Consider the following 113,252-nt stretch of genomic DNA (forward strand, 5'->3'; position numbering starts at 1 on the left):
ACGCGGCCGATCAGTTCGGAAGGGAACAGCGAGAAGCTGACGCTGCGGCCACCACCGATGATGTTATCGGCAAACCAGTCGCCGCTGCTGACCGAGTGGCCATTGAAGGTGGTCAGGGTCAGGCCGAACGGCGTGCCGCGCAGGGCCACGCGGTCGTTTTCGCCAAAGCTGCCTTCGTTGCCGCCGGCAGCGGCGACGCTGACGCCTGGCACGCGTTGCAGGGAGTCGGCGATGTTTTTGTCGGGCATCTTGCCCACGTCTTCAGCCGTGATCACTTCGACCAGGCTGTCGGAATTGCGTTTTTGGTTCAAGGATTGTTGCAGCGATGCACGGATACCCGTCACGACGACGGTCTGGCCTTCATCGACTTCCGCCGTTGCTGCCGGCTTGGCCTCTTTGGTCACGGCTTCCTGAGCATGCGCCGAGAAACTCGCGCCTGCCATCAACATAGCCACAGCAGCGGCGATAGGCGTCAAATTGCGTGCTGCAGAGCTAGCTGTCAAATTGCGTTTCATGTACTCCCCCTTGATTTAGGCTCCAGGATTGGAACCTTTTCATTTTTAACGTAGGTCTTCTTTCCAGCCCGCCCACTCTCGCCGGCATGCTGCAGACCCTTCGGTACAACCACTTACAAAACCAATTCAACGCCAATATACTACTAACCAATACCAGAACACTACCAGTTGCAACTTTTTTTTTATAACGTTGTTTGAATCACACAGACCACTTCTCCATAATCATTCCGTAGCCCGTATGGCGAGCTTAAATACCAGCGGCGAGCCATTCGAAATTGCTGGCTTGATAATTCAAATTGGTTTTACAACGGTCTTTTTTGGTATTATCCAGCGACACAAAACAGATACAGAGCGCGTCTGCAACGCGCCGTAACGGAGACCCTCAGCGAATGACAACCCTGGCTCACATCATGCAAGGCCTGGGGCAGACGAGTAGCCTGCCCCTGTACCAGCAATTGCAGCGCGCGCTGCGCGAAGCGATCGACAAGCGCATACTCGGCCCCGATGAAGCGCTGCCGGCCGAACGCCAGCTGGCCAGCGACCTGGCCGTGTCGCGCATCACCGTGCGCAAGGCCATCGATGGCCTCGTGAATGAGGGATTGCTGGTACGCCGCCCCGGCTCGGGCAATTTCATCAATACGCGCATCGAGAAGAACTTCGCCAAGCTGACCTCGTTTTCCGAGGACATGCGCGCCCGCGGGCGCACGCCGCGCAGCGTCTGGCTCAAGCGCTCGGAAGGGACGGTGACGCCGGAAGAAGCCTTGCGCCTGCGGCTGTCGCCGGGCGCGCCCGTCTACCGCTTCCACCGCATCCGCTATGCGGACGAGGTGCCGATGTGCCTCGAGTACGCCACCATCGTGGCCAGTTGCCTGCCGGGACTCGACGCCGTCGACATCTCCATGTATGACGCGCTGGAACATGCGGGCAACCGGCCCGTGCGCGCGTTGCAGCGCCTGAGCGCGCTGTTGCTGACGGGCGAGCAGGCCAGCCTGCTGCAGGCGGAGGAAGGCGATGCGGGCCTGTCGGTGGAAAGGCTGGGCTTTTTGCGCGATGGCCGCGCCGTGGAATTTTGCCGCTCCTACTTCCGCGGCGATATGTATGACTTCGTGGCCGAATTAAGTACCAATTAATACCGGATGCACGATTTTGGCAATACCAGCTGAAACCACTTATTGCAGTGCAATATATAATCGCGCAACGCGGCTATATATGCACCATGCTGGTGAAATAATATGCGCTGATTATCTGGCGCAATAGAAGATAATATGAAACGGGCAGGCTTTACCTGCCCTGGCGCCGGCCATTCAACGGGACACGGGCGCCGCCGGCCCACCGGCGCTGTGCGGTGCAGCATCGCGGCCCGCGCGCCACCGCCCCATGAACAGCAGGGGCAGGCCCAGCGCCACGCAGAGCCAGCCGAAAAGCGGCCCCAGCCAGCCGGCCCAGGGCGCGACCGGCACGCTTGCCGGCAACGGCGCCAGCAAGGTCGTGCCCGGCATGGCGCTGCTGGCCCGTTCCGCCAGCACGCGGCCATGCGCATCGCTGACCGTCAGCAAGCCCTCGCGCGCCGCGCGCAGCACGGCATAGCCATTCTCCACGCCACGCACCACGGTCATGCGCGCGCCCATCCAGGCGTCGCGCTGGAAATCCCAGGCCGGCACCAGCATCACGCCGGCCCCGGCCGCGCCGTAAGCCTGGCCCAGAGCAGCAAAATGCATGTCCTTGCAGATGGCCAGGCCCATGGCCCGCCCCGCCACCGGCAGCACGGCATAAGCATTGCCAGCCAGGAAGTCGCGCTCGGGCGGCGCCAGATGATGTTTCTGGTAACTGACGGGGGCGGTGCCATCGGGCGCGAACAGCCAGGCCAGGTTGCGCCGGCCGGCAGCGTCTTGCACGCCGACACCCAGGGTTAGCCACACGCCCGTGCTGCGCGCCAGCGCCTGGAAGCGCTGCTGCACCGCAGCGGCCTGCGCCGGCGCCAGTACGGCTATCTTTTCCGGCAACAACACCAGCCGGGCGCCCTGCCCGGCCAGCTGCGCCACGTGGCGCGCATACTGGTCCCATACGGCTTGCGCCTGCGCCGGCGGCGTTGCCGGGCCAATAAAATCATCGATGGCGACCAGCCCCGCCAGCGGCCCGTCCGGCGCCCGCGCATCCTGCACGCGCCACGCGCCCGCAGCCGATGCCGTCACCGCCAGCAGCAGGCTGGCCGCCGCCGCCGGCGCATACGCGCGGCCGCCGGCCAGCAGCAGTGCCAGCGCGGAGGGCAGCAGGCACAGCAAGAACAACAGGCCCGGCACGCCCGCCAGCGCGGCCACCTGCAGCACGGGCACATAATCGGCCTGCGAGTACGCGAGGCTGCCCCAGTTGCCATCCTGCAGGAAGGCCGCCATCAGGGTATCGATGGCCACCCACAGCAGCGGGTAAGCCAGCACCGTCCAGCCCGCCCGGTAGCGCAGCACGAGACGCCGCGTGGCCGGCACCACCAGCAGCCACAGCAATGCCTTGGCGGCGATCACGGCCAGCACGGCCGGCAGGGGCATGAGCAGGCGGAAATAGGCGACGTTGGATGACAGGCCCACCACGGCGGCAAGCAAGGTCATCCAGGCGGCATCGCGGCGCGCCGAGCGCAGGGCCAGCAGCAGCACGGGCAGCGGCGCCAGCCAGGCCAGCCAGCCCGCCGGCTGCGGCCCCAGCACCCAGTACAGGGGCAGGCCGGCGCCCAGGGCGGCAGCCAGTTGCAGCAGGCGCCGGTGCAACGGGGGACTGCCGGCGAACAGGGCCGGCTCAGACAAACCAGGTAACATGATCATTCCTTCAAGGGAAGCCAGATTTCCACGCCGCCAACGCCGCTGGCGGGATCGAACTGCGGGCCGTAGCGTTCGAAATCGGGCGCGTCGGCCGCTTCCAGGCCCGACTGCGGCAGCCACGCGTTCCACAGCGTATGCCAGGTGGCGCGTATCGTGGAAATATGGCCGCGGTGGCGAAAGACGGCGTAGCGCCGGGGCGCGATGCGCAGCCGCGTCCAGCCGTCGGGCACGCTGGAAAAGTCGGCCACCTCGCTGGCACACAGATAATCGAAATTACCCGCATCGTCATTGTTGCAGCACACGCCATACACCACCGATGCCGGCGCCACATGGGGCAGGAAGCGCTGCCACAAGGCGGGGATGCCGGCACTGGTTTCCGCCCGATAGCGTTCGACCAGGCCCGCCAGCAGCAGGGCCGGGGCATGTTCGAAACGGGGCGCTTCCAGCGCCACGCTCAGCGTTTTATCCATCCTGATGGCCGCCACCAGCGCCAGGTTGTCGACATGGCGCTGCGCCCGCACCATTTCTGGCGTGACATCGAATTGCTCGCGAAAGGCGCGGGTAAAGGCTTCGTGGGAACCGTAGCCGGCTTCGAGCGCGACGGCGAGGATATCCTGCGCGCCCTGCGCCAGCGCGCGCGCCGCCTCGCTGAGACGGCGCGCGCGCACATAGCGCATCACCGAGTGGCCCGTGGCCAGGCCGAACGCGCGCGTCAGGTGGCAGCGCGAGGCGCCGCCCACCTGCGCGATGTCATCGAGCGAGATGTTGTCCGCATAATGCGATTCGATATACCAGAGGGCCTTGGCCAGATAGCTCATGAACGCTTCCCGTTGAACGAGCAGCGACTGTAGCATTTTCAGGCGAGGGGGATTTGATCGGCATTGCGCAATATCCGCCTGCCGCCGCGGCTATTTGCGCGCCAGCTTTTCGTGCGCCAGCTGGCCGCTGCTGACGCGCGCCAGCTCCGCCATCTCCTGGGCCAGGAAGGCCAGCAAGTCGTCGATACTGACGATGCCGCAGAGGCCACCCAGGCTGTTGACCACGGGCAGGCGGCGGATGCCGTTGGCGCGCATGCGCTCGATGATGTCATAGGCGTCTTCGTCTTCGCTGGCCGTGAGCAGCTGTGCGCTCATGATGTCGCCCACCAGCAGGCTGGCAGGGTCGAGGCCCAGGGCGATGACGGAAATGACGATGTCGCGGTCGGTGAGGATGCCGACGGGGACGCGCTCGCCGTTGGGCTGCTCGGCCACCACCAGGTCGCCCACGTGATGCTGGCGCATCATCAGCGCCGCTTGCTGCACGCTCGTGTCACGCTGGCAATAGATGGCGTGCAGGGTGCAGATTTCGCCGATACGCATGTCGCCGCTCCCTTGTTTTCAGAGCGTCAACGTTACGCCAGCCCGTCGTGGCGGGCTTGAGGCAGATCAATGGAACAGGGATTACTTCTCTTCAGGCGGAGGCAGGAAACACGCCTCGACGATCTGCAGGTCGTTATCCTTGGCAAACTCGCGCACGAAGTGAAACGCCATCGGTTCGATTTCGCGCAGCTTGGTATTGACGACGACGGACTTGACGCCGTTGACCACGGTCGGGCGCACGTAGGGCGAATACTGGAGGTGCGCGTTGCGCCCGCCGCCTTCGGGATTGAAACAGGACATCACTCCGCAAAGGCGCTCGGCCCAATCGCTGGGTCGGAATTGCTTGCCATTGCTGGTGAGACCAAGGATGAAGAACTCGTCGGAGAGTTCGTTTTGAGATAACTCGGCCATGTGGCTTGTCGGGACTGGATTGCGTGAATGGCCCCGGCGGGTAAGCCGGGCTGGTAGTTCAGTTGTATCACTGCACTGCGTTTGCTGCGGTAAGCCAGTATTATATCTTATAGAAGACTTGGGTTCTACCTCGATCTGCCGTGCCGATGCAAACAGGGGCCGCCGCGGATACCGCGCCAGCCCCCTATTTTACCCGTGTTCCGCGCGCAAGGCGCATGGACAGGCGCTGTGCGCCTGAGCAGCTGCCGGCATCAGCCGAGCCAGACAGCTCCCGACAGCAGCAGCAACAGCAGCATCCACAGCAGCAAGGCGCGCCAGACCAGGCCCACCGTGCTCTGCAACGCGCGCGCGCCAGGCTCTTCGCCGGGCAGGATATCGCTTTCGCTGTCGCTGTCATCGACGGCCATGTCCGGCGTGACGACCACGCGGGCCGCCGTTTCCGCCGGCGTGCCCAGGCGCACGCCCATGGCGCCGCCGCCGGCCGTCAGGATGATGCCGATCGCCTCGTCCTGCCAGCGCTGGGCGAAATTGCGCCAGGCATAGATGGCGTCTTCAAAGTTGCCGACCACGGCAAAGGCCACGGCCGTCAGGCGCACGGGTATCCAGTCGATCCAGTAGAAGGCGCGGGCGGCGAACTGGCCGAATGCCTCATTGCGCATATGCTCGGGCTCGTTCCAGGCGCGCGCCAGGTATTCGGCCACGCGGTACATCACGGCGCAGGCAGGTCCCAGCGGCATGAGGAACCAGAAGAAGACGCCAAATACATTGCGATGCGTGGTGATCAGGGCTTTTTCCACGGCGATGCGGGCGATCTCGCTCGCCTCCATGCCCACCGTGTCGAGCTTGGTCCACTCGGCCAGCAAGGTGCGCGCGGATGCTTCGTCGCCGGCGCTCAGGGCCAGCTGGATCGAGGTGAAGTAATGGCTGTAGTGGCGGAAGCCCAGGGTCAGGTAGACGATGAGGATATTCCAGGCGAAGGCCACCAGGGTCAGCTTGTAATACAGCAAGATCCAGTAGATGCCTGCCGTCGGCACCATCAGCGCGCCGATCATGAGGAACCAGCCCATGCGGCCATGGCTGGCGTGGCCGGCATTGAACCAGGTCTCCATGCGCATCGCCAGGCTCTTGATCTCGGCGTAGATCGGATTGTCCGCGCGCAAAGGTTTGAGCTGCTCGATCAGTAATGCGCAAAGTATGGAGAGAAATGTCATCAAACGTCCTTTTTGTCTTTTTCAGCAATACCGCAATGCCCGCTACGATAGCGCAGTGCAGTGCTGGAATCAAACTTATTACGTGCGGGGCGCCATTTTACGCGCGCAAGAGGTGAAACAGGTTGCGCAGCATGCCGGCCGTGGCGCCCCAAATGTAAAAGCGCTCATACGGCATGGCATAAAACGAACGGCGTCCGCCCGGCAGTTCCACCGACAGGCGCTGGTGATTCACGCCATCCATGAGGAAGGCCAGCGGTACTTCGAAGATTTCCGCCACTTCCGACGGGTCGGCCTGCAAGGTAAATGGCGGCGTGACGAGGCCCACCACGGGCGTGACCCGGTAACCGGTGCCCGTGAGGTAGTCGGGCAGGCGGCCCAGCACTTCGATATGCTGGCGCGACAGGCCCACCTCTTCCTCCGTTTCGCGCAGGGCCGTGGCGATGGGCGTAGCGTCGAACGGTTCGCTGCGCCCGCCAGGGAAGCTGACCTGCCCCGCATGGCTGCTCAGGTGGTCGGTGCGCATGGTCAGGAGGATGGTCAGGCCCTGCGGGCGTTGCACGAGGGGGATCAGCACGGCGGCCGGCACCGGTTCGGCGCGGGCGGACAGGAAATCCTGGGTGATCTCGGGCTGCCAGTCAGGCTGTTCGCGCAGGCGCAGGCGCAGCCAGTCCGGCGTCAGGCGCGCGGCGTCCAGCGCCGCCTCGCCCGCGATCGAATCGATGGCAAGTTGCTTGGGATCAAATGCGATAGTGGCCATTGCCCCTCCCTCATGATTAAAATCACCTGGCAAAAAACGTCGCGAGCGGAAGGACGAGGTGGCCGTGACGCGCAACCGTACTCTGGTACGGTGAGCATGCAGGCTACCTATGCCGACGCGCAGCAGCTTAGGCCAGGTATCGCCATAAAAAAAGGGGCACCGTGAGGCACCCCTTTTCCCAACGCAGACGCTGATATTACGCGCTTGCTTTCGCCACAACGCGGCGATTTGGCAATTTTTCTTTGATACGCGCCGATTTACCCGAACGCTCACGCAGATAGTACAGCTTGGCGCGGCGAACATCACCACGGCGTTTCACTTCGATCGAAGCGATCAGCGGCGAGTACAGTTGGAACGTACGCTCAACGCCTTCGCCGGACGAGATCTTACGAACGATGAAGTTCGAGTTCAGGCCACGGTTACGACGCGAGATAACGACGCCTTCGTAAGCCTGGGCGCGCTTGCGCGTACCTTCGACTACGTTGACGCTGACGATAACGGTATCGCCTGGTGCGAATTCAGGAATGGTTTTACCCAGACGAGCAATTTCTTCCTGCTCTAATTGTTGAATCAAGTCCATTTTTATAACTCCGAAAACCATCATGCCGGCGCACTGTGGATAGCAAGTATCCGCCCGGTAGAGGATGGGTATTACATATGGGCAACATGCCCGGCACTACAACCACCCTGCAAGCCTTCCAGGGAAAGCTTACAGGCTGGCCAAGAATTTTTCATCGGCCTTGCTGAGCAAGCCGGCGGCGCGCGCACTGATCAACAGATCAGGACGCTTTTTCGCGGTCGCTTCCAGCATGCGCTGGCGGCGCCACTTGCCTATTTCGGCATGATTGCCACCCATCAGGACGGGCGGCACGGCCATGCCTTCATATGTTTCCGGCCGCGTGTAGTGCGGCGAATCGAGCAAGCCATTGACGAAGCTGTCCTCGATGGCCGATGCCTCGGTGTTCAAGACACCCGGCAACAGGCGGATCACCGCATCCATCAGCGCCATGGCAGGCAATTCACCGCCCGACAGGACGAAGTCGCCAACGCTGATTTCCTCGTCGACGCAACGGTCCAGCAAACGCTGGTCCACGGCTTCATAGCGGCCACACAGGATCACGAGACCAGGCTCGGCTTTCAGCTGCGTGACGCGCTCGTGCGTCAGCGGACGGCCTTGCGGCGACATGAACACCACGCGCGGCGCGGCCAGACCGAGGTCAAGCTGGCGCTGCTTCGCGGCCGTAATTGTCGCTTCGAGCGGACGGGCCATCATCACCATGCCGGGGCCGCCGCCATAGGGGCGGTCATCCACGGTACGGTGATTGTCGCTCGTGAAATCACGGGGATTCCACAAGGACAAGCCACATTTATTCTGTTCGAAGGCACGCCGGGTCACACCCGACTGCGTCAGCGCGGCAAACATTTCCGGGAACAGGGTCACGACATCAAATTGCATCGCTCGCCATCCCGCAAATATTGCCCAGCGCAAAGTTAAGCGCAGGCGGTTTAATAATCGAGGCCCCAGTCGACCGTGATCTTCTTGGCGGCCTTGTCAACGTTAATGACAAACTGGCCAACAAACGGGATCAGGCGCTCAGGCGCCTTTTCAACGGTCTCATCGGCAGTGGCGACCGGCGTGACGCGCAAGATCGATTGCGGACCATTGCTCATCATGTCGTGCACTGTGCCGAGGCACTCGCCTTGCAAATTCTCAACTGTCAATCCGATCAGATCGGACCAATAAAATTCATCGGCCGACAGCGTCGGGAAATGGCTACGCGGAATTTGCACAGAGACGCCCTTCAGCGCTTCTGCGGCATCCCGCCCGACCACACCCACCAGCTGGGCCACGACGTCGCCGCCGTGTAACTTCGCTTGCCTGACTTGAACATCATGCAAGGTCGGTTTATCAAACCACCAGGTTTTGACGCTTAATAATGCATCCGCGTCGTCGGAGAAAGGAGTGATCCTGACCCCGCCAGCAATGCCATAGGCACCGGAGACATAGCCTACCTGTACCAGGTCATCGGGGACTTTCACCCCGGATGCAGTCTTGACCGTCAAACCAGTGATCTAATTAAGCTGCTGCTTTGTTGTTGCTAGCTACCAGGCGAGCAACGGTTGGCGACAATTGTGCGCCAACGCCTTGCCAGTAGGCCAGACGGTCTGCGGTGATACGCAGTGGAACTTCGCCACCTTGCGCCATCGGGTTGTAAAAACCGATACGCTCAATGAAGCGACCATCGCGGCGATTGCGCGAATCAGTAGCGACGATGTTGAAGAACGGGCGCTTCTTGGCGCCTCCACGAGCTAAACGAATAACGACCATAATATTTCCAAAAAGTGTGCTGAGGCGGAAAAAGCCGCAAATTATAGCGCGCTTTACCGCCAGGCAGCAAGCGTTATGATGACGGGCGTGTAATTTGGGCTAATCAAACATTATGACCAGTCAGCGCCGAAGACGCAATAGGCGCGTGCACCTATCGTGCCGGCAATGCCACGGCCAAGCCTGAAAATCAGGCGCTATCGTCGCGCACGGTCAGACGAAAGTGCTACCGCTGCGCCCGACAATGCGCAATACTGAACATCTTTATCGATGAGCAACTCTGGAGCCCCATGACCACCACGACCATTTTGCAACATTCGCACAAGAACAAGGCGTTCACCTCGCTGCTGGCCTTCCTGCTGGGCAGCCTCGGCGCACACCGCTTCTACCTGCACGGCACCAGGGATGCCTGGGGCTGGCTGCACCTGGCCGCCCTGCCCGCCACCTTGCTGCTGCGCCAGCTCTTTCCCGACGCGGACTGGTTTTACCAGATATTGCCCCTGACCCTGTCCGCGCTGGCCGGCTTCCTGGAAGCGCTGGTGCTGGGCTTGATGCCGGACGACAAGTGGGACGCGCGCTACAACGCCGCTTCCGGACGCCAGTCGGACACGGGCTGGCCGCTGGCCGTCGTGCTGGTCGCTACCTTGATGCTAGGCGCGGGCGTGCTGATCGCCACCATGGCGCGCCTGTTCGACTTGCTGTACACAGGCGGCGCCTACGGTTAATTTCCATATGGAAATTGCATCAAATCGCTGGCGCCACACGCACATGTAAGTGTTGGTAAGCAATCATGATTTTCCTCTATACTGCATTCACAATGCCGGCATTACTGGCACATTCAACACCCAACTGGAGAAGATCATGATTCGTCGCCCTTTCATCCTCGCAGTGGCCATCACGGCCCTGTTCAGCACTTCCGCCTTCGCACAGAACCTGTCGCCCAAGGCGCAATACGCCTACGACACGAAGCAAGCCAACACGCGCTATGCGGACGACAAGAAATTGTGCGCAGAAGAAACCAATTCGAAAGCCCGCATGCAATGCCTGCGCGACGCCAAGAGCGAATACGACCAGGCCATCATCAACGCCAAGGCGGCGCAAAAGGCCGGCAATTCGTATGCGGGCCAGAACAGCAAGCCAGCCCAGCAGCAAATCTGCGCCGATTGCGGCAAGGTGCTGGCGGTCAACGTCAGTGAAAAAGCCGGCGAAGGCGGCGCCCTGGGCATGATCGGCGGCGGCGTGGCCGGGGCCCTGCTGGGTCGCCAGGTCGGCGGCGGACGCGGCAAGGACCTCGCTACCCTGGCCGGCGCCGCCGGCGGCGCTTTCGCGGGCAAGCAAGTCGAAGGCCACATGAAAAACAGCAAGGTGTGGACCGTCACCGTGCAATACGAAACGGGCGCCAAGGCCGACTTCGCGTTCGACCAGGACCCTGGCCTGGCGGCCGGCGACCTGGTACGCAATTCCGGCAACGGCATCGCCCGCCGCTAAGAACGCAGGCACAGCGTCCATGGCGGCGTTGCATTGCCTTGTAGCACTAGCGTGCTGCCGGCGACAAGGCGCCTTGCCCTGAACGCTATCCCAGGCATTCTTGATAGAAATAAAAAAAGCGCTGGAGATCACTCTCCAGCGCTTTTTAACATGCAGCCAGCTTGCGCCGGCCTTGTCTCAACTTAAAACTGCTCTTCCGACAACGCCATCACGCCGGCGCTGCCGTCGATGATGGTGGCGCGCAAGCCTGGCGCTTGCGACAGGATGTGGTCGGCGAAGAAGCGCGCCGTGGCGATTTTTGCGTTGTAGAACGAGGCATCACCGCTGCCCTCACCCAGCTTTTGCTGCGCCGCCACGGCCGCGCGCGCCATTTGCCAGCCGCCCAGCACGATGCCGGCCAGCTTCAGGTAGGGCACGCTGCCAGCAAACACGGCCTTGATGTCCGCCTTCATGTTCGCCACCACATACTCGACCACGGCTTCCAGCGCGGCACTGCCTTCGGCCAGGTGGCGCTGCATGGCCTGGAAGTCGGCGCCGGAGAGTTCGCCCAGCTGGGCTTCCGTGGCGCGCACCTGGGCGATGATGGCTTTCGCCACAGCGCCGCCGTCGCGCACCGTCTTGCGGCCCACGAGGTCGTTGGCCTGGATGGCCGTCGTGCCTTCGTAGATGGTCAAAATCTTGGCGTCGCGGTAATGCTGGGCGGCGCCTGTTTCCTCAATGAAACCCATGCCGCCATGCACCTGCACGCCGTCGCGCGTGACATCCTGCGACATTTCCGTCGACCAGCCCTTGATCACGGGCACCAGGTACTCATACGTGGCCAGGCTTTCCGCGCGCACTTCCGCGTCCGGATGGTGGTGCGCCACGTCGCTGATGGCCGCGCCCACGTAGGCCAGCGCGCGCGCCGCCTCCGTCTGCGAACGCATCGACATCAGCATGCGGCGCACGTCCGGGTGGTGGATGATGGACACGGGACCGGGCGAACCTGCCAGGTCGCGCGACTGCACGCGGTCCTTGGCGAACGCCACCGCCTGCTGGTAGGCGCGCTCGGCCAGGCCGATGCCCTGCAGGCCGACGCCGAAGCGGGCCGCGTTCATCATGATGAACATGTATTCGAGACCGCGGTTTTCCTCGCCCACCAGGGTGCCGATGGCGCCGCCATGGTCGCCGAACTGCAATACCGCCGTCGGGCTGGCCTTGATGCCCAGCTTGTGTTCGATGGAGACGCAGTGGGCGTCGTTGCGCGCGCCCAGGCTGCCGTCCGCGTTGACGAGGAATTTCGGCACGATGAACAGGGAAATGCCTTTCACGCCCGGCGGCGCGTCCGGCGTGCGGGCCAGCACCAGGTGGACGATGTTTTCCGCCATGTCGTGCTCGCCATAGGTGATGAAAATCTTCGTGCCGAAGACTTTATACGTGCCGTCGCCCTGCGGCACGGCGCGCGTGCGCACGGCGGCCAGGTCGGACCCCGCTTGCGGCTCCGTCAGGTTCATGGTGCCCGTCCACTTGCCCGACACCAGGTTTTCCAGGTACGTGGCCTTCTGTTCATCGCTGCCGGCCGTCAACAGCGCTTCGATGGCGCCATCCGACAGCAGGGCCACCAGGGCAAACGATATGCTGGCCGAGTTGAGCATTTCGATGCAGGGCGTCGCCAGCAGCTTGGGCAAGCCCTGGCCCCCGAACTCGGTCGGATGCTGCACGCCCTGCCAGCCCGCTTCGCCATACGCCTTGAACGCTTCCTTGAAGCCTTTCGACGTCGTCACCTGGCCATCGTGCCAGAAGCTCGGCTCCTTGTCGCTGGGGCCGTTCAAGGGGGCCACCACGCCGCCGCAGAACTTGGCGTTCTCTTCCAGCACGGCTTCGGCCGTGTCGGGCGTGGCGTCCTCGCAGCCCGGTAAAGTGTGGATTTCGGCCAGGCCGGCCAGTTCGTTCATGACGAACAACATGTCTTTCAGCGGGGCTTGATAGCTCATCTTCTTCTCTCCAAGAAAAAAGCCACGCGCGGCTCGCCGTGTGGGGCGGGCCGGCGTGGCTTCGTAATATACAAAACCGGATCGGGTTTAAATTAACCCAGTTCTTTCACCAGTTGCGGCACGATCTCGAACAGATCGCCGACGATGCCGTAGTCGGCCACGGCAAAGATCGGCGCTTCCGGATCCTTGTTGATGGCAACGATGGTCTTCGAATCCTTCATGCCGGCCAGATGCTGGATCGCGCCCGAGATACCGACGGCGATGTACAGCGATGGCGCGACGATCTTGCCCGTCTGGCCCACTTGCCAGTCGTTCGGCACGAAGCCGGCGTCGACGGCGGCGCGCGAGGCGCCCATGGCGGCGCCCAGCTTGTCGGCCAGCGGTTCCAGGATGTGGAAGTTTTCCGCCGAACCCATGCCACGGCCACCGGACACGATGATTTTCGCGGCGGTCAGCTCAGGACGGTCGGACTTGGCCAGTTCGCGGCCCACGAAGGCCGACTTGCCGTTGTCGGCGACGGCGGCGATGGTTTCGGTGGCAGCCGAACCGCCGGTGGCGGCAGCCGCATCGAAACCGGTGGTGCGCACGGTGATGACCTTGACCTTGTCGCCAGATTGCACGGTGGCAATGGCGTTACCGGCGTAGATCGGGCGCTCGAAGGTGTCGGGCGAGTCGACCTTGGTGATTTCCGAGATTTGCGCCACGTCCAGCTTGGCGGCAACGCGCGGCAGGATGTTCTTGCCGTAGGCGGTGGCCGGGGCCAGGATGTGGCTGTAGTTGCCGGCGATGGCCAGCACTTGCTCGGCCACGTTTTCGGCCAGGCCGTCGGCGAAGTATGGCGCGTCGGCCACGATGACTTTCGTCACGCCGGCGATTTGCGCGGCGGCAGCGGCGGCGGCAGCCGCGTTCGAGCCTGCGACCAGCACGTGCACGTCGCCGCCGCACTGGGCAGCCGCGGTCACGGTGTGGTGGGTGCTACCCTTTAAGGTAGCGTTGTCGTGTTCAGCAATAACTAATGCGACCATGATGTGTCCTGTAATTGTTCTGGATAAACGGCGGGGCCGCGCTTAGATGACTTTGGCTTCGGTACGCAGCTTGGCGACCAGGGTGGCCACGTCCGGTACCTTGATGCCGGCCGAGCGCTTGGCTGGCTCGACGACTTTCAAGGTTTTCAGGCGTGGCGCGACATCGACGCCCAGGTCTTCCGGCTTGACGGTCTCGAGCGGCTTTTTCTTCGCCTTCATGATGTTCGGCAAGGTCACATAGCGTGGCTCGTTCAAACGCAAATCGGTGGTGATGATCGCTGGCAAGGTCAATGCCAGGGTTTCCAGGCCGCCGTCGACTTCGCGCGTGACGGTGACCTTGCCGTCTTCCAGCACGACTTTCGAGGCGAACGTGGCTTGCGGCCAACCCAGCAGGGCTGCCAGCATCTGGCCGGTCTGGTTGCTGTCGTCATCGATCGCTTGCTTGCCCAGGATGATCAGTTGCGGCTGCTCTTTCTCGGCCAGGGATTTCACCAGCTTGGCCACGGCCAGCGGTTCCAGTTCGGTCGTCGTTTCCACCAGGATGCCGCGGTCGGCGCCGATGGCCATGGCCGTGCGCAGGGTTTCCTGGCACTGCGTCACGCCGCAGGAGATGGCGACCACTTCAGTGACCTTGCCGGCTTCTTTCAGGCGCATCGCTTCTTCCAGTGCGATCTCATCGAAAGGGTTCATCGACATTTTGACGTTGGCGGTATCGACGCCAGTGCCGTCACTCTTGACGCGGACTTTGACGTTGTAGTCGACCACGCGTTTGACGGGTACCAAGACTTTCATAGCTATGCCTTTGGGAAATTATAAAAATGACGGATCAAGTGCTGATTGTGCGTTCGATTATAAGAGAAATTTGAATCTTGAACCGAATTTAAGCACGATCGTGCGATTTTTTGTTAGAGCAATCCATCTAAACTGTCCAGCTTTGATGATTTCAGGGGGCTCGGCCGCTACGCTGCAGGGCAGCAAAAGGGCCAGAAAGTGACGCAAAAACGGCACGGCAAGGAGAAAGCCAGGCCGCGCCACGGCGGCCCCGGCTGGCAGAATTATTTGCGTTGCATCAGGAAGACGAACTCGGTGCCCGTCTGCACATGCGACAGCAGGGCATTGCCCGTTTGCTTGGCAAAGGCCTGGAAGTCGCGCACGGAACCGGGATCGGTTGCCATGATGCGCAGCACTTCGCCACTTTGCAGCTCTGACAAAGCCTTCTTCGCCTTCAGAATCGGCAAGGGGCAGTTCAAGCCCCGCGCATCGAGTTCTTTGTGAAATTCCATAATCTCGGTATCAAGTAGTGTGTCGCTCATCATCAATATCCCACCATTTTTGTTGTACTGATTTTCGACATACTACTCTAAATCAGGGGCATTGACGCGCTGCACCAAAATAGTTCATCGGCTGTTGTGGGGTCACAACGGGATTCAAAAATAAATAACGGCCCGCACACACCGTCTGCGGGCCGTTTTCAAGAGGCTGTGGGGCGAAAACCCCGCATGCCTGCTAGCTTACGCTTTATTTTGCGCGTTCGCCGACCCAGGCCGGCACGCCGGCCAGGGCGTTCGTCAGGCCGCTCGGATCCGTGCCGCCGGCCTGCGCCATATCGGGGCGTCCGCCGCCTTTTCCGCCCACTTGCTGTGCAACAAAGTTCACCAGCTCGCCCGCCTTGACCCTGGAAGTCGCGTCCGCCGTCACGCCGGCGATCAGGCTGACCTTGCCGTCCGCGACGCTGGCCAGCACGATGGCGGCCGTCTTCAGCTTGTCCTTCAGCTTGTCCATGGTCTCGCGCAAACGGGCCACGTCGGCGCCGTCCAGCACGGCCGCGAGCACCTTGATGCCGTTGACGTCGACGGCTTGCGTGACCAGCTCATCGCCCTGGCCCGACGCCAGCTTCGATTTCAGCGCGGCCAGTTCCTTCTCCAGCGCCTTCACGTGGTCCTGCACCTGGACGATGCGGGCCGTCAGCTCTTCCGGCTGCGCCTTCAGCGCATTGGCCGCTTCGGCCAGGCGGCGGTTGATGGTTTGCACCAGCGCCAGCGCGCCCTCGCCCGTCACCGCTTCGACGCGGCGGATGCCGGCGGCCACGCCGCTTTCGCCGATGATCTTGAACAGGCCGATGTCGCCCGTGCGCTGCACGTGGACGCCGCCGCACAGCTCTTTCGAGCTGCCGATGTCGAGCACGCGCACTTCGTCGCCGTATTTCTCGCCGAACAGGGCCATCGCGCCATGCTTGACAGCATCGTCAAACGACATCAAGTGCGCCTGCGTGGCGCGGTTTTCCAGGATCTCCTTGTTGACGATGGTTTCCACGGCGGCGATCTGTTCCGCCGTCATCGGCGCATTGTGGCTGAAGTCGAAACGGGTCTTGTCCGGATCGACGAGCGAACCCTTTTGCGCCACGTGGCTGCCCAGCACTTCGCGCAAGGCCTTGTGCATCAAGTGCGTGGCCGAGTGGTTGCGGATGGTGCGCGCGCGCTTGGCCGTGTCGACTTCGGCCGAGACGGCGTCGCCCACCTTCAGCACGCCCGACTCGAGCACGCCGTGATGGCCAAACACGTCGGCCTGGATTTTCAAGGTATCGCTGACGGCAAAGCGGCCGGCGCCCGAGGCGATCACGCCCTGGTCGCCCACCTGGCCGCCCGATTCCGCGTAGAACGGCGTGGTGTCGAGCACGACGATGCCCGCTTCACCGGCCTTCAGTTCAGCTACCTGCGTGCCGGCCGCGTACAGCGCCACGACCTTGCTGCTGAACGTCAATTGATCGTAGCCGACGAAGGTATTTTTCTCGCCCGTGTACTCAACCTTGCTGTCCTTGTGCGTCTTGCCGCCCTTGCGCGACAGCTCCTGGCTTTCCTTCAGGGCCGCGTCGTAGCCGGCCTGGTCGAACGTGATGCCGCGTTCGCGGCAGATGTCGGCCGTCAAGTCTGGCGGGAAGCCGTAGGTTTCGTACAGCGTGAAGGCGGTGGCGCCGTCGATGCCCGTGGCATCCTTGGCCAGCTGCGCTTCCAGCACTTTCATGCCCGTTTCCAGGGTTTCGCCGAAACGCTCTTCCTCGGCCTTCAGCATGTTGGCGACGTTGTCCTTCGCTTCTTCCAGCTCGGGATAGGCGCCGCCCATCTCGATGGCCAGGTCGGCCACCAGCTTGTAGAAGAACGGTTTCGTCTGGCCCAGCTTGTGGCCATGGCGCAAGGCGCGACGGATGATGCGGCGCAGGACATAGGCGCGGCCTTCGCTGCCCGGAATGATGCCGTCGACGATCATGAAGGCGGCGGCGCGGATGTGGTCGGCGATCACGCGCAGCGACTTGTTTTCCAGGTCGGTGGCGCCCGTTTCGCGCGCGGCAGCCTTGATCAGGTGCTGGAACAGATCGATCTCGTAGTTCGAATGCACGTGCTGCAGCACGGCGGCCAGGCGCTCCATGCCCATGCCCGTGTCGACGCACGGCTTTGGCAGCTTGTGCATGACGCCCGCTTCGTCGCGGTTGAACTGCATGAACACCAGGTTCCAGATTTCAATGAAACGGTCGCCGTCTTCGTCAGGCGAGCCCGGCGGGCCGCCAGGAATGTCGGCGCCGTGGTCGTAAAAGATTTCCGTGCACGGACCGCACGGCCCCGTGTCCGCCATCTGCCAGAAATTGTCCGACGCGTAGCGCGAACCCTTGTTGTCGCCGATGCGGATGATGCGCTCGGTGGGCACGCCGATTTCTTTCGCCCAGATGTCGTACGCTTCGTCATCTTCGATGTACACGGTGACCGTCAGCTTTTCAGCCGGCAAGCCATACACCTTGGTCAGCAGTTCCCACGCGTACTGAATCGCGTCGCGCTTGAAATAGTCGCCGAAGCTGAAGTTGCCCAGCATTTCAAAGAAAGTGTGATGGCGCGCCGTGTAGCCGACGTTTTCCAGGTCGTTGTGCTTGCCGCCGGCGCGCACGCAGCGCTGCACGGACGTGGCGCGCGTGTACGGGCGGCTGTCCGTGCCCGTAAACACATCCTTGAATTGCACCATGCCGCTGTTCGTCAACAGCAAGGTCGGATCGTTGCCTGGCACCAGGGAGCTGGAACGGACGATGGAATGGCCCTTGGACTCGAAAAATTTGAGGAACTTGTCGCGGATTTCAGATGATTTCATGTTTTTTTGGCAAAGAGTGGCGGCAGCTTTAAAGGGGAGATTATACGTGATATGGGGTGCGGCAATGACGGCTGGCAAGGGCATTGTTGCGCCCGTGCCAACATCGACAGCCTGCCCGCTCAGGCCGGGTCGTGCTGGCTGGCGCAGGCGTGCGCGGTGCCGGCAGCCGCGGCCCCCGCCGCGGCGGAGCCCGCGACGCTGGCGGCCGCATTGCAGTCGGCGCAGCGGCCGTACAGGGTCAGTTCGTGGCGCTCGACGACAAAGCCTTGCGGCGCCATGCGCTTCAAGTCGCCCGGGCAATCATGCACGTCGAACACGCGCTGGCATGTGGTGCACTGGAAATGGTGGTGATGGTGATTGGCGGCCGTGTTCGATTCGTAGCGCGGGTTTTCGCCCGGCAAGGTCACCACATGCACTTTTTCTTCCAGCACCAGCGATTTCAAATTACGGTAAACGGTGGCGATGCCCAGCTGCGTCACCTGCAGGCTGGCCTGTTCGAGGATTTCCTGCGCCGACAGCGGGCGCTGGGCCGACTCGATGGCGGCTTGAATGGCGGTTTTTTGGCGTGTTGTGCGTTCCATAGCCGACAGAATACACCATCCGCCTTTTTCCACCGCCCGGAAAAACTGTCACACAATAATGATAATGGGTTATCATTATCATCTTCAGGCAGTCACCCCATCCGGCAATGACCTGCCCAAACCCTGCCAACACCGATAGCCGATAAAGGAATTCTCGCCCATGTCCGCACCACTGCACGCTTCCCACGCCCGACCGACCCCGCTCGCCATCGCCCTCATGCTGGCCTTTGCCGCGCCCGCCAGCGCATGGGCGCAGCAGGCAGCCACCTTGCCCGCCGTCACCGTCTCGGCCAGCGCCCTGGCGCTGGGCAGCGACGACATGAGCACGCCCGTCACCGTGCTCGAAGGCGAGGAACTGGTGCGCGCCCGCGAAGCGACCCTGGGCGAAACCCTGGCCGGCCAGCCCGGCATCACGTCCAGCCATTTCGGTGCCGGCGCCAGCCGCCCCATCATCCGCGGCATGGATGGCCCGCGCGTCAAGGTGCTGTCCGACGGCGCCGAAGTGCAGGATGCCTCGACCATCAGTCCCGACCATGCTGTCGCGGCCGAGCCGATGCTGTCGGAACAGATCGAAGTGCTGCGCGGCCCGTCCGCACTCGCGTATGGCGGCGGCGCCGTGGGCGGCGTCGTCAACGTGATCGACAAGAAAATCCCCACGCGCGTGCCGGCCAAGGGTGTCGAAGGCAGCGCGGAAGTGCGCGCCAACTCGGCCGCGCGCGAAAAGGCGGGCGCCTTTGAAGTGACTGGCGGCTCCGGCAACATCGCCTTCCACGCGGAAGGCGTCAAGCGCGACGCCAAGGAATACAAGGTCGGCAGCGGCTGGCAAGGCGGCTCGAAAGTGGCCGGCAGCTACAACGAGACGGACACGGGCAGCGTGGGCGTGTCGTGGGTGGGAGCGCGCGGCTTCCTGGGCCTGGCCTTCACCAGCCAGCACGCGGAATACGGCTTGCCTGGCCACAACCATGAATTCGAGAGCTGCCACCCGCACGGCACGCACCTGCACTGCGGCGGCCATGAAGGCCACGACCACGGCGATGAAGAAGAGCACGACCATGACCACGAACACGGCAGCGTGCCGTACGTGAAGCTGAAGAGCGAGCGCTGGGATGTGCGCGGCGAATTGCGCGACCCCGTGCCCGGCTTCGCCAAGCTGCGCCTGCGCGCCGCGTTCACCGATTACAAGCACGACGAAATCGAAGGCACGGAAATCGCCACCACCTTTAAAAACAAGGGCCACGACGCGCGCCTGGAAATGGAACACCATCCCCTCTTCGGCTGGCGCGGCGTGGTCGGCCTGCAAACGTCGAAGCGCGACTTCTCGGCCCTGGGCGAGGAAGCGTACGTGGCGCCGACGGTGACCAAGAAACACGCGGCCTTCCTGGTCGAGGAATACAAGCTCGACCAATGGCGCTTCGAGGCGGGCCTGCGCCACGAATGGCAAGACATCACGGTCGACAGCCCCACCCTGCAAGACCGCAGCGCCAAGGGCACGTCCGTGTCGCTGGGCGCCGTGTGGAAATTCGCGCCCCAGTATTCGCTCGGTTCGACCATTTCGCGCACGCACCGCCTGCCCAGCGCCGAAGAGCTGTATGCACATGGCGTGCACATGGCCACGGCCACGTATGAGCTGGGCAATGAAAACCTGGGCAAGGAAACGTCGAACAATATCGACTTGACCTTGCGCAAATATGCGGGCGCCACGACGTTCTCGGCCAGCGCCTACCGCAACAAGGTGGACAACTACATCTTCGGCTCCACGCTGGACAGCCACGAAGGCTTCCAGCTGATCCAGTACGCCCAGCGCGACGCCACGTTTACGGGCGTCGAAGGACAGATCCGCCAGCAGCTCAACCCCATGTTCGGCGCCAGCGTGTTCGGCGATTATGTGCGGGCCAAGCTGGCCAACGACGGCGGCAACCTGCCGCGCATCCCGGCCCAGCGTTTTGGCGTGAAATTCGACGCCAGCTGGCAGGCGTGGAGCGGCGTGGCCGAGTTCTACCGCGTGGGCAAGCAGGATAAAGTGGCGGCGTTCGAAACGGAAACACCGGGCTACAACATGCTGAACCTCTCGGCCAACTACGACACGCGCATCGGCACCACGCCGGCCCAGTTCTACATCAAGGCCAACAACCTGACGAACGAACTGGCGTACAGCCACACCTCGTTCATCAAGAACGCAGCGCCTTTGACGGGGCGCAATATCACGGTCGGCATGCGCGTGACGTTCTAAGGACGGCTGTCGGTCGGGTTAGGCTGTAGGTCGGGTTAGCGCAAGGCGCGTAACCGGACATCGCCACCGGCTGTGCCAACGCTGTCGTCGGATTACGCGGGGCCTTGCCCCGCTAATCCGCCCTACTCCATGGATGGAATCAGATCGATCCGGTCCGTGCAAAAACCGTCCACGCCCCAGGCCAGCAATTCGCTGGCCCGTTCGGGCGTGTTGACGGTATAGCAGAACAATCCCAACCCTGCTTCCTTGATTGCCAGCGCCAGCGCATGCGTCAACTGCTGGTGGTCGCAATGGAGCGCCACCACGTCCAGTTCCCTTGCCTGCCGTGCCCAATCGGGCGGTAGCTGTTCGACCAGCCAGCCGCGCGCCAGTTCCGGCGCCGCCTGGCGCGCCGCCTGCAAGGCTGCGGTGCTGAACGACGACAGCAACGGTAATATTTCCCCGGCGGCGATTTCTTGCGCAAAGTAATCGCGCGCGGCACGCGCCACCGCTTCGCCCGTCTGCGCGTCATGGCCGGGCGCCGGCTTGATCTCGATATTCATCCAGATGCGCTGCGCCTTGCAATACGCCACCACGGCCTCAAACGTGGGCACGCCCTCGCCCGCGAATGCGGGGCCGAACCAGGCGCCCGCCTCCATCGCCCCCAGCTGCGCCGCCGTGTAATCGCTGACAGCGCCGCTGCCGGCCACCGTGCGCCCCAGCTCGGGGTCGTGCACGACGACGGGCACGCCGTCGGCTGCCAGCATGACGTCAAATTCCACGGCGCGGTAGCCGTAGGCGAGGCCGCAGCGCAGGGCGGCCAAGGTATTTTCAGGCGCCAGGGTGCCGCCGCCGCGGTGCGCCAGGATGCGTGGATAGGGCCACATGGGATTTCCTTTTTCGCGAAACTGCTGGTTCAAGACTGTCTTGCCGTACTATTGCGCGCAGGGAGCAAAAAGTAAAGCGGGGCCGCTTGGCGCCGCCATGGCGCCTCTGGCGCCGTGCCGGTACCGTTTCGTCGCAGCCCTGTTGCGCCGCCGGCAGCGCTGGCAGACAATGCCCCATCGCTCAACGCTCCTTGCCACCACCAGACACGCGCATGAAATCCGACGCCCGCATTGCTGACGCTCCAGCCGCCTCTAAGGCCCGCTCACCCTATTACCGCATGCTGCCCGATGCGCGCTATGCGCTGGCGCTGAACGCGATCTGCGCACTCGTCATCACCTACATCCTCAATCCCGGCAGCCATCTGGGACAGAACATGGTCGCCTCGATGTGCATCGGCACGATCGCCTTCCTGCTGATCGACGGCATCCGCCTGACCCTGTGGGGCGATGGCCAGCGGCCGACGTTCCTGCCTTTCCTGCTGATCATCGCGTTCTCCGTGCCCGTGGCACAAGTGCTGGGCCTGCTCCTGTTCGGCTGGCTGACGGGCGTGGAGGTGGGCGGCATGGAAAACCTGATTCCCACCAGAATGATGGGCACGCTGGTCTTCACCCTGCTGGTCACGGGCGGCGCCGTGCTGTTTTTCTCCAGCCGCGAAAAGATTGCACGCCTGCAAATGGCGGCAGCCGAGGAAAAGGCCCGCGCCGAATCCGTGGCGCGCCAGGCCATGCAGGCCCAGCTGCAACTGCTGCAGGCGCAGATCGAACCGCACATGCTGTTCAACACCCTGGCCAACCTGCAAGGCTTGATCGGCTTCGACCCCGACCGCGCCCAGTTCCTGCTCGACCAGCTGATCCAGTATCTGCGCGCCACCCTGACTTCCTCGCGCGCCGAATCCACTACGCTGGGCCAGGAATTTACGCTGATGCAAGCCTACCTGGGCCTGATGACCGTCCGCATGGGCGCGCGCCTGCGCTTTACGCTGGACTTGCCGGACGCCTTGCGCGACATCAAGGTGCCGCCCATGCTGCTGCAGCCGCTGGTGGAAAATGCCATCCAGCACGGACTGGAACCGAAGATCGAAGGCGGCCACATCCACGTACAGGCGGCCATGGCCGGCGGCCTGCTGACCCTGACCGTCGCCGACGACGGCCTGGGACTCGATCATCCGGGCCAGACCAAGGGCACGCAGCTGGGCGTATCGAACATCCGCGCACGCCTGCACGTCATGTACGGCACCGCCGCCAGCCTGTCGCTGGACGCCAGCACGCCGACCGGCGTCGTCGCGCGCCTGGCCCTGCCCCTTTCCTCCACCACCACTACCACCACTACGAGCGCCCTTCCATGACTGACCACACGACCGCCGCGCGCGCCCTGATCGCCGAAGATGAACCGATACTCGCCGCCACCCTCGCGCATGCCTTGCAACGGCTATGGCCCGAACTCGACATCGTGGCCACCTGCCCGAATGGCGTCGACGCCGTGCGGCAAGGCCTGGCGCTGCAACCCGACATACTCTTTCTCGACATCAAGATGCCGGGCAAGACAGGCCTGGAAGCGGCCGAGGAGCTGGCCGAGCAATGGCCGGACGGCACGCCGTTCCCGCACATCGTCTTTGTCACCGCCTATGACGAGTACGCGCTGGCCGCCTTCGAGCATGCGGCCGCCGATTACGTGTTAAAGCCCGTCAACGACACGCGCCTGGGCAAGACGGTGGAACGCCTGCAGCAGCGCTGGCAGGACAGCCAGGCCGCGGTAAGGGCAGCAACAGGTTCAACAGATTCAATCGCGCCAGCCTCGTCGGCGCCCACGGTCACCAGCGAGGCCAGTGCCCATGCCAATGCCAACGTCAACAGCGACGCCGCCAGCGACGCCAGGCTGGCCCATCTGTTGGCCCAGCTGCAGGCGATGGTGCCGCCCGCCCCGCGCCTGCAAATGATACGGGCGGCCGTCGGCAACAGCGTGCGCATGATCGCGCTGGCCGATGTCGTGTATTTCGAAGCGCTCGACAAATACATCAATGTCGTGTGCCGCGACAGCGAAGCGCTGATACGCACGAGCCTGAAGGAACTGCTGCCCCAGCTTGATCCACAACAATTCTGGCAAATCCACCGAGGCACCATCGTCAATGCCAGCGCCATCGCCAGCGCCGTGCGCGACGAAGCAGGCAAGCTGTCGCTGACCCTGCGCCAGCACCCGGCGCAACTGCGCGTCAGCCCCTTGTATGCCCATCTGTTCCGCCAGATGTAAAACCGTTACGACGCCTGACAAAACCGTGCTGACAAAACCGTGCCGAGCGGGTGTGAAGCTCGGCGCCCCGTTGGCCAGAGAAACACGGCCGTGCGAATGCACGGGGACGCCGGGCCGGTGAGCATCGCAGGCCGCGCCCCACGACGCACAGCAGGTCTTGACAGGCGTTCAATGCAGCTGGTGCTTCAAGTCCGATAATTCGTTGTGGACCTTCAGCACGGCGCGCTGCATTTCCGGCGTCAGGCCGGCCGCCGTGCCGCACGCCCGCTTGGCGCGGTCGCCCAGCGATTCCATCTGGTCGACGGCCTGGCGGATGCGCGCATCGTCATGCGTCTCGATGGCTTGCCGCACGGCGCTCTTTTGCTGGTCCATCTGATTGAGGCAATCCTTCAAGTCCATCGGCATGCCCTGCTGCTTGCCGCACAGCTGCGCCGCCTCGCCGATCGCTTGCTCGATGGAACCAAAGCGCCGCGCCACTTCCTTTGCCTGCAACATGGTGATCTCCTCTTCGCGTGATGTCTTCCTGATTGGATCATCCGGCTGGCGCAGGGTTCCCTGGCGGCCGCCCTGGCGTTGAAATTGCCAAGAGGAACTTTTTTGTAAGCGCTTGTGACATTTTAGATAATTATCAAATACCTCAGATACATTGGCGTACCTGAACCACCATGTCCTCCATGACCTCGCTGCCATCCCTGCCCCGCCGCGCTCCCGGCCTGCTGCTGATCGTCCTGCTGCACGTGGGCCTGGCCTATATCTTCCTGCAGTCGCGGCCCCGCGTTGCCACTGACGGGGATCTGCCGCGGGGTCCGGCCATCGCCTGGCTGCGCCACACGCCCGCTGCGCACCCGAAGCCGGTACCGTCGCCCAGCGCAAAACCAGTGGCCGCGAGCCTGCCGCGCCGGCCGGTGCCGGCCCCCATCAGCCGCGCCCTGCCCGCCCCAACCGTCGAGCAGGCCCCGCCGCCAGCGCCTGCATCGCCGGAAGCGGTCACGCTCGTCACGCCACCGAGCGCGGCCGATATCCTCGCGCAAGCCAAACGCGACGTGGGCAAGATCGACAGGGAGCTGCGCAAGGAATTCCCGCAGCGGGGCGGGGAGAAATTCGAGGACACGGGCTTCAAGCGCATGCAGCAAGGCTTTGCCGAGGCCTATGCGGCCGTGCCGCCGAAATGGTATGAAGCGTCGAAAATCGAGGAAATCGGCGCCAATGCGGCCAAGGGCAGCCGCACCTACAAGATCACCAGCGCGCTGGGCACCTTGTGCGTGACCACGCGCGCGGGCAAGAATGGGGAAACGATGATCGGCATGTGCCCGAAATAGCCGCCTCAGCCCACCGCTTCGCGCGCGCCCAGCGGCTGCAGGTGGCGCAGGCGCAGGGCGATCAGCACGCCGCCGCCCAGGCAGACACCCAGCATGGCGACCACGCCCGTCCAGCCGTCGAAGCCCCACATCATGCCCGAGGCGGAACCGATCAGGCTCGAGCCCAGGTAATAGAACAGCAGGTAGAAGGCCGAGGCCAGCGCCTGCGGCGCGCGGGCGCGGCGGCTGACCCAGCTGCTGGCGATCGAGTGCGAGGCAAAGAAGCCGAACGTGGCCAGCGCCATGCCGCCGACGATCAGCGGCAGCGAGTCGAACAGGGTCAGCAAAATACCGGAAAGCATCACCGACAGCATGATCCACAGCACGCCCCGGCGCCCCAGGCGGTCCACCAGGCGGCCCGCCCAGACGGAGCTGAAGATGCCGATCAGATACAAGAAGGCCAGCAAGCCGACCGTGCTCTGGCGCAGGCTGAACGGCGCGGCCAGCAGGCGGTAGCCGATGTAGTTGTACAGGCTGACGAAACAGCCCATCAGCACGAAGGCCAGGCAGAACAGCCACGGCAAGCCACGGTCGGAAAAATGCTGCCCGATGGCGTGCGGCAAGGCATTCCAGCCCTTGGTGCTGGGCACGAAGTTTTTCGACGCGGGCAGGCTGCGCCAGAACTCGGCTGCCGCCAGCACGCCGGCCACGCCCAGCACGCCCAGGGCCCAGCGCCACGAGAGGAAATCGCTGAGCATGGATGCCACCAGCCGTCCCGACATGCCGCCAAACGCGCTGCCGGCGATGTACAGGCCCATCGACAGGCCCAGCGACGGCCCCTCGATTTCCTCGCCCAGATAGGCCATGGCCACGGCCGGCATGCCGCCCAGTGCCACGCCCAGCGCGGCGCGGATGGCCAGCAGCTGCGCGTAATCCTGCGCGAACGCGGACAGCACCGTCAGGATGGCGGCAGCAAACATCGACGCCACCATCAGCGGCTTGCGCCCGACCCGGTCCGACACGGCGCTGAGCAGCACCAGCGAAATGGCCAGCAAGCCGCTCGACACGGACAGCGACCAGCTGCTTTGCGCCGGCGTCAGATGAAACTGCTGCGACAGCAGCGGGAACAGGGGCTGGATGCAATACAGCAGGCTGAAGGTCGAAAAGCCGCCGAAGAACAGCGCGCGGTTGCTGCGCTTGAATTCGATGGACCCCTTGGCGATGGCCGTGCGGGGCGCCGGAGCGGGAGCGGAAACCGGGATGGCGGATGGGGCGGCGGGAGCAAAGGCAAGCGATGAATCAGACATGGCCGTGTTTCGGAAGAGGAAGCGAGTCCCCATGTTAGGATTGCCAACTCATATCGTCCAATATATATTTAAGGCCCAACTCATACTTTAAAACGATTACTGGATCGACCTATCCCATGGAATTACGCCACCTGCGTTACTTCGTCGCCGTCGCCGAAGAGCTGCACTTCACGCGCGCGGCCGAGCGCCTGCACATCGGCCAGCCGCCGCTGAGCCAGCAAATCCAGGCGCTGGAAGCGGAACTCGGTGCGCAGTTGTTCGAACGCAACAAACGCTCCGTGCGGCTGACGCAGGCCGGCCGCCTCTTCCTCGACGATGCGCGGCGCATCCTGGCCCTGTCGGAACAGGCGGCCGTCACGGCGCGCCGGGCCCAGCGCGGCGAAGCGGGAGAGCTGCGCATCGGCTTTACCTTTTCCACGCCATTTACGCCGTACTTCGCCACCGTCATCAACCGCTACCGCCAGCAATTCCCGCACGTCACATTGACCTTGCACGAGATGGCGACCCTGCATCAGCTGGTAGCGATCAGTGGCCGTACCATGGACCTGGGCTTCGTGCGCCCGCCGGAAACGGCCTACCCCGACGATATCAAGCTGACGGAACTGCGCCAGGACCCGCTGTTCCTCGTGCTGCCCGTCGCCCACGCGCTGGCGGCCAAGCGCAGCATCGCCATCGCCGACATGGCGGGCGAAGCGTTTGTCATGTATCCCAAGGATGCGGGCACGGGGATTTATCCGCAGATCTTCCGCCTGTGCAAGGCGGCCGGCTTCGTGCCCCACGTGGCGCAGGAAGCGGGCGAAGCGTCGACCATCATCGGCCTGGTGGCGGCCGGCTGCGGCATTTCCGTGCTGCCCGCCTCGTTCGACCGCATCCGCATGGATGGCGTGTGCTACCGCCCCATCGCCGACCCGCAGGCGACCACCAGCCTGTTACTGGCACAACGGGAAGAAGAGACGTCGCCGCTGGTGGCGGCGTTCGTCAAGCTGGCCGAGGAAGCGGCCATGGAAGGACAGCAGTAGGTCGGATTAGCCCGCAGGGCGTAATCCGACAATCGCATGCATCAATGCAACGCCAGCAATGTCGGCTTACGCTGCGGCTGTGCCGCAGCTAAGCCGACCTACAGGACGCGCGTCGGCGTAGGTCGGATTAGCGGTGGCGAAGCTGCCCCGTGATCCGACATCAACGATCACGAATAATCCGCGTCCAGCTCCGAACCCGCATAGTTTTCCAGGTCCTCGAACAGGCTTTTCATGCTGGCCCGCGTGAGGATCTTCTGCACGACGGTGCAGCTGCGGCGGTAGGAAGCGATGCGGTCGAGCAGCACCGGGTGATGCTGGACGGGCACCTTGGCCACCAGGGCGGCCCAGCCTTCCTCGAAGTCGGGCTTGTTCTTGCGCACGGAGCGCACGAAACGCTCGAACTCCTTCTGTCCCGTGCGCGCGATGATGCGCCCGCCGCCCTCGATGGCGAAAATGATGGCCAGGGCAATGACGCCCTCGGCATTCAAGTCGCTGTCGCTGACGGGACCGTTGTCATGGTGGCGGCGCAGCCAGCTGGCCAGGCGCACGACGGCTTGCACTTCCTTGCGCTGTTGCAACTGCAGCGCATACTTTTCATAGCCGGCCCAGTTCTGGTTCGGGTCGGCCTGGCAAATATCGATGAACAGCTCGCGCAGCCGGCGCTGCAGATAGACGGGGTCCTGGTCGTATTCGCCGACGAGGGCGTCTTCGGGCAGCTGCGACAATTCCTTGATCAGGCGAAAGCCCACCTGGAACGCGTGCTCGGCGCCGTGCTCGACGAGGAAGTCGAGCGCGGCCTGGTCGCCTTCATGCGTGACGGCCTGCTCCAGGCCCAGCGACACGCCGCCCACCGTCAGGTACAGCGCCTTCTGGATACCGTCGGCCGTGCGTTCATTGGTGAACTTCTCGGCCACCATGGCCGTGATGCCCGTCAATTCGTCGGCCAGGTTCAGCGCCGCGTCCTCGCGCGGGTCGTTCGGCAGCAGCTTGATGGCGCGCACCAGGCGCGGAAGATTCTCTACAACAATTGCTGGCAGCATCAGTCGTTCCCTGCTTTCATCACGAGAAAATGCCGGTGCCCAGGCTGCGGCGCGTACTGCTGCGCGGCGCGCTGCGCGTGCTCGGCACTTGCTTGCGCAGGCGGTACAGCAATTCCTTGGTACTGCGCTGCAACATGGTCGGTTCTTCGTCCGGGTCGTCCGAATATTCGGCGTCGGCCAGGTCGGCGCTGTGGCGGAAGTCGGGGAACAGCTCGAACAGCGAACGGTCCCAGCCGTCTTCATTCGCCTGCGCCAGTTCGATGGCCAGCGGCACGACATCGTTGTCGGACGAGGTCACGCCCGTCACGTACGGCCCCTTGATGACGATTTCGCCCGCCACTTCGAGGATTTCCTTCGGCGCCATCGAGAACAGGATGGCGAAGGCCGTCGCGCCCCAGTCGGTGGCCGACGCTTCCAGCAGCAGCTCGCGGCGGCGTTCGGCATCGTCGGTGGAAAACACCACGCCGTGGATGTGCGCGAACAGCGCCTCGGCGATGCGTTCCGGATCATCCTCGATCTGGTCGTCGCTCCAGGTGGCGGCGATGAAGGCCAGGCTGTCGGCCCAGGCCTTCGGCGGCACCAGCAAGGTTGCCAGCGACATCTTGCCGCCGTCGAAACCGGCCAGGTGCAGGGCCGTCACCTGCGGCGGGATGGCGTTCAGCACTTCCACCACGGCCAGGTCGCCATACTGGTCGGCCGCGTCGGCAAACGCCTGCTCGGCGTGACCCAGCGAACCGGACAATACCAATTCCGTGACCTGTTTCGTCAGCGCGGGAAGATTGCTCTTTTGATCCGCATTTTGCTTGTCATTATCTGCCATGGTCATCTCCATCCTGGTCAAACATCTGGGCGAAATCGTCGGTCGCTTCGTCTTCGTCGTGCTCGTCGTCGCCGTCGTCATTGGCGGCCAGCTGGTCGAGCGACTGGTCGTCGTCGTCCCACAGGCGCGGATTCTTGTGCAGGAAGGCGGTGATGATGGCCTGGCGCGCCAGGTCCGGGAAGCTCTCTTCGATGGCGGCGTACATCTTCGCCGCCTCGGGCGCGGCGCAGCTCGCCATGGAGAACACGCGGGCCGGGTCGCCGAACTCGTAGTCTTCGCTTTCGGCCAGCAAGCCTTTCGGGTCGCTGAACGTGATGTGGTCGACCAGCGCGAAGGCCAGCATGTTCACGTCTTCGATGCCGCCGCCGCTTGCGTACTCGCCGACCAGCGCGTCGACCATGCTTTTATAGTTCTTGCGGTTCGGCGGGTCGCCGAGGATGCCTTCGATCTGGCCTTCCAGCTCGCGCGACTGGTACGCGAATTCAGGGTGTACTCTTCTCATGCTGTGCTTTCCAATGTAATACGCGGCGCTGTCATAGATAAGCGCCATTGTTATTTTTCAAATTATTCAGGCTGGCCAGGCGGCCGCCAACGCCTTCAATCAGCCGGAAGCGCGGTGCCATGCAGGCGGAACACGCCGCACCACAAGGCGTACGCTTCCGCTTCCGGGTCGATGATGATGCGGTGGTTCACGCTCTGGTCGTATTCGGCCCGCTTGGCCGGGTCGGCCAGGATCTCGTAAGCCTTGGTGACGCTCTTGAAGCGCGCCTCGGCGCCGGGGGCCTGGTTGCGGTCGGGGTGAAAGCGCATGGCCAGCGAGCGGTAAACCTTCTTGATTTCATCGTCGCTGGCATTGGGCGCGACACCGAGGACGTTATATAAATTTTCCATATGAGGCTCCGGGGTCACGTTTTCTTTGCTAATTAAAGGCGAATTATCCTATAGAACGGCGCCGGCGTCGCTTGCATGGCTGAATATGCGGGCAAATACCGGTGAATTGGCAGCGAATTGGTCGTATCCAAGCGCTTGCGGTACGGTAAAATGCTCTTTACTGTCACTCTTCCGCATTGATCAATGAGCAACGATAAACATAGTACCGCTGCCGCCGCTCCGGCGCTGGCGCCCAATTTCTTGCGTAACATCATCGAAGCCGACCTGGCTGCCGGCACCCACGTGCGTCCCGGCCTGCCCCAGGTGATCACGCGTTTCCCGCCGGAGCCGAACGGCTACCTGCACGTGGGCCACGCCAAGTCGATCTGCGTCAACTTCGGCCTGGCGCGCGACTACGCCGGCCAGTGCAACCTGCGCTTCGACGACACCAATCCGGCCAAGGAAGAGCAGGAATACGTCGACACCATCATGGACAGCGTGAAATGGCTGGGCTTTGACTGGGAACCGAAGAATGGCGACGGCCAGAGCCACCTGCACTACGCGAGCGACTATTTCGACCAGCTGTACGCGATGGCCGAATACCTGATCACGGCCGGCTTCGCCTATGTCGACAGCCAGAGCGCCGAAGACATGGCCGCCAACCGCGGCAATTTCGGCCAGGCCGGCAAGAATTCGCCGTTCCGCGACCGTCCGCGCGACGAATCGCTGGCCCTGTTCCGCGCCATGAAGGCGGGCCAGTTCAAGGATGGCGAGCACATCCTGCGCGCGAAGATGAGCGAAGATGCCATGAGTTCGCCGAACATGAACTTGCGCGATCCGGCCATCTACCGCATCCGCCACGCGCACCACCACCGCACGGGCGACGCCTGGTGCATCTATCCGATGTACGACTACACGCACCCGATCTCGGACGCGCTGGAAAACATCACGCATTCGATCTGCACGCTGGAATTCCAGGACCACCGCCCCTTCTACGACTGGCTGCTGGCAACCCTGGCCGCCGGCGGCTTCTTCCAGCAACCGGTGCCGCACCAGTTCGAATTCTCGCGCCTGAACCTGACCTACATCGTCACCAGCAAGCGCAAGCTGCGCCAGCTGGTGGAAGAAAAAATCGTTGACGGCTGGGACGACCCGCGCATGCCGACCCTGGTGGGCATGCGCCGCCGCGGCTACACGCCGGAAGCGATCCAGCTGATGTGCGAACGCACGGGCGTGACGAAATCGGACGGCTGGATCGACTACAGCGTGCTCGAAGGCTGTTTGCGCGAAGACCTGGACCCGAAGGCGCCGCGCACGGTGGCCGTGCTGCGTCCGCTGAAACTGATCATCGACAATTTCCCTGAAAACGAGAGCGTGGAATGCACGGCACCCGTGCACCCGCACTTCCCCGAGCGCGGCCTGCGCACCTTCCCCATCTCGCGCGAGCTGTGGATCGAGGAAGACGATTTCATGGAAGTGCCGAACAAGGGCTATTTCCGCCTGTATCCGCCGATCGACGACAAGCCGGGCAGCAAGGTGCGTTTGCGCTATGGCTATGTGATCGAGTGCACGGGCTTTGACAAGGATGCCGACGGCAAGGTCATCGCCGTGCATTGCACCTACTTCCCGGACAGCAAGTCGGGCACGGAAGGCAGCGCCAACTACAAGGTCAAGGGCAATATGCACTGGGTCAGCGCGCCGACGGCGATTGCCGCCGAAGTGCGCCTGTACGACCGCCTGTTTACCGACCCGCAGCCGGACGCGGGCGGCAAGGACTTCAAGCTGGCCTTGAATCCGCTGGCCAAGGAAGTGGTGCAAGCGTGGCTGGAACCGGGCGCGGAACTGGCCCAGCCGGAACAGCGCTTCCAGTTCGAGCGCCACGGCTACTTCGCGGCCGACCGGATCGACAGCCAGCCGGGCAAGCCCGTCTTCAACCGCATCGTCACCCTGAAGGACAGCTGGCAGCCTGCCAAGTAAAGCGCCAGACGACCCACGAAAAAACCGCTGCGGCGGTTTTTTTTCGTTTCAAGCCGATGCTTTACAAGAGAAACATTGCCAGTTGACTACATTAACAATAGTTTTGTATATTGTGCACCTATTGAGCAATTTACAATTGTGCTTGTGCAAGCCAGCAAGGCCACCGCCCCTCAGGCGGCACCCGATTCCACCTCCTGATGCGGATTGCGATGTCCTCTACTGCCGGCGAGCAACAGTTATCCCCTGAAAAAAAACCGCTGTGGCTGCTCGGTTTCATGCTGTCGCTGATGGTAGGCATGCTGTTCTACATGGCCGCCTCGCTGTCGATCGAGAACGATGCCAGCGAACTGTTCAACAATCTGGCGCGCAACGCTAGGCAAAACATCGAATCGCGCGTCAAATCGTATGCCGACCTGCTGCGCGGCGCGGCCAGCCTGTTCCGCGCCAACGAACATGTGAGCCGCGAGCAATTCCACCGCTACGTGGCGAATATGGACTTGAAGCAAAATTTTCCCGGCGTGATGAATCTCAATTACGCCCAGGAAGTGAGCGCGGCGCAATATCCCGCGTTCGAGGCGGCCATGCGGCGCGATTATCCGGCCGGGCGCGATGGCTACCCCGCCTTCGCCATCCACCCGCCCGGGCCGCGCGAACACTATTCCGTGCTCGTGTACATCGAGCCGATCGCCAGCGCCACGGATAAATATGGCTACGACATCTCTGCGCGCCCCCTGATCGCCGAGGCGCTGGCGCAATCGCGCGACTCCAGTCACATCAGCAATTCCGGCATGCCCGTGCCGATGCAGAGCCGGCCGCAGCTGACGGGCATGGCCATGCGCCTGCCCGTGTACCGCATCGGCATGCCGACCGACACCGTGGAACAGCGGCGCGCGGCCCACCAGGGCTCGGTCGGCATCGGCTACGATCTGGTGACGATGGTGCGCAACACGCTGACCGACATGCCGGTACGCAATGTCCGCCTGACCCTGTTCGATATCGGCCCGCAAGCGCGCACCCCGCTGGACTTGCCGCACGACATGCGCCCCATTTTTGACAGCGCGGCGGGCCTGCACGCGCCCTGGTGGCAGCCTGGCAGCTCGGGCAAGTTTCTGAGCAGCACGATGCTGATCGAGCACAATGGCCGCGTCTGGCAAGCGCTGTTCAGCGTGCGCAAGAACGACTTGTATACACGCTTCGACGCCTTCCTGCCGTGGCTGGCCCTGCTGATCGGCTTTACCAGCGCCATGCTGCTGTACACCTTGTTCCACACGCTGGCCTCGTCGCGCCGGCGCGCCATCCAGATGGCGAACGGCATGACGGAAGAATTGCGGGCCAGCCAGATCCGCTTGCAGCTGTCGCACCAGAAACTGCGCCGCCTGGCGGCCCATGCCGACCAGATCAAGGAAGAGGAGCGCAAGCGCATCGCGCGCGAAATTCACGATGACCTGGGCCAGAACCTGCTGGTGCTGCGCATCGACGCCGACATGCTGGCCTCGCGCACGCAGCGGCGCCACCCGCGCCTGAACGCCCGCGCCCGCTCCACCCTGGATCAGATCGACGTCACCATCAAGAGCGTGCGCCAGATCATCAACGACTTGCGCCCTACCGTACTCGACCTGGGCGTGAATGCGGCCGTCGAATGGCAGGTGGCGCAGTTCCGCCTGCGCACGGGCATCGCCTGCGAAGTAAGCGAGAGCCATGACGACATTTGCTTGAGCGACCAGTGCGCGACGGCACTGTTCCGCATCCTGCAAGAATCGCTGAGCAACATTTCCCAGCACGCCAATGCCAGCCGCGTGCAAGTCAAGCTGGAGAAGTGCCGCGACACGGTATCGATGAGCATCAGCGACAACGGCGTGGGGGCGGCCATCGACGGACGCAACAAGCTGGGCTCGTTTGGCCTGGTCGGCATCGAGGAACGCATCAAGCTGCTGGGCGGCACCTTCTATATCGAGAGCAGTCCCGGCGCCGGCATGAGCGTGCATGTCAGCGTGCCGCTGAGCGCCGATGCCACCCGCTTCCCCTACCAGGAAGAAAGCCGGGCCAACGCCTGAGGGATGCGGCGCACTTCAAGCAAGCTCAGCTTGCATATTTTGTAATTAGATGCAATATTGACGTAGAACAACTCACAGCGCCTGCCCGCCATGGGCCAGGCATTCCTCTGCCACTAGCCAGGAGTTCACACCGCCAGCCTCTCCGTTTCTTCGCCGTACTTTCCCCAACACTGTTTATCAAAGGACATTCATGGATACGAACGACAGTTTCAAGGCAATTGCCGATTTGAATTTGGACGCGATCAAGGTCAAGCTGATGCACCGGGAATCCGGCGAGGGATGGAGCCTAGACAAGGCCAATGCGGTGGAGTTCGAGTATCGCCGCTTCCTCATCCTCATGAAGCAGTTCCCGCAGGAAGAAACGGCGCCGCTGATGGATGTCGACACCTTCTGGCACTATCATATTCTCGACACGCTGAAATATGCGGCCGATTGCCAGCAAGTCTTTGGCTACTTCCTGCACCATTTCCCCTACATCGGCCTGCGCGGCGAAGACGACGAAGCGGCGCACCACCGCGTGGGCGAGCGCATGAAACAGTTGTACGAGCAGACATTCGGCGAAGATTACATCCGTGCAGAGACGGCATATTCGGGACGCGCCGTGCAGGCGGCGTTTTCCAGTGCGGCAGTACAGGCGACGGCATTTTCCAGCGCGGCGGTACAGGCGACCGCATACTCGGGCCGGGCCGTGCAAACGGCATTTTCCAGCGCAGCCGTGCAGGCGACGGCATATTCGGGACGGGCCGTGCAAACGGCGTTTTCCAGTGCAGCGGTGCAAGCGACGGCGTATTCGGGCCGCGCTACCGGTGCCGCGCAAACCGCTTTTTCCAGCGCGCCCGGCAAACTGGCCGCAGCGCTGGTCGAGTCATCCCCGACTGGCCTGGAAACAGGGCGCTTCTATACAGATCGTCCGACTCTGAGCCCGGACACGCAATAGAAAACCGGAAGACAGGTATGGCTGCCGCACGCGGCAAGCTTGACTAACGCAGACGGCACCTCTCAGTTTGCCGTCTGTCAGGCGCTCTTAGGCAGCCATCAACTCGCGCAGCTCACGAATGCTGAAATCGCTGATTTCATGCATGCGGATGAGGATCGTGGCGCCGATCGGCAAGGTGTTGTGACGAATCTTGCTGATAACGGGTGGCGCCACTTCCAGTGCTCGCGACAGGGCGGCATCATTTTTCAGCTGCAGCTTGTCGATGATCGCATCGAGGACGCGATTCGGGTTGTAGGTAGGCAAAGAGGTAATTTGTTTGAGAGACATAATCGAAAATCCGTACTTGTTGTATTAATGCAAAAAGAAACCGAATGTCGCTTTTGCAATAATTCAGGGTAAACACACTAAAAAGCGCCATCACTTATGCGGTTTTTATTCCGCAAACAATATAATACACGCTATTGTTGATTTTTGCGTAACTTAAAGCAAAATTGTGATAATTGAAGAGAATTGACGCACTTGGAATGTGCTAGAGGATAACTCAAAATGGAAAAATTTGCTGCAAGTCATCAATTTTTACGATGAGCAACACCGCTATGCATGAACCAGGCTATGGCCATGAGGGTGCTCAGGCGGGCCATGTCGGCCGATAAATGCCAGCCGCGCGCGGCCACGCCGGCCGGCGTCATGCCCAGGCCGGCGCCCGTCCTGGCATCCACGCGGCACCAGGCCAGTTGCCGGCGGATTTCATCGGGTGGCGGAGGCGGCTGCCGCGCGTGTTCGCGGCGGCGCATGTAGGCACGCACTTGCTCCTTGCTGGGATGACTCATCTGATGCATCAGCTGCTCCCGTCGCGCCGGCGCGTGACCGGCCAGCGCGATGAATTGCGGTAAGAACCATGCCGACACGGCACATGTGACGACATCGCCCACCATATCGCCACGCCGCCCTGACACGTTTGCGCTGCATCAAAGTCCGGGCCCCGGTGTTGCGCCGGGGCGCCGCGGCTTCATGCCAGCGGCGGCCTGAGGAGCGGTCGCCGCTGGCCTGCCGTCATTTCTTTTGCTGGCGTACCCGCTGCTGCTGCTTTTCCTGCGTTTGCTGGCGGTTCTGCTTGCGCTCGAACAGGGTCACCGCATCTTTCTTTGCCTGCTCCACGGTGCGCATTTCCTCATGTGCATCGTGCGGCACGAAAAATTCGGCATCCTGCGCTGCCACGACCAGCTTGATGGCGGCCTCGTCATCGAGGTCATACAGTTCCGTCAGGACGGTGGTGACCTCGTCCAGGTATTCTTCGTAAGTGAGGGTGGTCATGCTGTATTCCTTTAGTAGATGGCGCGCGTCAGGCCCGGCGCGCGGCGCGCCGGCCAGTGCAAAATGCGAAAATAACCGGCCATTTTAACTGATGCCGGCCTTGCCGTCCGACATCGATTGCAAGGCATCGGCCACGCGCGGGTAGCGCAGGCGCACGCCCAGCTCGCGCTTCATGCGGCGATTGTCCATGCGGCGCGACTCGGACATGAACGACAGCAACATCGGCGTGACCGCTTGCTGCAGCGCCGCCCGGGGCAGGCGCGGCGGGCGCGGCAGGCCGAAGGTATCGGCCACGGCATCGAAATATTCCGCCATTTTCAGTTCGCTGTCATCGCTGGCGTGATACATGCGCCCCGGCCTGCCCCGCCACAGGGCCCGCTCGATGATGCGCGCCAGGTCGTCGGCGTGGATATGGTTGGTGTACACGTCATCGGCCTCGGCCAGCGCCGGCGTGCCTTCGCGCAAGCGTTTCAGGGGCAAGCGGTCGTCCGCATAAATGCCGGGCACGCGCAGGATGGCGACGCTGGCGCCGCGGCGCGCGCCCCAGGCCCGCAAGACCTGCTCCGCGTCGACGCGCCGCTTCGCGCGCGCATTGGCCGGCGCCACGGGCCGCGTTTCCGCCACCGTGGCGCCGCCGCAGTCGCCATACACGCCGCTGGTGCTCACATACACCATCCGCGCATGCTCGGGTAAAATGGCGGCCAGATTCCGCGTGCGCCGGTCCAGCAAGCCGGACGACAGGGGCGGCGCCAGGTGCACCACCATGGATGCCAGCCCCGCCAGCCGTTGCAGGCTGGCGCGGTCGTCGAGGTTGGCCACGATGGGCACGGCGCCGGCCGCGCGCAGCTGCGCGCAGCGCCCCGGCTGGCTGGTGACGGCAAAGACGCGAAAGCGCGCGCGCAGCAAGGGCAACAGCCGCATGCCGACGTCGCCACAGCCCAGTATCAGCAGGCGCGGCAGCCCCACCGGCTTGCGCAAAGAATGCATTAACATATTTTTCATCTCAAGGATTGTATGACTTTTCAAGTTACTGTTCAGCCCAGCGGCCACCAATTCAGCTGCGAGGCGGACGAAACCGTGCTGGCGGCAGCGATCCGCGCCGGCGTGGGCTTGCCCTATGGCTGTAAAAACGGCGCCTGCGGCTCCTGCAAGGGCAAGGTTGTCGCCGGCAGCGTACAGCACAAGGCGCACCAGCAGCGCGCCCTGACGCCGGAAGAAGAAGCGGCCGGCTTTTCCCTGTTCTGCTGCGCCACCACGCAAGCCGACCTCGTCATCGAGGCGCGCGAAGTGGCCGGCAGCAGCGACTATCCGATCAAGAAGATGCCGTCGCGCGTGACGACGATCGAGAAAGTGGCGCCCGACGTCGTCGTGCTGACCCTGCAGCTGCCGGCCAGCGAGCGCCTGCAGTACCGCGCCGGACAGTATATCGAATTCATGCTGCGCGACGGCAAGCGCCGCTCGTACAGCATGGCCAGCGCACCGAGCGACGGCGGCCCCGTGACCCTGCACATCCGCCACATCCCGGGCGGCCTGTTCACCGACCAGGTGTTTACCACGCTGAAGGAGCGCGACATCCTGCGCTTCGAAGGGCCGATGGGCACCTTCTTCCTGCGCGACGATTCCGACAAGCCCGTCGTGCTGCTGGCCTCGGGCACGGGCTTCGCCCCGCTGAAAGCCATCGTCGAGCACATGATCCATGCACAGTCGACGCGCCCGATCACCCTGTACTGGGGCGGCCGCCGTCCGCACGACCTGTACATGGATGCGCTGTGCCGCCAGTGGGCCGCCGACTTGCCGCAGTTTACGTATGTACCCGTCGTCTCGGAAGCCTTGCCGGAAGACGCGTGGAGCGGCCGCACGGGCTTCGTGCACCAGGCCGTCATCGCCGACTTGCACGACCTGTCCGGCCACCAGGTATATGCGTGCGGCGCACCGGTGATGGTCGATTCGGCCAAGCGCGATTTCGTGCAGCAATGCGGCCTGCCCGACGACGAGTTCTACGCAGACGCCTTCACCACCGAAGCCGACCTGGCCAAGTAGGCAGCCACCTTCCAGACAGCGGGGCGCTGCTGGTGCGGCGCCCCGCCGCCGCCACGCCGCCCTGCCACCCCGCTGTTCCCTGGAAATATCATGTCTCTCGCCTCCGCCGGCAACGGCTTCAGTATCTTGCGCCACCGCAACTTTGCCTGCTACCTGTCGGCCCGCGTGCTGGGCACGGTGGCCGTGCAGATGCAAAGCGTGGCCATCGGCTGGCAGGTGTATCAGATCACGGGCAGCCTGTTCGACCTGGGCCTGATCGGCCTGGCGCAGTTCGCGCCCTTCCTCGTGCTGATCTTGCCCGCCGGCCACGTCGCCGACCGCTACAACCGCCGCAACATCATCGCCTGGTGCCTGGCGGCGCAGCTGGCGTGCGCGCTGGCCCTGCTGGCGTTCACCGTCAGCGGCCTCGCCATCGTCTGGCCCGTGTTTGCCGTGCTGGTGCTGTTCGGCAGCGCGCGCGCCTTCATGATGCCGGCCACGCAAGCCGTGCTGGTGAACATGGTGCCGACGCAGCACTTCAGCCGCGCCCTGGCACTCAGCTCCTCGAGTTCGCACGTGGCCATCATCCTCGGCCCCACCCTGGGCGGCCTGCTGTACTACTTCGGCCCCAAGGTGGTGTACCTGATCTCGTCCGCGCTGCTGGTCGCGTCCGTCCTGCTGATGCGCGCCACCACGCCGGCGCCGCAACTGGTGAAACGCGAACCCGTCAGCTGGCACACCCTGCTCGAAGGCTTGCGCTTCGTCTGGTCGAAACCGATCGTGCTGGGCGCCATCTCGCTCGACCTGTTCGCCGTGCTGTTCGGCGGCGCCACGGCCCTGCTGCCGGCGCTCGCGCACGACGTGCTGCATATCGGCCCCAGCGGCCTGGGCCTGCTGCGCACGGCGCCCGGCGCTGGCGCGGCCCTGTGCTCGATCGCGCTGGCCTGCTTCCCCATCACGCGCCGGGTCGGCGCCTGGATGTTCGGCGGCGTGGCCGTGTTCGGCCTGGGCACCCTGGTGCTGGGCAGCACCAGCTATTTCCCGCTGGCCCTGGTGGCGCTGTTCCTGATGGGCGCCGGCGACATGGTCAGCGTCTACATCCGTCACCTGCTGGTGCAGTTCGAGACGCCGGACGAGATACGCGGCCGTGTCAGCGCCGTGAATGCCGTCTTCATCGGCGCCTCGAACGAACTGGGCGAGTTCGAATCGGGCCTGACGGCCGGCTGGTTCGGCCTCGTGCGCGCCGTCCTCTTCGGCGGCGCCGCCACCCTGGCCGTGACGGGCGTGTGGGCCGTGCTGTTCCCCGTGCTGTCGCGCATGGACCGCTTCCCCCACCACGAGAAGGAGGCGGCCTCCAGGGCGTCCACCGCGACCACGACTTAAGGGCTAAGATGCGCTATCGCCACTGAGGTCACCGCGCCATGAAAATCACGCTTCCGTTTCACAGCTTCATCCGCAGCCGTCCGCACCTGAGCCTGGCCACCGCCATCGGCGTGGCGGCCGGCCTGCTGCTGCCGGCGTCATGGCAACAGATGACGCGGCTGCTGACGGCCTGGAACGTGGCCGTCTGGTTCTACCTGGCGACCATGGCCTGGATGATGATGCGTGCCAACCATCACAAGGTCAAGGCCATGGCGCAGCGCCAGGATGAACGGGCCGCCACGGTCCTGTCGGCCCTGTCCGTCGCTTCCGTGATGAGCCTGGCAGCCATCATCTCGCAGCTGTCGTCCATGAAGGACATGGCCGCCGATGAGCGGGCCCTACACTACGCGCTCACCATCCTGACCCTGGTCGGCTCGTGGTTCCTCGTCGGCACCCTGTTCTGCTTTCACTATGCGCACCTGTTTTACCAGGCCGACCCCGCACTGCGCCCCCTGAAATTCCCCGACGACGAGCCCGACCCCGATTACTGGGACTTCCTGTATTTCTCGTTCACCATCGCCGTGGCCGTGCAAACGTCGGACGTGTCCGTGCAGACGCGCATGATGCGGCAAATCGTGCTGGGACAATCCGTGCTGAGCTTTTTCTTCAATCTGGTCGTGCTGGGCCTGTCCATCAATATCGCTGCCGGCCTGATTAACGGCTGAAGACGGCGTCAGGGCGGGACTGGCGACGGGCCGCAAAAAATTCCTTGAGGAAACTTGATCTGGCTGTAGGGTTAAGCCCATCTTAATCGTGCAAACCCCTTGAAATTGTAGAAACTGGAGTAAGATAAGTTACATACACGAGGTCATGTGTATGAGGCAAGAACCAGGCGCCGACGCGCCCTGGCAGCGAGCAGCACCGCTGCCGTGCATGGCGCCTGAGATGGGTTTTTTTTGAATTGACAGGAGTAAGCATATGCAAATCAATATTCATACCGACAGCACCATCGCCAACACCGCTGGACTGAACGAACATGTGCAATCCGTACTGGAAGCCGCACTGAACCGCTTCCGCGACAACCTGACCCGCATCGAAGTCCACCTCAGCGATACGAACGGCCCGAAAGGCGGCGCGGACGATATCCGCTGCGTCATGGAAGCACGCGTTGCCGGCTACCAACCAATTGCCGTCACTGAACAAAACGCCACCGTGCACCAAGCCGTTGCCGGCGCCACCGACAAGCTGAAACGCGCCATCGATAGCGCCCTGGGCCGCCTGCAAGACAGCAAGCGCCACGCCACCGGCAAGAATGCCGTGATCGATACGACGGAAGTCGAAGAAGCGGCCGAGTAATTCCCCACCCGCAGTTTTGCCAGAGACCAAGGCAGCCGTTCAAGGCTGCCTTTGCACATCGGGCGCACCGTTTCGCCAGCGGCAACAACGCTATCAAAACCACAAGCATTTCAGCTTATTAACGCGACAATGAAATAATTGTCGTATTTCTCACAGTAAGTGACCTCAAGCAAGCCTTTGCCGTTACGGCCGGGGCAGCTTTACGCTATCATGAAGATACCGGCACGTTGCTCGCGGGCGCCGGCTTTTTGAAAGTATGATTGTGGAACAGATCGGTAACTTTGGCGCTTCAGGCTGCAACATCGGCGATTTACAGCTATTTCGCGATGGGGCGGACAGCCGGACGACCGCCATGCTGGCCCCCTGCCCCGTCATGCGCCTCGAAGCGGGCGAAGCCATTACCGACACGCGCGGCGCCAGCCTGTACATCGTCCTGCGCGGCTCGCTGGCCGTGGCCGCCGACACCCATACGGGCATGGATGACGGCACCGTCAGCAAGGTCTTGCCCGGCGAAAGCGTGGGCGAACAATCGGTGCTCGACGAAGCGAGCAACCTGGCCGCTATTTCCGCACTGGAAGAAACCGACTTGCTGGTGATCGACGCGGCCATCGTCTGGGAATTGATCGAGCAGTCGAACGGCCTGGCGCGCAACCTGCTGCGCCTGCTGTCCTTCCGCATCCGCGCCGCCAACGCCCTGCTGCGCCGCCGGCAGAAACTGGGCGAATTCTACCGCCAGCTATCGATGGTCGACAGCCTGACGGGCCTGTACAACCGCGCCTGGCTGACGGACTTGCTGCCGAATATGATCGTCACGGCCCACGGCAGCGGCGCGCCGCTGTCGCTGATCATGATCGACCTCGACCATTTCAAGCGCTTCAACGACACGCACGGCCACCAGGCGGGCGACCAGGCCCTGCGCATCGCCGCGCAAGTGCTGGGCGCGGCCCTGCGACCGACGGATTTTGCCGTGCGCTACGGCGGCGAGGAATTGATGGTGATCTTGCCCGATACCAATGAAAACGTGGCCCTGCGCGTGGCTCAGCGCCTGTGCGAACGCATGCAGCAAGCCATCATCTTCAACGACATGCGCAGCCCGCTGCCGCACATCACGGGCTCGTTCGGCGTGGCCAGCCTGGCCCGGGAGCAGGACGACCATGGCCTGATCGCGGCGGCCGATGCGGCCCTGTACCGTGCCAAGGCGGCTGGCCGCAATAGAGTAAGCACCTGATGCAGCGTCCATGGCGCCTGCACATGTTCTCGGGCGCCTGACGTCAATCGTCTCAGGCCGCCTTGCTGTCGGCCGGCTTGGCCGGTGCGGCGGCGTCATCCTTCTTGCTGCCGTGCGCGGCGATGAAGTCCGCATAGCCCTTCTGCACCAGCGCATAGGTCTTGTCGATATTGCTGGCGATATCGCCGCCGAGCACCTTCAAGCCCTCGAGGATGTCGCGCGCCTCCTTGAAGCCTTTTTCCATGCCGCCACTGATGGTGTCCATGAACTTGCTCAGGGCGGCATCGTCGTCCAGCTCGGGATTCTGCTTCTTGAATGCGTCAAAAAATCCCGTCGACAGCGATACAATACGGCTCGCCGTCGCTTCGGCGCTATTGTCCTGCGAGACCGCGTTCTGGATCGCGTCGTCGCCGTACTGTCCCTGCAACGCTTCATTGATGCTGGTGATGGCCGATTTGTAGACCAGCGCCAGCGGATCGTTCTGCGCGCCGATCGACACGTTCAGCGATGCCTGCATGATGGATGCGTTCAATTGCAGCTTCGTACGGTCGTTAACGCTCATTTCCGTCTTGCTGGCGTCCTTTTGCTGGACTTTATCGTCCTTGCCGGCAACGCCAGTACTGATGGAACTCACGGAAGCGGCGGAATTGCCGCCTGCGGCGATGGGAATTGACACGATAGGCCTCCTTGAACGGGCAATGTATGACACCATGCGAAAACCGCAACGGTGACTATCCTCTCGTGTAGTATCGGCAGGTTTTCAGAAAACTGTAGCGATGACGCCTTGAGCGGCCCGGACAAAACATTCAGCAACCCATCAGCACACGATAAGCAACGACCATCAATGACTAAGCAGACTTTCCTTTGGCACGACTACGAAACCTTTGGCGTCCAGCCGCGCCGCGACCGCCCGGCCCAGTTCGCCGCTATCCGCACGGATGCCGAACTCAACGAGATCGGCGAACCCATCATGCTGTATTGCCAGCCTGCCAATGATTTCCTGCCCGACCCACAGTCGTGCCTGATCACGGGCATCACGCCGCAGCAATGCCTGCAACTGGGCGTGCCCGAGCACCAGTTCGCCGCCACCATCGAAGCGGCTTTTTCCGAGCCGGGCACCATCGGCGTGGGCTACAACACCATCCGTTTCGACGATGAAGTGACGCGTTTCCTGTTCTGGCGCAACCTGATCGACCCGTATGCGCGCGAATGGAAGAACCATTGCGGCCGCTGGGACATCCTCGACGTCGTGCGCATGACGCACGCGCTGCGTCCGGAAGGCATCGAATGGCCGAAGCGCGACGATGGCCAGACCAGCTTCAAGCTGGAACACCTGAGCAAGGCCAATGGCCTCGTCCACGAAGCGGCGCATGATGCGCTCTCGGACGTGCGCGCCACCATCGCCCTGGCGCGCCTGATCAGGGAAAAACAGCCGAAACTGTTCGAATTCTGCCTGGCCCTGCACAAGAAGGACAAGGTCGCCAGCGAAATGGGCATGCACCTGGCCGCCAGCGAGCGCCAGCCCTTCCTGCACGTGTCGGGCATGTTCCCGGCCGAACGGGGCTGTTTGGGCGTCGTCTGGCCGCTGGCCACGCATCCGAGCAACAAAAATGAAATCCTCGTGTGGGATTGCCAGTACGACCCGCGCGAACTGTTCAGCCTGGATGCGGACACCATCCGCACGCGCCTGTTTACGCGCAAGGACGCCATGCCCGAAGGCATGACGCGCCTGCCCGTGAAAAGCGTACACCTGAACAAGTCGCCCATGCTGGTCGGTAATTTGAAGACCCTGTCGCCTGCCATGGCCGCGCAATGGGGCATCGACGTGGACGCCGCGAAGATCAACGCGCAATTCGCCGCCACGGCGCCGAACATGGACGCCATCTGGGCCGAAGTGTTCCAGCGTCCGGGAGCGAATACCGCGCTGGACGTGGATGAAGATTTGTACAATGGTTTCGTCAGCAACGACGACCGCCGCCTGCTCGAGTCGCTGCGCCGCGAAACGCCGGCCAAGCTGGCCACGGCACGTCCCTCGTTTGCCGACGAGCGCCTGCAGGAACTGCTGTTCCGCTACCGCGCCCGCAATTTCCCGCACACCCTGAGCGAAGCGGAAAGCCTGCGCTGGGAACAGCACCGCGCCGCCCGCCTGTTCGACGGCGACGGCGGCGCCCGCACCATCGAAATGCTGTTTACGGAAATCGACGTACTGTCGGAATCCGTGGATGAGCGGGGGGAGGAAATTCTGGGAGAGTTGTACGACTATGCGGAGATGGTCGCGCCCATGCGCGACTGAAACCCGGGCAGGTCGGATTAGCGAAGCGTAATCCGACAAGTGCCGACGACGACCCATGTCGGCTTACGCCATGCGGCCAAGCCGACCTGCCAATCAAAAATGCCGGGCTAGCCCGGCATTTTTTATGGATGCAACTTAAACCGAACGATGGGCATTGATCGCATCGCGCGTTTCAATCGCCACGCGGCGCGCCGCATCGGCGAAGTCTTCGCCAGCCTGCGGCGTGGCGTAGATGATGGCGCGCGAGGAGCTGATCATCATGCCCATGCCATTGGCCGTCTGGCCCGCGCCGACGGTGGCGGCGATGTCGCCGCCCTGGGCGCCGATGCCGGGCACCAATAAAGGCATGTCGCCGACGATGGCGCGCACCTGTGCCAGTTCCTCCGGGAAGGTGGCGCCGACGACGAGCGCGCACTGGCCGTTCTTGTTCCATTTCTCGGCCACCAGGCGCGCCACGCGCTGGTACAGCGGCACGCCGTCCGTATCGAGGAATTGCAAGTCCGAGCCGCCCGGGTTCGAGGTGCGGCACAGGATGATCACGCCGCGGTCGCTCCACGCCAGGTAGGGGTCGAGCGAATCCTCGCCCATGTAGGGGTTCACGGTGACGGCGTCGGCGCCGTAGCGCTCGAACGCTTCGCGCGCGTATTGCGTGGCTGTGGCGCCGATGTCGCCCCGTTTCGCGTCGAGGATCAGCGGGATGTGCGGGTAATTCTCGCGCACGTAGCGGCAAATGTCTTCCAGCTGTTTTTCCGCGCCCAGCGCGCCGAAATACGCGATCTGCGGCTTGAAGGCGCAGGCCAGGTCGGCCGTGACATCGATGATGCGCGTGCAAAAGGTGGTGATTCCATCGGGCAAGTCGCGCAATTCGGCCGGCAGTTTCGCCAGGTCGGGGTCCAGTCCCACGCACAGCAGGGAATTATTGGCCGTCCACGCGGCGGATAATTTATTGATGAAATTCACGGCACACCTTCTCTATATTCAGTTGCAAACCCCGTATTGTAACGCGGCGCGGGCTTGCCACGGCAGTCCGCGCCCGCGCCGAAGCGGTCTGGAGCGCTTATTAAACCAACATCTTGTGCCGTTTCAGGTATATTTGCCTCACCTCCCCTTTACGCACGGAACCCATCATGCAAATCACCAATCAATTCACCAAATGGCTGCGCCTGGCGCTGAGCGTCACCGTCCTGGCCGGCGTCCTGACGGGCTGCGGCTACAACGACTTCCAGAGCAAGGACGAGGCAACCAAGGCCGCCTGGGGCGAAGTGGTCAACCAGTACCAGCGCCGCGCCGACCTGATCCCCAACCTGGTGAACACCGTCAAGGGCTATGCCACGCACGAACGGGAGACGCTGGAAGCGGTGACCAAGGCGCGCGCCGCCGCCACCAGTTTCCAGATCACGCCGGAAGTACTGAACGATCCGGCCGCGTTTGAAAAGTTCCAGCAAGTGCAGGGGCAACTGTCGTCTGCCCTGTCGCGCCTGATGGTGGTGTCCGAGAAATACCCGGACTTGAAGGCCGACACCAGCTTCCGCGACTTGCAGTCGCAGCTGGAAGGCACGGAAAACCGCATCACCGTGGCGCGCCAGCGTTACATTACCGCCGTGCAAGACTACAACGTGCATGCGCGCAGCTTCCCGAACAACCTGACGGCCATGGTCTTCGGCTACAAGGTCAAACCATCGTTCACGGTGGAAAATGAGAAGGCCATCTCGACCGCGCCAACCGTCGATTTCGGCAAATAAGATGAAAGCCTGGTCTTATCTGGTGGCGCTGGCGACAGCGCTGCTGCTGTGCACCAGCCTGCCCGCCAGCGCGCAGGAGCTCGTGCCCGTGCCGCCGCTGGCGGCGCGCGTGACGGACGACGCCGGCATGCTGGACGCCAAGCAAAACGCGGCGCTGGAAGCCGTGCTGGCCGATTACGAAGCCAAGACGGGCAGCCAGATCGCCGTGCTGCTGGTCAAGAGCACGGCGCCGGAAGCGATCGAGCAATACAGCATCCGCGTGACGGATGCGTGGAAGCTGGGCCGCAAGGGCGTCGACGACGGCGTGCTGCTGATGGTGGCGAAGGACAACCCGTCCGCCCTGCGCCGCCTGCGCATCGAGGCGGGCCGCGGCGTGCAGGGCGTGCTGACGGATGCGCAATCGAAACGCATCCTGCAGGATGTCATCGCGCCGCATTTCAAGCAGGATGACTATTACGGCGGCCTGGTGGCCGGCATCGGCGCGATAGCCACCTTGCTGAACCAGGAGCAATTTCCCGCGCCTGCCCAGCAGCAGGCGCCGCGCACGGTGGAAGCGGGCGGCCTGACCTTCTGGCTGCCGCTGCTGTTCTTCGGCTTCCTCGTCGTGCTGACCCTGTTCCGCTCGCGCGGAGGACCGACGCGGCTGCAGCGCGGCAGCAACTGGTCCAGCGGCGCCACCGGCGTCGTGCTGGGCAGCATCCTCAGCCAGGCGCTGAACAACCGCGGCGGTGGCGGCTTCGGCGGCGGCGGTTTTGGCGGTGGCGGGGGCGGCGGTGGTTTCGGTGGCGGCGGCGGCGGTTTTGACGGCGGCGGCGCCTCGGGAGATTGGTAATGACGAAACAACTGACATTCGGACAGCGCTGCGGGCGCGCCTTGAAGCATTTGCGGGGCACGCCGGCCACGGGACGCCAGGCTTTCCCGGAAAGCACCTTGCAAGCCATCGAGACGGCCATCGCCGACGGTGAACAGATGCACCAGGCGGAAGTGCGGCTGATCGTCGAGGCGGCCCTCACACCGGGCATGGCGTACCAGGGCGTGAGCAACCGCGAACGGGCGCGCGAACTGTTCGCCCAGTATGGCGTATGGGACACGGAAGATAATGTGGGCGTGCTGATCTACATCAACCTGGCCGAACACCAGGTCGATATCGTGGCCGACCGCAACGTGGGCCGCCGCGTCACGCCGGAGCAGTGGCAAGCTGTGTGCCGCACCATGACCAAAGGGTTTAAGGATGGCAACTACCACGACAGCACCCTGGATGCCTTGCAGCAGCTAAACAGCTTGCTGCAAAGCCACTTCCCCGCCAATGGCACGCGCGGCAACCAGTTGCCGAACGAACCCATCCTCCTCTGAATGGCGGGCAGGGATTAGAATCTGCCATTGCCGCGCACAATGGCAGCGCGCCCCACCCGCCGAGGAGAACACATGAAACTGATCAATAAAACCGCCATCGTCACGGGCGCCACGCAAGGCATCGGCCTGGCGTGCGCCAGCCGCCTGCTCGCCGAAGGGGCGCAGGTGATGCTGGTCGACATCAAGGAAGAAGGCGCGCAAGCGGCGGCCGCCCTCGGTCCGCAGGCGCGCTTCTTCTGCGCCGACGTCAGCCAGAAGGCGGACGTGGACGCCATGCTGAAGGAAACCCTGGCCCAGTTCGGCCACATCGATATCCTCGTCAACAATGCGGGCGTGACGCACGCGGCCGATTTCCTCGATGTCTGCGAAGACGATTTCGACAGGGTCATGCGCATCAACCTGAAGTCGATGTTCCTGTGCGGCCAGGCCGTGGCGCGCGAAATGGTCAAGCGCAACAGCGGCTGCATCATCAATATGTCCAGCGTCAATGCGGAGCTGGCGATCCCGAACCAGGTGCCCTACGTTGTGTCGAAGGGCGCCATCAACCAGCTGACCAAGGTCATGGCCTTGAATCTCGCCCCGTACGGCGTGCGCGTGAACGGCATCGGGCCGGGCACCATCCTGACGGAACTGGCCAAGCAGGCTGTGCTGTCCAGTCCGGAGGCGCGCCACACGATCTTGTCGCGCACGCCGCTGGGCCGCTGCGGCGAACCGGAAGAAGTGGCCGGCATCGCCGCCTTCCTGGCCAGCGACGACGCCACCTACATGACGGGCCAGACCATCTATGTGGACGGCGGACGCATGGCGCTCAATTACACGGTAGCCGTGAAGGAATAAGCGCAGCACGCATCAAGTTATATCAAAAATCAATAATAGATATCTGAAAATACCATTAGACACATATAGTGCGACGCAGCATAATGCACCTGTCTCCACTATTCTCCTCCAAGAAAATAGTTTTAAGCCCGCTTTCACCAGCGGGCTTTTTTTTGCTGCCACTCCTGCAACATGGCTATTCTTGCCACCTCCCATCCTCGCCTAAAATAAAATCGCGCCCTCGCAAAAAATGTTGCGGCGTGTCATAGGCCCGTCATTTTCGCCCCCTATACTTGCTTCATCTGCTGTACAGGCAACCGATATGCCTGACTACAGACAGGTGTGCCGCCATGGCACACCACTCCCTTTCATGACCATGGCGCGCACCGGCAAGGCGGGCGACAAGGTTAGTACCGAGCAACTCTCACTCTTGACCCATTTCATTTGGGTTTTTGGCCCGCGCCCCCGCGGGCCTTTTTTTTGCCAGCGATACACATCCTTGCGCAAAAACACGACCGTCCCTCCCGCCCATGATATTGTTCGCTTCCTTATGCTTTCCTTCACGACCATGTTCCCGCCCCTGCTCCAGCTGTGTTTTGCCGACCGATACGAACGCCTGCGCTACCGCACCGCGCTGCTGTTGTACGTACTGGTGATCCTGATCGGCGATATCCCCGGCGTGCGCGCCGACGTCGGCCAATATGCCTCGGGCGGCGTGCTGCATTCCGTCGGCTACGGCGTGCTGGCGCTGATTCTGTTCAGCGGCACGGGCGGCAGCATGGGCCGCCGCGCGCTGCTGTCGATCCTGATGGTAACGGCCATGGGCGCGCTCGACGAGTTCATCCAGAGTTTCCTGCCCTACCGCCGTGGCGCAGTCCAGGATTGGATGGTCGATATCACGGCCGCGGTCGCCGTTACCCTGCCGCTGTGTTTCCTCTGGCCCAAAATGGTCGCCGCCGCGCTGGGCCAGGCAAGGCCGTTGCCAGAAGCTTAGTGCCTGGCGCGCAGCCGGCATCAAGCGCGTTCGTTGTTGTCGCTGCCGAGCAATTCCAGCGGCAGTTGTTCCTGGCTGCGCGCGCTACGCGTGCCCATGCGCCGCATCAGGGCGCGCATCTCGCGCCGGCTGCCGGCGCCCAGGGCGCGCGCCGCGTCGCGCTGCATGTCCAGCAACTGTTCCGAACGCGCCAGCCGCACCAGGCCATGCAAGGCCTGTGCCAACACATGGCGCGCACGGGCATCGCGCGCGGTGCCGATAATGGCCAGCACCAACTCATCAATCAGCTTTACGGTAGGACCTGATGACATTTTTTCTCCTGGTTCAACAGTGAGGAAACGTGCGCACGCACGAAGGGTTTTCGTGAGCATCATTTATACCAAGCACGACAGTCAGCCGCTTGATCTAGCTCAATCGACAATGACAGGCAGCGAACATCTTCCATCCACCGCGCTCTTATATGCAGCTATTGCCGATATCCGCATCGCCGTTGGTGCCGATCCCGAATGTTCGACCATGAGGAGACCAAGATGAGATCACAAACCCCTTTGCTGCTGACTGGCATGCTGTGCGCGCTGCTGGCCGCCTGCCATGCCACGGACGATGCCGGCCTGGCCCGTAGCAACAGCGGCGTAATCTATGCCGCGCCCGCCGCCACGACGCCACAAAGCACGCCAGCCAGCACCGCCACCAGTACCGCCACCGATACCAGCAACATGAGCAACGACACCGCGCCAGCCACCCTGAATATCAGCTCGGCCACCGTGCAATCGATAGAAACCGTGCCGCGCGGCATGGATCAGGGCAGTGGCGACATGCAGGCGGGTACATCGGGCACTGCGGGCACCGGCAGCAGCGCTGGCGCCGCCGGCAACATGCTGTACCGCGTCACCCTGCGCCTGGACGACGGCACGACGCGCACCTTTGTGCAAAACACCCAGCCCGCTTTCCAGATCGGCGAACGGGTCAGCGTGCAACGGGGCGTGATGCAACGCTATTGACCGGGGCGCCGGTGCCATGCATCGGGCCGGCTATCCGCGCCGCTGGCGCCTGGCACGTGAGGCTTGGGGCTTGGGGAAAGTGACAGTCGGACGGGCGACAGTCGCAAGTGACGGCACCCGGTAGCCATCCGGTACTTGCCGGCGCGACAGCGACAGTGCTGCTGCGGCGGCGTGGCAGCGTCGGCTGCAACTGCGGTTGCTGCTACAACTGCGGTTGCGGTTGCGGTTGCGGTTGCGGTTGCGGTTGCGGTTGCGGTTACCTGTTGCTGTTGCGGTTACTACTGTGGTTGTGGTTGTGGTTGTGGTTGTGGTTGTGGTTGCTGCTGTGGTTGCTGCAGCAACTGCTGCAACTGAAATCTTGCACCTGAAGCGACCGCCGGTCATGACAAGGCAAGGCATGGTTCGGTACGCCTGTTGCGGATGGTGCGGATGGACGGGTACCGTATCAGCCTCAAACCCTCAAACCGGCCTCTCAAACAAACGGCCGCACTGATTTAGAGCTTAATTTAAAGCTTAAAGAGCTTAAAGAGCTTAAAGCGAAAGCGCCTGGCCGGATTCAAGCCGAGCCCCGCTCGGCTTGACTAGGCTCGGATTGGCAAGGCTGGACTCGGTTTGGTTTGGTTTGGTTTGGTTTGGTTTGGTTTGGCTCGGTTTGGTTTGACTCGGTTTGACTCGGTCTGGTCTGGTTTGCCTGGCCTGGTAGCGCTAAGCCAATGCCAGTGTCAATGGCCGGCTACGCCCCTGCACGACGGTGGAGGGCCAGGCAGGGTCATGCGTCAGGTTATGCAATTGGTTGGCGTCGAGCAGGAAGGTGTCTTCCACCGTGCTGCCAGGCAGGCTGGGGTGAAACGCCAGCGCCATGCCGCGCTTCAGGATGATTTCCGTATGCGCGCCGGCAGCCACTTCGGGCGCCAGGTAGCCATGAATGCCGCCCTGGCGGCTGGTGCGCACCGTATCGGGCTGGCCTGCATATGCATAGGCGCTGTCGAGCGCGTGATACACCATGCTCAGCGCATGGCCCGCCTCGCACGCGTCCAGGGCCACGGCTTCCAGCGCCAGCATGGCCGCATCGGCGTCGTCCATGCCGCCCGCCGCCCCCGCCGTGCCCGTGCTCATGCCCGTGCTCAATGTGGGGCCGAAGCGCCGTTGACGGCTCAGGCTCGCGCACAGGCCAAAACGCCGCGCGCACAGGGCCAGCACGGCGTGCGAACCGAGAGCGTCATGGGCAGCCGGTGCACGGCGATAACGCTGCTGACGCTCGGCCCCCGAAGCCAGCACGTGCACGGCTTGCAAGCCGCGCAGCCACAGGGCGCGCACGCACGCGGCGGCCAGTTCCCGCTCGCTCCACTCGGGGCGGGCCTGGCGCAGTGCGTCCGCTGCCGCGCTGGCGGCCAGCTGGCCCACTTGCCGGTAGCGCGACTGCTCCGATTCCAGCAGCACCAGCCGCTCTTCGCGCAAGGCCACGGGCAAGCTGCGTTCATGCAGTCCGGGCCGATCAGACAAGATCGGCGCGCCACCGGCTACATGCTGCACGAAATGCTCGCGCAATTCATACAGTTGGGGCTGCATCCATGGCGACACTTGCCACGTCCACGGCCCGCGCACTTCCTCTTCGCGCATGCGCATGGCTTCAGCCTCGTCAGTCAGGATGTAAGCGGCGTCGCGCGTCACCAGCACCTCCGCACAGCCGCACTCGGCTGTCTGGCAATGGCTGTTCGACGCGCCCGCCGTGGCCCAGGCAAACCAGTCCACGCCGCGCAGGCGCACGGCACCGGCACGCTGGTCTTCCAGCCAGCCGCGCATCTGCGCCAGCTTGTGCGCCACTTCCAGTTCCAGCGGCCAGTTCATGATCGCTCTCCATCCGGGGCCAGCCGCAACGCTGTCCCGCCTGCCACGCCTGCCCGGCCCACCGCCAGCCGGACGTCCTGTTTGCTATGCATACCTGCCCCCTTCCCACATGGAAACGTATGACACGCATGCATGCAAAAAGTTCGGCAGCCGGCGTTGTCCCAGGGTTGCAGTCTATGCCGCCAGCCTTTTTTTTCAAGCCTTGGCGCCTATCCCGCCAGATAAATACCTGCACTGCCGACGGCCCGCCGAAGCGGGGAGTCGTCGCGTGGCCTGCCCCGTTTCCTCCTCGCGTCCTGTCCGCATCCAGGCCAAACAGGCCGCAGAAGACGCTGCCTGCCGTGACAGGTTCTTATTGCGCCAGCTCAATGAGCACGGCCGTGTACATCTGCAAGTTCAACAACAACTGCTTTTCCGTGATGAATTCGTGTTCGGAATGCCCCGTGTACACCGTATGCGGCATGGCCGGGCCAAAGCTGACGGCGTTCGGGAACAGCCGCGAATTGGTGCCGCCGCCGATAGCCACCGGTTGCGGATCGGCGATGCCCGTGTAGTGCGAAAAGACGGACAGCAGGGTGGGGATCTGCGGCGCCGCCGTCTGCAACCACGGTTCGCCGATCTGCACCTGCAAGGTGGCCGGCACATGTCGCCGCGCCTTCCAGCCATCGAACGCGGCCGTCACCTGCTGCTGCAGCACGGCCGCCGTCTTGCCTTGCGGACGGCGCAGGTTGATATTCAGTTCCAGTTCGCCGCCATTCTGCTTGAGCACGGTCGGCGCCACCGTCATCGGCCCCATGAAGCCATCGCGGTAGGCGATCTGGCCAAAGCGCTCGCCGTGGATGCCCGTGCCCACCAGTTCATTCAGGAACGACAGCATGTCGGCCGCCTGCGTGCCCTGCCATGGCCGCACGGCCAGCGCGTCGGCCAGCATGCTGATGGCGTTGACGCCATCCTCCGGCTTCGACGAGTGGGCCGACACGCCCAGCGCCGTCACCGTCAGGGTGTCGCCGTCCCGCGCGTAGCTGTAGCGCACGCCCTGTTGCGCCTGCGCCCGCGCGCGGATGGCCGCTTCCAGCGCTGGCGGCGCGTGCGCGATGACGGCGCTCGCATCTTCCGGGATCTGGCTGCCGAAAAAGCCGCCCGTCAAGCGCGTCAGCACGGGGCCGCCGCCCACCGGCAAGGCCGTGCGCGGCGGCAGGGTCAGCTTGATCGAACCGTAGCCCTTCTCGGCCGTCACCACCGGGTATTCCGCGTCGATGGTGATATTCACCTGCGGCGGCGTATGGGTCTTGAGGAACTGTTTCAATGGCTCCCAGTCCGACTCCTCGGCCATGTAGACGTACAGTTCGATGCGCTTGCTCAGCGGGACTTTCTTATCCTGGATGGCCTTCATCGCATACAGGGCCGTGGCGATCGGGCCCTTGTCGTCTTCCGTGCCCCGTCCCAGCAGCTTGCCCGGCTCGCTGGTGCGGTCCAGCTCGAACGGCGAACGGGCCCACTTGGCGGGATTCACCGGTTGCACGTCGCCGTGCGTGATGACGCCCACGCGCTCGCTGCCACTGCCCATGCCGATGATCACCACATGGCCGTGATCGTGAAAATCAAAGCCGAGGCGCTGCGCCTCTTGCGCCAGGTAGCGCTTGAAGCCCGTGTGCTGGGGATTGTCGGCAAACGGCACGGCCGGGTCGGCCACCGTGTTGTAGCTGACCATCTTCGCCAGGCTGGCGATCAGCGGTTCGGGATAGGTGGCCAGCGCATGGCGGGCCGTTTCCTGCGCCTGCGCACTGACGGGCGCGGCGTGGGCGGCAAGCGGGAAGGCGGACTGCAGCAGCAGGGTCAGCAGGGTCAGCAAGACGGGTTTCTTGGTCATGGCGAGGGGTGTAGGGTTGGGAGGCCCACTCTAGCATTGCTGTCATGAATTTCCAATCAAGGCGAGTTTTTTACCGATCAGTACGCAAATTCCCGATTCGCATTATCATGTGCACAGCCTGTCTTCCCCGCCATGCTGTTGTGGCTGACCCTGCTGTCGTCAGGGGATAGACAAATCGTCCATTGTGATTTTCCACCACGTCCCGATATCGCTACCATGATTCCATTTTCCATACTCGACCTGGCCCCCATCGCCGAAGGCAGCGACGCCAGCCAGTCGTTCAAGAACACGCTCGACCTGGCGCAGCACGGCGAACGCTGGGGCTACAACCGCTACTGGCTGGCCGAACACCACGGCATGCCCGGCATCGCCAGCGCCGCCACGGCCGTCGTGATCGCCCATGTGGCGGCCGGCACGAAAACCATCCGCGTGGGCGCGGGCGGCGTCATGCTGCCGAACCATTCGCCGCTGGTCATCGCGGAACAGTTCGGCACCCTGGAAGCGCTGCATCCTGGCCGCATCGACCTGGGCCTGGGCCGCGCCCCCGGTTCCGACCAGACGACGGCGCGCGCCCTGCGCCGCGACCTGCAGTCCGATGCGGAACAGTTCCCGCAGGACGTGCTGGAATTGATCGACTATATGTCCGACGAGCCGCGCCAGCGCGTGCTGGCCGTGCCCGGCAAGGGCGCGAAAGTGCCCGTGTGGATACTCGGCTCGAGCCTGTTCGGCGCCCAGCTGGCGGCCCACCTGGGCTTGCCATATGCGTTTGCCTCGCATTTCGCACCGCAAATGATGCTGCAAGCCGTGGCCTATTACCGCGAACACTTCAAGCCTTCAAAACAGTTGGCGAAACCCTACGTGATGCTGGGTTTCAACGTGTTTGCCGCCGACACGGATGCGGAAGCGCACTTGCGCGCCACGTCGATGCAGCAGGCGTTCGTGAACTTGCGCACGGGGCGCCCGTCGCGCTTGCAACCACCGGTGCCAGGTTACCTGGAGCAGCTGGGCCCGCAGGAACGCGCCATGCTCGATTCCGTCCTGTCATGCACGGCCATCGGCGCGCCAGACACGGTGAAGGCAAAGATGGCCGCCTTCATCGCCGAAACGGGCGCCGACGAGCTGATGATCACCTCGCAGATTTTCGAGCATCAGCACCGGCTGCGCTCGTACGAAATCACGGCGCAAGTGCACGCGGAACTGGCGCGCCAGTCATAACAACGCTGCCCAGTCTGTCGCGGGCGCAAGCGCGTGGCCGACGAGACCCTGCACCATGCTGATGCGTGGAACCGCCGAGGCAGCGGGCAATGCAGGCCGCCGAAGCACGCAATCGGCACGCTCAGCAAGTGTAGCAATTGTTTTCTGTTTTCCTCCCTCGGTATATCCCCTATACCCTTTTCCCGGCCGTCGGCAACGATTGCCGGGATTTTTTTTGCCTGGCGTCCCGCCGCCAGAATCGGCCATGCCCGGCAAGAAATGCGCAGCCCCGCTATCATGCTGATCCAAAAGCGTCATTCCAAGAAAGTCGTATCGCATGAAACCAGCTGTTCCCGCTACCCTCGACGCCAGCACCCTGCTGAGCGCCACCCGCATCCTGCTGTTTGCCCTGTCCGCCGGCGTGCTCGTCGCCAGCCTCTATTATGTGCAGCCGCTCACGTCCATGCTGGCCGCCTCGTTTGGCGTCAGCGTGCCGCAAGCGGGCTACCTGGTCACGGCCACGCAGATCGGCTATGTGCTGGGCATCGTCTTCCTCGTACCGCTCAGCGACGTGCTGGACCGCCGCCAGCTGCTGACGTGGATGTTGATCGCCAAGATAGCCGCCCTGCTGCTGGCGGCCACCAGCCAGAATATTATTGTCTTTGCCATCGCCAGCGTCTTGATGGGGATCACGGCCAGCGCATTGATGGTGGTCACGGCCATGGTGGCCTCGTATGCGCCCGATCACAGCCGGGGCCGCATGGTGGGCACCGTCATGACGGGCCTGTTGCTGGGAATCTTGCTGGCGCGTACAGTGTCCGGCACGGTGGCGCAGATCAGCGGCGGCTGGCGCACCGTCTACGTGCTGGCCGCCATCGTCGTCGCGGCGCTGCTGTTGATGCTGCGCCGCATCCTGCCAAACGAGGCACCACGGGGCAAGCTGCAATACGGCAAGCTGATGGCCTCGCTGGCCGACATCATCCGCCAGGAGCCGCTGCTGCGCCAGCGCGCGCTGTTCTCCGGCCTGGGCCTGGGCACCTTCAGCGTGTTCTGGACGGGCCTGACCTTCTTGCTCAGCGGCGCGCCCTACCACTACTCGGAAATGCAGATCGGCCTGTTCGGCCTGGCGGGCGCCACGGGGGCATTTGCCGCGAACACGGCGGGCCGCATGGCCGACCGCGGCTACGCGCGCCAGGCCACGTGGCTGCTGGCCGTCGCCTCGCTCGCGGGATGGGCCCTGATCGGCTTCGGCGCCCACTCGCTGGTGCTGCTGCTGGTCGGCATCGTCCTGCTGGACATGGGCGTGATGGGGCTGCAAGTGACGCACCAGTCCATCATCTATAAACTGGCGCCGCATGCGCGCGCAAGGGTCACCACCGTCTTCATCGCGGGCGGCTTCATCGGCGCCTCGGCCGGTTCGGCGCTGGCCAGCGCCAGCTTTGCCGCCGGCGGCTGGCCCGCCCTGTGCATGGTCGGCGGCGCCATGCCGCTCCTGCTGCTGCTAGTGTGGAGCAAGTACCGCCACTCGCAGCGCCGGCTGGAACGGGCCGCCCAGGCATCTATCACGTAGGTCGAATTAGCGGCCGCACGCCGCGTAATCCGACACTGCTGCGCCAACCCTGTTGTCGGATTACGCTCTTCGAGCTAATCCGACCTACGATCCTACACGCAGCGCCGCCTGGAGCGGACCAGCTAATCAGGTATCACGTGGGCCGGGTTGGCGCGCCAGCGCGTAATCCGACACCATGGCGCCAACAATATTGTCGGATTACGCGCGGCTTTACCGCACTAATCCGACCTACTCTCCCTTATTTTGCGGCTTGCTCGCGCGCCTTGCCGAACGCGTCGCCCGCCTTCCAGGCCGGCATCTTCGCGCCATTCGCCACGGCCTGGCCCAGGTTCAGGGTGAACTGCGCCTGCTGCGTCATGCCGGACAAATCCCAGCTGGCGTCGTACTCATCGGTGACCTGATGATAGCGGGGGCCATACGCGGCCGCCTTCGCTTTCGACGCTTCCACGTCCTTGATGTACTCGCGTCCGCCATTGATGGAAAACGCGGGCACGCCCGCCTTGGCAAAGCTGAAATGGTCGCTGCGGAAATAGCCGCCGGCCAGGTCAGGGCGCGCTTGCGCGATATGCATGCCCATGGCTTTCGCCACCGTGGCCGCCATGGCGCCCAGTTCCGTGCGCTCGCTGCCCTGTGCACCGATGTCATGCGTGGCGCCGACGAAGTTCAGGCTGTCGAGATTCAGCGCGGCAGCCGTCTTGTCCAGCGGCCACAACGGATCGGCCGCGTAGGCGGCGCTGCCCAATAAGCCCTGTTCTTCGGCCGCCACCCACAGGAAAATCTGCGTGCGCCTGGCCGGCTTTTTCACGGCTTCCTGCGCCATGGCCAGCAAGCCTGCCGTGCCCGAGGCATTGTCGACGGCGCCGTTGTAGATGGTGTCGCCCGTGTCACCCTGCTTGCCCAGGTGATCCCAGTGGCCGCTGTAGATGACGGCTTCATCCTTCAGCTTCGGGTCGGTGCCCGGCACCATGCCGGCGATGTTGAACTGCTCCACCTTGCGCACGGCGGACTTCATTTCGCCCGACAGTTTGGCGTCCAGTGCGACGGCTTTAAAGTCCTTGCTTTCCGCCTTGGCGCGCAAGGCGTCCAGGTCCTGGCCGCCGGCCGCAAACAGGCGGCGCGCCGCGTCTTCCGTGATCCAGCCCTGCAACGGCGTGCCTGCCGTGCGGTCGGCCAGCTGGAAGCGCTCGCTGCCGCTCCAGCTGTTCTGCACCACGCTCCACGCATACGATGCCGATGGCTTCGTGTGGATCAGCAACACGCCGGCGGCGCCCTGGCGCTTGGCTTCCTCGAATTTATACGTCCAGCGGCCGTAATACGTCAGCGCCTTGCCGGCGAAGCGGTTCGGTTCGGCCACGGTCGGCTGCGGGTCGTTGACCATCATGACGACGATCTTGTCCTTGACATCGACACCGTTGAAATCGTTCCAGCCTTCTTCCGGCGCCGTGATGCCATAGCCGACGAACACCAGCGGCGCATCCAACGTGTGGGCGGCAACGGAGTCGCCCGTGGCCCATACCCAGTCCGGGCCGAACGCCAGCGGCACGGCCTTGCCGCCCGCCACGGCCTGCAGGCTGCTCTCGGCCGGCAGCGACTTCACGCCGGCGATCTGCACGCTCTGGCGGTAGCTGTTGCCGCGCACGGGTTTCAGCCCTGCCATCTGCGCCTGGGTTTCCAGGTACGCCACCGTCAGGTCGGCGCCGCGCTGGCCCGTGCCGCGGCCTTCCAGCAAGTCGTTCGACAGGAAGGCCAGGTGGGCGCGCAACGGCGCTTCCTGCACGGTCGGCAAGTCCTTGGCGGCAGGCGCGGCGGCGTGCGCGGAAAACGCCAGCGTCAGGCTGGAAGCGAGCGCCGTGAAGGCCAGGGAGGAAAACAGCTTCTGCATAAGATCCTTTTGATAAGAGGAGTAAGTCAGTCCGGCGGATGGCCGAGCCGGCGATTGTATGCCATGGGGCAAGCACAGCAAAATGCGGACGAAAAAAATCCCCGCGGCAAGGGCGGGGATTCTTCAATGAAAACGTTCGGACCAGCAATTACACCAGCAAGGCGGCCGCCAGCGATTCGATCTCTTCGGCCGATTCCTCGAGTATCGTATGCAGGGTGCTGCCGCCGATGCCGAAGTCGATCTTCGCCGCCGCCTGGCGCCGCGCGGCGCTTTCCGGCGGGTGCAGGGGCGAGCCGACGGGCGCCAGGTCGTTGGCCAGCACCAGGGTCGCGCCCAGGGTGCGCGGCGGAAACGGGCTGCCGCCATGCCACATGCCTTCCACGGCCTGCAGCACGAGGTCCGGCACTTCCAGCTGGCGCAGCACGCCGCGGCCGATCAGTTTTTCGCCGTATTCGATCCAGTCTTCCGTATTATCGTCGAGCAAGCCCGGATATTCCTCGGCGCGCGACAGCAGATAAAAGCCGCCCACTTCATGCACGATGGCGGCAAACATGGCCGTTTCCACGTCCACGTGCGTGACTTTCCTGGCGATGACCTGGCTCAGCGCGGCCACGTGGGCCGTGTGTTCCCACAGCTTGGCGGACTTGGCGCGCAATTGCGGGTCGGTAATCTGGCTGCCCAGCTGGCGTACGATGACGGACGCCACCATCGACTTCAAGGTGGCAAAGCCCAGGCGCGAAACGGCCGCGCGCACATTGGCGATTTCATTGCCGGTACGGTTGTAGGCGGCCGAGTTGGCCAGCGCCACGACCCTGGCCGACAACAGCGGCTCGGCCATGACCATGCGCGCGGCCGCCTCGATGTGGCAATCGGGGTCGTCCAGCGCTTCCTGCAGCTTCAGGGTGGCCTTGACGTTGGCAGGGAAGGTCAGCTCGCCCTTGCTGGCCTGCAACGCGATAATCTTGAATACTTCCAGTCTATCCATGGGTCGTTCTCCGGTACGGGCCTGTTCAGGCTCTGCTATGTGAGCGGGCCGGCGACGCGCAGTGCGTCCCGGCCCCGCTCCCGTTTCCGGCAATATTACAGCAAGTTTATACTCAAACCTATTACTTTCCGGAAACTTTTCCAGCCACGCCTTCGACAAAATAATCCATCTTCGTCAGCGCCGCATCGTCCAGCACGCCTTTGTCCAGGCGCACTTTGCCGTCGTTATCCTTGATCGGTGCGCTGAACGGGTTGAGCTTGCCAGCAACCAACTCTTTCTCTCGCGCCAATACAAACTGTTTGACGTCCGCCGGCACGGCGGCGTTGACGCCTTCCAGCCTGACCATGCCATCCTTGATGCCGCCCCAGGTGCTGCTCGACTTCCATGTGCCGTCCAGCACGGCCTGCGCCTGCTTCGTATAGTAGTCGCCCCAGTGGTGGGTGACGGCGGCCAGCTGCGCCTTCGGTCCGTACTTCTTCATGTCCGAGTGGTAGGCGATCGCATACTTGCCCTTCTCTTCCGCCGCCTGCACCACGGCGGTCGAATCCGTGTGATGGGTGACCACGTCGGCGCCCTGGCCGATCAGGGTGATGGCCGCGTCGCGCTCCTTGCCCGGGTCGAACCAGCTATTCACCCACACCACCTTCACTTCCGCCTTCGGATCGACGCTGCGCATGCCGCGCGTGAAGGCGTTAACGCCTTGCAACACTTCCGGAATGGGAAACGCCGCCACGTAGCCGGCCACATGGGTCTTGCTCATCTTGCCTGCCAGCACGCCGGCCAGGTAGCGGCCCTCATAAAAGCGCGCATTCGTATTGGCCACGTTGGGCGCCGTCTTGTATCCCGTCAAATGAATGAACTTCACATTAGGAAATTGCTTCGCCACTTTCAAGGTGGGATTCATGTAGCCGAACGAGGTCGTGATGACCAGCTTGCTACCCGTTTGTGCCAGGTCGCGGATCACGCGTTCCGCATCGGCGCTTTCCGGCACGTTTTCCACGTACTTGGTGGTGATCTTGCTGCCCAGCGCCTTTTCCATTTCCTTGCGCGCCTGGTCGTGCTGGGTGGTCCAGCCCGCGTCGCCGATGGGGCTGATATACACGAAGCCGACATTCAACGGGGTAGCGGCAGGCGCGGCGGCCAGGGCAGGCATCAGAACGGCACTGCAGACGGCGGCGCACAACAGTTTCTTGGACATGGTTTTCCTTTGATGGCCCCCCATCGGAAATCAAGAAGACAGCGCGCCGCGGGGGAGTGACGGCGTGCCTTCGAGCGGCATGGGCTAAGCGCCCGGATTGAAATTCTTCCCCAGCGAAGCGGGCATGTTGAGCTTGATGTAATTGGCATTGCTGGAAATCAGGACCAGCACGACGATGGCCGCCACGTACGGCAGCATCGACAGCAGCTGCGAAGCGACGGGCACGCCCAGCGCCTGCGCGTGGAAGGTCAATATCGTGATGCCGCCAAACAGATAGGCGCCGCCCACCACGCGCGCCGGGCGCCAGGTGGCAAAGGTGGTCAGCGCCAGCGCGATCCAGCCGCGCCCCGCCACCATGCCCTCGACCCACAGCGGCGTGTAGACGAGCGACAGGAAGGCGCCGGCCAGGCCGCAGCAGGCGCCGCCGAACAGCACGGCCGCCAGGCGGATGCGCCGCACGGGATAGCCGAGCGCATGGGCCGAGGCCGGCGACTCGCCCACGGCGCGCAGTACCAGGCCGGCGCGCGTGCGGTACAAGAACCAGGCGATGGCCAGGCACAGCAGCAGCGACAGATACACCATCGGATGCTGGCGGAACAGGGCCGGCCCCAGCACGGGAATGTCTTCCAGGAAAGGGATGCCGAAGCGGCCGTTCTGCAAGCTGTTGCCCACGTATTTCAGGCCGATGTACGTGGACGCTCCCGCGCCGAACAGCGACAGGGCCAGGCCCGTCGCGTACTGGTTCGTGCCCAGCCACACCGTCAGCCACGCGAAAAAGCCGGACAGGACCATGCTGGCGCCCGCACCGGCCAGGAAGCCCAGCGTGGGGCTGCCCGTGTTGACGGCCACGGCAAAGCCCGTGATGGCCGACACCAGCATCATGCCTTCCGCGCCCAGGTTCACCACGCCCGCCTTTTCATTGACGAGCAGACCGAGCGCGGCCAGCATCAGCGGCGTGCCCGCATTGATGCTGGCGGCGACCAATGGCGCAATCGTCAGGGCCAGGTTATCCATGTTTCCTCCAGCGCAGTTTGTATTGGATCAACACATCGCAAGCGAGCAAGGCGAACAGCAAGATGCCCTGGACCACGCCCGTGATCGCGCTGGGCAAGCCGAGGCGCGATTGCGCCAGCTCGCCGCCGATATAGAACAGGGCCATGACGAAGCTGGAAAAGATCACACCCACCGGATGCAGGCGCCCGACGAAGGCGACGATGATGGCGGCAAAGCCGTAGCCAGGCGAGACGGTAGGCGTCAGCTGCCCCATCGGTCCCAGCACTTCGCACGCGCCCGCCAGGCCCGACAGCGCACCGCAGATCAGCAGGGACGACCACAAGGTCTTGCGCGACGAAAAGCCCGCATAGCGGGCGGCGGCCGGCGCCATGCCGCCCACGCGCAGGCGGAAGCCTGAAATGCTTTTCGACAGGTACAGCCAGCCGCCCAGCGACGCCAGCAGGGCAAAGACGATGCCAAGGTGCAAGCGCGTGTCCGCCACGACCATCGGCAGCAGCAAGCCGTCCGACAGCAGTTTCGACTGGGGAAAATTGAAGCCTTCCGGGTCGCGCAGCACGCCATACACGAGATAGCTGAGCAGCAACTGCGCGATGTAGACCAGCATCAGCGAGACGAGGATTTCGCTGGCGTTGTAGCGGTCGCGCAACCACGCCACCAGTCCCGCCCACGCCATGCCGCCCGCCATGCCGGCCAGCAGGGACACGCCGATGATGGCCGCGCCGCCGACGCCATCGTCGAGGTGCAAGGCGGCCGCGCCGCCGCAGATGGCGCCCAGCGTCAGCTGGCCTTCCGCGCCGATGTTGTAGATGTTGGCGCGAAAGCAGATGGCCAGGCCGACGGCGATCAACAGCAGCGGCGCCACCTTGAGGCCCAGCTCGGACCAGCCGTGCGCATCGCGCAGCGGTTCGACAAAGAAGACGGCCAAGCCGGCCAGCGGATCGTGCCCCAGCGCCATAAACAGCAGCGCGCCGCACAGCACGGTGAGCAGCACGGCCAGCACGGGCGACAGCCACGCCATCAACCTGGATGGGGACGGACGGGCTTCCAGGCGCAAGGCAAACTTAGCCATGGGCAGCCTCCTGCGGCCACAACCCGCTCATCCATTGTCCCACCTGCGCGACGCTGGCCTCGCCCACGGCCACGGAGGGCGACATCGTCCCCTTCGCCATCACCAGCAGGCGGTCGCTGATCTCGAACAATTCATCGAGTTCCTCCGACACGACGAGCACGGCGCAGCCCGCATCGCGCAGCGCCAGCAACTCGGCGCGGATTTGCGCGGCCGCACCCACGTCCACGCCCCAGGTCGGCTGCGCCACCACCAGCACCGTGGGTGCGCGCAGGACTTCGCGCCCGACTATGTATTTCTGCAAGTTGCCGCCCGACAGGCTGCGCGCCAGCGCCTGCGGCCCGCCCGCCTTCACCTGGAAGCGCGCGATGATGGCGGCGGCGCGCTGGGCAATGACCTTGTGGCGCAGGAAGCCGTGGCGGATGGTGGCTGGCGTTTGCAAGCTCAGCAAGACGTTGTCGGCCAGCGACATGTCGGGCACGGCGCCCCTGCCCAGCCGCTCCTCCGGCACGAAACCCAAGCCCAGCGCGCGGCGCCGGCCCGGCGGCAACCGGCCCGCCGGCGTGCCGTTCAGGACGATGGTGTCGGCGCCGGCGCGCCTGTCCTCGCCCGACAGCGCGGCCAGCAATTCCTGCTGGCCATTGCCGGACACGCCGGCGATGCCGACGATCTCGCCTGCGCGCACGTTGAAATGGATATCCCTCAATTGCGTGGCGAATGGATGGCTCTTCGGCAAATGCAAATTCTTGACGCTTAGCATGGCCGCACCGGGCGTGCGCGCCACGCGCGTGATGGCGGGCGGCTCGGCGCCGATCATCATGCGCGACAGGCTGGCCGCCGATTCCAGCGACGGATCGCACACGCCCGCATTCTTGCCGGCACGCACCACCGTGCACGTATGGCACAGGGCACGGATCTCGTCGAGCTTGTGGCTGATGTAGAGGATACTGCACCCCTCGGCAGCCAGCTGGCGCAGGGTGGCAAACAGTTTTTCCACGGCGCCCGGCGTCAGCACGGACGTCGGTTCGTCGAGGATCAGCAGTTGCGGCCTGGCCAGCAAGGCGCGCACGATTTCCACGCGCTGGCATTCGCCGACGGACAAGGTGTGCACATGGCGCTGCGGTTCCAGTTCCAGCCCGTACTGGCGAGCCGTCGCCTCGATGCGCAGCGCCAGCTCCGCCATGTCGGTACCAGCAGGCAAACCGAGGGCGATGTTTTCCGTCACGGTCAAGGTATCGAACAGGGAGAAATGCTGGAACACCATGGCGATGCCGAGCGCGCGCGCGGCCGACGGGCTGGCGATATCGACTTCGCGCCCATTCCACAGGACGCGGCCGCCATCGGGCTGTACGGCGCCGTAGATGATTTTCATCAAGGTCGATTTGCCGGCGCCATTCTCGCCCAGCACGGCGTGGATTTGCCCGGGTGCGACGGTAAGATGGATGCCGTCATTGGCCACCACGGCCGGATAGCGCTTGCTGATACCGATGAGTTCCAGGCGTGCCGTCATTGTTGTTCTCGTGCCTCGCTGCCGTATATCGATGGGAGAGGAAAACCGGGCCGTGCATGTGTCTGACAGGTATCGTATCGGCATCCGCGGCGCTTTGGTGGATGGCGTGACGGCGCCCATTTCCATTTCCGCAAAAAAACAACACCTGTATACAATTTTGAAAAAAATTATCAGCTTTGCAGCACCCGCCTTGCCCCGCAAGGACGAGAAGGTGCGATGATTATATGCAGGAAATGATAGTAAGTATGCACATGATACATATCGTCCGGCGCCGCGCTGCTCGCATCATGGATTGAACGGCACGCCTTTTTTCCGCGTCGCCGCAAGGTGCGGGCACCCCGTCCCGCCATCGCGCAGCACCGTTTTCCCACACCGCCACCAGGAGCCGAAAGTGCCAAAAAACCTACCGTGTCTGTTGCTGTGCCTTGCCACGACCCTCGGCCCAGCGGCCGCCGTCCAGGCCGCCGAATGGAGCGATACCGCCCTCAGCTGGCGCGCCGGCAACGACTACCGCGAACCATTCAATCCCGATGACATCAAGAAAAACATCTTTGCCATCACGCATGCCAGCGGCTACAAATACGGCAGCAACTTCGTCAACCTGGACTTCCTGATTTCCGACAGCAAGGACCCTGGCGCGCTGGGCAAGACCTCGGGCGCGCAAGAGGCCTACCTGGTGTACCGCAACACCATCGACATCGGCAAGGTGCGCGGCAGCGACATCAAGTTCGGCCCCGTGCGCGGCGTCGGCGTCACCCTGGGCTTCGACGTCAACACCAAGAACGACGTCGGCTACAACTCGCGCAAGCGCATGCTGGTGGCGGGCCCGACCCTGATGTGGGACGTGCCCGGTTTCTTCAACACCAGCCTGCTGTTGCTGCGCGAAAGCAATGCCCCCAGCGGCGCCTTCCCGCCCATCTCGCAAGTGACGGGCCGCTACACGTACAAGACGCACGCGATGCTGACGGGCGCCTGGGCCATCCCGCTGTCGCCGCTGTTCTCGTTCGAAGGATTCTTTAACCTCATCGATTCAAAAGGCAAGGACGAGGTCGGTCGCGACACGGCGGTGGAAACGAATATCGACATGCAAGTGATGTACGACGTGGGCGCCGCCCTGGGCAGTGCCAAGAACACCTTCCGCGTGGGCCTCGAGTACCAGTACTGGAAAAACAAGTTCGGCAATTCGCCCGCCACCACGGGCAACACGGGGCAGACGGCGAAGACGCCGATGATACGCGCCGAGTACCATTTCTAGGAATCATAGTCACGCATCGACACCCACGCGCGCGCCTGATGCCAGCATGGCGCTTTCCGGCTGGCGGAGGGCGCGAGCGTGGAACAACTGCCGGCAAGTTCCCTGGATTCTATTTGTCCTTTCATTCGCACAACTTCCGCGAGATGCCATCGCCGACATCGCGCGCATCCGGCAAACCAGCATGGCGTTACCGCTCATGACGGCATGCAGCATTTCGCCCCCGATTTGACACGCCACGTTCGCTCCCCGATACTTGGCTCCAACCATAGCCAACTCCCCAAGCGCAGACTACCGGTGTAGCCGCCTGCGCCTGCACGAATGAACACTTCTTTGCCCACCGCCTCCTACATCGGCCGCTTCGCCCCCTCCCCCTCCGGCCCCCTGCACATGGGTTCGCTTGTTGCCGCCATGGCCAGTTATCTCGATGCCAAGGTGCATCGGGGCACGTGGCTGTTGCGCATCGAGGACCTGGACTATGACCGCAATGTCGAGGGCGCCGATCTCGGCATCCTGGCCAGCCTGCAGCGTTGCGGCATGCAGTGGGATGGCGAGGCGACGTGGCAGAGTAAGCGCTTGCCGCTGTACGAGGCGGCGCTCAAGCAGTTGCAGGATGATGGCCTCGTGTATGCGTGCGGCTGTTCGCGCAAGGAAATCCAGGATTCGGTGCTGCAAGCCGGTGCGCCGAAAAACGGCGCCGCCGTGTATCCGGGCACCTGCCGCCACGGCTTGGCGCCAGGCAAGGTAGCGCGCGCCATGCGCCTGCGCGTGCCAGAGGGGCCGCAAGCCGTGTATGGCTTTGTCGACCGTTGGCATGGTCCGCAGCAACAGGACCTGGCCGGCGAGGTGGGCGACTTCATCGTGCTGCGCGGCGACGGCTACTGGGCTTACCAGCTGGCCGTCGTGGTCGACGATGGCGCGCAAGGCATCACGCAGGTGGTGCGCGGCGCCGACTTGCTCGATTCCACGCCGCGCCAGCTCTACCTGCAGGATGTGCTGGGTCTGCCGCATCCGGGCTTCCTGCACGTGCCCGTCGTCACCAACGACAGCGGCGAAAAACTGTCGAAGCAGACGGGCGCCCTCGCCTTCGATACGGGCACGGGCACTGCCGGGCTGCTGGCGTCGGCGCTGCTGCCGGCCGCCCGCTTCCTCGGCCTCGACGTGCGCGCCGATAACGTGGATGCGTTTTGGCGGCAGGCCATTCCCGCCTGGGCCCAGCGGCTGGCGCAACTTCCCGCGCGCGCATAAAAAAACCCGCCGCGGCGAACCGGGCGGGTAGCAATGCAGGCGCCGGCACATGGCCGGCGCCTGGTATCGGGCAATTAGAAGTTGCCCTTGAATTGCACGCCAAACTGACGCGGCTCATTGATGAAGCCCGTGCGGTTGTTGAAGTCGATGGCGCCCGTGATACGCTGGGTGTCGGTGATGTTGCGGCCAAACGCAGCCACTTCATACTTGCCGGCATCCCAGGTGTAGCCCACGCGCAAGCCGCCTTCGACCATCGGCTTGCCGGTGAACTCGGTTGCCTCATACAGGAAGAAGTTGATCTTGCTGCGGTATGCCCAATCCGTGAAGACGAAGAACTCGCCGTTTTCCATCGGGATCGAATAACGGCCCGTGGCGGTGATCGTCCACTTCGGCGCTTGCGGCAATGGATTGCCGTCGATGATGGCCCGATTGCCCGTGGTGAGCGGATCGGTCACGGTGCAGCGCGTTTGGGCGCAGGTGGCGATCGACAGGCTCGGGTCCTTGATTTCCGTGAAGTTGTAGCTGCCGCCCAGCGACATCTTCAGGCTCGGCGTGACAAAACCTTCCAGTTCCAGTTCCGCGCCACGGCCATTCGTCTTGGCGGCATTGATCAGGCGCGTGATGTTCGACGTGCCGCCCACCACCGTCAGCTGCTGGTTCTTCACCTGGTAGTCGTACACGCTGAACGCGACGCGGGCGCGGCGGTTGAACAGGTCGGCCTTGATGCCGGCTTCAAACGAGGTGATGGTTTCCGCATCGGCCACGGTGACGGGCACGCTGGTGCTGGCCGGAGCGATACTTGGCGCGCGGAAACCGGAAGCGATACGGCCGTAGAAGTTCACGTCCTTGTTGTATTTATAGGTGCCGCTCAAGTCCCAGTTGACCTTGGCTTTGCTGACATCGGCGCTGGTCGGGTTGACTTGCACGATGTTGGTCGCTTCCACCGTGTTGAAATCCTTCTTGTCCTTGGTGTAGCGCAAACCGGCGCGCAGCATGAAGTCATCGTTGACGGCGTAGTTGACGGAACCAAACGTTGCCCAGGCCGAGTTCTTCTGGCGGCTGGCCAGGTGGGTGGTCAGCACATGCGTGTCGGTATTGAAGTTGTCGGTGAAACCATTGGCATCTTCGTTGAAGTAGTACACGCCTGCCTGCCAATTGAGCGGACCGGCATTCTTCGATTCGGCGCGGAATTCTTGCGAGTATTGCTTCACGCTCGTGATGCCGCCAGCCGTTTCAACCTGGAAAGGAATAAAGCCGGGGCCCGTCGGCGTGCCGCCATCGATGTCGCCATGCGACACGTAATTACCGACCTGCTCAAAGCCCGTGATCGAATACAGTTTGATACCATCCAGGTCCCAGCTCAGGCGGGCGCTGGCGCCGTTGGTGCGCAGGCGCTGGAAGTTCGGGGCATTCGTAAACGATTTGTTCGGATCGAAACCGTCGACGATATCGTTCGTGCCCTGCTTGATCATGTTGGCGTAGAAGACGCGCGCGCTGCCCGTGGTGTTGCGCTGGTGCACGTTAAACAGGGCGTTGAACGTCGTGTTCGGTGCATACAGCAGTTGCACGCGCTCGGCGTGTTCGTTGTAGCCGTCCAGCGCGTTTTTCTTGCCCGTAAAGGTGTTGTCGACGTAATCGTCGCGGTGCTGGCGCAGGGTCGAGAAGCGCAGCGCCCATTCCTTGCTCAGCGGCACGTTGACGGCGCCGTCGAAATTGCTCGTGTTATGCGTGGCGGTGGAGACGTTGTAATAGCCTTCGACCTTGTCCAGGTTCGGCTTGACGGATTCGAACTTGACCACGCCGGCAGGGGTATTGCGGCCGAACAGGGTGCCTTGCGGGCCGCGCAGCACTTCCACGCCGGCTACGTCGAAAATCGGATAGCCCTTGAGGATCGGATTTTCCTGCACGACATCGTCGTAAATCAGGGAAACAGGTTGCGATGCAAAGATGTTGAAATCGGTATTGCCGTAGCCGCGGATGTAGAAGCGGGGGAAGGTACGGCCATTCGACGATTCCACGTTCAGGCTCGGCACCTTGCCGGCCAGCACGCGGATATCCTGGCCGCTGGAGACCAGCACGTCGAGCTTCTCGTCGCGCAACAGCGACACGGAGACGGGCACGTCACGGATATTTTCCTTGCGGCGCTGCGCCGTGACCGTCACGGTCTCGAGCTGGCTGGCGGCAGGCGTCGTATCTGCGGCGGCTTCATCCGCGTAAGCCGTGCCGATAGGCAGGGCTGCGGACAGTGCCAGCATGGCGGCGCTTTTGGCGCACAAACGCTTGTGCATCTTGGACATTTTGATCATGTTGTTTCCCAGAAGTTTAAAAAAGAATTGCGAAATCTGTATTTCTTGCAACCTGTCTCCGGAATGTGTACGGCGCTGGACGATCATTTGCACTACCGTGGTGCAACAGCGCGAGCGGATGTCCCCCCGCTCTCGGCGTCACTGGCTCTGCCCTGGCTGTCACGCAAGTTGACAGCGGTCCTGGCCGCATCTCTGGGATGTCTGATGAACACCAACTTTTCAGTAAGGCGCCAATTTAATTCAAGCGCCTTATGCGCCGCAAGAATATTGTTATGTAAAATATTTATTAGTTAACATTAACGACTGCCTAGTGGTTATTCAGCCACACTACGGGCATGCCGGCGCCGTTTTCGCCGTTTGCCGGCGCCGGCGCCGGCATGGGCGCCCAGCGCGCAAAAGGCGGAGCCAGCTGTGTGGAAGACGCGCCCGCAGCGGCATTTGACTGTAATATCGCCGTACCTAGCGATGCCGTTCTGCCACATTCCGGTGCAGCGGCGGCGCGCCGCACCATAGCCGATCACATCCATGCCAGAACCAAGCCAGCACAACCACGCCGATCCATCCTCACTTGCCGCCGCCCAGGCCGCGCATCTGCTGCTGGGCGCGCACTGCGACATCGTCTGGAGCACCAATACCTTTGGCCAGTTCGATGCCGACCAGCCCTCGTGGCGCGCCTTCACGGGCCAGAGCGAAGCCGAACTGATGGGCCGTGGCTGGATCAATGCGCTGCACCCGGACGACCGCAACCTGCCCTACGCCATGCCAACGCAGCTGACCACGGTGTTCGAGACGGAGTACCGCCTGCGCCATGTCAGCGGCGCCTACCGCAATGTGATCGTGCGCATGCTGCCCGTGCGCGCGCCGGACGGCGGCGTCATTGAATGGCTGGGCTCGCATTGCGACGTGACGCAGCAGCGGCAGACGGAGCAGCGCCTGCGCCTGGCCATGCAGGGCGGCCGCATGGGCACGTGGGAGATCGACCTGGGCAGCGGCAGCATGACGTGTTCCGACGCGTTCAGGGCCAATCTCGGCTTGCCGCCGGCCAGCAGCATTGATTACGCGCAATTGACGGGCGCCATGCTCGACGGCGACCTGCAGCACTGGCAGGCGGCCGTGCATGCGGCGATCGCCAGCGCCAGCGACTTCGAAGTGGAAATCCGCGTGCGCTGGCCCGACGGCTCGCTGCACTGGGCCCACATGCGCGGCGCCTGCGCCAGCGACGGCGCCGGCAACGTCATCGCCCTGTCCGGCATTTCGCTCGATTTGACGGCCAGCAAGCAGAACGAGGAAACCTTGCGCCTGACCCTGGCGGCTGGCGAAGTGGCCACCTGGAACTGGGACATCGTTGCCGACCGCGTCACGGCCGACAGCAATATGGCGCGCCTGTTCCCGATCGATGCGGACGCGACGGCAGCGGCGCCGCTGGCGCGCTACCTGGACGTCATCCATCCTGATGACCGTGAGCAAGTCAGCGCGCAGATTGCGCAAGCGCTGCACGCGCACACGCCGTTCGAGGCCAGCTACCGCGTCGGCGCCGGCGACGGCCAGTACCGCTCGGTCATCGCGCGCGGACGCGTGGAATACGCGGCCGATGGCACGCCGTTGCAATTGCCGGGCGTCCTCCTCGACATCACGCGCCAGAAACAGGTGGAAGACGCGCTGCGCAGCAGCGAGGAACGCTACAGCACCTTGATCGAGCTGATGGACCAGGCTTTTTGCGTGATTGAAATGCTGTACGACGAGCAAGGCCGCCCCGTGGATTTCCGCTACCTGGAAGGCAACCCCGCCTTCGTCAAGCAGTCGGGCCTGGACAATGCCATCGGCAAGACCATCCGCAGCTTCGTGCCCGACCACGACCAGCACTGGTTCGACCTGTACGACCAGGTCGTGAAAACAGGCGAGCCTGCTCGCTACGAAAACGAAGCCGTGGCCATGGAGCGCTGGTTCGAAGTGTTTGCCGCGCGCCTGGGCGGACCCGGCAGCCGGCTGCTGACGGTGCTGTTCAGCGACATCAGCGAACGCAAGCGCTCGGAGCAGCAGCTGCGCCAGCTGGCCGACAACCTGTCCGAGATGGACCGGCGCAAGACGGAATTCCTCGCCACGCTGGCGCACGAGCTGCGCAACCCGCTGGCGCCCATCCGCAACGGCTTGCAGATCATGCGCCTGGCCGCAGACAAGCCCGCCACCGTGGCGCGCGTGCGCGACGTGATGGAGCGGCAAGTCAATCAGATGGTGCACCTGGTAAATGACTTGCTGGACGTGGCCCGCATCACGCGGGGGCAGATCGAACTCAGGCTCGAACGCGCGGACTTGAAAGCCATCATCGCGGGCGCCGTGGAAACGAGCATGCCGCTGATCGAAGCCAACCGCCACCAGTTGCAGGTAACGCTAGACGAGCAGGCGCTGCCGCTCAACGCCGATCCCACGCGCCTGGCGCAAGTGCTGGGTAACCTGCTCAACAATGCCGCCAAGTACACGCCAGCCGGCGGCCACATCAGCTTGCGCGCCGTGCGCGATGGCAACGAGGTCTTGATCGAGGTCAAGGACAGCGGCGTGGGCATTCCCGCCGAGTCGATCGCCACCGTGTTCGACATGTTTACGCAAGTGGGGCAAAACATGGGCCGCGCCCAGGGCGGCCTGGGCATCGGCCTGTCGCTGGTGCGGCGCCTGGCCGAATTGCATGGCGGCAGCGCCACGGCGGCCAGCCCCGGCGCCGGCCTCGGCAGCACCTTCAGCGTGCGCCTGCCGCTGCTGGCGGTGGCGCCGGCAGCGCCCGCCGAAACGGCCATCCCGGCATACCCCGCCAGCGGTCGCCATTTCCGCGTACTGGTGGTCGACGACAATGTCGATGCGGCCGATACGCTCGCTGCCGTGCTCGACATGATGGGCCATGCCACGCAGGTGGCCCACGATGGCGCGCAGGCACTGGCGATGGCGCCGCATTTTTTGCCCGACGTCATCTTCCTCGATATCGGCCTGCCCGGCATGAACGGCTACGAGGTGGCGCGCGCCTTGCGCCAGACGCCGGCCGGCGCTGCCGCCGTGCTCGTCGCATTGACGGGCTGGGGCGCTGAAAACGACCGCAGCCAGTCGAGTGCGGCCGGCTTCGACCACCATCTGACCAAACCGGCCAACCTGCTCGCCATCGGCGAACTGCTGGCCACCCTATCCACACCGAAAATACTTCCAGACCATGACTGAATCCCTGAATCCCCTCCGCCGCAAGCTCTTGCTGGCCAGCGGCGCCGCCCTGCTGTGCCCGACACCGCTGCTGTTCGCCGCGCCCGCCATCAGCATCGCCACTGCCGAAACACAGCTGGCTGCGCTGGAACAGGCTGCCGGCGGACGCCTCGGCGTTGCCGCCTGGCGCCACGGCAGCGACGTGCGCGTCGCCCACCGCGCCGACGAGCGCTTTCCCCTGGCCAGCACCTTCAAGGCCATGCTGGCAGCCGCCGTGCTGGCCCGCAGCGTCAGCCAGCCGGGCTTGCTGGAGCAGCACGTGCGCTACGAGAAAAAAGAACTGGTCACGTATTCGCCAATCACGGAAAAGCACCTGGCCGACGGCATGAGCGTGGCCAAGCTGTGCGCCGCCACCTTGCAATACAGCGACAATAGCGCGGCCAATTTCCTGATGAAAATATTGGGCGGACCGCAAGCCGTGACGGCCTATGCGCGCAGCATCGGCAATACGCTGTTCCAGCTGGAACGCTGGGAAACGGAACTCAATAGCGCGATTCCGGGCGAAGTGCGCGACACGGCCAGCCCCGCGTCGATGGCGCACAGCTTGCAACAAGTGTTATTGGGAAATAGCTTGCCGGCGCCGCAGCGCCAGCAACTGGACGCCTGGATGCGCGGCAACACGACCGGCGACAAGCGCATCCGCGCCGGCGTGCCTGCCGGCTGGCACGTGGCCGATAAAACGGGCTCGGGCGCGTATGGCAGCGTCAACGATATCGGCGTCGCCTACCCGGCCAGCGGCGCGCCGCTGCTGATCGCCGTGTATTACACGCGCGAACAGAAAAATGCACCGACGAACCAGGACATCATCACGGCCGCCACGCGCATCGTGACGGCCGCGTTGGTCTGATTAGATCCAACCCTGATAAAACCGTCGCGAGCGGAAGAGAGCTGTCGCCGAGAGCGGAACTGTGCTTTAGCACAGTGAGCATCGCAGGCGGCAGATCACGACGCGCAGCAGGTTTGATCAGGTCGTTGGGGGTAAGGCCGCCATGAAACCCGCGTATGTGGACCAGGCGGGGTCGGCCGCGCTGCGAATTTCAATCGGGAACTTCGGGCGCGGCGCCAGCGCCGTGTTCAGGCGGTTGAAGAATTCCTCGCCCGACTGCGTGTAGTAAATCCATTCGCGCAGGTTTTCTCCCGTGGACACCAGCGCCAGGGTGGCGAAGCCATCCGCTTCCACCACCGGTTCCAGCGCCGCTTCCAGCTCTTCCATGTGCTCGCGCTCGTTCGGCGCGGGCATGCCCGTCTCGTCTTCGTAGCGCCAGGCGATGATGATGCGGTCCGGCTGCGACGACAGGTCCCAGTCGTCATGGAAGGCGTCGACGTAGCGGTAGATGATGGCCATCTCGTCGCTGTGCGTGACGACGGTGCCCCAGCTGCGGGCGGAAGTGGAATTCTGGTTCATGGTTGCAACAGTCAAAAGTAGGGATCAAACAAAGGGCAAGCAGTTTACAGCACTGGCGGGCAAGTCACATTCCAGGCGTCATATTGGCCCCCGCTCTTGCGCAGCCAGATGCGGGCGTAGCTGTCACGGTCGCTCTTGAACACCAGCGCATAGCGCTCTTCGGCGCGCGGCGCGGCGGCGCCCACGTCGACGGCCGCCAGCGCAAACGGCAAGGCGCGCAGCGGCGCGCAGGCCGTATTGCCCGCCATCAGCAACCGCGCCCGCGCCAGCAGGGGCTTCTGGTACAGCAACACGCCTTCCAGCTCCGCATCGGGCACGCGCTGCAGCATGCGCACGGGTTCGGCCACGGCGCGGCAAGTGCCACGGTCGAGCCAGGCGTAATATTCGATGCCCGCCTCTTGCCAGCGCGCCTGCTGGCCCGAGCCCTGCAGCACGAACTTGGTGCGCTGCGTGCGGCACAGTGCGCCATGGCCACGGTAGGGCGGCGCTTCCACGCTGCCGACCACCTCGCTGCCACGGCCACCGACCACGGGCACGCTTTCGAACACGGTGCGCGTGGCCGGCTCGCCCGGGTATTGCTGCGCATAAAATGCCAGCAGGGATGCGCGCTGCTGTGCATCGACCACCGCATCGGCTGCGCCGGCAGAGACACACACGGCCGATGCCGCAAACAGCGCCAACGGGCGCACGAAATATCCTCGCATGTCATTCCTTCACTGGAGTTCAAGAGCGGACCTCGCCCAAGCGCAGATTATATAGTTACCAGGAAAGACAGGGATGACGCGGCGTCAGGACGTGCGGAGGGTGGCGGCGCATTGCCTGACTTCGCCGTCAAAGGAGAAGCAAACTTGATACTTAGTAAGAAGCTGTCTTGCTGCCCAGTACTTGCCGCAACAGTTGCCGCTTGGCCGACAGCGCCGCGTCCGTCAAGCTCCATTGCTCCAGCCGTGGCGCGTACGCGGGCGTCATCATCCAGCCGAACACTTCGGCCTTGTCTTCCTCGGGGCCGTAGGCCGCGTAGCGGCTGACCAATCCCGGCTGCGGGTGGCCCAGGTTCTGGAAGCCCTTGCCGTAGGCCGTGGCGCCGCCCTGACCATACGCCGTATCGGGCGGGTTCAAGGCCAGCCAAACGGGGTCGCGGTAATAGAAATCGTTGAACAGCCGGTATTCGATGAAGTGGTAATACTCGTGGTGCACGCGCAGCTCCATGCCGGATGGACACATGGCGGCCAGCATGTTGTCGGCGTAGACGACGCTGTCGATTTCCGGCGCCGGCATGGCCAGGCGGCGCTGGCCATCCACGCTCAAGTCCTTCACCAGCACGACGTGGCGCAAGCCCGTCTGCGCGAAGACGCCGGCCGGATAGCGTTCCATGGCCGGCAGGACGATGCTGAGCAACAACTGCAAGCCGGCCCGGTCCTCCTTCGAGTCCGTGAAGGCCCGCGCCTCGCCGCCGGGCATGGCCAGGGTCCAGGCGGGCGCCAGCCGCATGGCCGCCAGGCGCGCCGTGGCGATCGCCTGCAGCTGCGCCACGCTGGCGCCCTCCGGGGCCACGGGCGCATAGCGCACGCCCCAGTCGCACTCGCTGCGCATGCTGTCCTGCCTGGCGGCACGCTCGAACGCCTCCGTATGGGCAGCCGATGGCGTGTCCATGCCGACACTGGCGCAGCCGCCCAGCAGCAAAGCACAGATGAGGAGGGGCAATACACGGCGAGACGGCATGGCGGCTTTCACACATGGAACGATACGGCATTGTACTGATGCAAGGCATGCGCCTGCTAAAATCGCCGCGCCTTTCACTCATTCCAGGTCCGCCATGTCGTCTGCCTTGCCCTGCTGCGCCGCGCCGCGCTTGCCTCCGTCCTGACCTGCACCGCCCTGGCCGCCGGCCAGGCGACGGCCACACCCGCCGCGCCCGCGCACAAAGTCATCGTCGACATGGATATCGGTGACGACATCGACGACGCCTTCGCCCTGGCGCTGCTGCTGCAAAGCCCGGAGATCGAGATCGTCGGCATCACCACCGACTGGGGCGACACGGCCTTGCGCGGCCGCCTGCTCGAACGCCTGCTGCGCGAAACGGGCCATGCCGGCATTCCCGTCGCGCAAGGCATCGCCACGCCCAACCCCACGCCGTTCACGCAGGCACGCTATGCGCAGCGGGGCCTGGCGCCGGCACAGCCGCCGCCGGACGCCATCGACTTTATTTTGCGCGAAATCAAACGCCAGCCTGGCCAGATCACTATCCTGGCATTGGGACCGCTGACGAATATCGGCGCCGCCATCGCGCGCGACCCCGCCGCTTTCGGAACAGTAAAACAGGTGGTGATGATGGGTGGCTCCGTGCGCGCCGGCTACCGCAAGTCGCAGTACGTGCCCGTGCGCCCGGCCGACAAGGAATACAACATCGCGTCCGACGTCAAGGGCGCGCAGGCACTGTTCGGCTCCGGCGTGCCCATCGTCATGATGCCGCTCGACTCGACGCAGATACGCCTCGATGAAGTGGAGCGCAACGCCATCTTCGGCCATGGCTCGCCGCTGACGGATGCCGTCACCCTGCTGTACCACCAGTGGATCGACACCTATCAGCCATGGTCCAGCAACATGCCGTCCCTGTTCGACGTCGTGCCCGTCGCCTGGCTGCTCGACCCGGCCAGCTGCCCCACGACGCCGCTGCGCATCGCCGTCACGGACGACGGCTTGACGCGCGAAGTGGCAGGCAAGGCCAATGCCCAGGTATGCCTGGCATCGGACCAGCCGCGCTTTTTCAACACCTTCATGCAGCGCCTGCTGGCCGCACCGCAAAAGGCGCAGTGAGGCGGCAGTGAGGCTTAACGCGGCAAGACTTCAAAGACGAGGAACTGCGTCACCTGTATCTTGTCGTGGAAATTGTCGTCGGACACCATCACCAGGCTGGCATGGCCGTTCGCCAGCCTGGGGCCCCAGCTGATGCCTTCGATATTGTCCAGGCGCGGCAAGTTCAGCGCGTTCATGTCCAGCACCAGGCGCTTGCCGGCCAGCGTATAGCTGGCGCCTTGCAGCGCGGCCACGTCCTTCACGTCGGTCGCGCCGCGCACGTCCATCTCGTACACGCGCACGAATTCGTGGAACGTGCCCTGCGCATCCTGCACGCCGGCCCGCTCGAGCACCAGCAGGCGGTGCTCGTCGATGGCGAGGATTTCCGAGATGCCGTTTTCCGCGAAGCGCGCGGGGCCGCCTATGGAGGCGACTTTTTCCAGCGGATACACATACTGCGCCAGCACCTGGCCGTCGCGGCCGAAGCGCGTGATGCGGTTATGCGCGCCGGCGACGAAATCGGCCACGGGCCCGTCCTGCAGCAGCGGCGCCTCGATGGCCGCCCACAGCGACTGGCCATCGGCCGCAAACGCCAGTCCCTCGAAGCCCAGGTTGTCGCGCACGCCCGATGGCTTGCCTTGCGCAGGCGCGCCCGGCGCCGGCATGGCGAACATGGCTGGCAGCGGCAGGCTGCCGATCAGGCTGCCGTCGGCGCGCGCATGGCGGATGAACGGTTGCGCCCCCAGCTTGCGGTCGCCTTCGCTCGTGTACCAGAGGCTGCCGTCCTGCGGATCGACGCGGATGCTTTCGATGTCGGGCACTTCGCCGCCCTGCGTGCGCCACGCTTTCAGGTTGGGATAGGGGCTGCCGTCCGCCTGCCGATAGAAATGCACGCCGGTCAGTTCCACGGGAGCGACGTGCTGCGCGTCATAGCGCAGCTTTGCCGTATAGAAGCGCGCCGGGTTGATGGCCGAGCGGTCGTCGCTCGTCATCACCCAGCGATCGTTGCTCGCATCGTAATCGATGCCGGACAGGCCGCCCACGGCCGTGCCCTGGTAATCGTGTTTCCAGGCGATGCGCTGCTCGCCGATCAGGCGCAGCGCCATGCCCGGTTCCGCCGGGGCGGCAGCCGTGGCATGCACGCCGCGCACGGGCGGCTGGACGCAGGCGGCCAGCAGGCAGGCGATGGCAAGGGGAGCAAGAATGCGGCGCAAGGGGACGGCCATGGTTTCCTCGTGAGTATGCGCCGGGACACTATGTCGCCGCGCGATGCGCCGACATTTTGCGGGGCAGAAACGGGCCGGTCAAGCCGGCGTTCCCGCCCGCACCGCTTTACCTCTGATAGTTCTTGAAGAAATTCCAGCTGATCACGGTGGCGTCCGGGCCCAGCTCATCGCTGAATGGCCAGCCCGGAGGACCGCCGCTCCACGCGTGGTTCATGCCTTCCACCGTGTATTTTTGCGCGATGACGGCGCCGTTGTGCAGATAGGTATCGATGGAATAGCTGCGGCCATACGGCACGGTCTGGCGCACGATGCTGTCGGCACGGTAGCGCACGCTGTCATTGTCGAGGCCATCGTCGCCGTAATCGCTGGTCTGCAGGAATTGCTCGATGGTTTGCTCGCCATTGACGGGGTTGACGACGATGTCGGAAGTGCCGTGGAACACCATCGTCGGCATCAGCCGGCGCGGCGAACCCGAGCAGCGCCACGCATCCTTGCCGCGCACTTTCGGGTCGAACGAGCTGCCGTTGAACAGCGAGTCGGCGGCCGTGATCATGCCGGTGGCGCCCTTGTACATGCCGCCCGAATGCACCATCACGGCGGCGAACACGTCCGAGTAGCAGGCGGCCATGATGGAGGCCATGGCGCCGCCTGCCGAGATGCCCGTCACATACACGCGGCTGTCCTGCACCGCATATTTATTCTTGACCTTGTTCAAGATGCCCATCAGCACGGCCGGTTCGCCCGTGCCCCGCTCTTGGTTCAGCGGCAACATGAAATTCCAGCAGCGCATGGGATTGGCCGTGACGTTCTGGCGCGGATAGACGACGATGAAATTCTCGCTGTCGGCCAGTTCGTTAAAGCGGCTGACGGCGGCCATGCTGTTCGGCTCGGAACCGCAGCCATGCAGCATCAGCACGACGGGCAGCGGCGTGCTGGCGTTGTAGTTGCTCGGTAGCCAGACCTGGTATTCGCGCGAACCCCACAGGCTCGCGTACAGGCCAAAGTCCCACTGCCCGGCGGAAGCCGGCAACGCGGCCAGCAAGCCGCAGGCGGCGATGAATGCAGATAACAAATGACGCAGTTGGTGACGCAAACTCGGAAATTCCATGCCAGTCTCCTGATTATTATTAACGACGAAAACAGCGACAATGGGCCGGCTTGATCCAACGCAAGCCGGCCACTCCTACAACGCCCTACTCTTGCAACGTCCTACCTTGATGACACCTTAAAATTTGTAGCCTGCCTTGGCGATGATCTGGCGCGGCGGGCCGTAGAAACCGTCGAGGATGAACACGGCGGGAATGTTGTAGCCATCCGTGCGGTAGCGCTTGTTGCCCAGGTTGCTGCCATGCAGGCTCAAGGTCCAGTTCTTCGGCGCTTCCCAGACGATGCCGGCCGTCCAGATGCTGTAGCCGCCCTGCGCCAGGGTTTCGCTCAAGTCCGTGGTCGGATACACCTTGCTGCGGTAGCCATAGCCGACCATGCTGCGCAGGGCGCCGCCGAAGACGTCGCGGTCCGTGCGCGTCAGGTTCAAGCCCACTTGCCGGCGCGGCGTGTTGCTGAACTTTTGCGTATCCGCAATGTTCTTGCCGCCGCTCATGAACTCGTCATAGCCGGCATTGAGCAGGGCGAGGAAGCCGTTGACTTCCCACTGGCGGTTCGGTCGCCACGAGAATTCGAATTCGGCGCCCTTGACGGTGGCCTTGCCCGCGTTCGTGAAGTCGCCATAGAAGCCCGGCACGCCGCCCGGCTGCACATAGCTGGTGAAGACGGACAGCTGGATATCCTTGTAGCGGTTGTAGAACAGGGCCACGTTGGCGTCGAAGGTATCGTCCGGCGCCGCATACTTCATGCCCACTTCCAGCGCGTCGAGTTTTTCATCCTTGTATGGCCGCGCGGAATCGGGCACCACCAGGTTGTTGGCCCGCACGTTGTAGCCGCCCGACTTGAAGCCGCGCGACAGGTTGCTGTAGAAATTCGTCGTCTTCGACGCTTCATAGCGCACGGACAGTTTCGGCGAGGTATTGCTGACGGAGAGCGACTTGTCGAAGTCGGCCGCCGTCTGGATGGGCCGCGTGAAGCCGACATCGGCGAAGGTGCGGTTGAGCACGATGGCGCGCTTTTCCTCGCGCGTGTGGCGCAAGCCCGCATTGATGCTCCACACCTTGCCCAGCGGCCAGGTCCAGTCCGTGTACAGCGCCGTGCTGTCCGTCTCCACCGTGCTGACGGCGGCCGTGAACTGGCGTCCCAGGAAGTTGTTGTAGATGCCGCCGCCGGCCGTGCCTTCGAAGCGATACAGGCCGATCACGCCGGCGCCGTAGTCGCCGCTGTACGAGGCCTGCAGCTCCAGGCTCTTCTGTTCGTCGCGCGAGTCGCCGAAGACGTCGGCGATCGGCTGCGGCAAGCCGTCGAAGTCGATGGTTTGCTCGGACGTGCTGCGCCGCTTGGCGCCGATCACTTTCACGGACCAGTCGTTCGACAGCGTGTAGTTGGCCACCAGCGAGCCGCCCCGGTTGTGCGTGAAGTTGTGGCCAGGCATGCCGCTCTGGATGTCGTACGCATCCGTGCTGGCTGGCCGCTTGAGCGGGTCGAAGGCGCTCACGCCCATGCGCTGGAAGCCGCGCACGCCCGACTTGTCGTCGGTGGCGTCCACGCTCAGCACGACGGTCAAGGGTATATCCTGCGGAAAGTAGCCGACGGAGAGGCGCGCGGCCGTGCTGTCCTGGTCGCTGACCTGCTCGCCATTGAAGGTGTTGCGGCCGAAACCATCGCGGTCCAGCTTGGCGGCCGCCAGGCGCGCGCGCCAGGTGCCGCTCTCGTTGGCCACATTGAAGGCGGCCTTGAAGTTGCGCTGGTTGTAATTGCCCAGGCCCACTTCCGCCGAGCCGCCGTTTTCCTTGGCCAGCGGACGCGAAATATACTTGATGGCGCCGCCGATGGTGTTCTTGCCGTACAGGGTGCCTTGCGGCCCGCGCAGCACTTCGATGCGCTGCACGTCGAAGACGTCGAGCAAGGCGCCTTGCGGACGGGCCATGTAGACGTCGTCGAAATAGATGCCCACGCCCGGATCCACGCCCCAGACGGGGTCGGCCTGGCCGACGCCGCGGATGAACGCCGTCAAGGTGGTATTCGTGCCGCGCGAGGCGTACACGGTCAGGTTCGGCACGCGTTCCTGCAAGTCGGCCAGGTTCTGGATATTCGCCCTTTCCAGGGCCTTGGCGGAAAACGCCGTGACGGCCAGCGGCACGTCCTGCAGGCGCTCCTCGCGGCGGCGGGCGGAAACGGTGACGGTTTCCATACGTTCTTTCGCATCGCTGGCTTCCTGGGCACTGGCAGTGCTGGCAGCCGCGGGACTGGCTTCCTGCGCATGGGCCTGGGTGGCAAAGGCGCCGGCAACGGCGAGTGCGGCGGGCAACAGTTTCAAAGCAAGTTTCATAGCGTCTCCAATGTCAGGCTTGCTGACCGCCAGGGAAAACGGCCGGACTCCAGAATCGCAAGACGTAACGGTACCCGCGCGCGTGAAGCGAGCACCTGCCCTGCGACGATTGAAGCCGGCCCCCTGCCCGTGCGGCAAGTGGCCTGTTTATTTTGAATGTAGAGTAAGGAAGGACTGCAACAAGGTATTCACACGCTGCGCCTGGTCCAGGGGCGTGGCGTGGCGCGAGTTCGCAATGATTTCAAACTCGCAATGCTGAATCTGTGCGGCAAAGGCCCGCTTGCTGGCGACGGGCGTGTAATCCTGGTCGGCCGCCATGATGAGGACGGGCATGACCAGGGCCTGGAAGTGAATCTCGATATCCCAATGGAAGATGGCGTCCAGCGCGGCCAGGTAGGCGCGCTTGTCCATGCCCGCCATCTGCGTGGCGAAGCGTTCGACCAGCGCCTGCTGCGCGGGATCCGGGAACAGCTTCTTGCCGATGATCTTGCCCATGGGTTTCAAGCCCAGCGTGGCGATCACCGTGCGGCGCAGCCAGTAGGCAAACAGCAGCGCAGCGGGCTTGCGGCCCTGGAATGGTTGCGAGTTGATTAGGCACAAGCTGGCGACGCGGCCCGGCGCCCGGTTGGCCATTTCCAGGCCCACCATGCCGCCCAGGGAAAAGCCGACGATGTGCGCGCGCGGCACGTCGAGCTGGTCCATCAGGTTGAAGACGTCGTTGGCGAAGTCGCCGATCTGCCAGTCGCCGCCGGGAGCGGGACTGCGGCCATGGCCGCGCAGGTCGGGCACGATCACGCGGCGCGTGGCACCGAGCGCGTCGATTTGCGCACGCCAGTCTTCGGCGCAGGAACCGAGGCCATGCAGCAGAAACACAGGGGCTTGCTGCGCGGGATCGCCCTGCCCCCTGCCGAGGTCGAGGTAATGCAATGGAACATCGGATGTCGTGTGACGCCGCATTCTGTCTCCTTGCTGTTGAACATGCTTTGTGTTCAGGTGCAGGAATATATTTTCCTGCTGTTGGAAAACATAATACGGAATCCGAATTCCGATTTCAAGTTAAATCGACAAATATCTCAAGTCAGGTAATTTAAAGCAACACGTACCAGTTCATCCTCGAGCGCCGCGCCCGACAGGAAGGAGAGCGAACCCGACAAAACGTGCTGATTCAGGATGCCCAGCAGCACGGGCGGCACCACCATCATCGCCTGCGTGGGGTTCGGATGGCGGATGCTGGCTGACTTGCTGGCCAGCACGGCCACCGTGCGCTGCGAGATCAGATGATTGATCTGGTGCACCTTGTCGCGGAACTGCGCATCCTGCGAGCAGCGCGTGATGAGGGCGCGCAGCACGCCGCGCCGGCCCGTGTTGACGGCCACGAACATGGCCACCATGGCGCGGATGAACTCTTCCAGGCTGCGCCCTTCCCACTGGCGCAGTTCCGTCAGGGTCTCGACCTTGTCCACCATGTCGGAAAAAAAGCGCTGCAGCAGCAAGCGGCTCAGGGTGTCCTTGTCGCCCAATAAGCGGTAGAACGTGCCGACGGAGGTTTCCGCCAGCCTGGCCAGGTCGGCCACGCCGATTTCATCGAAACGGTTTTCCGCCAGCAACTGTTCGCCCACCAGCAGCAGGCGCTCGAACGCTTGCTTGCTGCGCGCCTGGGTGGGCTCGGGTGGCACGATCATCTGCGGGAAGGGCATCGGAAAGGAAGGCATGCGGCGTCGGCGTCTTTGAATAGTGGAACCATGGTTCCGTTATTGAATACGCCTATTGTAACGCGGGAGACGGCCGATGGGGAGCGTTCCCGTCACGCTCAGCTGCGGTTTCTGCCCTGCCACTCCATGTAGACGTCGGCGCGCTGGTAATGGGCGTCGCCGGCCGGCCGCGCCACGTGCGTAAAACCGCTGCTTTCATACAGGCGGATGGCCGGTGCCAGCTTGCTGTTCGATTCCAGGAACAGCAGTTGCGCGCCGCTGGCCTCGAAGGCGTCGAAAGCCCGCTCGATCAGCCGGCGCGCAATGCCCAGGCCCTGGCACTCGGGCGTGACGGCCATCTTCGACAGCTCGAAGCTGGCGTCGCCGGCGCGGATCAGGGCGCAGGTGCCGACGATCGTGCCGTCCAGGCGCGCCAGGAAGATCTGCCCGCCAGCATCGAGGATCGAGCCTTGCGGATCGGACAGCACCTTGTCGTCGAGCGCCTCGACATAGAAATAGCGTTCCAGCCAGGCGATATTCAGGCGCTTGAAGTCGGCCGCATAGGGCGCGTCGTAATCGATGATGTCCACGGCGGCCCGCTCGCGCTGGCGCCGACAGGCGGCGATCGTCTCGCCGAAGCCTTGCGCCTGCAGGCGCGCTTCGGCCCGGTCCAGGCTGGCCATCAGCTGCGGCGTGCCGTGCTCGAACACGGCGTCGACGGCCGCACGCACATCGTCCCACAGCGGCGCCATGTTATGCAGCAAGGCCAGCCCGGCGTCGGACAGCGCCAGCAAGCGGCGCCGCTCGTCCTTGCTGTCCGGCATTTCCACCACCACGCCGGCATCGAGCAGCTTGCGTCCCAGCTGCACCACCACGGGATGCGTCTGCCCGATCTGCGCGGCCAGCGCCGTGATGGACGTGGGACCGTTGTCGCGCAGCAGCAATAACAGGGGGAAACAGCGCGACGTCAATTCGACGCCAGCCGCCACGTAGCTGGTGTCGACGCCGGCATACAGTTGATCGGAAAGACGGCGCAGGCGGCTGGCCAGCATCAGCGAGCCGTAGTTTTGCAGGGTGGAGGACATGAGGAAGGAAATATATGTAAGTAGTTACGTATACCATAACGTAAACTGGCTTTCCGCGTCAATAGTATGAAGATCCTGCTTGAACGCAAAGTTGATGATCAGCGACAAGGTTTAAGGAGCAAGGCTCGAAACATGGCGATTTTCAAGCCAACAAGAAAATTAGAGAGCTGACTTCTGCCCCAAAAAAACCAAGCCAATCATTCAGGAACCCTGTCACGGTCATTCAGATTTATTTTGAAATAATTCCCACTGCTGATGAAGGGCGGCCATAGATGGCCTACTATCTTCAGTTTGTGGTGTAAAAGGAGTCCGTCCTTGCAATACTCGATAGGTTTCATCTGTAATATTTTCGTTTACAACGATGCTATTGTCGTGTGGATGAATTGCAATCAGTCCCAAATCCCATAGGGAATGGATATCCGCTCGAAGAAGAATGCCATTTTTCTTGAGGTTTGTAGCTTGGCCAAGATAAGGTGTGATGTGAGCCGCTTCGAGTATTGGTAAAACGCCACATCCTGTAATCGCACATTTGGCGCCATACACCTCTATGAGTTCTTTCCGAAATTTCGGCTGCCCACGTCGCACGACAATCTCACGAAGTACCTTACTGCGGGCATCGTTCTGATTCTTAGGGGAAAATTCCGACTGTATGGTAGCGGTCGCCTCTAATATCGAAATCTCTTTCGAAAAGTGGCCGTTTGCAACCGTGGCTCCCGCCAATGTGTCGCCAAGAAAATCCGCATACTTCCGCAATGCTGCGGCGTACATACCATGACCACGTAGATTCCGATCTTCGAATTCGGGCGTAATTACTATCTTCTCAGAAATAGATGCAAAAATATCTGTATCAGCAATTTCATACAAAGAATCCGCCTCAACAATTCTGTGCATGCGCGCCCAAGTCGTCAAAGGACCAGCAATCGCACTTCTATATTTTTCTGCAGTTGATGTCGAAAGGCCTTCGGAAATCATCCACTCTTCAAATTCCATATATTCATCCACAAGTAAGTTTCATTGAGACAATAACACTTACTTGGCCGATCGACATTATTTCAGCCCAAATATCCCACCGAGAATTAAGAATGCGTGATATTGAGGCCGCCAATTTAGCTATACAAAGATTACTTTTCTATTCGGCATCCTCCGCCAGCGCCTCTTGCAGCCTGGCCTGGAACACCGTCTCGACCAGCGCTCCGAGTCCCGGCCACACCTGCGTCAGCCAGCGCCTGCCCTCCCCGCTCGGTACCACATACGGCTCGCTGCGCGTGGCGCACGCCAGGCCGATCGCGATGACTTGGCCCGCATCGTCCAGGCCGCCCGCGATCATGGCGTCGATGGGCAAGGCGATCAGATCCGCGGTCAAATGCGGACGCAGCAGGCAGGCCGGCGCGATGATGGCGAACGACGCTTCCACGTAATTCCAGCAGTTGGTGGGCCAATGGGCCTGTTTGACGGCGTCGAGGAAGGCCGCGTCGCTGAGGGCATCCGGCCGGGCTTGCGCCTGCTCGTAAAAGGCGGCGAGGGCGACGAGTTGTGGCGGGGAAGTCCAGGTGGGCATCGGGCATGATCCGGAAGGCGCCGCGCTGGGCTGGCGGCAAAGGCGGACTGTAGCATGTTCAAGCGGCACGCCAAAACACGGCTGGCCCGGGCATAATGCTGGCATCATTCTCGCCCTTGATCTATGTATGCCGACCGCCTTTGAACTCTGGAAAGCCGAACTTTTAATTGTGGGCAATATCGTCCAGGATGACGATAGCGCCACGCCGCCCGATGACGCGCATCGGCGCTTCCAGCGCTACTGCGCCATGCTCGATGCGCTGACGGGCACGGAAGGCGCGCAATACGCGCTGGCCATTTTTCAATCCGTGCAGGCCGAGCACGATTACGGCGCCTACCAGACGGCCAACCGCGCCGCCTGGCGCTTCGGCGAAAGCGTCTACTGCGGCGCCCTGCTGCACGAACTGCCGCGTTTGATCGCCAGCTTGCCCGACTGGGCCGGCGACTTTCTCGTCGGCATCGCCAGCGGCGCCGGCACGCCCAACGCCTCGACCATCGCCTGCTTCAACGCCCTGCTGGCCGCCGCGCCGCCAGCGGAGCAGGCGCTGATCACGGCGTTTATCGCGCAGCAGGAAGACGACGGCTGGTTCGAGCATTGCCCGGGCATGCTGGGCAATCCGTAAGGGTCGCGCGCCTTTCTAATGATGATCAGCATAACTACTTAAGGAACTCCATGTCGGTCTACGCCATTACCATCCCCTGCTTTGCACAGATGCTGCGCTCATTGACGACCTTGCTGGCCAAGGGCGAGGAACGCGCCCAGGCACTGGGCTTCGATGCACAAAACCTGCTCGAGTCACGGCTGGCGCCCGACATGCACACCTTGGCGCGGCAGGTGGAATTCACGTGCACGCAGGCGCAGGAAGCCGTGTGCCGGCTGACGCAGCAGCCCTTGCCGCTACTTGAAACGCCCGCGAACATGCCGGCCGCCAGGGCATTGATCGCGCGCACGCTGGAGCTGCTGGCCGCCGCGGACCGCGCCGCGATCGACGCCAGCGCGCAGCAGCCGGTCGCCATCACCCTGGGTGGCGGCTTGACCTTCGACATGACGGGCCAGGAATACGCGGTGAACTGGGCCACGCCGCAATTCTATTTTCACCTGGTGACGGCGTACAACATCCTGCGGCACAACGGCGTGCCGCTCGGCAAAGCCGAGTATGTGCAGCATATGTTTGCCTATGCGCGGCCAGCGTGAGCGTTGCGACGGCGCACACATTTCAATAAGGAAGAAACCATGCTGTTATCACTCGACGATCCCATCTGGCCCACCCTGGAAGGCGGCTACCGCATGCCTTACGATGTGGCCGAGGCGCTCAAGGCCATGCAGGCCGGCGAAGACATGTGGCATGAGCTTTGGGAAGAGTTGCACCACCAGGGCGACGTGGGCGTCGCCTCGTATGCGGCCGTGCCCCAGCTCGTCCACATGCTCGGTGGCGCGGCATCGCGCGAGGAAGATTTCTATGCGCTCATCGCCTTGATCGAACTGGAGCGCCACCGCAAGCACAATCCGCCGCTGCCGGACTGGCTGGCCGACAGCTACCAGTCGGCCTGGGCGCAGCTGCCCGCCATCGCCGCACGCGACTTGCAGGGCCAGCTTGATCCCGTCATGCTGGAATCCGTGTTCGCCGTGCTGGCCCTGGCCAAGGGCAACTTGCGGCTGGGCGCCCTGCTGCTGCAGATGGACTCCTCCGAAGCGGACGAGTGGCTGGAAGAGCGGCTGGGCTGGAACGAGCTCTACGGCGACGCCGCCTGAGGTTTAGAAACGCTCGTCGCGGATGGCCGGCAGCACCAGTTCGCGCACGAAGGACACGTTCGATAGGCTCAGCAGCGCGCGCACGATGGTGAGAACGTCATGCACGGGAATCAGCTCGCCTTCGCCCCGCGCGGTGGCGTCCGCCAGCGGCACGGACAAGCCATCCTGCGTATTCAGGTAGCCGAGCTGCAGCGCCGTCACGGCCAGGCCCTGCTCGCGGAAACTTTCGCGCAAGGCATCGGCGATGCCGTTCAGGGCGAACTTCGACGCGCTGAACGTTACTTCCGGGCGGCCGCTCTGGCGCAGGCCCGACGTGGAACCCGTGAGTATCAGCTGCGGCTTGCTGCTGCCCAGTAACCTGGGCACCAGGCGCTTGAGCAGCAGGATCGTGGCCGTGATGTTGGTATTGACCATGTCGACGATGGCCTCGTCCGCATCATCGAGGAAGGCATACTCGTCGGAAAACGCCTTTTCTTCCCACACGCCCAGGTTGTAGATCACGGCATCGAGCCCGGCGGGCGCCTCGCGCGCAATCTGCTCGACGGCTTCCACGGGCCGAGCCAGGTCCGCCGCGATCCACTGCAGTTGCGCGCCTAGGCCTGCATCCAGGCTGCCAGGCCGCTGGCGCGACACGCCGATGAGCGTATGCCCGTCGCCCAGCAAGCCATCGACGAGCGCGCGTCCCAGGCCCCTGCTGGCGCCCACGATCATGATTTTCATGCAGTGTCCTTTCTAATGAAGTCAACGCCGATGATAGCCGCGTTGTATTAAGCACAGCTGAGGCTGCGTGTGCGGCCGCCACCCTGGCGCGGCGTTTACTCACGCGGCGGAAATGCGTATGCTAGCTCTGGCAATCTCCCATAAAACACAAGAACGAGACACATGCCTACTTCCGACACCGCCGCAAGCAACGCAGCAACACGCCCCCTGACCCAGCAAGACTACAAGACCCTGTCGCTGGCCGCCCTGGGCGGCGCGCTGGAATTCTACGACTTCATCATCTTCGTCTTCTTTGCCAACGCCATCGGCCAGCTGTTCTTCCCGCCGGAAATGCCTGAATGGCTGCGCCTGCTGCAAACCTTCGGTATCTTCGCCGCCGGCTACGTCGTGCGCCCGCTGGGCGGCATCGTCATGGCCCACTTCGGCGACTTGCTGGGCCGCAAGCGCATGTTCACCCTGTCCATCCTGATGATGGCCGTGCCGACCCTGCTGATCGGCCTGCTGCCCACGTATGCCACCATCGGCCTGGCGGCGCCGCTGCTGCTGCTGTTGATGCGCATCTTCCAGGGCGCGGCCGTGGGCGGCGAAGTGCCCGGTGCCTGGGTGTTTGTCTCCGAACACGTGCCCAGCCGTTTCACGGGCTTTGCCTGCGGCGTGCTGACGGCGGGCCTGACGGTCGGCATCCTGCTCGGCTCCCTCGTGGCGACGGGCTTGAACACCGTCTACACACCGGCAGAAATCACCGATGGCGCCTGGCGCTATCCCTTCCTGCTGGGCGGCATCTTCGGCTTCGGCGCCATGTATCTGCGCCGCTGGCTGCATGAAACGCCGGTCTTCGCGGAAATGCAGCAACGCAAGGCGCTGTCCACGGAAATGCCGCTGAAATCCGTGCTGCGCAGCCACCGCGGCGCCGTCGCCGTGTCCATGCTGCTGACCTGGATGCTGTCAGCCGGCATCGTCGTCGTCATTTTGATGACGCCTGCCCTGTTGCAAAAGATCCACCACATCGCGCCGCGCACCACCCTGGTGGCCAATACCGTGGCGACCCTGTGCCTGGCCTTCGGCTGCATCCTCGCCGGCATGCTGGCCGACCGCCTGGGCGGCAAGCGCGTGATCTTCGTCGGCTCCGTGCTGCTGGCCATTTCCACGTATATTTTCTACACCACCATCGGCAGCCGCCCCGACCTGCTGCTGCCCCTGTATGCGATGACGGGCCTGTGCGTCGGCGTCGTCGGCGCCGTGCCTTACGTGCTGGTGCAGGCGTTCCCGGCCCAGGTACGCTTCTCGGGACTGTCGTTTTCCTACAACTTGTCGTACGCAATTTTCGGTGGCCTGACGCCCGTGGTCGTGACCCTGATGCTGAAGAACAACGTGCTGGGCCCCGCCTATTATGTGATCGGCGTCTGCGTGGTGGGCATGCTGACGGCGCTGTTCATCAAGGACCAGCGGCAGACGGTGGGACGCTAGATTCGCGCAGCGCGCGGGGCTAGCCTCGTGCGCTGCATCAACTACGCCGCAAACATATCAAGAAAATAGCAATAGGAAGTCGTCAAAGGAGCTTGAAATCTTTCGCCAGTAATCATCGTCCCACAAGATGACAGAGGGCGCGCTCCGGGCGCCCCTGAAATCGAAACAGAATTGACTCCCGTCACCGGCCATGCCGAAACAAATGATTTCTGTAAAATCAACGATGTCCGGTATGGCTCCCGGGCCAGCACTGACACTGCCAAGCTCCCCATAGCAGCCATCGCAGACGAAACACGCCCCGAGCTTCGCTGTCTGGGCAGTCAATTCGACGACATCCGTATAGATGTGAGCCAATTCCGTCTGCAAGACGCCACCGCAAGAATCCAGTTCTTTCTTCAGTCTCAAATTGCAAAATCCTTCCGCATCCCGATGCCTTGCTGCAAAAGCAACATACTCGGCGGGTAAGTCCATACCGTTAATCTGCATCGCTGACTTTACCTTTCACAATCGGAGCATGATATTAAATCAAATGTGCCTGGACCCGGCTTGACGGGCTCCTCCCAGCCGAAAGCCCGCGCCGAACCACACCACATGGAGCCACACGCTGGCCGGCGCCACCTTCGGGTGGCTTTTTTCACCCCGATTTGTCGCGCTGCACCAAAATCTGAAAACACGTTTCACATCGCGGAATCTCAAACAGCAGACTCAGCCATTAATGCTCTCACTTTTTGAAAATTCATTTCACATCCTGAAAATCAATAATTAAGCCATTGAAAAACAAGGAATAAATTTAAGTTATATGTCTTATATAAGACTTGAAGATCGCCACGAATCGGCCTACTATTTAGTCATGCAGTTCGCATCGACAAAGCGGCGCACTCGACGATTTTCTCAAACTTAGTTTTTCTTTAGGAGATACACATGTCCCAATATCAAGACGACATCAAGGCAGTTGCCGGTTTGAAAGACCAACAGGGCAGCGCCTGGAACGCCATCAATCCCGAGTCCGCCGCCCGCATGCGCGCCCAGAACAAGTTCAAGACGGGCCTGGACATCGCCAAGTACACAGCCAAAATCATGCGCAACGACATGGCCGCCTACGATGCGGACCCATCCAAGTACACGCAATCGCTCGGTTGCTGGCATGGTTTCATCGGTCAACAGAAGATGATCTCGATCAAGAAGCACTTCAACAGCACCGACCGCCGCTACCTCTACCTGTCCGGCTGGATGGTCGCCGCCCTGCGCTCCGAGTTCGGCCCGCTGCCAGACCAGTCCATGCACGAGAAAACCGCCGTCTCGGCCTTGATCAAGGAGCTGTACACCTTCCTGCGCCAGGCCGATGCGCGCGAACTGGGCGGCCTGTTCCGCCAGCTGGACGCTGCCCAAGGTGCTGAAAAACAAGCGATCCAGGCCAAGATCGACGGCCACGTGACCCACGTCGTGCCCATCATCGCCGACATCGACGCCGGTTTCGGCAATGCCGAAGCCACCTATCTGCTGGCAAAACAGTTCATCGAAGCGGGCGCCTGCTGCATCCAGATCGAAAACCAGGTATCCGACGAGAAACAATGCGGCCACCAGGACGGTAAAGTCACAGTACCGCACGAAGACTTCCTGGCCAAGATCCGCGCCATCCGCTACGCCTTCCTGGAACTGGGCGTGGACGACGGCATCATCGTCGCCCGCACCGACTCGCTGGGCGCCGGCCTGACCAAGCAGATCGCCGTCACCAACGAGCCAGGCGACCTGGGCGACCAATACAATTCCTTCCTCGACTGCGAAGAAGTGTCGGCCGACGCACTGGGCAATGGCGACGTCATCATCAAGCGCGAAGGCAAGCTGCTGCGTCCGAAACGCCTGCCGAGCAACCTGTTCCAGTTCCGCGCCGGTTCCGGCGAAGAGCGTTGCGTGCTCGACTGCATTACCTCCTTGCAAAACGGCGCCGACCTGCTGTGGATCGAAACGGAAAAACCGCATATCGCGCAAATCGGCGGCATGGTCAGCGAAATCCGCAAGGTCATCCCGAACGCCAAGCTGGTGTACAACAACAGCCCGTCGTTCAACTGGACCCTGAACTTCCGCCAGCAGGTGTATGACACCCTGAAGGCCGAAGGCAAGGACGTCTCCGCCTACGAGCGCGCCCAGCTGATGAGCGTGGAATACGACCAGACGGAACTGGCGATCACGGCCGATGAAAAGATCCGCACCTTCCAGGCCGACTCGGCCCGCGAAGCCGGCATCTTCCACCACCTGATCACCCTGCCGACCTACCATACGGCAGCCTTGTCGACCGACAACCTGGCCAAGGAATACTTCGGCGACCAGGGCATGCTGGGCTACGTGGCCGGCGTGCAGCGCAAGGAAATCCGCCAGGGCATCGCCTGCGTGAAACATCAAAACATGTCCGGCTCGGACATCGGCGACGACCACAAGGATTACTTCAGCGGCGAAGCGGCGCTGAAGGCGGCTGGTAAAGACAATACGATGAACCAGTTCTGAATTTTTGGCTTGGCTGTAGAGTGAAAAAGCCCGCTTCGGCGGGCTTTTTTGCGTCTGCCGGCCGGTACGTGCAACGCGGCTGGCCGCGGGCAGCAGCATCGCTGCCCCGCTGCAAGCACGCCGCGATGGCCATGTCCGACAGGCAACTTTCAGCTGTGCTAATCTTGACTCCCGGGTGAGCACCTTGCGCAGAGACCGCATGCCCGGAAAGCCTGGTCCATGCCGGCGTATCGCCGGGCATGCCATGCATTTCTTCTGGAGATAGCGCGTGCCTGATGTGACAGCCTTGCTGATGTTTGGACTCGTGGCCCTGGGCATGGCGTTGACGCCCGGCCCCAACATGATCTACCTGATTTCCCGCTCCATCAGCCAGGGCCGCCGCGCCGGTTTCATCTCGCTGGGCGGCGTCGCCGTCGGCTTCCTGTTCTACATGCTGTGCGCCGCCTTCGGCATCACCGCCTTTGTGTTTGCCGTGCCCTACGCCTACGATGCACTGCGCTTCGGCGGCGCCGCCTACCTGCTGTACCTGGCCTGGCAAGCCGTCAAGCCAGGCGGACGCTCGGCCTTCGCCGTGCGCGACCTGCCTGTCGACGGACCGCGCAAGCTGTTTCTCATGGGCTTGATCACGAATCTGGCCAATCCCAAGATTGCGGTCATGTACTTGTCGTTGCTGCCGCAGTTCATTACGCCGGGGCATGGGAGTATTTTGGTGCAATCGGTGGTGTTAGGTTGCGTGCAGATTTCCATCAGCCTGGTGGTGAATGCGGTGATTGCGGTGATGGCTGGGTCGATTGCGGGGTTTCTATCAAGCCGGCCGGGGTGGGTGATGGTGCAACGGTGGGTGATGGGGGGAGTGTTGATGGGGTTAGCGGTGAGGATGGCTGCCGAGGGGAGGAAATAAAAAGGCGAGAGGGGGATTCCCATTAACGAAAGCGCCCCTTATTATCATTGATATTTATGCAGGCACAGCATAACCATACCCCCAATTATGCCCCTGCTCGTCGACTAATTTTCTTCTTGGAAGTAAAGATTAAATAATTCTCGAATTGCACAATCCGCTTTCGCCCCATCGCGGACATAGCCAATTCATGGAAATACTCAACGTTGTAGGTAAGCGGCTCGCCGAAAGCGGGGCCGCCTGACCGCCCAGTTGGACGGCACTTTCGGACGCGCGATCTTAGCAATACTTGGCCAAGGATTTGGAATAATCGACGATGAGTTGATGGAGTGTGTCGAACGCTACGGCGCTGATTGATGAAGATTTCGCTAGCGAGACCGCCATTTCTTCTTATAGAGTACGTCCTGCTCGTTGAGTTCAAGAACGCAACGCTTCCTGAGAACATCAACGGTTGTCGCACCATACTTCTCGATTTCGTCGAGTACGGTGAAAATCTGCTTGGTCGGAAACTTAGTGTATTCGACGACAAAGGCGGCCACTGCATCATGCTCGACATTCTTGAATAAAGGAAGGTCGTGAATGAGGAATGGCAGTTCGGTAAGCGACAGAATTGCCAAATCAAACAGTACAAGGTTGGCAAAAGCTGTACCCGTTCCAGTATCGTTGTCAATCTCGTATTTGTAAGAATTTTGCCCCAATAGCAACTTCGGCGCATTGGCGCCCTGCCCATAAACGTCGATCGCCAGCCTCTCCAATTCCTGATTTATTACAGACTCGATGTCCGTCAAGATTGCTAGTTTGACGGTTTCCAGCGACTCTTTGGCCTCGACGAAATCCTTTTGTAGTTCTTCCTTTTTTTCGAATTTCTTATTTGCCGACTTCAAGGCATTCCATTTTTCCGACAGTTGATAGACACGGTCCACAATGACATTGGGATTGTCGTGCCCTTTGACGCGCTCGGATACCTTGCGGTCGACATCAGCAATCGCCACGTCGAGGGAATTAAGCTGCAGTTGGAGTGTCTTTTCCATCTGCACCAACTCCTGCTTGAGCAGTCGCGCCACGGCGCTGTGAAATTCTTCAATGCGCACAAGCTTCTCCACCTGCATATCCGGGAAGTATTCCTTCAGTCCCTCCAGCTGACTGCTCTTGACGTGCTTATTCGCCTGAAGGTTCTGCTGCGTCCGAGTCAGCTGGTGGAATACCTTTGATCTTTCACGCAGTAGCAAGTCCTTATCCTGGGCAAGGTCCATGACCTCCCTATCGACAATCGCGCGAAGGTTCAAGGCGTACTGAGCCAGGTTGGTCTTAATTTCTGCCACTTCCTCGCTAATCAAATTTAAGGCAGATTCATTGGCCTCGTATTCCCTTTTCCCAATCCTCGAAAGGAACTCCATGCCTTCTGCCTTGCGCCACACGCGGCGATGCTCGTCCGCTTGCGCAAACACAGCGGAGGAGTGCTCCACTTCGCTGAAGCGACCAAACAGTTTGATCAGATTGTTGATGCAATCGCTCGCCGACTGGCTCGACACGGCATGCAAAGGCCGATGCACATTGGTGACGTTGTCCTTTGGCCAGACCCGGGAATAGGGGGCCACCATACTACGGAAGGAAAGACTGATTTTCGGCGTGGCGTAGGACTGTACCAGCCAGGCCGTGTACTGGGCCACTGTCAGTGGTTTGATTTGATTGTATTGACCATCGCATTCGATGACAAATTCGGAACGCTCCGTAGCCCGCTTGAAATAATGTTTCTGGCCGTCAAACTCAAACACAAACCGATATTCGTGGTGCCCGATATTGGGGACGATGTCGTCGTTTTTATCCAATAGGTCTGCGCCGCCGAAGACAAAATCAATGACCATTAGGAGCGATGACTTGCCGATCGAATTGGCGGCAGCGGCATCACCGATCACGACGTTGAGTCCCAGATGGAATTCGACCTTGGGTACACGGAAGGCATCTGATTCAATTTCACGCAGCATGGCGAACTATCCCACTCTCAAGGTCCACATCGAGCTTTCCTAAGACATACAAAACATCTACCGCATAAATGAACTCATTAATATCAGGAAAACCGTCTTCCACATGCTTATACAGCTGGTGGATCGTATATGGTGGCGGCAAGGCCAGCACTAGCGGCAGACGGCCAAGTATCGACTGCTGCAACGTAATAAATTTGCTTGGGGTTATCATTAGAAAAGCTCACAATTCTGTACAAAGAATGCGGCGACCACAGCAGCGGCCTCCTCCGTCCCGTTCGGCGTCTTGGACAAGATCCAGCCCACTGTATTCTGAAAGATCTGCTGCTGCGTCAACTTCAGACCTTTCTGCTTCGTGTAGAACAGCTTGACTTGCATCGCAATCAGGACACCTTGTCCTGGCACTGTCTTCTCGATTTCAGCCAATTGGTTACGGACAAAAAGGTAGAAAGACGACACGTCGTTCTTAATTTTTTGCTTGGTCAAGTTGGAAATCTCGCCCTCCAGTTTGGTGTCTATCTCTTTGGCTACGTAGTCCGCGTCCAGTATTTCTGTCGTTGCCTCCGACATCAGTGCGTCCATAATGGTCGCGATGTCAGATTCGATCTGGTATTCATATTGGATGCGCCGTTGAGCATCCTGACCAAGCAGGCGCTCCTTGATTTTCTTCAGCGCCCGGTAGTCCTCCAAAGTCTTGTCTGTGTCATAGAGCTTATGGCAGGTAAAGCAGAGCGGAATCAGATTGCATTCGTCGTTTGGACCTCCGCTGAGCTTCTGCTCGCCAAGCAGTATCGCCAGCTCTGCCGGGGTGGGGTTCAACGGATAGATGTGGGCAATTTCGTAATCCTTCACCCAGTTCTTAGCCTTCTTAATAAACAATGGCCGCCCACACTTTGGACAGACCTGGTTCACCTGGCTGCATAAGGCCAGCAACGTAGTCGGCTTGAACGTAGGCCGTGCTACAGACACAAAAGCTTGGCTTACCTGGCTGCTTAGAGCCAGCGTCAAACTTGGCTGTGCCACTGGCAAGAGAAGTTGTAGTTGCTCCGTTGTCATCCACGCATGCGTCCATAAAAGGTAGGCATCTAGAATAGCATTGCTTGCAACAAAGATTGACGCGCATCATCGAAACTTCCACTGTTCATTTATACAGCGTAATGACAATTAACGAATGTAAAAACAAGCGGACATTAGGCTGCGCCGCTGTTTATCCAACACTTTTATCGCTGAAGACGTTATGTCTTTTATGGGGCGGTTACGGTCTGCTAGTCATGATGTGCATCTAGCCCCCTAAGACTGTCGAGCAAATCATTAGCCTGCGATCCCGCGTAATTAGAACCATTGCTTGGAGTAAAATCGCCGTCTGCGGCGAGGGTTGCGTTACATTGATTTGGCCGACGTGGAAAAATCGGTAGAACAAGCCCTGCGAAACGAGCCAGAACTGCCTCAAGCAGCCATGGCTGCTTTAACAGACAAAACGGGGGTGCAGGTCCAATATTTAGACACGGATTGGTGCTGTGGTTACAGTAGAAGCCCTTAGGTCGTTGTCGATAGCATTGCGTGCCGAAGACGTGCGTTCGTTGGTCGAACTGACCCGGCTTTTGCAGTGCTCAATGCCTCAGCCCATGTCCAAATGGCGGACCTGCCCCCGGCCCTCTTGAACTCCGTTAAGCTCATTTCATTGAAGGCCTATCGGTAACATCTGATATCGAATACTTCAAGCGCACGCACAGGGAGAACACCTGGCATTCGATTGTGTTCTTCCATGATCAATCGCGCTTGCCCCCTAAGGTACGCAATCAACTCTTCAAACTTCTGGCATCGCTTGCCATTGACTTTCCAAGTTCGTTCCTCAAGCCTAAATAATACAAGAACGCCATGTGAGCTGTTGTACCCCTTGAGATACTGGCCCAATATTTGAGTGCGAAGGGTATCTACTAGTTCTGCTGCACTATATCTTCCGTCGGAGTCTAGCGGCTTAATCTCTAAACAGACGACATACTTGTTGCTGGTCGAAAGTTGGATATCAGTCTTGTTGTTGTCATCGACCTCCTCTTCCCTCTGCACGTTGAAGCGTGCAAGAGGGACACGCTCAGAAAGGCGCGCGGCAAGCCAAAGTTGCACATCCTTCTCATCCATTTTTGGCTTGAACAAATTCCTATCGCTGAATGGCCCTTCTTCCACACCTCGTTTGATTTCCCCCAACCGTGCCAGAACCTGCTCTAGCAATTGGTCAGCCGACTTCGCTTCCGCCTCGAATCCATCGATAAGCGTTCGCACCTGATCGAAAGTTGTGAGCGCCTCGACTTCGGCAGCTTGCGATGCATGAAGCAATTGCTCAGACAGCAGCCATTGACTTGTAGACTGATCTGGCTCAAGCTCCGCTAGTTTAGCCAACGCGCGGTTCGCTGCTGCACTTGGCACCTGTCTAACGATGTTAGGAATACGCCCGACCAAAGACTCAACAGTTGAAGATTGAAATGGAAATGCGTCGTCGAGGTTCTTTGCATATGGCCGGAAGAGCGCATAAATTTCAACAAGAAGGTTCAAGCGCTCATCACCATTAACTGCCAACTTGGCCCCAAAATTTCCTATATTCTCTGCAAATTGAGTGACGAGCGACTGCCCTCCATCGTTTGCAGACTCAACGCGGGCTTTGAACCACGACCATGCATCTTCAGGCGCACTATAAAGCCACCGGCGAAGCCAACCGATATCGATCACTTCGCTGCTTTCCGAATCCTTGACCCTTTCACTGGCGATCTTTGCTTGCTCCGAATCAGACAGAATACTCAACTCAGCCATCGCATCCCATATTACCTTTCTAAGCATCGGATGTGTGGCATCCTCCGAAACCACAACCCCTTTTAGCTTATTGAGTAACGGACGCTGGATCTCGTGAGGTGCACCTAATAAGAAACGGATAGCGCTATGAACTGGCTTCCCAACCTGTTCAGTTGCCGCCTCTGCCAAAACCCATTGCTCAAGCGCGTCCGCAATCGCGACCTCGTTGCCCGAGCAGACCGAATCGAATACGGGCGAAGGACCATTCGGATACCAAACCTCAAGGCGGGCGATTTTGGAAATATCGCTTGCATCTAATGCATAGCCTCGCGCTACAAGAATTTGAGAGCCCGACGTAGCAAGCAGAAGCCTCCAAGGCACAGAGCCATCCGGGTACGACGAAGGATCATCTACATCGTAGCCTTTAAAGTGCTTAACCAGCCCATTTGCAAGAGCATCGGCTATTTGCTTGCCGAATTTTTCCGTGACCTCATCTAAATCAATTTTTTCAAAGAGTTTGCTGCGCAAGTCGCGAAGAATGTACTGCGTCAATTTGAACAGCGCATTGTATTCTGCATTTTCAATAGCAGGAAGGTCATTGATGATCATATCAACATCCCTTTCCTTTTGCCTCACTCTTTCGAGTTTGTCTTGCTCCTGCTCCGCAAGGTACGTCCGATGCTCGTCTGAGAATTTTCCTTCTTCTTCTTGAAGCCGCTGGATAAACGTCAAACGTTCCTGCTCGTAAGGTGGGACCATAAAGCGTTGCAATGCTTCCGACTTGAGAGGTGTCTCGTAGTATGAACCCACCAGGCGAACGCCGGCCTTGAACCAGGCACGATTTACTTCTACTGACAATGTCGTGTTGTTCGCCTTCGAAACAACTTCGTCATAATCTTCCTTTTCGAGACCCACAAGGCAGACATTATGGAAGAGACTTGATCTTCCTTTCATCTCGTCACGTAGCGCAACCTCATTCAAGAGGTGCCATCGAAGAGTTTTGTTCCCAGCAATCAGACCTTGAACCTTCCGGAATTCATCCATCGGAGCATAGTTAGTGCGACGCAAACGCTCCGCTTCCCAAGTTGCGGAAACGCATACGCTGATATCAACCTCTGTGGCTGGGAACAATTCAAGAGCACGCTCGAACGCATCGGCGAATGCGGCATATATCCACGGCGGCTGCAAAATCTCAGACTCCCTCGGCGTATCAAGCCAACGAGGCAACGACTCCAACAGCGCTTGCAGTGCCAGCAGCGCAATCTCGAACTCGCTTTCCTCGCTCAGAACCTCGCCAAAGGCTCCCGCCATAGGCCCACCAAATTCTTCTTCAGGGCCAGCCTGTGAAATCAAGCTCTTTAATTCATCCAAAGAGAAACCGCTCAGCCCAATGGCTTCCAACAGCTCTGCGATCAGCTTGTTATTCTTCGCGAAATCTCCTGCAAAAAGCTTCGCTTTAAGACTGGCTAGCTGCTCTTGTGTCCCGATTTTTCCAATTGCTGCTACTGCTTGTCGGTATATGTAACCCGAAGGAGAAGTACGCTCCAAAAGGCGCTGGATTGCAGTGTCGCAGCCAACAACCTGCCCATGATAAATGTAGATAAGCACTGCCCCGCATGCAGCATCATTCTCAGCGAAATGAACGAGCATCGAAGGTAGGAAAGTTGGTCGCAGCGCTGCGCACACTCGCGCCATTTCAGCCGCACTGTTGGACCAATCTTTATACCAACCTTGCGACAACTTGGTTAGATATCCTTTAAATGCCAGTTCAGCGGTTGGCGCATCCCATCGCGATGGATCGCCGTCGAAAACGAATACTTCGGGATGTTTCGTCGCCACCCATCGCCGAAACTCATGATCCAAGGAGCATGCCCAACTCAACCCATAGCGGCGTGCAGGTATCAACACCGACTTGCCATACTGCTCTTTTACAAAAAGGCGCATTAGGCGCTCAAGCGGGACCCCACACGCCCTTCGGGTTGCAACCCATCGGCCAAACAGATACTCACGCGTTGAGCGATGATTGAGAGTAAAGCGCTGGAAAGAAGAGAGGCCAAAGGCAGCTGAGCCCAACAGCCGTTTAATTTCTTGAGAATCCCACTCACGCAGCAACTCGATTGCATTCAAACTGCGCGGATTAGAAGTGCCTTTAATCGAAATGTCCTTTATCCCGGACACCTCCATAGCCATAGCGACCAATTCAGCGCCGGATTGTGCACGCTCATTGGATAAGGTAGCGACCTTATCGGAATAGGATTCATTTTCCTCACTCAATCGGCGTTGCACATATGCGCGCATGAGCTCTGTGTAGTTGGATAGCTTTTGATTACTATTCCAATATTCCACAAGCCATGCAAGATCACGGGGACTCACTGCCATCCCTAAGTAGTTCCCGCCATGCACAGCATCCCAAAAATCAGATTCGTTTGTCACGTTGAAGTGACGAGCCAGTTTCACTTGTTCAGCTCGCGAAAGCGGCTCGAGTACAACCGGCTCAACCTCTTCTACCTGAGGAAGTTGGGCGTTGCCCGAAGCGAAATCATTTTGATTGAGGATGCCGTATTGCGACGAGCAGAGAGGCTTGGTCAACAAACTATGCACTGCACTTCGAACATCCGGTACCACCCAATCGTAAAAGCGACTCGAGAGGAAGATCTGTGCTCGATGAAACTGCTTCTTCAGTCTATGATGTACGCCAACAAGTGCCTTTCTAAAGTCAGCGGGGTCGCTCAATCTAGCTTCGTCAATTGAGTCTAAGAAGAATATCCCCTTTCCACTTGCGCTTGCTTCCCATTGCTCTAGGCGCTCCTCCTCAACAGGGTCTAAATTCCAACCGTCGCCATCGATCTCGCATAACGGCACAAACAAGGTAAACGCGCTTGCCCCCATTTCGACAGCTCGCAACTTGAACTCCGTAGTCTTCCCAATTCCAGGCGATCCGAGAACCACGACTACCGGCTTCGTTAGCTGCTCCCATTTGAGCTCGGCACGATCACTATGAAATGACCTTGCCATTTCATCGATATCGTCAACTTCTGAGTAACGACGAAATTCACGTATTAGAGAGACTGTTTTGGTCATCATGAGCATTTTTGAGACGGCTGTTTCGCCGACACTTGTGACAAGGCATTCCCCTATTTTACATAGGCTATAGTCAATAGAAAAAAAACCATCAAAACAAATAGTTAAGGTACCGAATCATTGATCATTCGCTCGCCATATAACACTGTTTCTCCCTTTCAAATCAATAACATAGGAAAAACCAACCCTTTACATATTATATTGGATAAGGCTAGACTTCAACCGTCAGCAAACAACGCGCTGAGAAATTCAATGCGGGGCAACCAATACTTGCCTGTCCTTGACCGTGGAAGAAGGTTCACCCATTTAACTCGCTGTTGATGGGATGCCGACTACCAGGCGAAACCGAGTGATGAGCCGTACGGGGCGGTTAGACAGCGAACCCTTACCAATCCTAGGGGTTCGTCCGTCTATCGTAACAACAGTCCAAGAACCACCGAATAATTAAAATAATCTAAAGCGATGCCGCCAAAAAAGAAGAAAACAGATACGCAACCAGTGAAGTACTCTGGATTCGTTCTTACTTTTGAGCCAGAAAGGACAGAGTGGCTTGCAGCACGCCTCCACTCAGGCCGCGACTTAGCAGATTCTTTCTCTGCTCTAGACTGGGAGTTTGAGCGTAGAGAGCTAGTTTTGTTAGTGCTGAGTAAAGACCCGCTTGCAATTTCCGCCATGGCTATGATGGAACGAATGCATGGTAGCGGTGGATCGGGCAAGCTAAAAATGCGCATGTCGAACCCTCTCACGTTCGATCCGCCGATTCGAGCAGGGGAGTTACTGCTTTCCGACTTGGAGGCCGTCACGTGCACACCTGAGACTATGAAGCGGACCGACAACCCAACCTGGGAATGTCTACTGGGAGAGCTTCGTGCGTCACGTCCAGCAGCATCAGAAGCGATTGATCAGCTAATTGCCTTGAGAGCAGAGGAGCGCCGCTTACTTGGGCAATCTAATCGGGTCGAGCGCCTAAACGAGCAGCGGGACGGATTGGGCCTTAGTCTGGATATCGCTGAGTTAGATAAAGGAAAAGTACTTAAAAGCCTGAAGACGGAGAACATTGAAACAGCATCTTCAATTCTTGATCTTCTCGACGGGTTACCAATCCAAGAACGAACACTGCTTGAGCACGATGCTCGTATTTTTGAAATGTTGTTGGGGAATGTCCCAAGCAAGTCTGCTATGTTTTCAGATGACAGCGGAAAATCCGTTCGCGTCCATGTAGTAGACCAAACAGCAATTGAGACAGTCATAGGAATAGATCTCATTATTTACAGCACATGCTACGAAAACTTGCTACTTCTTCAGTACAAGAGGATGGAAAAGCAGGGAAAAGGCTGGTCCTATAGGATCTCGCCGACATCCAACATCAACGACCAATTAGACCGCATGGACGCATTCCGCTCCACCGTCCCCTCTATGCCGCCAAGCCCGGCAACGCTTTGGAGCTATCGCCTGCATGATGGGCCGTTTTATTTCAAATTCTGCGAGCAATTCCGACCGGATGCACGGGACGATAGCCTGATTAAAGGAATTACTATGCCCGAATCGCATCTACGCGAATTTTTGGCACTTCCAGAGGCAAAAGGATCAGGTGGTGGCTTGTCGGTCGGCTATGACAACTGCCCTCGCTATTTGAGCAACACTGAGTTCATTCAATTGGCACGTGTGGGCTGGATCGGGGCAGGCCCCCAATCGATTTCGCTTCTCAAGCAAGTTCTGGAAGCAAGTGCCAAAGGCGGGCGCTCCGCGATGTTCGCCGTAATTGACACGCCGAAGAAGAAGTCTGCCTCAGGTCGAGGCAAGAAAATAAAGTGACTTTACCTAGAGGAGAGGGGGGCAGGGTCAGGTCCGCCATTTGGACACGGGCTGATGCGCTGGGCGCCGTAAAAGTTTGCTCAATCGAAACCTAATTAGAACCACGAACGCGCGCCACAGGCGCGCGGGGCTGCCGCGCAGCGGCAGCAGTTGGACAATTTGGTGAGGACCGGTAGGCCCGCCCCGTGACGTCTTACGAGATGGGGCGCTTCTATCCAGCCACTATTAACTCCCGCTCAAGCGACTCCACGCCTAGCGTCAATACAGCGCTGCTGCCATTGAGCGATTTCCTCTGCGTCCCACGCGATAGACTTGGGACCGATAGGTATCGGGGCTGGCAACACGCCTGCCTTCACCTTGCGCCAGATTGTGGCTCGGGACCAGCCAGTGGCCTCGATGACAGCAGGCAAGCGGAGGAATTTTTTGGTCGTGGTCATAAGATTCTCCTTCGATTGATGAACAGCAAACAATGGAGAGTCATGCCGACTCTCCTCGATAATTCCGGCAGCGCCAGGGCTGCGCCCCGTACATATCTTCAGCTCCATGCGCTGCGGCCCTGATACAAGTGGGCGGTCATCTGCCCAGGTAGATGGAAGTGACCTGTTCACGGCCATGCCCCATCTCCGCCGAAATCTTCATCCGCGCAGCTTGATCTGCGAGTTTTTGTGAAGCATCCAGCTGTCTGGACGTCGGGCCGCCACTGGCTGGACTAGGTCGACCAGTCAGCTCGGCATAGCGCCGCTGCGCGTACTCATGGCGCAGCCCATGCACGCCATGGATGCCAGCCTTGTCGCACTGCGCCCGAAAGCGGTTCAACTGATCCCGATACCGCAACTGCGCCGGAATCAGGCTGCCTTTTCCCGCCAGCGCCTTGGCCGCTTCCAGCACGGCGCGCTGGTGCATGGTGGCAATCGGCACCTCCCGGTATTTGCCGCCCTTGGTCCAGCTATCCTGCAGCCGCAGGATGTTCCCGCCATCGGCCCATCCCGGCTTGATCTTGATGCTTTCCTCGCGCCGCAATCCAAACGCCGCCTGAAGCTGCAGGGACATGCGCGTATACGGATCATTCACGCGGGCCAGCGTATCGGCGTCAAGCACCTTCGCCTTCGAGACGTTGGTGACAAACACCCGCTCCGCGATGCCATATTCGCCGTTGGTGCGCGCGATGATGTTTTCCTTGCCGATCTTCTCGGCCCACCAGCGCAGGGCGCTCATGCGATTCTTGATCGTGCCGGTACTGACGCCATCCTGCTTCCACTTGTCGAGCAGCGCCGCCACATGCTTCGGTTTCAGGCTGTCCACGCTCATATGCTGGAAGCCCCGTTCCGCCAGGTCGTTGGCGCACAGGTTCAATAAGCGCTCGCGGTCGGCCTGCGTCGCAAAGCTGCCATCCCGGTTGCGGTGACACAGTTGCTTGAGCTGGTAGTTCAAGTCGCGCATGGCAAAGTCATCCCTTCGATCTTTGGTTTCCACATCGATGCTGCGTGGTGTAATCCTGTCTGGTAAGTGTTTCTGGCCACCCTCACTGCCTCGGCAGAAAAGGTTGAATCAAGGGCCTCGGGACACCACTCCCGTGTATGCGGTTGCTGTTACTGCCTGCCCGCGCCGCATGCGCGTGTGGCACCGCTGCGCGTTCCCGGAGGAAGCCGCCGCAGCGGGGACCAATCACCCAGGGTCCATGGAGTGCACCTCGTGCACGGTTCAACTTCTACTAATCAGCCCGTAGCGGGCGAAGGAAATCGCAAGCCTAGCCTGCGATGGAGATGCATCTTGCCTCGTCACTGAGCACCGTCACGCGGACGCTCAGGGCTTGCCGCCTTGGCCTATGCCGTCGGCGGCGCGTCGTCACTGGCAGCACGCCGCCAGTAACGACGCGCGCACGCAGCCATGGCATGTGACGGCATACATGCCAGCATCGCACTCGCGGTGACGATACTGGCGACTCTGAAGCACACGCGCTGGCGGCAGCCTCGATGGCATCGCATCGCTGGCATTTCTGCTGACGGTGCGGCTTGCGGCAAAGCCATGCTGTGCTTCATACGGTGCGCTACCTCGTGGGGCATGCGAACCAATCGGGGCAGGAGTCTTGCTCCTGTTTGAGGAAGCGCCCATCGGGCGCAATCATCCAGGCAATCCGTCTTGCGGATTGTGGGATATGAAGACGCTGAAGGCAGCGCTTTATCGTGCCGAGATGTGCATGCTTCTGCATGGCCCGGCGATATATATCTCTAGCAGAAACTGCTAGGTATCATGGTGGCGGGTGACGACCGCAACGCCTATGCCGCTAAGCATAGGGACATGCTCGATGCATGCCCTCGTGGGAGCGATTCCCACATAAGAGAGCTTCATTCTATGCCTGCTATCGACGTTTGCAAGCGGTTCGTTTCATCAAGTGCGCTTTTCGTAGTACGCAGCATCGGAACCGGCGCGGACTGGGCTGCTGCCACTGGCATTGACCGGCAGCGTTGCAGCCCGGACAAAGGCTCCGATAGCCAGTTTATGTAATTTTTCCTTGGAAGCGGTCTGCTTGATAAGCGCATCCGTGAGGCGCAATACATACTTAGACATGGTGCCCTCCTGTTCCGCCATCCCGGCTGAATTCACCGCTGACCAGCGTTAGCCTGGGTGTCAGCGGCGGCGCTCCCTTGCCGCTGACGGCATCGATGTAGTCGGCCCAATCCTGCATCATCCGGCGCCGTTCCGCCAGGAACTGCGCCCGGTCATAGGCACTGGCCACCTTGTCCTTCGGCGCATGTGCCAGCTGCCGGTCCACGACTTCATGCCGGTAGCCAAGGCGCTCCTTGATGGTGCTCATGGCCAGCGCCCGGAAGCCATGGCCGGTCATCTTGCCCTTGTATCCCATGCGTCCAAGCGCCACCAGTATCGTGTTATTGCTGATCGGCTTTTCGTGGTCGCGCTGATTCGGGAACAGGTACTTGCTGCGGCCCGTGATCGCGTGCAGTTCGCGCAGCAGCTCCAGCGCCTGGCGCGACAGGCATACGTGATGGTTGGTCATATCCGGATTGACGGTCAGCTTGCCGCGCTTCATGCGTTGCCATGGAATGACCCACTCGCCGCGCTCCATGTCAATTTCACTCCAGGGCGTCTCGATCAACTCGCTGGTGCGCACAAAGCACAGCAGCATCAGCCGCAGCGCAATGCGCGTCGGCGCGAACATGCGTGCTTCGTTGCGGTCCAGAATAGCCAGGAACTGCGGTAGTTCGTCGGCGTTGATGGCGGCGAAGTGTCCGGCGCGGACGGTCTTCAACACATCCTTCATATCGGTGACCAGATTGCGCTCTGTGAATCCGCATTGAATCGCGTAGCTGAAAATTGACGCACATACCGCTCTCAGGCGATGAGCGACTTCGCTTGCGCCACGCTCCTCGATCTTGCGCAGCGCGGCAATCAGATCGCGGTGCTTTATCTCATCGATCGGCATGCGACCGATGGCTGGAAAGATGTCTGCTTGCAGGCGCTGGATGGTGTTCTTGGCGGTGCGTTCGCTCCACGTCGGCACTTTGTTGCCATGCCACTCGCGTGCGATTTTTTCGAAGGTGTTGGACGCCTTATCCTTTGCCAGGCGTTTGGCATCGTCACGATGCTTGGCGGGGTCGATTCCTTGCAGCAGCAGGCGGCGTGTCGCCAGACGCTTTTCACGTGCATCCTGCAAGGTAATTTCCGGATAAGGGCCGAACGTCAGCGTATTCTCTTTGCCGTTGGCCTGCCGGAACTTGAAACGCCAGATGCGGGAACCGGTTGGCGCGACGACGAGGTACATGCCGTCACCATCGAACATTTTGTACGGCCGCTCGCGTGGCTTGGCGTTGCGGATGAGTAAATCTGTCAACGGAGCAATGATCTTTGGCATGGCAAACCTCCTGCGCGGCATGCTGTAAAGATCAATATAGTCGTTTTTTTGAATTTTTGGGGCAAGCGGCAATGGCTGAGTACGAGAAGCCCCCAAACTTGCGCCTACTTGAGGTTGATGTCCTGGGACGTTGTGCAACGTCCAGAAACGAAAAAACCGCTTAGAATCAAGGCTCTAAGCGGTTTTTGAGGGACTTCCTGAGACGTCCTGATCTTACTTAATTACTATCCGTGGCGGAGAGAGGGGGATTCGAACCCCCGATAGGCTATGAACCTAACATGTTACGTACGGGAAATTTCTTTAAAATCATCAGCTTATAACACGTCTGATGTACTATACGGATCAAGGTTTGTTCGTCTTAACATCTTGATTTATATAGGTTGAAAACCGCTCAATAGTACACATACTGCGCTATAAAACTTCGATAGAGGACTTACGCGATGCCTGCCAAAAGCAAGATTATTATGGGTATCATTTTTCGCATAATTGCACTTATTGCAAGTACATGGTTTCTTATAGTCGCCATTAAGACAGGCGCAAAGCTCCCCGGGCCATCTTGGATCATGATCACTACTTTGGTGTTGGGATACTTGACATTTTTTGCTTATTTAATAACATGCTACCTAGAATATGTATTGGACAGACGCAAGAGAACCACCTGAGAACGGTAGCTATGTTGTTAATTTTTCACTTGCCACTAGAACATTCACGTGGGCAACGAAAATTCTCCGGCAAAGATCCACTGCCTTGGCGCTAATACTGGACACGTCCAATGCTGAAACACCTGGGACTTTGCCACAATCAATCCACAGTTCCCCCTCATAAGGCTTCGTGTAGCGATTTATGTATGCCTCAATTTCACCCAAATCGGCGTACTGATTAGCTTCGGCAAAAGCCAAAGCTTCAGTGAAATTTATCAAGTTCCAACCTTGCGGCTCGCTAAATTCCGCTACACGTACGGCCAATGGATCTTTGATCGAGAGGTGCGGCGCGTTATCAAGGATAATCTTTCGTATCCACGCAGAAGATTTTAGTCCAGCAACTTGGGCCGCAGCATCGATGCGTCTAGTTTCAGCGGCGTTAAAGCGCAATGTTGGTTTGTATTCATTTTGCATAATTTTCCCTTTAGAAAGTGATAAAGGTATATTGCCGGCATTTGCCGGCATTTGCAAGCCTTACTTTTGTATTGTTGCAATGTTGTACCTTGGCAATGCCAATAACCGCAATATGTTATACAAAACCACTCGCACGAAAAACCGCTCAAAGTGCGTCAAAATGCGTCAAATCGCACACCCCCTCTTCGCCCCGCGGCGCCAGTCCACATGCGCCTTCGGCCTTGGCGCAAATTTGAGTCAAAAGACCCCTATATAGCGGGCAGGTGTGGAGGGGGGACAACTGCGCGCGCCGGGCCGAAATGGGGCTTTTCTTGCTTCCTTGGCAATATCAATCGTCGGGACGTGAAAAAGCCGCCTCGTGGGCGGCCTGTGCGGTGGCTGGGGCGCTCTGACGCGGCGGAACTGTCGCGGCCCCGCCCTGTTGGCTATCGCGGCGTGGCGCTCATCCTGTGCGGCCGGCGCGCGCCTTGGCCGCTTGCTCCTTCTCGTAATCGTCGCGGCAGTCCACGTTGCAGAACAGCAGCGCGGGCGCCAGCGCCTCGTCGCAGTAGTGGCAGCAGCCGTGCGCCACCAGGGCGGGCCGCCTGCGCACGGCGGCCAGGCCGCGCGCCACCTCGGCAAAGATGATCTTGTCCGTGTTGTCGACGTGGTCGCTCATGCCGCGCCCTCCCCGCCTGTGGCCAGGTCATACGGGGCGAACTTCACCACCTCCACGCCGGCCCATTCGTTGATCGCTTCGAACTGCGCCTGCAGGGGCACCAGCTCGTTGCGCGCGAAGACGCGCGCGGCAGGTTCCACGGCGCCGAAGCCGCCGGCGTTGTTGGGCAGGATGCCCATGAGCTGCGGCGGCACGCGGTGTGCGGCCAGCTGGTCGTCGCGCGTCACGCTCTTGATGTTGAAAAACTCGTCCTTGGCGGCCACGTCCGACACGGGCAGAATCTGGATGCCATCCTTCTTGCCGTTCGGCGCGTACATGAACAGGTTGCGGAAATTGCCCGGCCCCTTGCTGTCGCGCATGGCCTGGCGCAGGTTGTCCACGTCTTGCGTGTTGGCGGCCGCGTCCGTCATGTAGAACACGAAACCGGCGTGCGAGCCGTTCTTGTAATATTTGCGGCGGAACAGGGTGGCCGCCTCGTTGAGCCAGGCCGATTGCAGCGCACTCAGGTACTGCGGCACGCCATACAGCTCCTGATTCACGTCCGGTTCCATCAAATGGAACACGCGGCCCGTTTCGAACTGGTGCGCCGTGCCGTGATTGGTCACGAAAAAATACGTGTCCCAGTCGATGCCGCGCCGCATGTACTTGGCCAGCGCGTGCGCGAACGTCAGCGGGCGCCCGCTGCGGCTGGGCCGGTCTTCCAAATAGCAGTTGCCAAACGTCAGAAAGTCGAGCGCTAGGCGTTTAAAGGCGTCGCGCGACAGGTATTTGCTGGGCATCAGCGTGGACGCCAGCACGTTGGCCTTGAAGTGGATCGCGCTGGAGTGATGCACGCCGGCATTGAAGGACTTGGCCAGGCCGGCCAGGTTGATGGGCGGCTCATACCATTCGCCGTTCTTCCAGCATTCGAAGCAGTCGAGAATGTCGCCGTGCTCGAGCACGGGCGTGGGGTCGCCGAAGGAAAACGCCTGGATGCCGGCGGCGGCCGGCGCCGGGGCTGTGGCCGTGTCTGCGCCAGGTGCGGAGCGCGCGCGGGCGCGCTGATGTCGTGCTTTGCTCAAGAATAAATCTCCATGAAAGATTGGTTGTTGTCGGTACTGCCTTCGAAGGGTTCGTGGTCGAGCGCGTGCATGCAGGCCCACGCCAGGTCGGCGTGGCCTGTCTCGTCGCTGCGCCCGGCCACATAGGTGACGTGCCGCCCGCTGGGCGTGAGGGTCTTGCGGATCGCCATGAACGATTGCGCGATGTCGATCCAGCCGGCGTCAAACTCCAGCCGGCCCTTGCTGATGATGTTTTTGGCTTTCAGCACCATGCGGGTTTTGACTTCGGGCGAGTAGTTCAGCGGCGTGACGGCCGGGAAGAAGCCGCGCACGATGGGCAGCACGCCGATGCCCATGCCGGTCGTGTCGATGCCGATGTATTCGACGTTGTAGCGCTGGGTCATCTGGCGGATGGCTTCAGCGTGGTCCTCAAAGCTCTGCCCGCGCCACTGGTGGCGTTCGAGCACGCGGAACTTGCCGCCGGCCGTCATGGGCGGCGCCAGCACCACGCAGCCGGCGCTGTCGCCGTTCAAGGCCGGGTCGTAGCCGATCCACACGGCGCGGTTGCCGAAGGGGCGCAGGCCCAGCAGCGGTTTGTAGTCGTCCCACTCCACCCAGGAATCGACCATGCAGCGCTGCAGCTCGTTTAAGGGGAAAACGCTGTCCGAATCGTCAATGAAATTGCACATCAACAGGTTTTCGAACTGGTCCGGGCTGTATTCGAAGTTGCGCAGCTCGTCAATGTCGAACAGGTTGCAGCCGCCGCGCTCGGCGTCCAGGATGGTGACGATCTGGCGCCAGATTTTGTCCTCGCCCGTGTAGCCGGACGCCAGACGCTGGTGGCTCACGTCGATGTTGAATTGCTCGGCCTTGGCGCGGCGCTTGTTGAACAGCTCGCCCGTCCAGAACGGATAGGCCTGGTGCGTGGTCGAGGATGGCGTTGAAAAATAGGTCTTGCGCCATTTCTTGTGGATGGCCATGCCCGAGGCCACCTTGTTCAACTCCTGGAAATTCTGCGTCCAGAAAAATTCGTCAAAATAAAAATTGCCGTGATAGCCCTGCGCCGTGCGCGCGTTCGTACCCAGGAAATACAGGTGCGCGCCGTTCGGCAGCACAATGGGATCTCCCGTCAGGTCGATGCCGGCCGCCTCGCGCGCGAATTGCACGATGTATTGCTTGAAGACGTGCGCCTGGCTTTTTGAAGCGGACAGGAAGATTTGATTGCGGCCCGTGGCCATGGCGTCGGCCAGCGCTTCGCGCGCGAAGTACCAGGTGGCGCCAATCTGGCGGCTCTTGAGGATGGCGCGCGTGCGCTGGTCGCCATTGCGATACCAGACCTTTTGATAGTCGAAGAGCGAGTCCTGGAAGGCGTCAAGCAGCTGAATGCGCTGCTCGTCGCTGAAGTCGTTGCGCGTCGGCTTCTTCTTCGGGCCGGCATTGCGGTTCGCCAGCTTGGGGTTGAGATCGACCTCGTTGCCGCCCGGCTGCTCGTAGCGGCGCACGCGCGCCATCTGCACGATGGTGCGGGCCAGCAAGTCGATTTCCTTGTAGTCGCTACCGCTCTTGACCTCTTTTTCGATCAGTTTCACCAGGCGCAACTCGGCCGACGCTTCCACGTGCTCGATGGCCTGCGCCTTGTCCCATTCGTCGCGCGCCTTCCAGCTATTGATCGTGCTGCGCTTGAGTCCCAGGTGGCGGGCGATGGACGAAATGCGCCAGCCCTTCCAGTACAGGACGCGCGCGGCACGGCGCGGCTCGGATTCGGGCACGGCCAGTTCGGCGATTTTTTCGTCCGCCGTTTGTTCGCTTGTTTTCTCGATTGTCAGCATGCCGCCAGCGTAGGCCGCGCGCGCGCGGAACGGGGAAAGGCAAAAGTCGCTATGGGCCATAGCAACCCGCCCCGCATTGAATCGCCGGGCCAAGACGTTGACCATGGCGTTATCCGATCAACCGAGACACGCCACCATGCCTAAATCCCAATTCTTCCGCGTCGCCACCGAAGGCGCCACCACGGACGGCCGCAACATCGACCGCGCCACCATCGAGCAGCTCGCCGCCAGCTACAACCCGAAAACCTATGGCGCGCGCATCTGGCTGGAGCATATTCGCGGCATCCTGCCCGACAGCCAATTCAAGGCCTACGGCGACGTGATCGCGGTGAAAGCCGAGGAAGTGGAAACGGACAGCGGCAAGCGCCTGGCCCTGTTCGCGCAGATTGAACCCACGCCGGAACTGGTCGCCATCAACAAGGCGAAACAGAAGCTGTACACCAGCCTGGAAATTCAGCCTGACTTTGCCGATACGGGCATGCCCTACTTGGTCGGCCTGGGTGTCACCGACAGCCCCGCCAGCCTGGGCACCGATGCACTGAAATTCTCGGCGAACCGCAAGCAGCGAAGCACCAACCTGTTTAGCGCTGGCGTCGAGGTCGAACTGGTCTTCGATGAGCCACAAGGCATCAAGCTGGCCGATGCCGTCAAAAACCTGCTGTCGCGTTTTTCCACCAAGACCAGCGGCGACGCGGCCCAATTCGCCGACATCAGCGAAGCCGTGGAAACCCTGGCCGGCCACGTCGTCACGGCGAATGACAACTACGCCAGCGCCCTGGCGCGCCTGGACAAAGCGGAAACGGCCTTGACGGCCACGCAGGCCGACCTGGACGCCTTCAAGGCGCAGATGGACGCGGCGCCCGGCAACGCGCCGCGCCGCCCGCCGGCCACCGGCAACGACGGCGCCGTGCAGACCGAGTTTTAAGCGCCCACGCCCTCACCCTAAATTCATCCAACAACGGAGCACTGATTTATGAAAAAGCACACCCGCCAGGTCTACAGCCAGTACGAAACCCGCCTGGGCCAGTTGAACGACACGGACAGCGTGGCCAAGACCTTCAGCGTGGCGCCCAGCGTGCAGCAGAAGCTGGAAACGAAAATGCAGGAATCGAGCGAGTTCCTCTCAAAAATCAACATCATGGGCGTGGCCGAACAGGAAGGCGAAAAGCTGGGCCTGGGCGTCTCGGGCCCGATTGCCGGCCGCACCAACACCAAGGACAAGGAACGCGAGACGCGCGACCTGTCCACCCTGGACAGCACCAAATACCGCTGCGAGCAAACCAACTTCGACACGCACCTGACGTATGCCAAGCTGGACGCCTGGGCCAAGTTCCCCGATTTTCAATCGCGCGTAGCCAATGCCATCGTGATTCGCCAGGCACTGGACCGCATCGTCATCGGTTTTAACGGCGTGAAGGTCATGGCCACCACCGACCTGGCCGCCAATCCGCTGCTGCAGGACGTCAACAAAGGCTGGCTGCAGCACTTGCGCGAACAGGCGCCCGAGCGCGTGCTGGGCCTGGTGGGCGCCGGCCTGCCGGGCAAGGTCATCATCGGCGAGGGTGCAGATGCCGACTATGCCAACCTCGACGCGGCCGTGGTCGATGCCGTCAACCTGCTGGACCCGT

The 113,252-nt window shown here is 61.8% G+C and carries 105 protein-coding genes (2 of these 105 running past the window's edge); 40 read left to right on the forward strand and 65 right to left on the reverse strand.

The features are described from left to right. Positions 1-404, reverse strand: partial view of a TonB-dependent receptor gene (locus YQ44_RS20645; RefSeq protein WP_198043782.1) — the start only. 2,215 nt of this gene lie to the left of the window's left edge; only the first 404 of its 2,619 coding nucleotides appear in the window; the start codon lies at positions 402-404; its stop codon lies beyond the left edge, outside the window. Positions 405-904: 500 nt separating this feature from the next. Here YQ44_RS20645 and YQ44_RS20650 point away from each other — a divergent pair, with 500 nt between their 5' ends. Further along, positions 905-1,645, forward strand: a complete 741-nt coding sequence (locus YQ44_RS20650) for a GntR family transcriptional regulator (RefSeq protein WP_071324986.1) — start codon at positions 905-907, stop codon at positions 1,643-1,645. 174 nt (positions 1,646-1,819) lie between these two features. Here YQ44_RS20650 and YQ44_RS20655 read toward each other — a convergent pair whose 3' ends face one another. From YQ44_RS20655 to rpsP, 10 genes are all read right to left on the reverse strand, one after another. Beyond that, on the reverse strand, positions 1,820-3,322 hold the full coding sequence (locus YQ44_RS20655) for a nitrilase-related carbon-nitrogen hydrolase (protein WP_156894928.1): 1,503 nt from the start codon (positions 3,320-3,322) through the stop codon (positions 1,820-1,822). 2 nt (positions 3,323-3,324) lie between these two features. Next, positions 3,325-4,143 carry an AraC family transcriptional regulator gene (locus YQ44_RS20660; protein WP_071324988.1) on the reverse strand — a complete coding sequence of 273 codons (819 nt, stop codon included), beginning with the start codon at positions 4,141-4,143 and terminating at the stop codon, positions 3,325-3,327. Between the two features lie 90 nt (positions 4,144-4,233). Continuing rightward, positions 4,234-4,683, reverse strand: a complete 450-nt coding sequence (locus YQ44_RS20665) for a CBS domain-containing protein (protein ID WP_071324989.1) — start codon at positions 4,681-4,683, stop codon at positions 4,234-4,236. 81 nt (positions 4,684-4,764) lie between these two features. Further along, on the reverse strand, positions 4,765-5,094 hold the full coding sequence (locus YQ44_RS20670; RefSeq protein ID WP_071324990.1) for a DUF3579 domain-containing protein: 330 nt from the start codon (positions 5,092-5,094) through the stop codon (positions 4,765-4,767). Between the two features lie 251 nt (positions 5,095-5,345). After that, positions 5,346-6,305: a CobD/CbiB family protein gene (locus YQ44_RS20675; protein ID WP_071324991.1), complete on the reverse strand. Its 960-nt coding sequence runs from the start codon at positions 6,303-6,305 to the stop codon at positions 5,346-5,348. Positions 6,306-6,402: 97 nt separating this feature from the next. Next, complete coding sequence (locus YQ44_RS20680; RefSeq protein ID WP_071324992.1) at positions 6,403-7,062, reverse strand: CoA pyrophosphatase; 660 nt, start codon at positions 7,060-7,062, stop codon at positions 6,403-6,405. A gap of 196 nt (positions 7,063-7,258) precedes the next feature. Continuing rightward, positions 7,259-7,642 carry a 50S ribosomal protein L19 gene (rplS, locus tag YQ44_RS20685; protein ID WP_010395528.1) on the reverse strand — a complete coding sequence of 128 codons (384 nt, stop codon included), beginning with the start codon at positions 7,640-7,642 and terminating at the stop codon, positions 7,259-7,261. Positions 7,643-7,771: 129 nt separating this feature from the next. After that, positions 7,772-8,518 (reverse strand): tRNA (guanosine(37)-N1)-methyltransferase TrmD, encoded by a 747-nt coding sequence (gene trmD, locus YQ44_RS20690; protein WP_071324993.1) that lies wholly within the window; start codon positions 8,516-8,518, stop codon positions 7,772-7,774. A 50-nt stretch (positions 8,519-8,568) separates the two neighbouring features. Next, positions 8,569-9,126, reverse strand: a complete 558-nt coding sequence (gene rimM, locus YQ44_RS20695) for a ribosome maturation factor RimM (RefSeq protein ID WP_071324994.1) — start codon at positions 9,124-9,126, stop codon at positions 8,569-8,571. 13 nt (positions 9,127-9,139) lie between these two features. Further along, positions 9,140-9,391, reverse strand: coding sequence for a 30S ribosomal protein S16 (rpsP, locus tag YQ44_RS28395; protein ID WP_010395524.1), 252 nt, complete (start codon positions 9,389-9,391; stop codon positions 9,140-9,142). Between the two features lie 287 nt (positions 9,392-9,678). On the opposite strand from rpsP, the gene YQ44_RS20700 reads away from it, so the two are divergent. Beyond that, complete coding sequence (locus tag YQ44_RS20700; protein ID WP_071324995.1) at positions 9,679-10,113, forward strand: NINE protein; 435 nt, start codon at positions 9,679-9,681, stop codon at positions 10,111-10,113. A gap of 136 nt (positions 10,114-10,249) precedes the next feature. Further along, positions 10,250-10,876 carry a glycine zipper 2TM domain-containing protein gene (locus YQ44_RS20705; protein ID WP_071324996.1) on the forward strand — a complete coding sequence of 209 codons (627 nt, stop codon included), beginning with the start codon at positions 10,250-10,252 and terminating at the stop codon, positions 10,874-10,876. A 182-nt stretch (positions 10,877-11,058) separates the two neighbouring features. Here the strand turns inward: YQ44_RS20705 and YQ44_RS20710 are convergent, their stop codons facing one another. From YQ44_RS20710 to YQ44_RS20735, 6 genes are all read right to left on the reverse strand, one after another. Continuing rightward, positions 11,059-12,849, reverse strand: coding sequence for an acyl-CoA dehydrogenase (locus YQ44_RS20710; protein ID WP_071324997.1), 1,791 nt, complete (start codon positions 12,847-12,849; stop codon positions 11,059-11,061). 92 nt (positions 12,850-12,941) lie between these two features. Then, positions 12,942-13,874, reverse strand: a complete 933-nt coding sequence (locus YQ44_RS20715; RefSeq protein WP_071324998.1) for an electron transfer flavoprotein subunit alpha/FixB family protein — start codon at positions 13,872-13,874, stop codon at positions 12,942-12,944. A gap of 42 nt (positions 13,875-13,916) precedes the next feature. After that, positions 13,917-14,666: an electron transfer flavoprotein subunit beta/FixA family protein gene (locus YQ44_RS20720; protein ID WP_034759884.1), complete on the reverse strand. Its 750-nt coding sequence runs from the start codon at positions 14,664-14,666 to the stop codon at positions 13,917-13,919. Positions 14,667-14,929: 263 nt separating this feature from the next. Continuing rightward, the gene (locus YQ44_RS20725) at positions 14,930-15,187 is read right to left on the reverse strand and encodes a sulfurtransferase TusA family protein (protein WP_225317265.1); all 258 of its coding nucleotides are present in this window, start codon (positions 15,185-15,187) and stop codon (positions 14,930-14,932) included. 205 nt (positions 15,188-15,392) lie between these two features. Continuing rightward, positions 15,393-18,005, reverse strand: coding sequence for an alanine--tRNA ligase (gene alaS, locus YQ44_RS20730; protein WP_071324999.1), 2,613 nt, complete (start codon positions 18,003-18,005; stop codon positions 15,393-15,395). A 119-nt stretch (positions 18,006-18,124) separates the two neighbouring features. Beyond that, on the reverse strand, positions 18,125-18,586 hold the full coding sequence (locus tag YQ44_RS20735) for a Fur family transcriptional regulator (protein WP_071325000.1): 462 nt from the start codon (positions 18,584-18,586) through the stop codon (positions 18,125-18,127). 160 nt (positions 18,587-18,746) lie between these two features. On the opposite strand from YQ44_RS20735, the gene YQ44_RS20740 reads away from it, so the two are divergent. Further along, positions 18,747-20,816, forward strand: coding sequence for a TonB-dependent receptor domain-containing protein (locus YQ44_RS20740; protein ID WP_071325001.1), 2,070 nt, complete (start codon positions 18,747-18,749; stop codon positions 20,814-20,816). A gap of 122 nt (positions 20,817-20,938) precedes the next feature. Here YQ44_RS20740 and ugpQ read toward each other — a convergent pair whose 3' ends face one another. Further along, a complete protein-coding gene (gene ugpQ / locus YQ44_RS20745) occupies positions 20,939-21,682 on the reverse strand; it encodes a glycerophosphodiester phosphodiesterase (protein ID WP_071325002.1) in 744 nt (247 codons plus the stop codon). A 212-nt stretch (positions 21,683-21,894) separates the two neighbouring features. On the opposite strand from ugpQ, the gene YQ44_RS20750 reads away from it, so the two are divergent. Beyond that, entirely contained in the window at positions 21,895-23,028 is a 1,134-nt protein-coding gene (locus YQ44_RS20750; protein ID WP_156894929.1) for a sensor histidine kinase, read from the forward strand. Next, complete coding sequence (locus tag YQ44_RS20755; RefSeq protein ID WP_071325004.1) at positions 23,025-23,930, forward strand: LytR/AlgR family response regulator transcription factor; 906 nt, start codon at positions 23,025-23,027, stop codon at positions 23,928-23,930. Before YQ44_RS20750 ends, YQ44_RS20755 begins: the two co-directional genes overlap by 4 nt. A 168-nt stretch (positions 23,931-24,098) precedes the next feature. Here the strand turns inward: YQ44_RS20755 and YQ44_RS20760 are convergent, their stop codons facing one another. Continuing rightward, positions 24,099-24,425, reverse strand: a complete 327-nt coding sequence (locus YQ44_RS20760) for a hypothetical protein (protein WP_071325005.1) — start codon at positions 24,423-24,425, stop codon at positions 24,099-24,101. Positions 24,426-24,595: 170 nt separating this feature from the next. On the opposite strand from YQ44_RS20760, the gene YQ44_RS20765 reads away from it, so the two are divergent. Then, the gene (locus YQ44_RS20765) at positions 24,596-25,249 is read left to right on the forward strand and encodes a hypothetical protein (protein WP_071325006.1); all 654 of its coding nucleotides are present in this window, start codon (positions 24,596-24,598) and stop codon (positions 25,247-25,249) included. Between the two features lie 5 nt (positions 25,250-25,254). Here the strand turns inward: YQ44_RS20765 and YQ44_RS20770 are convergent, their stop codons facing one another. Next, positions 25,255-26,535, reverse strand: coding sequence for an MFS transporter (locus YQ44_RS20770; RefSeq protein WP_071325007.1), 1,281 nt, complete (start codon positions 26,533-26,535; stop codon positions 25,255-25,257). Between the two features lie 116 nt (positions 26,536-26,651). On the opposite strand from YQ44_RS20770, the gene YQ44_RS20775 reads away from it, so the two are divergent. After that, the gene (locus YQ44_RS20775) at positions 26,652-27,554 is read left to right on the forward strand and encodes a LysR family transcriptional regulator (RefSeq protein ID WP_071325008.1); all 903 of its coding nucleotides are present in this window, start codon (positions 26,652-26,654) and stop codon (positions 27,552-27,554) included. Between the two features lie 167 nt (positions 27,555-27,721). On the opposite strand, the gene YQ44_RS20780 is transcribed toward YQ44_RS20775, so the two are convergent. The 4 genes from YQ44_RS20780 to YQ44_RS20795 all read right to left on the reverse strand — a co-directional run bounded on the left by YQ44_RS20780 (position 27,722) and on the right by YQ44_RS20795 (position 30,305). After that, positions 27,722-28,594, reverse strand: coding sequence for a hypothetical protein (locus YQ44_RS20780; RefSeq protein WP_071325009.1), 873 nt, complete (start codon positions 28,592-28,594; stop codon positions 27,722-27,724). Between the two features lie 19 nt (positions 28,595-28,613). Further along, entirely contained in the window at positions 28,614-29,414 is an 801-nt protein-coding gene (locus tag YQ44_RS20785) for a hypothetical protein (protein WP_034781755.1), read from the reverse strand. Then, positions 29,404-29,916 (reverse strand): hypothetical protein, encoded by a 513-nt coding sequence (locus YQ44_RS20790; RefSeq protein WP_071326651.1) that lies wholly within the window; start codon positions 29,914-29,916, stop codon positions 29,404-29,406. The genes YQ44_RS20785 and YQ44_RS20790 overlap by 11 nt, the downstream gene beginning before the upstream one ends. Before the next feature lie 95 nt (positions 29,917-30,011). Then, a complete protein-coding gene (locus tag YQ44_RS20795) occupies positions 30,012-30,305 on the reverse strand; it encodes a DnaJ domain-containing protein (RefSeq protein WP_071325010.1) in 294 nt (97 codons plus the stop codon). 183 nt (positions 30,306-30,488) lie between these two features. Here YQ44_RS20795 and YQ44_RS20800 point away from each other — a divergent pair, with 183 nt between their 5' ends. The 3 genes from YQ44_RS20800 to YQ44_RS20810 all read left to right on the forward strand — a co-directional run bounded on the left by YQ44_RS20800 (position 30,489) and on the right by YQ44_RS20810 (position 35,252). Beyond that, positions 30,489-32,261, forward strand: a complete 1,773-nt coding sequence (locus tag YQ44_RS20800) for a glutamine--tRNA ligase/YqeY domain fusion protein (RefSeq protein WP_071325011.1) — start codon at positions 30,489-30,491, stop codon at positions 32,259-32,261. A 209-nt stretch (positions 32,262-32,470) separates the two neighbouring features. Then, complete coding sequence (locus tag YQ44_RS20805) at positions 32,471-34,315, forward strand: CHASE domain-containing protein (RefSeq protein ID WP_232250953.1); 1,845 nt, start codon at positions 32,471-32,473, stop codon at positions 34,313-34,315. Between the two features lie 190 nt (positions 34,316-34,505). After that, on the forward strand, positions 34,506-35,252 hold the full coding sequence (locus YQ44_RS20810) for a glycine-rich domain-containing protein (protein WP_071325012.1): 747 nt from the start codon (positions 34,506-34,508) through the stop codon (positions 35,250-35,252). 87 nt (positions 35,253-35,339) lie between these two features. Here YQ44_RS20810 and YQ44_RS20815 read toward each other — a convergent pair whose 3' ends face one another. The 4 genes from YQ44_RS20815 to YQ44_RS20830 all read right to left on the reverse strand — a co-directional run bounded on the left by YQ44_RS20815 (position 35,340) and on the right by YQ44_RS20830 (position 37,568). Next, positions 35,340-35,579 carry a hypothetical protein gene (locus YQ44_RS20815; protein ID WP_029496207.1) on the reverse strand — a complete coding sequence of 80 codons (240 nt, stop codon included), beginning with the start codon at positions 35,577-35,579 and terminating at the stop codon, positions 35,340-35,342. Between the two features lie 242 nt (positions 35,580-35,821). After that, on the reverse strand, positions 35,822-36,091 hold the full coding sequence (locus YQ44_RS20820; RefSeq protein ID WP_156894930.1) for a hypothetical protein: 270 nt from the start codon (positions 36,089-36,091) through the stop codon (positions 35,822-35,824). 214 nt (positions 36,092-36,305) lie between these two features. Continuing rightward, positions 36,306-36,566, reverse strand: a complete 261-nt coding sequence (locus YQ44_RS20825) for a hypothetical protein (RefSeq protein ID WP_071325014.1) — start codon at positions 36,564-36,566, stop codon at positions 36,306-36,308. Between the two features lie 84 nt (positions 36,567-36,650). Further along, positions 36,651-37,568, reverse strand: a complete 918-nt coding sequence (locus tag YQ44_RS20830; RefSeq protein WP_071325015.1) for an SDR family oxidoreductase — start codon at positions 37,566-37,568, stop codon at positions 36,651-36,653. Between the two features lie 12 nt (positions 37,569-37,580). Between YQ44_RS20830 and YQ44_RS20835 the strand changes: the two genes are divergently transcribed. From YQ44_RS20835 to YQ44_RS20855, 5 genes are all read left to right on the forward strand, one after another. Then, entirely contained in the window at positions 37,581-38,606 is a 1,026-nt protein-coding gene (locus YQ44_RS20835) for a CDP-6-deoxy-delta-3,4-glucoseen reductase (protein WP_071325016.1), read from the forward strand. Between the two features lie 90 nt (positions 38,607-38,696). Further along, a complete protein-coding gene (locus tag YQ44_RS20840) occupies positions 38,697-39,968 on the forward strand; it encodes an MFS transporter (protein WP_071325017.1) in 1,272 nt (423 codons plus the stop codon). Between the two features lie 38 nt (positions 39,969-40,006). Then, positions 40,007-40,672, forward strand: coding sequence for a DUF1345 domain-containing protein (locus YQ44_RS20845; protein WP_071325018.1), 666 nt, complete (start codon positions 40,007-40,009; stop codon positions 40,670-40,672). 253 nt (positions 40,673-40,925) lie between these two features. Then, a complete protein-coding gene (locus YQ44_RS20850) occupies positions 40,926-41,303 on the forward strand; it encodes an HPF/RaiA family ribosome-associated protein (protein WP_071325019.1) in 378 nt (125 codons plus the stop codon). Positions 41,304-41,565: 262 nt separating this feature from the next. After that, positions 41,566-42,531, forward strand: a complete 966-nt coding sequence (locus YQ44_RS20855; RefSeq protein ID WP_071326653.1) for a GGDEF domain-containing protein — start codon at positions 41,566-41,568, stop codon at positions 42,529-42,531. A 52-nt stretch (positions 42,532-42,583) separates the two neighbouring features. On the opposite strand, the gene YQ44_RS20860 is transcribed toward YQ44_RS20855, so the two are convergent. Further along, on the reverse strand, positions 42,584-43,207 hold the full coding sequence (locus tag YQ44_RS20860) for a DUF5610 domain-containing protein (protein ID WP_071325020.1): 624 nt from the start codon (positions 43,205-43,207) through the stop codon (positions 42,584-42,586). Between the two features lie 168 nt (positions 43,208-43,375). Between YQ44_RS20860 and sbcB the strand changes: the two genes are divergently transcribed. Further along, complete coding sequence (gene sbcB / locus YQ44_RS20865; RefSeq protein WP_071325021.1) at positions 43,376-44,824, forward strand: exodeoxyribonuclease I; 1,449 nt, start codon at positions 43,376-43,378, stop codon at positions 44,822-44,824. Between the two features lie 135 nt (positions 44,825-44,959). Here sbcB and pyrF read toward each other — a convergent pair whose 3' ends face one another. Continuing rightward, positions 44,960-45,784 carry an orotidine-5'-phosphate decarboxylase gene (gene pyrF / locus YQ44_RS20870; protein WP_071325022.1) on the reverse strand — a complete coding sequence of 275 codons (825 nt, stop codon included), beginning with the start codon at positions 45,782-45,784 and terminating at the stop codon, positions 44,960-44,962. A gap of 167 nt (positions 45,785-45,951) precedes the next feature. On the opposite strand from pyrF, the gene YQ44_RS20875 reads away from it, so the two are divergent. The 5 genes from YQ44_RS20875 to YQ44_RS29590 all read left to right on the forward strand — a co-directional run bounded on the left by YQ44_RS20875 (position 45,952) and on the right by YQ44_RS29590 (position 49,729). Then, positions 45,952-46,566 (forward strand): LemA family protein, encoded by a 615-nt coding sequence (locus tag YQ44_RS20875; protein WP_071325023.1) that lies wholly within the window; start codon positions 45,952-45,954, stop codon positions 46,564-46,566. A 1-nt stretch (position 46,567) separates the two neighbouring features. Beyond that, positions 46,568-47,398, forward strand: a complete 831-nt coding sequence (locus tag YQ44_RS20880; protein WP_071325024.1) for a TPM domain-containing protein — start codon at positions 46,568-46,570, stop codon at positions 47,396-47,398. Beyond that, on the forward strand, positions 47,398-47,919 hold the full coding sequence (locus YQ44_RS20885; protein ID WP_071325025.1) for a TPM domain-containing protein: 522 nt from the start codon (positions 47,398-47,400) through the stop codon (positions 47,917-47,919). The genes YQ44_RS20880 and YQ44_RS20885 overlap by 1 nt, the downstream gene beginning before the upstream one ends. A 72-nt stretch (positions 47,920-47,991) precedes the next feature. Next, on the forward strand, positions 47,992-48,756 hold the full coding sequence (locus tag YQ44_RS20890; RefSeq protein WP_071325026.1) for an SDR family NAD(P)-dependent oxidoreductase: 765 nt from the start codon (positions 47,992-47,994) through the stop codon (positions 48,754-48,756). 301 nt (positions 48,757-49,057) lie between these two features. Further along, entirely contained in the window at positions 49,058-49,729 is a 672-nt protein-coding gene (locus YQ44_RS29590; protein ID WP_232250954.1) for a VanZ family protein, read from the forward strand. 20 nt (positions 49,730-49,749) lie between these two features. Here the strand turns inward: YQ44_RS29590 and YQ44_RS20900 are convergent, their stop codons facing one another. Continuing rightward, a complete protein-coding gene (locus tag YQ44_RS20900) occupies positions 49,750-50,040 on the reverse strand; it encodes a hypothetical protein (RefSeq protein WP_156894931.1) in 291 nt (96 codons plus the stop codon). 219 nt (positions 50,041-50,259) lie between these two features. Here YQ44_RS20900 and YQ44_RS20905 point away from each other — a divergent pair, with 219 nt between their 5' ends. After that, entirely contained in the window at positions 50,260-50,730 is a 471-nt protein-coding gene (locus YQ44_RS20905) for a hypothetical protein (protein WP_156894932.1), read from the forward strand. Positions 50,731-51,435: 705 nt separating this feature from the next. Here the strand turns inward: YQ44_RS20905 and YQ44_RS20910 are convergent. Both YQ44_RS20910 and YQ44_RS20915 read right to left on the reverse strand, forming a co-directional pair. Beyond that, entirely contained in the window at positions 51,436-52,578 is a 1,143-nt protein-coding gene (locus tag YQ44_RS20910; protein WP_071325029.1) for a M24 family metallopeptidase, read from the reverse strand. A 352-nt stretch (positions 52,579-52,930) separates the two neighbouring features. After that, positions 52,931-54,448: a dipeptidase gene (locus YQ44_RS20915; protein ID WP_071325030.1), complete on the reverse strand. Its 1,518-nt coding sequence runs from the start codon at positions 54,446-54,448 to the stop codon at positions 52,931-52,933. Between the two features lie 216 nt (positions 54,449-54,664). On the opposite strand from YQ44_RS20915, the gene YQ44_RS20920 reads away from it, so the two are divergent. Both YQ44_RS20920 and YQ44_RS20925 read left to right on the forward strand, forming a co-directional pair. Next, positions 54,665-55,663, forward strand: coding sequence for an LLM class flavin-dependent oxidoreductase (locus YQ44_RS20920; protein WP_071325031.1), 999 nt, complete (start codon positions 54,665-54,667; stop codon positions 55,661-55,663). Positions 55,664-55,979: 316 nt separating this feature from the next. Beyond that, positions 55,980-57,212, forward strand: coding sequence for an MFS transporter (locus tag YQ44_RS20925; protein ID WP_071325032.1), 1,233 nt, complete (start codon positions 55,980-55,982; stop codon positions 57,210-57,212). 238 nt (positions 57,213-57,450) lie between these two features. Here YQ44_RS20925 and YQ44_RS20930 read toward each other — a convergent pair whose 3' ends face one another. From YQ44_RS20930 to YQ44_RS20955, 6 genes are all read right to left on the reverse strand, one after another. Next, the gene (locus YQ44_RS20930) at positions 57,451-59,094 is read right to left on the reverse strand and encodes a M28 family peptidase (RefSeq protein ID WP_071325033.1); all 1,644 of its coding nucleotides are present in this window, start codon (positions 59,092-59,094) and stop codon (positions 57,451-57,453) included. Between the two features lie 148 nt (positions 59,095-59,242). Then, positions 59,243-60,079: an HDOD domain-containing protein gene (locus YQ44_RS20935; protein WP_071325034.1), complete on the reverse strand. Its 837-nt coding sequence runs from the start codon at positions 60,077-60,079 to the stop codon at positions 59,243-59,245. Between the two features lie 121 nt (positions 60,080-60,200). Then, a complete protein-coding gene (locus YQ44_RS20940; protein WP_071325035.1) occupies positions 60,201-61,277 on the reverse strand; it encodes a BMP family ABC transporter substrate-binding protein in 1,077 nt (358 codons plus the stop codon). 84 nt (positions 61,278-61,361) lie between these two features. Beyond that, positions 61,362-62,291, reverse strand: a complete 930-nt coding sequence (locus tag YQ44_RS20945) for an ABC transporter permease (protein ID WP_071325036.1) — start codon at positions 62,289-62,291, stop codon at positions 61,362-61,364. Beyond that, positions 62,284-63,360 carry an ABC transporter permease gene (locus tag YQ44_RS20950; RefSeq protein WP_071325037.1) on the reverse strand — a complete coding sequence of 359 codons (1,077 nt, stop codon included), beginning with the start codon at positions 63,358-63,360 and terminating at the stop codon, positions 62,284-62,286. Before YQ44_RS20950 ends, YQ44_RS20945 begins: the two co-directional genes overlap by 8 nt. Then, positions 63,353-64,867 carry an ABC transporter ATP-binding protein gene (locus YQ44_RS20955; protein ID WP_071325038.1) on the reverse strand — a complete coding sequence of 505 codons (1,515 nt, stop codon included), beginning with the start codon at positions 64,865-64,867 and terminating at the stop codon, positions 63,353-63,355. Before YQ44_RS20955 ends, YQ44_RS20950 begins: the two co-directional genes overlap by 8 nt. Before the next feature lie 52 nt (positions 64,868-64,919). On the opposite strand from YQ44_RS20955, the gene YQ44_RS29120 reads away from it, so the two are divergent. From YQ44_RS29120 to gluQRS, 3 genes are all read left to right on the forward strand, one after another. Further along, positions 64,920-65,087: a hypothetical protein gene (locus YQ44_RS29120; protein WP_156894933.1), complete on the forward strand. Its 168-nt coding sequence runs from the start codon at positions 64,920-64,922 to the stop codon at positions 65,085-65,087. A gap of 171 nt (positions 65,088-65,258) precedes the next feature. After that, on the forward strand, positions 65,259-66,122 hold the full coding sequence (locus tag YQ44_RS20960; protein WP_071325039.1) for an outer envelope protein: 864 nt from the start codon (positions 65,259-65,261) through the stop codon (positions 66,120-66,122). Positions 66,123-66,440: 318 nt separating this feature from the next. Then, complete coding sequence (gluQRS, locus tag YQ44_RS20965) at positions 66,441-67,367, forward strand: tRNA glutamyl-Q(34) synthetase GluQRS (RefSeq protein ID WP_071325040.1); 927 nt, start codon at positions 66,441-66,443, stop codon at positions 67,365-67,367. Positions 67,368-67,441: 74 nt separating this feature from the next. Here gluQRS and YQ44_RS20970 read toward each other — a convergent pair whose 3' ends face one another. Then, positions 67,442-69,673, reverse strand: coding sequence for a TonB-dependent receptor (locus YQ44_RS20970; protein ID WP_071326655.1), 2,232 nt, complete (start codon positions 69,671-69,673; stop codon positions 67,442-67,444). 525 nt (positions 69,674-70,198) lie between these two features. On the opposite strand from YQ44_RS20970, the gene YQ44_RS20975 reads away from it, so the two are divergent. Both YQ44_RS20975 and bla read left to right on the forward strand, forming a co-directional pair. Further along, positions 70,199-72,874 (forward strand): hybrid sensor histidine kinase/response regulator, encoded by a 2,676-nt coding sequence (locus YQ44_RS20975; RefSeq protein WP_071325041.1) that lies wholly within the window; start codon positions 70,199-70,201, stop codon positions 72,872-72,874. Next, positions 72,867-73,760 (forward strand): class A beta-lactamase, encoded by an 894-nt coding sequence (gene bla, locus YQ44_RS20980; protein WP_071325042.1) that lies wholly within the window; start codon positions 72,867-72,869, stop codon positions 73,758-73,760. The genes YQ44_RS20975 and bla overlap by 8 nt, the downstream gene beginning before the upstream one ends. Before the next feature lie 117 nt (positions 73,761-73,877). On the opposite strand, the gene YQ44_RS20985 is transcribed toward bla, so the two are convergent. From YQ44_RS20985 to YQ44_RS20995, 3 genes are all read right to left on the reverse strand, one after another. Next, complete coding sequence (locus tag YQ44_RS20985) at positions 73,878-74,318, reverse strand: DUF695 domain-containing protein (RefSeq protein ID WP_071325043.1); 441 nt, start codon at positions 74,316-74,318, stop codon at positions 73,878-73,880. Positions 74,319-74,362: 44 nt separating this feature from the next. After that, positions 74,363-75,022, reverse strand: coding sequence for a hypothetical protein (locus tag YQ44_RS20990; RefSeq protein ID WP_156894934.1), 660 nt, complete (start codon positions 75,020-75,022; stop codon positions 74,363-74,365). 151 nt (positions 75,023-75,173) lie between these two features. Further along, the gene (locus tag YQ44_RS20995; RefSeq protein WP_083412178.1) at positions 75,174-76,040 is read right to left on the reverse strand and encodes a hypothetical protein; all 867 of its coding nucleotides are present in this window, start codon (positions 76,038-76,040) and stop codon (positions 75,174-75,176) included. Positions 76,041-76,256: 216 nt separating this feature from the next. Here YQ44_RS20995 and YQ44_RS21000 point away from each other — a divergent pair, with 216 nt between their 5' ends. Further along, positions 76,257-77,135: a nucleoside hydrolase gene (locus YQ44_RS21000; RefSeq protein ID WP_156894935.1), complete on the forward strand. Its 879-nt coding sequence runs from the start codon at positions 76,257-76,259 to the stop codon at positions 77,133-77,135. Between the two features lie 14 nt (positions 77,136-77,149). Here YQ44_RS21000 and YQ44_RS21005 read toward each other — a convergent pair whose 3' ends face one another. From YQ44_RS21005 to YQ44_RS21035, 8 genes are all read right to left on the reverse strand, one after another. Then, positions 77,150-78,340 (reverse strand): esterase-like activity of phytase family protein, encoded by a 1,191-nt coding sequence (locus YQ44_RS21005; RefSeq protein ID WP_071325047.1) that lies wholly within the window; start codon positions 78,338-78,340, stop codon positions 77,150-77,152. Positions 78,341-78,446: 106 nt separating this feature from the next. Then, positions 78,447-79,448 carry an extracellular catalytic domain type 1 short-chain-length polyhydroxyalkanoate depolymerase gene (locus YQ44_RS21010; RefSeq protein WP_071325048.1) on the reverse strand — a complete coding sequence of 334 codons (1,002 nt, stop codon included), beginning with the start codon at positions 79,446-79,448 and terminating at the stop codon, positions 78,447-78,449. Between the two features lie 117 nt (positions 79,449-79,565). Beyond that, a complete protein-coding gene (locus tag YQ44_RS21015) occupies positions 79,566-81,776 on the reverse strand; it encodes a TonB-dependent receptor (RefSeq protein ID WP_083411980.1) in 2,211 nt (736 codons plus the stop codon). 147 nt (positions 81,777-81,923) lie between these two features. Further along, on the reverse strand, positions 81,924-82,733 hold the full coding sequence (locus tag YQ44_RS21020; RefSeq protein ID WP_083411981.1) for an alpha/beta fold hydrolase: 810 nt from the start codon (positions 82,731-82,733) through the stop codon (positions 81,924-81,926). A gap of 116 nt (positions 82,734-82,849) precedes the next feature. Then, positions 82,850-83,488 carry a TetR/AcrR family transcriptional regulator gene (locus tag YQ44_RS21025; RefSeq protein WP_071325050.1) on the reverse strand — a complete coding sequence of 213 codons (639 nt, stop codon included), beginning with the start codon at positions 83,486-83,488 and terminating at the stop codon, positions 82,850-82,852. A 98-nt stretch (positions 83,489-83,586) separates the two neighbouring features. Next, positions 83,587-84,552, reverse strand: a complete 966-nt coding sequence (locus YQ44_RS21030) for a bifunctional helix-turn-helix transcriptional regulator/GNAT family N-acetyltransferase (RefSeq protein ID WP_071325051.1) — start codon at positions 84,550-84,552, stop codon at positions 83,587-83,589. Between the two features lie 219 nt (positions 84,553-84,771). Beyond that, positions 84,772-85,542, reverse strand: coding sequence for an HNH endonuclease (locus YQ44_RS28400; RefSeq protein WP_083411982.1), 771 nt, complete (start codon positions 85,540-85,542; stop codon positions 84,772-84,774). A gap of 139 nt (positions 85,543-85,681) precedes the next feature. Further along, positions 85,682-86,110 (reverse strand): hypothetical protein, encoded by a 429-nt coding sequence (locus tag YQ44_RS21035; RefSeq protein ID WP_071325052.1) that lies wholly within the window; start codon positions 86,108-86,110, stop codon positions 85,682-85,684. 127 nt (positions 86,111-86,237) lie between these two features. Between YQ44_RS21035 and YQ44_RS21040 the strand changes: the two genes are divergently transcribed. Genes YQ44_RS21040 through YQ44_RS21050 form a run of 3 tightly spaced genes read left to right on the forward strand, consistent with a single transcriptional unit; the run spans position 86,238 to position 87,862 of the window. Next, entirely contained in the window at positions 86,238-86,732 is a 495-nt protein-coding gene (locus YQ44_RS21040; RefSeq protein ID WP_071325053.1) for a hypothetical protein, read from the forward strand. Between the two features lie 50 nt (positions 86,733-86,782). Beyond that, entirely contained in the window at positions 86,783-87,304 is a 522-nt protein-coding gene (locus YQ44_RS21045) for a DUF1993 domain-containing protein (RefSeq protein ID WP_071325054.1), read from the forward strand. Positions 87,305-87,343: 39 nt separating this feature from the next. After that, positions 87,344-87,862: a hypothetical protein gene (locus YQ44_RS21050; RefSeq protein WP_071325055.1), complete on the forward strand. Its 519-nt coding sequence runs from the start codon at positions 87,344-87,346 to the stop codon at positions 87,860-87,862. A gap of 3 nt (positions 87,863-87,865) precedes the next feature. Here the strand turns inward: YQ44_RS21050 and YQ44_RS21055 are convergent, their stop codons facing one another. Then, entirely contained in the window at positions 87,866-88,582 is a 717-nt protein-coding gene (locus tag YQ44_RS21055; protein WP_071325056.1) for an SDR family oxidoreductase, read from the reverse strand. A gap of 162 nt (positions 88,583-88,744) precedes the next feature. Here YQ44_RS21055 and YQ44_RS21060 point away from each other — a divergent pair, with 162 nt between their 5' ends. After that, positions 88,745-90,049, forward strand: a complete 1,305-nt coding sequence (locus YQ44_RS21060; protein ID WP_071325057.1) for an MFS transporter — start codon at positions 88,745-88,747, stop codon at positions 90,047-90,049. A 57-nt stretch (positions 90,050-90,106) separates the two neighbouring features. Here YQ44_RS21060 and YQ44_RS21065 read toward each other — a convergent pair whose 3' ends face one another. Further along, positions 90,107-90,520: an SMI1/KNR4 family protein gene (locus YQ44_RS21065; protein WP_198043786.1), complete on the reverse strand. Its 414-nt coding sequence runs from the start codon at positions 90,518-90,520 to the stop codon at positions 90,107-90,109. Between the two features lie 450 nt (positions 90,521-90,970). On the opposite strand from YQ44_RS21065, the gene YQ44_RS21070 reads away from it, so the two are divergent. Together YQ44_RS21070 and YQ44_RS21075 are read left to right on the forward strand one after the other, a co-directional pair. Then, complete coding sequence (locus YQ44_RS21070) at positions 90,971-92,551, forward strand: isocitrate lyase (protein WP_071325059.1); 1,581 nt, start codon at positions 90,971-90,973, stop codon at positions 92,549-92,551. 268 nt (positions 92,552-92,819) lie between these two features. Continuing rightward, positions 92,820-93,452, forward strand: coding sequence for a LysE family translocator (locus tag YQ44_RS21075; RefSeq protein WP_071325060.1), 633 nt, complete (start codon positions 92,820-92,822; stop codon positions 93,450-93,452). A gap of 365 nt (positions 93,453-93,817) precedes the next feature. Here the strand turns inward: YQ44_RS21075 and YQ44_RS21080 are convergent, their stop codons facing one another. The 4 genes from YQ44_RS21080 to YQ44_RS21095 all read right to left on the reverse strand — a co-directional run bounded on the left by YQ44_RS21080 (position 93,818) and on the right by YQ44_RS21095 (position 101,299). Continuing rightward, on the reverse strand, positions 93,818-95,434 hold the full coding sequence (locus YQ44_RS21080) for a DUF2326 domain-containing protein (RefSeq protein ID WP_071325061.1): 1,617 nt from the start codon (positions 95,432-95,434) through the stop codon (positions 93,818-93,820). After that, positions 95,424-95,645, reverse strand: coding sequence for an ABC-three component system middle component 7 (locus YQ44_RS21085; RefSeq protein WP_156894936.1), 222 nt, complete (start codon positions 95,643-95,645; stop codon positions 95,424-95,426). The genes YQ44_RS21080 and YQ44_RS21085 overlap by 11 nt, the downstream gene beginning before the upstream one ends. Then, the gene (locus tag YQ44_RS21090) at positions 95,645-96,487 is read right to left on the reverse strand and encodes an ABC-three component system protein (RefSeq protein ID WP_156894937.1); all 843 of its coding nucleotides are present in this window, start codon (positions 96,485-96,487) and stop codon (positions 95,645-95,647) included. The genes YQ44_RS21085 and YQ44_RS21090 overlap by 1 nt, the downstream gene beginning before the upstream one ends. Positions 96,488-97,120: 633 nt before the next feature. Then, positions 97,121-101,299, reverse strand: coding sequence for a hypothetical protein (locus YQ44_RS21095; RefSeq protein WP_156894938.1), 4,179 nt, complete (start codon positions 101,297-101,299; stop codon positions 97,121-97,123). Between the two features lie 459 nt (positions 101,300-101,758). Between YQ44_RS21095 and YQ44_RS21105 the strand changes: the two genes are divergently transcribed. Continuing rightward, on the forward strand, positions 101,759-103,111 hold the full coding sequence (locus YQ44_RS21105) for a hypothetical protein (RefSeq protein WP_156894939.1): 1,353 nt from the start codon (positions 101,759-101,761) through the stop codon (positions 103,109-103,111). A gap of 236 nt (positions 103,112-103,347) precedes the next feature. Here YQ44_RS21105 and YQ44_RS29725 read toward each other — a convergent pair whose 3' ends face one another. The 8 genes from YQ44_RS29725 to YQ44_RS21135 form a co-directional block, all read right to left on the reverse strand. After that, complete coding sequence (locus YQ44_RS29725; protein ID WP_335589233.1) at positions 103,348-103,725, reverse strand: helix-turn-helix transcriptional regulator; 378 nt, start codon at positions 103,723-103,725, stop codon at positions 103,348-103,350. Next, complete coding sequence (locus tag YQ44_RS21115; protein ID WP_071325066.1) at positions 103,685-104,551, reverse strand: phage integrase N-terminal domain-containing protein; 867 nt, start codon at positions 104,549-104,551, stop codon at positions 103,685-103,687. Before YQ44_RS21115 ends, YQ44_RS29725 begins: the two co-directional genes overlap by 41 nt. Before the next feature lie 948 nt (positions 104,552-105,499). Continuing rightward, positions 105,500-105,679 (reverse strand): hypothetical protein, encoded by a 180-nt coding sequence (locus YQ44_RS29125; RefSeq protein ID WP_156894940.1) that lies wholly within the window; start codon positions 105,677-105,679, stop codon positions 105,500-105,502. After that, the gene (locus YQ44_RS21120) at positions 105,672-106,982 is read right to left on the reverse strand and encodes a tyrosine-type recombinase/integrase (protein WP_071325067.1); all 1,311 of its coding nucleotides are present in this window, start codon (positions 106,980-106,982) and stop codon (positions 105,672-105,674) included. The genes YQ44_RS29125 and YQ44_RS21120 overlap by 8 nt, the downstream gene beginning before the upstream one ends. 671 nt (positions 106,983-107,653) lie before the next feature. Further along, positions 107,654-108,148 (reverse strand): hypothetical protein, encoded by a 495-nt coding sequence (locus YQ44_RS29130; RefSeq protein WP_156894941.1) that lies wholly within the window; start codon positions 108,146-108,148, stop codon positions 107,654-107,656. Positions 108,149-108,539: 391 nt separating this feature from the next. Beyond that, the gene (locus YQ44_RS21125) at positions 108,540-108,755 is read right to left on the reverse strand and encodes a hypothetical protein (RefSeq protein WP_071325068.1); all 216 of its coding nucleotides are present in this window, start codon (positions 108,753-108,755) and stop codon (positions 108,540-108,542) included. Continuing rightward, entirely contained in the window at positions 108,752-109,816 is a 1,065-nt protein-coding gene (locus YQ44_RS21130; protein WP_071325069.1) for a phage portal protein, read from the reverse strand. Before YQ44_RS21130 ends, YQ44_RS21125 begins: the two co-directional genes overlap by 4 nt. Then, positions 109,813-111,624, reverse strand: a complete 1,812-nt coding sequence (locus tag YQ44_RS21135; protein ID WP_071326658.1) for a terminase ATPase subunit family protein — start codon at positions 111,622-111,624, stop codon at positions 109,813-109,815. Before YQ44_RS21135 ends, YQ44_RS21130 begins: the two co-directional genes overlap by 4 nt. A gap of 136 nt (positions 111,625-111,760) precedes the next feature. Here YQ44_RS21135 and YQ44_RS21140 point away from each other — a divergent pair, with 136 nt between their 5' ends. Together YQ44_RS21140 and YQ44_RS21145 are read left to right on the forward strand one after the other, a co-directional pair. After that, positions 111,761-112,549 carry a GPO family capsid scaffolding protein gene (locus tag YQ44_RS21140; RefSeq protein WP_156894943.1) on the forward strand — a complete coding sequence of 263 codons (789 nt, stop codon included), beginning with the start codon at positions 111,761-111,763 and terminating at the stop codon, positions 112,547-112,549. A gap of 48 nt (positions 112,550-112,597) precedes the next feature. Continuing rightward, on the forward strand, positions 112,598-113,252 hold the 5' portion of the coding sequence (locus tag YQ44_RS21145) for a phage major capsid protein, P2 family (protein WP_071325071.1). Its footprint extends 362 nt past the window's final position; the window shows 655 of its 1,017 coding nt (coding positions 1-655); the start codon lies at positions 112,598-112,600; the stop codon falls past the right edge of the window.

This window comes from Janthinobacterium sp. 1_2014MBL_MicDiv, from assembly GCF_001865675.1.
GTDB lineage: Bacteria > Pseudomonadota > Gammaproteobacteria > Burkholderiales > Burkholderiaceae_D > Janthinobacterium.

Coding starts and splice junctions, on each gene's coding strand:
- YQ44_RS20650 (WP_071324986.1), top strand. CDS start 905: ATGACAACCCTGGCTCACATCATGCAAGGCCTGGGGCAGACGAGTAGC.
- YQ44_RS20655 (WP_156894928.1), bottom strand. CDS start 3,322: ATGTTACCTGGTTTGTCTGAGCCGGCCCTGTTCGCCGGCAGTCCCCCG.
- YQ44_RS20660 (WP_071324988.1), bottom strand. CDS start 4,143: ATGAGCTATCTGGCCAAGGCCCTCTGGTATATCGAATCGCATTATGCG.
- YQ44_RS20665 (WP_071324989.1), bottom strand. CDS start 4,683: ATGCGTATCGGCGAAATCTGCACCCTGCACGCCATCTATTGCCAGCGT.
- YQ44_RS20670 (WP_071324990.1), bottom strand. CDS start 5,094: ATGGCCGAGTTATCTCAAAACGAACTCTCCGACGAGTTCTTCATCCTT.
- YQ44_RS20675 (WP_071324991.1), bottom strand. CDS start 6,305: ATGACATTTCTCTCCATACTTTGCGCATTACTGATCGAGCAGCTCAAA.
- YQ44_RS20680 (WP_071324992.1), bottom strand. CDS start 7,062: ATGGCCACTATCGCATTTGATCCCAAGCAACTTGCCATCGATTCGATC.
- rplS (WP_010395528.1), bottom strand. CDS start 7,642: ATGGACTTGATTCAACAATTAGAGCAGGAAGAAATTGCTCGTCTGGGT.
- trmD (WP_071324993.1), bottom strand. CDS start 8,518: ATGCAATTTGATGTCGTGACCCTGTTCCCGGAAATGTTTGCCGCGCTG.
- rpsP (WP_010395524.1), bottom strand. CDS start 9,391: ATGGTCGTTATTCGTTTAGCTCGTGGAGGCGCCAAGAAGCGCCCGTTC.
- YQ44_RS20700 (WP_071324995.1), top strand. CDS start 9,679: ATGACCACCACGACCATTTTGCAACATTCGCACAAGAACAAGGCGTTC.
- YQ44_RS20705 (WP_071324996.1), top strand. CDS start 10,250: ATGATTCGTCGCCCTTTCATCCTCGCAGTGGCCATCACGGCCCTGTTC.
- YQ44_RS20710 (WP_071324997.1), bottom strand. CDS start 12,849: ATGAGCTATCAAGCCCCGCTGAAAGACATGTTGTTCGTCATGAACGAA.
- YQ44_RS20715 (WP_071324998.1), bottom strand. CDS start 13,874: ATGGTCGCATTAGTTATTGCTGAACACGACAACGCTACCTTAAAGGGT.
- YQ44_RS20720 (WP_034759884.1), bottom strand. CDS start 14,666: ATGAAAGTCTTGGTACCCGTCAAACGCGTGGTCGACTACAACGTCAAA.
- YQ44_RS20725 (WP_225317265.1), bottom strand. CDS start 15,187: ATGAGCGACACACTACTTGATACCGAGATTATGGAATTTCACAAAGAA.
- alaS (WP_071324999.1), bottom strand. CDS start 18,005: ATGAAATCATCTGAAATCCGCGACAAGTTCCTCAAATTTTTCGAGTCC.
- YQ44_RS20735 (WP_071325000.1), bottom strand. CDS start 18,586: ATGGAACGCACAACACGCCAAAAAACCGCCATTCAAGCCGCCATCGAG.
- YQ44_RS20740 (WP_071325001.1), top strand. CDS start 18,747: ATGTCCGCACCACTGCACGCTTCCCACGCCCGACCGACCCCGCTCGCC.
- ugpQ (WP_071325002.1), bottom strand. CDS start 21,682: ATGTGGCCCTATCCACGCATCCTGGCGCACCGCGGCGGCGGCACCCTG.
- YQ44_RS20750 (WP_156894929.1), top strand. CDS start 21,895: ATGAAATCCGACGCCCGCATTGCTGACGCTCCAGCCGCCTCTAAGGCC.
- YQ44_RS20755 (WP_071325004.1), top strand. CDS start 23,025: ATGACTGACCACACGACCGCCGCGCGCGCCCTGATCGCCGAAGATGAA.
- YQ44_RS20760 (WP_071325005.1), bottom strand. CDS start 24,425: ATGTTGCAGGCAAAGGAAGTGGCGCGGCGCTTTGGTTCCATCGAGCAA.
- YQ44_RS20765 (WP_071325006.1), top strand. CDS start 24,596: ATGTCCTCCATGACCTCGCTGCCATCCCTGCCCCGCCGCGCTCCCGGC.
- YQ44_RS20770 (WP_071325007.1), bottom strand. CDS start 26,535: ATGTCTGATTCATCGCTTGCCTTTGCTCCCGCCGCCCCATCCGCCATC.
- YQ44_RS20775 (WP_071325008.1), top strand. CDS start 26,652: ATGGAATTACGCCACCTGCGTTACTTCGTCGCCGTCGCCGAAGAGCTG.
- YQ44_RS20780 (WP_071325009.1), bottom strand. CDS start 28,594: ATGCTGCCAGCAATTGTTGTAGAGAATCTTCCGCGCCTGGTGCGCGCC.
- YQ44_RS20785 (WP_034781755.1), bottom strand. CDS start 29,414: ATGGCAGATAATGACAAGCAAAATGCGGATCAAAAGAGCAATCTTCCC.
- YQ44_RS20790 (WP_071326651.1), bottom strand. CDS start 29,916: ATGAGAAGAGTACACCCTGAATTCGCGTACCAGTCGCGCGAGCTGGAA.
- YQ44_RS20795 (WP_071325010.1), bottom strand. CDS start 30,305: ATGGAAAATTTATATAACGTCCTCGGTGTCGCGCCCAATGCCAGCGAC.
- YQ44_RS20800 (WP_071325011.1), top strand. CDS start 30,489: ATGAGCAACGATAAACATAGTACCGCTGCCGCCGCTCCGGCGCTGGCG.
- YQ44_RS20805 (WP_232250953.1), top strand. CDS start 32,471: ATGTCCTCTACTGCCGGCGAGCAACAGTTATCCCCTGAAAAAAAACCG.
- YQ44_RS20810 (WP_071325012.1), top strand. CDS start 34,506: ATGGATACGAACGACAGTTTCAAGGCAATTGCCGATTTGAATTTGGAC.
- YQ44_RS20815 (WP_029496207.1), bottom strand. CDS start 35,579: ATGTCTCTCAAACAAATTACCTCTTTGCCTACCTACAACCCGAATCGC.
- YQ44_RS20820 (WP_156894930.1), bottom strand. CDS start 36,091: ATGCATCAGATGAGTCATCCCAGCAAGGAGCAAGTGCGTGCCTACATG.
- YQ44_RS20825 (WP_071325014.1), bottom strand. CDS start 36,566: ATGACCACCCTCACTTACGAAGAATACCTGGACGAGGTCACCACCGTC.
- YQ44_RS20830 (WP_071325015.1), bottom strand. CDS start 37,568: ATGAAAAATATGTTAATGCATTCTTTGCGCAAGCCGGTGGGGCTGCCG.
- YQ44_RS20835 (WP_071325016.1), top strand. CDS start 37,581: ATGACTTTTCAAGTTACTGTTCAGCCCAGCGGCCACCAATTCAGCTGC.
- YQ44_RS20840 (WP_071325017.1), top strand. CDS start 38,697: ATGTCTCTCGCCTCCGCCGGCAACGGCTTCAGTATCTTGCGCCACCGC.
- YQ44_RS20845 (WP_071325018.1), top strand. CDS start 40,007: ATGAAAATCACGCTTCCGTTTCACAGCTTCATCCGCAGCCGTCCGCAC.
- YQ44_RS20850 (WP_071325019.1), top strand. CDS start 40,926: ATGCAAATCAATATTCATACCGACAGCACCATCGCCAACACCGCTGGA.
- sbcB (WP_071325021.1), top strand. CDS start 43,376: ATGACTAAGCAGACTTTCCTTTGGCACGACTACGAAACCTTTGGCGTC.
- YQ44_RS20875 (WP_071325023.1), top strand. CDS start 45,952: ATGCAAATCACCAATCAATTCACCAAATGGCTGCGCCTGGCGCTGAGC.
- YQ44_RS20880 (WP_071325024.1), top strand. CDS start 46,568: ATGAAAGCCTGGTCTTATCTGGTGGCGCTGGCGACAGCGCTGCTGCTG.
- YQ44_RS20885 (WP_071325025.1), top strand. CDS start 47,398: ATGACGAAACAACTGACATTCGGACAGCGCTGCGGGCGCGCCTTGAAG.
- YQ44_RS20890 (WP_071325026.1), top strand. CDS start 47,992: ATGAAACTGATCAATAAAACCGCCATCGTCACGGGCGCCACGCAAGGC.
- YQ44_RS29590 (WP_232250954.1), top strand. CDS start 49,058: ATGCCTGACTACAGACAGGTGTGCCGCCATGGCACACCACTCCCTTTC.
- YQ44_RS20900 (WP_156894931.1), bottom strand. CDS start 50,040: ATGTCATCAGGTCCTACCGTAAAGCTGATTGATGAGTTGGTGCTGGCC.
- YQ44_RS20905 (WP_156894932.1), top strand. CDS start 50,260: ATGAGATCACAAACCCCTTTGCTGCTGACTGGCATGCTGTGCGCGCTG.
- YQ44_RS20910 (WP_071325029.1), bottom strand. CDS start 52,578: ATGAACTGGCCGCTGGAACTGGAAGTGGCGCACAAGCTGGCGCAGATG.
- YQ44_RS20915 (WP_071325030.1), bottom strand. CDS start 54,448: ATGACCAAGAAACCCGTCTTGCTGACCCTGCTGACCCTGCTGCTGCAG.
- YQ44_RS20920 (WP_071325031.1), top strand. CDS start 54,665: ATGATTCCATTTTCCATACTCGACCTGGCCCCCATCGCCGAAGGCAGC.
- YQ44_RS20925 (WP_071325032.1), top strand. CDS start 55,980: ATGAAACCAGCTGTTCCCGCTACCCTCGACGCCAGCACCCTGCTGAGC.
- YQ44_RS20930 (WP_071325033.1), bottom strand. CDS start 59,094: ATGCAGAAGCTGTTTTCCTCCCTGGCCTTCACGGCGCTCGCTTCCAGC.
- YQ44_RS20935 (WP_071325034.1), bottom strand. CDS start 60,079: ATGGATAGACTGGAAGTATTCAAGATTATCGCGTTGCAGGCCAGCAAG.
- YQ44_RS20940 (WP_071325035.1), bottom strand. CDS start 61,277: ATGTCCAAGAAACTGTTGTGCGCCGCCGTCTGCAGTGCCGTTCTGATG.
- YQ44_RS20945 (WP_071325036.1), bottom strand. CDS start 62,291: ATGGATAACCTGGCCCTGACGATTGCGCCATTGGTCGCCGCCAGCATC.
- YQ44_RS20950 (WP_071325037.1), bottom strand. CDS start 63,360: ATGGCTAAGTTTGCCTTGCGCCTGGAAGCCCGTCCGTCCCCATCCAGG.
- YQ44_RS20955 (WP_071325038.1), bottom strand. CDS start 64,867: ATGACGGCACGCCTGGAACTCATCGGTATCAGCAAGCGCTATCCGGCC.
- gluQRS (WP_071325040.1), top strand. CDS start 66,441: ATGAACACTTCTTTGCCCACCGCCTCCTACATCGGCCGCTTCGCCCCC.
- YQ44_RS20970 (WP_071326655.1), bottom strand. CDS start 69,673: ATGATCAAAATGTCCAAGATGCACAAGCGTTTGTGCGCCAAAAGCGCC.
- YQ44_RS20975 (WP_071325041.1), top strand. CDS start 70,199: ATGCCAGAACCAAGCCAGCACAACCACGCCGATCCATCCTCACTTGCC.
- bla (WP_071325042.1), top strand. CDS start 72,867: ATGACTGAATCCCTGAATCCCCTCCGCCGCAAGCTCTTGCTGGCCAGC.
- YQ44_RS20985 (WP_071325043.1), bottom strand. CDS start 74,318: ATGAACCAGAATTCCACTTCCGCCCGCAGCTGGGGCACCGTCGTCACG.
- YQ44_RS20990 (WP_156894934.1), bottom strand. CDS start 75,022: ATGCGAGGATATTTCGTGCGCCCGTTGGCGCTGTTTGCGGCATCGGCC.
- YQ44_RS20995 (WP_083412178.1), bottom strand. CDS start 76,040: ATGCCGTCTCGCCGTGTATTGCCCCTCCTCATCTGTGCTTTGCTGCTG.
- YQ44_RS21000 (WP_156894935.1), top strand. CDS start 76,257: ATGGATATCGGTGACGACATCGACGACGCCTTCGCCCTGGCGCTGCTG.
- YQ44_RS21005 (WP_071325047.1), bottom strand. CDS start 78,340: ATGGCCGTCCCCTTGCGCCGCATTCTTGCTCCCCTTGCCATCGCCTGC.
- YQ44_RS21010 (WP_071325048.1), bottom strand. CDS start 79,448: ATGGAATTTCCGAGTTTGCGTCACCAACTGCGTCATTTGTTATCTGCA.
- YQ44_RS21015 (WP_083411980.1), bottom strand. CDS start 81,776: ATGAAACTTGCTTTGAAACTGTTGCCCGCCGCACTCGCCGTTGCCGGC.
- YQ44_RS21020 (WP_083411981.1), bottom strand. CDS start 82,733: ATGCGGCGTCACACGACATCCGATGTTCCATTGCATTACCTCGACCTC.
- YQ44_RS21025 (WP_071325050.1), bottom strand. CDS start 83,488: ATGCCTTCCTTTCCGATGCCCTTCCCGCAGATGATCGTGCCACCCGAG.
- YQ44_RS21030 (WP_071325051.1), bottom strand. CDS start 84,552: ATGTCCTCCACCCTGCAAAACTACGGCTCGCTGATGCTGGCCAGCCGC.
- YQ44_RS28400 (WP_083411982.1), bottom strand. CDS start 85,542: ATGGAATTTGAAGAGTGGATGATTTCCGAAGGCCTTTCGACATCAACT.
- YQ44_RS21035 (WP_071325052.1), bottom strand. CDS start 86,110: ATGCCCACCTGGACTTCCCCGCCACAACTCGTCGCCCTCGCCGCCTTT.
- YQ44_RS21040 (WP_071325053.1), top strand. CDS start 86,238: ATGCCGACCGCCTTTGAACTCTGGAAAGCCGAACTTTTAATTGTGGGC.
- YQ44_RS21045 (WP_071325054.1), top strand. CDS start 86,783: ATGTCGGTCTACGCCATTACCATCCCCTGCTTTGCACAGATGCTGCGC.
- YQ44_RS21050 (WP_071325055.1), top strand. CDS start 87,344: ATGCTGTTATCACTCGACGATCCCATCTGGCCCACCCTGGAAGGCGGC.
- YQ44_RS21055 (WP_071325056.1), bottom strand. CDS start 88,582: ATGAAAATCATGATCGTGGGCGCCAGCAGGGGCCTGGGACGCGCGCTC.
- YQ44_RS21060 (WP_071325057.1), top strand. CDS start 88,745: ATGCCTACTTCCGACACCGCCGCAAGCAACGCAGCAACACGCCCCCTG.
- YQ44_RS21065 (WP_198043786.1), bottom strand. CDS start 90,520: ATGGACTTACCCGCCGAGTATGTTGCTTTTGCAGCAAGGCATCGGGAT.
- YQ44_RS21070 (WP_071325059.1), top strand. CDS start 90,971: ATGTCCCAATATCAAGACGACATCAAGGCAGTTGCCGGTTTGAAAGAC.
- YQ44_RS21080 (WP_071325061.1), bottom strand. CDS start 95,434: ATGCTGCGTGAAATTGAATCAGATGCCTTCCGTGTACCCAAGGTCGAA.
- YQ44_RS21085 (WP_156894936.1), bottom strand. CDS start 95,645: ATGATAACCCCAAGCAAATTTATTACGTTGCAGCAGTCGATACTTGGC.
- YQ44_RS21090 (WP_156894937.1), bottom strand. CDS start 96,487: ATGACAACGGAGCAACTACAACTTCTCTTGCCAGTGGCACAGCCAAGT.
- YQ44_RS21095 (WP_156894938.1), bottom strand. CDS start 101,299: ATGATGACCAAAACAGTCTCTCTAATACGTGAATTTCGTCGTTACTCA.
- YQ44_RS21105 (WP_156894939.1), top strand. CDS start 101,759: ATGCCGCCAAAAAAGAAGAAAACAGATACGCAACCAGTGAAGTACTCT.
- YQ44_RS29725 (WP_335589233.1), bottom strand. CDS start 103,725: ATGGCCGTGAACAGGTCACTTCCATCTACCTGGGCAGATGACCGCCCA.
- YQ44_RS21115 (WP_071325066.1), bottom strand. CDS start 104,551: ATGCGCGACTTGAACTACCAGCTCAAGCAACTGTGTCACCGCAACCGG.
- YQ44_RS29125 (WP_156894940.1), bottom strand. CDS start 105,679: ATGTCTAAGTATGTATTGCGCCTCACGGATGCGCTTATCAAGCAGACC.
- YQ44_RS21120 (WP_071325067.1), bottom strand. CDS start 106,982: ATGCCAAAGATCATTGCTCCGTTGACAGATTTACTCATCCGCAACGCC.
- YQ44_RS29130 (WP_156894941.1), bottom strand. CDS start 108,148: ATGCCGGCAAATGCCGGCAATATACCTTTATCACTTTCTAAAGGGAAA.
- YQ44_RS21125 (WP_071325068.1), bottom strand. CDS start 108,755: ATGAGCGACCACGTCGACAACACGGACAAGATCATCTTTGCCGAGGTG.
- YQ44_RS21135 (WP_071326658.1), bottom strand. CDS start 111,624: ATGCTGACAATCGAGAAAACAAGCGAACAAACGGCGGACGAAAAAATC.
- YQ44_RS21140 (WP_156894943.1), top strand. CDS start 111,761: ATGCCTAAATCCCAATTCTTCCGCGTCGCCACCGAAGGCGCCACCACG.